This is a genomic window from Nocardia gipuzkoensis (assembly GCF_021183645.1).
In the GTDB taxonomy this organism is placed as follows: Bacteria; Actinomycetota; Actinomycetes; order Mycobacteriales; family Mycobacteriaceae; genus Nocardia; species Nocardia abscessus.
Window position 1 is genome coordinate 6,458,606 of the sequence record NZ_CP089225.1, and the last position, 111,119, is coordinate 6,569,724.

Here is a 111,119-nt window from a genome sequence, read left to right on the forward strand (position 1 = left end):
CACACCCGAGGGCGTCACGTGGTCGATTTCACCGACGAGGTCCTCGGCCGTCCGGGTGGTGGCGAGCGAGGAGACGCGGCCCTGCTCGCGGCGGTCAACGCGCCGCGCGGTACGGGGATGCGCGACATCGTGGCGACGATCCAGTCCGAACAGGACGAGATCATCCGGCTCGACCATCCAGGGGTGCTGGTGATCGAGGGCGGTCCGGGCACCGGGAAGACCGTGGTGGCTCTGCACCGCGTGGCGTACTTGCTCTACACCCAGCGGGAGCGGATGGAACGCCACGGGGTGCTCGTGGTAGGGCCCAACCCCGCGTTCCTGAACCACATCGGCCGCGTTCTTCCGTCGCTGGGCGAGACGAACGTCGTGTTCACGACCACCGGCGATCTGATGCCCGGTCTGCGCGTCACCGCTGACGACACTCCCGACGCCGCGCGGCTCAAGGGCTCGCTGAAGATCCTGGACGTGCTCGCGGCGGCCGTCGCCGATCGGCAGCGGCTGCCGGAGCATCCGCTGCCGATCGAACTGACGGACGTCACGGTGCGGATCGACGCCGAGACCGCGGAGTGGGCCAGGGAGGAGGCGCGTGCGAGCGGACTGCCGCACAACGAAGCCCGCGCCGTGTTCGGTGAGATCGTCACGTGGGTGCTCACCGAACGGGCGATAGCCCGCATCGGCAGGGGCTGGCTGACCCGGGACGACCGCGAGGCATGGGAGAACCTACGCGCGGACCTGCGCGCGGAACTCGCGGACAACGACCGGTTCACCGGCGCGCTCGACGAACTGTGGCCGATACTGACGCCGGAAGCATTATTGGCACAGCTCTACACGTCCCCGGAACGGTTGCGAGCCGCGGGCGCCGACCGCACGTTGTTTCGCGCCGACGGCGCCGCCTGGACCGTGTCGGACGTGCCGCTGCTCGACGAACTGGTCGACCTGCTCGGCCGCGACAAACCGGCCGACCGCGCGGCCGAGCGGCAACAGCAGGCCGAGGCCGAGTACGCGGCCGGGGTACTGGACATCCTCGTCGACCGTGCCGACATGATGGACGACGAAGACCACCTGTTCGCCCAGGACCTGCTGTACGCCGAGGACCTGGCGGATCGCTTCCTCGAGCGCGACAGCCGTGAACTCGCCGAACGCGCCGCCGCGGACCGGGACTGGACCTACCGGCACGTCGTGGTCGACGAGGCCCAGGAACTGTCCGAAATGGACTGGCGGGTGCTGATGCGGCGCTGCCCGGGCCGTTCCTTCACGGTGGTCGGCGATCTCGCGCAGCGCCGGTCGGTCGCCGGAGCGACCTCCTGGGGCGCGATGCTGGAGCCATATGTGCCCGGCCGCTGGGCCTACCGGTCGCTGTCGGTGAATTACCGCACGCCGTCGGAGATCATGACTGTCGCCGCCGCGCTGCTCGCCGAATTCGCACCCGGAGTCCAGCCACCGGAGTCGGTTCGCGCGTGCGGCGTCCAGCCGTGGTGCAGGCGGGTAACCGCGGACGAACTGCCCACTGCCATCGAAGAATTCGTACGCGGCGAAGCCGATCGCGAAGGCACGAGCATCGTGATCGGGCCACCGGATGTGCCGGGGGCGGTGGCGGCGTCGGAAACGAAGGGGTTGGAGTACGACGCCGTGCTGGTCGTGGAGCCGGAACGGATCCTCGCCGAGGGCCCGCGCGGCGCGGCCGAGCTCTACGTCGCTCTCACCCGCGCCACCCAACGCCTCGGCGTCCTGCACCGGGACCCGTTGCCACAGGCGCTGACCGGCCTCGCCGAAGCCCCGGCGCCCGCCGGACCGGCAAGCAACGGTTAGCGTAACGATTCGCGGACGCGGCGTCGTAGCCGTTACCCGGCTCGCCACACCTACGGAGCAGCCCACGGGGGCGATGCGACCCCCGTGGGCCACGTCCGTGTCCGCGCGGAGAGGTGTTGCGGGCGATCCGGTTCCGACCCGGCCGCATCGCGAACATCTCTCCGCCGCTTAATGATCCGCGAGAGTCCAACAGTTCCCGGCTCGAGGACGACGACACACTTCGCTCGCGCTACGCGCCCTACCTCACCGGCGCACCCGTCGGCGCCTACTGCGGTGGCGGTGTCGCCGCGACCCTGGACGTGCTTGCCCTGAGCAAACTCGGCGTCACCGCCGCCCTCTACCCCGGCTCGTGGTCACAGTGGATCACCGACCCCACCCGGCCGATCGCCACAGGCACCGCTCGCGGCTGACGGCAGCCATTCGAATCCACGAGTTCAGTTGTGAGACAACAAGCTCCGCGCGGTCGGCGCACGGCGGGTCGGCAAACCGCAACCGGCCGATGCGACGAACGGATCCCGGGAGTGGATTTCGAGCTGATCCAGGTGTCGGTCCCTCGTGTCAAACTGGCGACGTTGTTGCCTGGCCGGAGGAGAATGCATGGGCGCCACCGACGACCGACCCAGGGTGAGACTGGTCGCGCATTGCCGTCGCTGTCACGGTTGGCTGCTGTCGCCGCACTCGGTCGCGCAAGGTATCGGACCCACGTGCGCGATCCGGGAGCGCGCCGAACTGCGCGCCGCGTCCGCGACGCAGCCGCACGAATTGACGCTGTTCGACGTCGCAGCGTGAATGCGCCCGGTCGGGAACCACTGTGCGACGGCGTCCGGTCGAGTCGTTCTCACCGGTAACGCGCTGCCGGATCGGTCCCTCGTGCCAGTGCTCGGTAGAGCCAGTATTGGGCGGCGCCCGAGGTGGTGGTTCCGGTGATCTCGGTGGTGAGTTCCCAATAGCGGTGGATGGCCGGGTGCGTGTCGACGGCGTCGTGGAGGAGTCGGTGCCGCAGGCGTGGCGTGTCGCGTTCGCGCCGGGCGGTGGCGTGGACGTCGACGAACTGGTCGAGTTCAGGACCGGGGTGTGGTGCACAGCGTGCGGCGACAAGCGCGTCGACGGTTTCGCAGACTTCGGCGACCCCTGTCACCAATGCGCGTTTGTCGTGGATTCCGGTCGGGTCCGTCCGCCAGAGTTGGCGCGACATCGCGGCGGTCAGTGCGGGATCGGTGATGCGGGCGGTGAGTTCGGCGTAGGCGACGACTTGTCGCGGCGGCGGATCAGCCGGTAGGTCCGGGATGTTCATCGCGACGAACCCGTCGAAGATCGCCGATGGCAGCGGCGCGAGCAGTCGCCGCCAGAACTTCACGAGACGGTCGTGTGCATGATGGCGATCTTGAACGGCGGCAAGCAATTCCAGCCGTGCGGTGCGTTCGGCGGGTGGGGCGTCCTCGACGGCGAGTAGCGATGCTCGTCGCCAGGCCAGCGTGCGGAGTTCGGTGTTGAGCGCGGCGCGTTCGGCGGCGACCGCGGCGGCGATGGAGGTGTCACCGCTGAGGACGTCGGTGATCGCGGACAGGCTGAGGCCGAGCGTTCGGAGTCGGCGCAGCAGCAGTACCCGGTCGACCGCGCTCACCGAATCGAACAGTCGGTGCCCGCCGGTGCTGCGCTCGGCTTCCAGAATCCCCTCGTCGCAGTAGAAGCGGAGCGTGCGCACGGGCACACCGGTCGATCGCGACAGCTCTCCGATACTCACCAGCCCGTCACGATGTGTGTTCTCGGTCACAATAGCTGGAACCTCCACTCCAGTGGAGTTCCTACCGTACTGGAACACCCACCGAGAGAAGGAGCTTCGATGACCGAGGACATGACGATGAGCACCGAGCAGATCTGGCGGGCCGTCGCTGCCGAGCGGGCCGGTTTGGCCGAGCTGCTGGCGCCGCTGCCGGAAGCCGGATGGGACCATCCCTCGCTGTGCGATGGATGGCGCGTGCGTGACGTTGTCGCGCACGTAGTGTTGTCGGCTCGCGCCGATATCGGCTGGATCCTGGTCAACCTGATCCGAGCGAGAGGCAGCCTCCACCGGGCGATCCGCGATACCGCTGTTCGTCACGCGAACCATGTGACGACAGCGCAGTTGCTCGACGAGTTGCGTGACAGTGTCGATGCGCGGGTCACGGCGATCGGCACGACACCGGCCGATCGGTTGATGGATCTACTGGTGCACGGCCAGGACATCGCGCTTCCGCTCGGCATCGCACGAGAAATGCCGAAAGCCGCCGCAGTCGTGGCGATCGACCGGATCTGGACCACGGGCGCCCCCTTCCACGCCCGGAAGAAGTTCGCCGGTTACCGCCTCGTGGCATCCGACGCCGAGTGGGCCGCAGGCGAGGGACCGATCATCACCGGCCCGGTCGCCGCCCTATTGCTGATCCTCACCGGACGCCGCGGCGCGTGGGATGAGCTCACCGGAGATGGGGCGACGCTGTTTGCGAAGGAGGGCCGACCGTAGTCGGTCGCTGCGCCGCTAGGCATCTGGCATGAGTTGCCGGGGGTGCGTCCAGCGGGCGAGGAGGACGGTGGCGTCGTCCTGTAGTAGCTGGTGCTGGTGTTCGAGGACGGCCTTGATGAGTCGCCGGGCCGTTTCCGGTGGCGGGTGGCCCGCTGCGGCTTCGCGGCGGAGGAAATCGATGAGACGGGTTTCGCCGAAGAATTCGCCGGTGTTGTCGCGTGCTTCCGGGACGCCGTCGGTGTACAGAAGCAGCCAGTCGTCGGGTTGCAGGAATTCCTCGCCGATGTGGAGTTCGCCGATCCCGAGGCCCAGCGGCAGGCTGTGACCGGCGTTGAGGGGCTTGACGATCTTGCCGCCGCGCATGAGCAGTGGCTCCGGGTGACCTGCGTTGATGTAGCGAAGCCGGCCGGTGGGGAGGTCGAGCTCCGCGAGGACGGCGGTGGCGAACAACGCGTGACCGAATTGATGGCTGATGGTTTCGTCGATGGTGCGTGCTTGTTCGTAGAGGCCGTGGCCCGCGTGCCGGGCGCTGCGGTAGGCGGCCACCGCGGCGGCGGCGATCAAACCGCTTCGCAAGTCGTGGCCGACGGCATCCAAGACGATCAGATTCGCGGTGGTTTCGGACAGGGCGTAGTCGAAGGCGTCGCCGCTGACGCTGTGCCGCGGTTCGATGACGCCGGTGACGACGAAGCTGTCCACGCCTGCGGTCAGGGGCGGCAACAGCGACCAGATCAGCTCGGCGTTGACCGTCCGAGGTGTGCGCAGCCGGGTCCGTTCGAGTGCGTCGCCGTATTGGCTCATCGCGGTGACGAGGTGGCCGAGCAGGTGCGATACCCATTGGCATTGCACCCGAAGACCGGGATCGTAGAGGTCATCGACGCCGTCGACCTGGACATCCAAGACGCCGAGACGTTCGACTCCGTCCATCAGCGGCACCCAGAGCCGGTACCGATCAGTGGTCTGCGACGGCAGGATTTGCACCTGCCGGAACGCTCGCCCCGGCAGGGTGCTATCGATCTCGAAAGCTCCTGCCGGTACCGCCTCCTCTTCGCCGGTGGGGAACCCGGTCGGGAGGGGGCACAGGTATCGCTGGTCGTAATCGGTCAGGTAGATCGCGATGTGGACACCCAGTGCCCGGCCTGCGGTTTCCGCGAGGGCGGGTAGGCGGTCCGGCGGTGCGAGTTCGGCCCCTTCGAGCAGTCGCACCAGGGCGGACAGCGGGGCGTCGCGTGGCTCGCGGCTGCGCAACGGGCGGCTGTAGACGGCGCGCTTGGCCCAGGTCAGCTCGTCGATGCGTTCGTTGACCGCGTGGGCGAGGATGTCGCGCTCCAGAGCGGGTGTCTCGCCTTTGCCGTGGACGTAGGCGTCGACCTCGAGGTAGCCGGCTTCGCCACCCATACCGAAGTAGCGCATCCACAGCTCTTCCACGGACAGTTGCGCGCCCTTCAATGCCAACGCGAGACTGCGTTGCTGTTCGCGGACATTGCCCTCGGCTTCGTCAGCGGCCGGGTCGTCGGTCATCGCGGTCACCATCCGCACGGTCGGCATTGATTTCGAGGAGCACGGGACTATCTTTCAGCGCAGACGCCGCACGGTCGACTGGGCCAGACGTTCGGCGACCCGGCGCAATGTGGTGCGCTGCTCGCCTGCGGTTCGGGCCAACGTCAGGAACGCGGTCCGCTCGTCCACCCCGTCCCTGGCCATCACGATGCCCTTCGCCAGCGTGACCGCTTCGCGCGTGCGCAAATGATCCGAGATCTGAGCGCTGACACGCTCGGCGTCCTCAGCGGCGCGCATGTTCGACAACAACACCGCCGCCTGAGCGGCAAACATCGTCAGCAAACGCTCCTCACGTGCGCCATAGGCGTGCGGCTCGGGGGCGTAGACCTTGATCGCGCCCAGTGCCTGGGTACCCGCGACCAGGGGCGCGCTCAACGACGACCGTAGCCCCAGCCGCGCCGCCTGGCGTGACCAGGACAGCCAGCGATCATCCCCCGCGAGGTCATCGACCCGCAGCACCACCCGATCCGCCCACGCGGCCAAGCATGGACCTGTCCCCAGTTGGTACTGCAAGCTGTCGGCTTCTTCGACCAGGTCATCGGTAGCCGCCGCGGTCACGCGTTCGCCTTCGCTGTCCCCCAGGGTGATACCGGATCCGGCGGTCCCGGGAACCATCTCTTTTGACAACGCCGTGATCAACTTCAATGCCGTGGTCACTGTCTCGGCGGAAAGGAACAGACCCGACATACGCGCGAACGCCGCCACTATCTGCTGCGTAGCCGCAACCTCGCTCAGCAGGCCCTCCGTCGGCGGGAGATCCGCGGGCATCGCGAAATGCACCTCCTCGACCTCCGGCCGGCCCGGTCTTGCGGTGGTCCGTGCGCCGGCCCGTTCGCGTTCCGGCGTCCTTCCCCTGGCACTCACCGGACGCGGGGGAGGGCTGATCGGTGCGCAGACAGCGCGTTGCCATAAGGATAGCGGACCGCTCGTGGTCGTTCCGGTCCCGCCGTATGCCGCTAGGGCAGATCGTGGCCGAAGCCGAAGTGGAGCTGGATGGTGGTGCCGTGCTGGGTGGTGTGGATGCGCACGAGATCGGTGAGATGGTTGACCAGCAGCAGCCCGCGGCCGCCCGGTCGATAGGTCTGTGCGGGCAGGCGGCCAGCGAGCGGATTCGTGATGTGTCCGCTGTCGCTGATCTGGCAGCGGAGTTCGTTCTCCTCGGTCCACATCGTCAGCGTGCCGTGTCCGCCGCCGTGGACGACGGAGTTGGTGGTGGTCTCCGCGATGACCAGTTCGACATCGATCAGACGGTGCTCGGGTATGCCCGCGTGGCGGGCGTGGTCTGTGGCGACGTGCCGGACGTGGGCCAGGGACGTCGCGTCGAAGACCACGGTGGCGGCGGTGACGGGCGGAGCAGGGAGCGGTCGGTTGTAGGACTCGACGATGTGGTCGGGGTCGTAGTGGTCACTGGTTCGCCGGCCGGTGGCGTCGATCAGGACGGGATGGGTGGCGTGCGCGTCGGCCAACACATCAGACGGCAGGCGTTCGGTGTCGTAGGGGCACAGAATGCTCACTTCGCGCCCGGTGAATGCCGCGTTTATCAGAGCTTCGTGCTGAACGCACGCTGGATACTCCAGCGCTGAGCGGCCGGCCCAGATGGGTTCACCGATGATTCGCACGCGTCCGGACCGGTGCTCGTCGGCGAAGGCGCGGAGTACACCGGGAATGATCCGACCAGGGTTGCGGCCTTCGACCGTCATGTCCATCAGGTGTACCGAGGCCGCGTCGGGGCCGAGTTCGGCGCGTAACAGGGCCAGGTTCGGGCCGGGAACCGCCACCGCGACCGGTTCGCCGTTCGCGAGCCCTTCGCGAATGAACCCGAGGGTGCCTGCGAGGTACTCCTCGGTGTCGCGATAGAACAGCGCGGGGTGCACGAAGGGGTCGGTCGAAGCGGCCGACGCAGCGCCAGGAGAGCTCATGTGTGCACTACCTCGATCGTGTGTAGGAAGGGCCAGAACACTTCGAGGATCCGAAGCATCATCGGCGGCGGCCGATGCAACACGATTCGTCGTCCCTGCGGTGGATCGCTGGTAACCTCTACCAGAATCGACGTCCCGTTGACGTCGATGAACGTCAGCTCGGACAGGTCCAAGTGGACGTCCCGGTCCACGGCGACCAGCTCGGCGAGGATCGAGCGCCAAGCATCGCGGGTGGTGAAATCGACGGCGCCCGCGCACCGCAGGCCGGAAGGGCCGCCGCTGATCCGAGACGTCCGCAGGGTCGACATATCCGACGCCCGCGGACGACGAGGTGGGGTCGACGATGCGGAATCCACTGCTCACCGACCTTCCACTGACCAGGACGAAGCGACGTCGAGATATGACGAAACGACGTCAGGATACGCGTCCGAGCGGCGCCGGCCGGACGCCGCCACTACTTCCTGGGCCATCCCGACGCCATCGCCGCCGCGGCCGTCTACCTGGCTTCCGACGACGCGGCCTTCGTCCACGGGAATCGTCCTGGACGTAGACGGCGGGCGCACCACCGTCGCGGTCACCGCGGGCGAGACCACTGGGGCCGAATGAACTGCGCCGAGCACGTTTCGCTCGGCGAATTCACCGCCCGCATGTGAGCCCCATCTGCCACTCGGTGCGGTTATGCGGGTTCGGCGGCCGGTTCGCGTTCGCTCGGTGCGAGGTGTTCGTGCCTGGGCAGCAGCAGGGGGGTGGCCAGCAAAAGCGCCCCGGAGACAGCGATGGCGACACGTGGGCTGGTGGCCGCCGCGAGCAGTCCCCAAAGAGCGGTCAAAGCCGCGGTGGTGGCTTTCGCGGTGATCGTCCAGGCCGACAGGGTGCGGCTGACACGGTCTGCGGGGGTCTGGTGGAGTCGGTAGGTGGCTACCAGCGGGTTGGCTACGCCTATGCAGACGATCAGTCCGAACTCGACCACTATGACCAGCATCAGGCCGGGGATACCGGGCCCGACGAACGCCAATCCGAGTGGCCAGCATGCGCGCATTGTCGCGGCGGCGATCAGGACGCGATGGTGACCGAATCGTGTGGCCAATGGACGGGCCGCTCGGGCACCGACCAGACCTCCGAGGCAGGGAAGAGCGAAGGCGAGGCCGTATTGCCAGGGCGCGAAACCCAGCTGCCCGATCAGTAATACGGCCAACGGCGGCTCGGCCGCCAGGAGCAGCCCGTTGAAGAGAACCGAGTTGGCCATCATCGCTCGCAGCCCCTGATGACCGAGGATGTACCGCCACCCATCCAGCACCTCGCTCACCCGGACCCGGGATGCGCGGTGGTGCGTGGAGCGGGGTTCGCTGTCGCCGATCGCGCCGATGCCCACTGCCGACAGCAGGTAGCTCACCGCGTCGGCCAGCACCGTCACCACCGGGCCGAACAGTCCCATCGCAGCCCCACCCAGGGGCGGTCCGATCACCTGAGCGCTCCAAGTCGTGGTCTCGAATCGGGCGTTGGCGACCAGCAGCTCCTCTCGCGGGACAAATGTTTTCAGGTACGCCCCGCTTGCGGACCTGAAGGTGATATCCGCCGCGGCGGTAACAACCGACACGATGAGCAAGTGGGCGAAACTCAACAGCCCCACCACGAACGCGGCCGGAATGCTGGCCAGCACGACGAACCGGGACAGGTCCATCGCGATCATCACGGGCCGTTTGCGACGGAACTCCACCCACGGACCCGACGGCACCGCGACCAGCGCCCCCACTGCCAAACCCGAGGCCGCGAGGGCGGACACCTCCGTCGCTCCGGCGTGCAGCACAGTGATCGCGATCAACGGCAGTGCGCCGAAACAGAAACTCGAACCGTACGTGCTGACCGCATAGGCCGCCCACAACCACCCGAACCGCCGTCCCAGCGACCCGCCACTCGAGACACCCACCGATGCGTCACCTCATCTGAACAACCTCATGTTGACCAGCGGTATGAAAGCAGCCCTCCTACCAGGGATTCCAACAACCGCGCCTCGGTGGGCCACAACTCACAGTTGTAGATCGAGATTCGGGCGCAGGGGGCTCGATGCGCGTCCCCCCTCGCCGATGTCGCCGCTACAACAGGCCGCCGCTGACCTCGAGATCATCCGGTGAGCCGCCGCCGGCTCTGCCACTCCGCGCCGAATCGGCGACGCCCGGTGCCGAGCCGGTGATTCGGCATTCACGGCGACGAAACATCTTTCCACCAGCGGGAAGGCATTCGAACCAGGTGTCGATTCTCCCGGGAAAGATGACGTGTCGTCAGCACCCGGCCTCCGATCCGGCCTGGCAGCTCACCGTGAGAGGGAACCGAATTCGATGAGGATCAACCGAAAACTCCGCCTCGTTATCGGGGCGATCGCCGTCACTCTCGTCGCAGCCGCCTGCGGTGGCGGCAGCGAAACCGCCACCATCGATGATCACTTGCGGGAGGGCAAGCTGACCATCGGCATCAAGTTCGACCAGCCCGGGCTGGGCTTTCGTGATACGGACGGCTCGTACCAGGGGTACGACGTGAAGATCGCCGAGTACGTGGCCGGCAAGCTGGGCGTGCGGCCCGAGGGGATCACCTTCAAGGAGGCGCCGACGGCGCAACGCGAGACGATGATCATGAACGGCGACGTGGACTTCATCGTGGCCACCTACTCGATCACCGACGAGCGGAAGAAGAAAGTCGACTTCGCCGGACCGTACTTCGTGGCAGGGCAGGCTCTGCTGGTGAAGAGGGAGACCACCGACATCACCGGTGTCGAGTCGCTGACCGGCAACAAGAAGCTCTGCTCGGTCGAAGGCTCCACCCCCGCGCAGTACGTCAAGGACAACTACGCCAAGGATGTTCAGCTGGTGGAAGTCGACACGTACTCGCGGTGCATCGAAGCCTTGCGCAGCGGTTCGGTGGACGCGGTGACCACCGACGACATCATCCTCGCCGGTTTCGCGGGGCAGGCCTCAGGAGAACTGAAGCTGGTCGGCGACACGTTCACCACAGAGAAGTACGGCATCGGCCTGAAGAAGGGCGACCAGAATACCCGCGCCAGAATCAACGATGCGATCGAGGAAATGATCGCCGACGGTTCTTGGAAGAGAGCGTTCGAGGAAACGATCGGTCCGCTCCGGGACTCGACCCTGACACCGCCCGCCATCGACCGGTACTGAGCTGCCGATTCCAGCGTTCGAACATCCGGTGAATAGGCATTTGCGCTGCGTAGGATCATCGGATGCGACTATCCACACGTAACCAACTCAATGGAACAGTCGTCTCGGTCACCCGCGGCGAAGCGATGGCCGTCGTTCGCGTCCGGCTGACCGGCGGCGACGAAATAACCTCCTCGATTACCCGCGAGGCCGCCGACGATCTCCAGCTCGCCGACGGGTCCCGGGTCACGGTACTGATCAAGTCGACCGAAGTCGCCCTCGGCGTGGACTGAAGCTCGCCGGAGTACGGCGCGACAGTCCGCCGCCGGGGGCTTCGTCGGTCACCGGTCATCGGACAGGTGGCCGCGCAGTCCGATTCTGGCTGCTCGGCCCATCCCGCTCCACCCGCCGGGCCGGTTGAGATCCGTCGAACCGACGGGCGTTGAGAGTAGGCTTCGTCAGGCAATTTCGATACCCGCGGTAACCCGCCGTGGGCGCTACGGCCTCCGATGGTTCGGTGGTCACGCCGATGGTGGCGGACCGGTACATTTGTTTACCTAGTGGTGGTCCGAGCGCGGCATTCTGTTATTCCAAGAAGGTTGAGCTGTCCTGTGCTCGACATCGGATCGGACACCCCGTAGTCGGATAAGGTCCGGCGGATGACGCGAGAGCAGGACGGTAGGCGGCCCGTGGTGATGGAAAGTGCTGTGGCTCCGCGTGGCAGCGAGTATGCGGTGTTGTTGCGTCGGGTGCAGGGAGCAGGGCTGCTGAAACGGCGGCTGCGGTACTACGCCTGGAAAAGTGCGGTCACCGCCGTGGCGTTGGCGGCCGGGTGGACGGTGTTCGTGATAGTCGGCGACTCGTGGTGGCAGCTGGGCGTCGCCGCGTTCCTGGCGGCGGTGTTCGCCCAGATCGCCTTCCTGGGCCACGATGCCGGTCACCGGCAGATCTTCGGCTCACGACGTGCCAACTACGTGTTCGGGGTGCTCTTCGGCAATCTCGGCATCGGGGTGAGCATCGGTTGGTGGACCAGCAACCACAACCGGCACCACGCACACCCGAACACCGAGGGTGCGGACCCCGACGTCATGGGGGTGCTGGCGCATTCCGGCGATCGAGCCCGCGCCGGCCGGGGCCTGCGGCGGCTGATCTTCCGGAACCAAGCCTGGCTGTTCTTTCCGATGCTGTTGCTGGAGGGTTGGAGCCTGCACTTCGCGAGCGCTCGTGCGGTGATGCGGTGGGCGATACCGCACCGGGCCTGGGAGGCGTTGTTGCTCGCCGTTCACGCCACGGGGTATCTCTGCGCGGTGTTCCTGGTCCTGTCCCCGGTCAAGGCGGTGGTCTTCCTCGTCGTGCAGCAGGGCCTGTTCGGGTTGTACATGGGCTGCACCTTCGCGCCCAACCACAAAGGGATGGAGGTACTGACGGCCGCCGACTCCAGGGGCTTCCTGCGACGTCAAGTGCTCACCTCCCGCAACGTCCGCGGCGGCCGGCTCACCGATACGGCCTTGGGTGGCCTGAACTACCAGATCGAGCATCATCTGTTCCCCTCCATGCCGCGGCCGAACCTGCGCCGAGCCCAGCCGTTGGTCGCGGAGTTCTGCGCCGAACTCGGGCTGCCCTATTGCCAGACCAGCCTTCTGGGCTCCTACATCCAGGCGCTGCGTCACCTGCACAGCGTCGGTCGACTCGCACGGCCGCTTACCTAGCTCGGCAATAGCTCTGTCGTACAACGATTCCGAAAGCATGGGTTACTGTCCTGCGGGCCCCTGTGCTGGCGATCCAGCTGCTCGGGCCGTCAAGTCGTACTCCGGAATCGAGGCAAGCGAATGAACCACAAGCTCTGGTTGCTCGGACGGTCCGTCACAGTCGGCGCGCACATCCTGGGCGAGAAGCTGACCCGGCCGAAAGCACGGGACGTCGACGACGTCCCGGTGTCCGGCGAAACCCTGACACCGCAGTGGCTGACGGCCGTCCTGTGCCGCGATGTCCCCGACGCCGAGGTGCTCTCGTTCGAGACCTCCAACGGCAGCCGCGGAACATCCACTCGCGTCGCGATACACGTGGAGTACAACGACGCGGGCAAGCAGGCGGGCTTGCCGACCGATCTCTTCGCGAAGACGACGACAGCCTTCTCCCAGCGGATTCTGCTCGGTGGCGGGAAGATGATCGACGGCGAGACCCGTTTCTTCCGGGATTTTCGCCCCCAGATCGATATGGAGGCACCGATCGGCTACTGGGGCGCCGCCCACGCGGGATCGTGGCGTTCGATCGCTCTGATGGAAGACATCGCCTCGACCCGCGGTGCGCGGTTCATCGAGCCGAACGCGCCGGTCGCCCGCGACCAGATCGAAGACTTGGTGCGCAATCTCGCCCGGCTGCACCGCACGTTCTGGAACCACCCCTCGATCGCCGACCTCAAATCCACGACCGAAGCCCTCCAGGCATATCTCGCCGCCATCGACATGAAGAAGCGGTGCGAGGTCGGCCTGCGACGGGCCCAGGAAGTGGTTCCCGAGGCCCTGCACGGTCAGGCGGATCGGCTGTGGGCCGGTGTCGAGCGAGCGATCGACAAGGCGACGAACGAGCTGCCCCAGACCTTGCTGCACGGCGACCCGCACATCGGCCAAACATACGTGACCGGTTCGGGGCGTATGGGATTCGTCGATTGGCAGGTGGTGATGCGGGGAGGCTGGGCACACGACTTCGCCTACACCGTCAACTCGGGATGCGAGCCCGAGGACCGCCGTGCCTGGAACCGCGAACTGCTCGCCGCCTACCTCGACGAACTCGGACCCCTCGACGGCCAGGCTCCGTCCTTCGACGAAGCATGGCTGGCGTATCGGCAACAGTCCATGTTCGCCTACGCGGCTTGGGCTTTCACGATCGGCAGGGCGGCGTATCAACCCAAGATGCAGCCGGTGGAGACCTGCCTGACGCTGCTGAAGCGGATCACCACGGCCATCGACGACCATGATTCGCTGGACGCTCTCGGCGTCTGATCACGCTCATCCGCTGACCATCGCGGTGTCGCGGCCGGGCGGGAGTTCGGCCGCGGAGGGACAGGAAACATTCTGGTCGGCACGTTTTCGTGCGCTGGCGATGCTGTTTCGTGTCCGCTATACCATCGTCCCGTTCCGGCGTAGCCCCGGCGACTCGCTGCTTGCCAGGCGAGGAGTCGGTACTTCAGCAATCGTGCAGTGCATATCAACAGTTGGGAGTTTGCTCCTTGAGCAGGCCGCAGTCTCAGGTTTCAGCTCAGTCGTGCCCGGTCGGGCATGGGTCGCCGTTCGAATCCGACGTCACACGGGCGCCCATGTATTCGCCCGAGTTCGCCGCCGATCCGCACCGTGCATACCGTGAAATGCGTCGGCGGTACGGTTCTTTGGCGCCGGTGGAGTTGGCGCCCGGGGTACCCGCCACCTTGGTGATCGGCTACAACACCGCGGTGCGGATCCTCAACGACCCCGAGCATTTTCCCGCCGACCCGCGCGCCTGGCAGAAGAACATTCCAGCCGACTGCCCCATTCTCCCGCTCCTGGAGTGGCGGCCCATGGCCAGTCGCAGCAGCGGGCCCGACTTCCTTCGCTACCGTGGGGCGATCACCGCAAGCATCGACGATGTCGATCTGTATGCCCTGCACTCCGTCGTAGAGGGACTTGCCGTTCCGCTGATCAACTCCTTCTGCCAGGACGGTGCTGCCGACCTGATCCGTCAGTACGTATTCCCCCTGGTATTCGAAGTCGTGAACTACCTGCTCGGCTGCCCCCCGGAGATCGGCGGGCAGGTCGCCGCCGGTACGGCCGCCCTCCTCGAGGGTGTCGACGCCGAGAAGGGCAACCAGATGCTGGGGGAGGCGCTGATGAAATTGGTGACACTCAAACGCGCCGAACCTCAACGCGACATCACCTCGGTACTGCTCCAGCATCCCGCCCGGCTGGATGACGTAGAGGCGTCCCACCATGTGTCACAGGTCTACGGCACCGGGATCGAGTTCGAACTGAACCTGATCGCCAACACCCTGCTGCTGATCCTCACCGACGAGCGCTTCGGTGACAGTTTCCTCGGCGGCAACCTGTCCTCCCGCGATGCGCTCGACGAGGTCTTGTTCAACGACCCGCCACTGGCGAACCTGCTGATCACCTACCCCCGCCATCCGATCCTCATCGATGACGTCTGGCTGCCGGCACATCAACCCGTCGTCATCAGCATGGCCGCATGCAACAACGACCCCGCGATCCGCACCGGAGACTTGACCGGCAACCGCTCCCACCTGGCTTGGGGCCTCGGCCCGCACGCCTGCCCGGCACGATCTCTGGCCTACCTGATCGCGCAAGACGCCATCGACCAACTCCTCGACGCACTACCGGAGATCGAACTGAACCTGCCGGACCAGGCGCCGAACTGGCGGCCGGGGCCCTTCCACAGGGCACTGACCGAATTGCCGGTCACCTTTCCGCCCACCTCTCCGCTGCACACCTGACGATCGGCACCGACCGCTGAAACTGGTATTGCCAGCACCTGGATACCGCTAGTGCGGTGCGAGAGGATCTGAGGATGACCGATGTTGTCGACGTCCAGGCAGTTCGCAAGGCCCGTCGTGCCGAGCTCGGAGCCTTCCTGAAATCGCGCCGTGCTCGGATCTCACCCGAGGCCGTGGGCCTGCCGCCGGGACCGCGGCGCCGGACCCCCGGCCTTCGTCGCGAAGAGGTCGCCCAGCTGGCTGGGATAGGCATCACCTGGTACACCTGGCTGGAACAAGGCCGGAGCATCAATGTGAGTGTTCAGGTGTTGAATGCGGTGGCGCGGACGTTGTCGTTGGATGCGGCGGAGAAGGCGCATTTGTATCGGTTGGCGGATGTGCCGACGGTGCCTTCGGTGGACGCAGGATCGGTATTGCCGGAGGAGTTGCAGGTGATCTTGGATCATTTGGAGCCGTTGCCGGGGGTGGTGTTGAGTGCGCGGTATGACGTGTTGGCGCACAACGCGGCGTATGAGGCGTTGTGTCCGGGGTTTTTGGCGGGGGAGCGGAATGTGGCGCGTCGGGTGTTTTTGACGCCGGAGTGTTGTAATGCGTATCGGCATGATTGGGATGCTTTGCGTCGGATGGTGGGGTATCTGCGGGGTGCGTATGGGAAGAATTTGGGTGATCCGCTGTGGGAGGGTTTCATTGCGGAGTTGTGTTCGGAGAGTGAGAGTTTCGCGTCGTTGTGGGCGTTGAATGATGTGGCGGTGCCTGCGAGTAGGACGAAGTCGGTGCGGAATTTGGCGGTGGGGGAGTTGGAGATGTTCTTGACGAGTATGTCGTTGCCGTCGGTGCCGAATGCGTGGATGCAGGTGTATACGCCGGTCGATGAGGTGGCGTGGGGGAAGTTGCGGGAGTTGTTGGCGATGAGCCATGAGGAGCGGGGGCGTCCGTGGGCGGAGCATCGGGAGCGGTATCACGCTGCGGCGGGGTGAGGTTCACGCCGAGGCGGATCGACTGCTCGGTGAGGGTAAGGACGTCGCCGACGTGTGCCGGGTTCTGCAGATCACCGAGGCCAGCGACTGGAAGGACGAATACAACCACCACCGCGGGCATTCTGCGCTGGGCTACCGAACACCCGTCGGATGCGCGCTGCTGCCTGCATCCACCGATAACCGGCTCGCACCCGCGGTGGACCGACCGGGCACGGCCGCAATAACGACGAAGCCACGCGCGCTGTCGGCCGGCATCGCCGCGCTCAACAGCACCGGTCTGCGATCGGTGCGCACCGACGAGACGGCGCGGGTGCTGCGCACCGAGTACCGCGACGACCTGATCCGTACCCGAACTCGGGCCAGCGGGCGTCGGACGTCGGCGAAGCTGGCCAGATCGGTCATCTCCGGGCAAGCGGCGAGGAGTCCATCGAGGTGAACGCGGCGGCCGTCGGATAGGTCGGCGGGCCGGGTCATGATCCAGAGAATCACACCACATCGACCACGCCAACTTTGAGGACGGACCCTAGCGCAGACCGTAGGGTTGGCGACAGTGACCCTTACCAGTGACAGCAAGCAGGAGTATCGTCTTATGCCGCCGAACAGTGGCACCCGTCGTCCGACACAGGAACGTGCGAAGGCCACCCGTGAGCACATCCTCGATACTGCCGCACGCCTGTTCGGAGAACACGGGATCGCCCACACCTCGGCCAACCGGATCGCCGCCGAGGCCGGAGTGAGTGCCGGCACCGTCTACCGTTACTTCACCGACCGCACGGTCATGGTGGACAAGCTGATCGAGCGGTTGCTGGAAAATGCCGAACAACGCTTCACTCAGCGTGTGTTCGGCCTCGCCGAGCAAACCACCGCAGAGCTGGTGGCGTCCATTCTGGAGGTCATCACCGACGAGTTGGTGGCCAACGCCCAGTTGATCCGTGCGCTCTCGGTCGGGGTCTCGTTCTACGACACCGGCATCCCCGAACTCGAACTCCGTCTACGTCTTTTCGCCAAGGTGCTGGTTATCCAACTGCTCGGCCCGGGCGACGACCACAAATACGACATCATGAGCATCGTGTTGATCAACACCGGGATCGCGGCAGCGCTCCGCGCGGCGGTGCTCGAGATCGATGACCAGCACCGTAGACGGGCCCTCACCATCACCGCGCGTGCGGTCGCGGCCTGGATCGAATCCGAACGCACGCGAGACTCGGCATGACGCAGGTCGAACGCGGAACGATTGGCCCAACCGTCAGGTCGCACAACACCGGGGCTCCCGGGCCGGCAGACAGGAGCGGGTAGGTGACTTCGCAGAAGAAGCCGACTCGTCGTCCGACACAAGAACGCGCGAAGGCGACCAGGGAACACATCCTCGATACTGCCGCACGCCTGTTCGGGGAACGCGGGATCGCCAATACCTCGACCAACCGGATCGCTGCCGAGGCCGGGGTGAGTGTCAATACCGTCTACCGACACTTCACCGACCGTGCGGTCATGGTGGACGAACTGCTGGAAAGGCTGCTGGAAAATATCGAACAGCACCTCATTCGTAGCGTGTCCGATTCCGCCGGCAGAACCGTTCTGGAACTGGCCATTACCATTCTCGAGGCCATCACCGATGAACTGGTGGCCAGCGCTTCACTGGTGCGGGCGCTGGCGGGAGGGCTGGCCTACTACAACAGCAGTCTCCCGGAATTCGAACCACGCCTGCGCGCACTGCTGAAAGTTCTGCTGATCCAGGTGCTCGGCCCCGGCAATGAAGATGCCCACCACGCGATAGCATTCGTTCTGATCAACGTCGGTTTCGCGGCGGCCGTCCGCGCCGCGCTACTCGATGCTGACACCGGCGAGCGCCAGGAAGTCATCGTCATGACCGCTCGCCTGATCGCGGCAGGAGCCGAAGCCGAGATCGAGGCATCGACAAGCTCCGGATAGCCACTACGCACTATCGGTCACCGGAGCGGGTAACTGGCCGCTCGGCTAGTAGCGGTCACATTCAGCGACTGACACCGCGCCCGCAATCCTGCTCACAACAAGAGGCAGGCAGATGAATAGGCCGCGTATGTCCGCCGGAGACATGGATCGCCGACTTACTGTCCCGCATTCGATAACGGCATACAGCTGGAGCTGAGCTGGCTGGTCCGCGGCTGCGATCGCGATATTCGTGCATCACGACACTTCGTCACACTCGAATACGAGTCGGTGTGTCCAAATGGTCGGAATTCGCAATGACAGTTCACACGGCGTCGACCTGGATATCGGGTTGGCTGCGCTTGCTGAACGTGCGGGCGATGAGCGCCGAACGTAGCTGCCACACACCCGACGTAGTGGTGGGATCGAATCCGGTCAGCTGGCTGACGCGCTTGAGCCGATAGTCGACGGTGTTGGTGTGGATCTGCAACGAGCGGGAGGTGCGTTGGCGATTGAGGTTGTTGCTGATATAACACCGCAGGGTTTGGAGCAGTTCGGGGTGATCGTCGAGCGGGTCCAGCAGCGACCCGAGACTTTCACGACCCGGACCCGGCCGGGTCAGCTGGTACTCCAACGCTATATCGGCGAAACGGTACAGGGTGGGGGCACACTGCAGCCGCCGCACCGTGTCGAGCAGTTCGTGAGCGCGGTCGGCCGCACCGGGCACTTCAGTGGCCGACGCTCTGACAACGGCCGCTGTCAGGGGTACGCGGGCGGCGGCCGACAGCTGGGCGAGCAGTTCATCGAGGCGCTCGCCGCTCAGCGTCGCAGTCGGGATCAGGATCGTCCCACCGTCCACGCTGAGCAGCGCGAGTGCGTTCTCGCCGCAGCGGGTAGCGAGTTCGGCCTGCAGGCGGCGCAGTTTGCGGCGGGCGACGACCTTGCTGTCGAGCATCGGATGCTGCTCGTCGGGGTGTTTCGGAATATCCACTGCCAGAACCGAATACTCGTCGGCGATGCCTATTCCGTGTTCGCGGCCCGTTGTTGCGGTGGCGTATCCCCCCAGCAGCGCGGAGGTGAGGGTGTGTACGGCGGTGTGGTGCTCACTGACTGCCGCCTTGTGCTCACGGACATAGGCTCGGGCGACGGTCGCGCTCATGATGTCGAGCATTTCCACCACCAGTCTCACGCCGTCCACCAGATTGGCGTAGTCCTTCACCGTCACGTTCGCGAAGATGAGATCCATACCAAGCTTCAATCCTTCATGGATGGAATGCAGGATCGTGTCGATCGGCACGCCTTCCCGGGCCCAATCGGCCGCCGCTTCGGCCAGCCGGCCGGTCTTCGCCGGAAGATTCTGCCCGTCCAGCATGCTCATCGACAGCTCGAGGCAGACCCTGGTGATGGCGGCGGCGTCACCTGGGACGACGTCATCGGGGACCAGCTGGCGAGCCACCTCCCGCACGCCCTGTGTGGGTAAGAGCATCGGTTTGCCCGAGACGGTCAATCCATTCCCATGTGCCCCGTCGGCTGTCATCGTCGACTCCCTTCCGCCCAGTTGCTGCGGCTCTACCGGCCGATAGTGCGGTCGGCAGCCGTGCGAGGCGGCCGAACTCCCACGGCGAACGCATTCGACCTGGTCTTTCATCGGTCGTGGTCCAACGATAAGAGGATCCCGAACTCACCTTCCACTCTTCTTTGCCCAACCCCTCGATGTCGGTGAACCACGGCGGTGACCTGCGGCGGAGAATCGTTCGTCACAGGGTTAGAAGAAATTCTTAGGTGGTTACGCAAGACATTCGCTCACTATTTGCGGGAGCGCTCGCAAGCTCTGCGAGCAGCGAACCTCGGCCAGGAGTTGCGCGATCCTTCGGCCGCTAGGGCCAGCAGTGGACGCCAGTCGCCGGAGGCCGATCAGGGTGGAATGCCCGATTCGGTGCGGACTGCAGATCGTCCATCAGATCGGAGAGGTTGAGCGGTCGGCAATGAACGCCGTTGGAGCGGTTTGTTGCCACGCCATAAGCCTCAGACGAGGCGCTCGAAGAGGCGGTGGGCTGGTGCACGCAGTGTCTGCGAGTGCGGCCGGACGAGCTCGCCATCCCGGCCGCCTTCGATTCCAGCCGATCGGCACACACTCCCGGTTTTACCGGCAGGATGCGCTGACACAGTCCTGATGCAGGGATCAGGGTAGTGACGTCAGCTGGGCAGCCCGTACTTCAGCCTCGAGCCATGCGCAGATCATCTGTGCGGTCATCGCGATGGCCTCGCGGCGTTCATGCTCGTCGACCTCCTGGGCCGTTGTGCGTAGCACCGCCGCGAAGCCGATATTGATCAGCACGTATGCCATCACGTCATGCTTGTGATCGTCTCCCGGACCGAGGAGCTGGATCAACAGCACCTTGACCAGCGGACGCAGACGCGGTTCGAACTCGGGAATGCCGTTGGCCTGGAAGTGGACTCCGCCGCTCAGCGTGCGCACCAAATACGCGCTGGCGACCAACTCTTCGGTGAACATCTCCAGCATGTCGGTGAACACCTTCGGAACCGAGGGGAGCAGCTGGGGAATCGGGCGCTGCGACACGTCGGACACCCAGTGCGTGAAGCGCCGCTCCGCGTTTTCGAGAAGGCGCTCGAGCAGCTCATCAACGATCGCGGTCCGATCGGGGAAGTACCGATAGACCGTGCCGATGCTCAACCCGGCCTCCGCCGCGATCCGGTTCGTCGAGGTTTCGGCGATTCCACTCTCACCGAACAACCGCGCCGCGGTGTCGAGGATCTGCTCCCTCGTTTCCTTCGCGCGCTGCTGGGTCGGGCGACGGCGCTGTCGAGCGGCCTTCTGCGGCATCACACTTCCCTGTCTTGTGGTCAAAATGAGCTTTGCTCACTTTAACTTGAGCTGTCGAATATCACTGCCGCTTGTTGTAAGTTGTTAGACCGTTGAAGTGACGGCCGACGTTGCGGGAACGGCCGAACCAGCGACGCGATATAGGTCATGGGCCGGCCACGGAGGTGCTGATGGCGGCTGGTCAGCTGCCCAGAGGTCGACTGGCGCGGGGCGGTCGGCTGGGCCGACTGGTCGCGGGTCAGGCTGTGCGGGGAGTCGGGACTCGGTTGTCTATGATCGGTCGGCCTGACGAAGCCCGGCAGGTACTCGCCGAGCGGTCCGCTTTGCAGGCCGCGCAGCAAATGGTCACTGTGCTCGGTGGCATGAAGGGCGCGGCGATGAAGCTGGGCCAGATGCTGTCGGTTCTGGATGTCGACCTCGTTCCCGAATCTCACCGTGAACTGTTTCGGGTGAAGCTCGCCGAACTTCGAGATCGCGCACCGGAGGTTCCGTTCACCGCGATGCGGAAGGTCATCGAGGGTGATCTCGGGCCGATGTCGCGAGTGTTCGCCGATTTCGAGGAGACGCCGGTGGCCGCAGCCTCGATCGGCCAGGTGTATCGGGCGACGTTGCATGACGGGCGCATGGTCGCGGTGAAGGTGAAATACCCCGGTGTGGATGAGGCCGTCCAGGCGGACATGCGTAACTTGCGGTTGTTCGCCAAGCTGTGGAGATCCGTGCTGCCGAGCGCGGGCGACGCCGCCGTGCTGGACGAGATCGCACGCAACATCGGCGGTGAACTCGACTACCTGCGCGAAGCGAGGACTCAGCATGGAGTCGCGTCGCGCTTTTGCGAACATCCCTTCATCACCGTCCCCGACAGTGTGGGAGAGCACTGTACGCACCACGTTCTTGTGACAGAGTTCGTCGAAGGGAGGTCCTTCCAAGAGATTCAGGCTCTGCCCGGGGCCGACCGAGATCGGATCGGTGAGCTGATCTACCGCTTCTACATCAGTTCGCTGTTCTCCGACTACGAGTTCTGCGGTGACCCGCATCCCGGTAACATCCTTCTGGACAGGGGCGGGCGCCTCGCCTTCGTGGATTTCGGGCTTTATTACCGGATGAATCCCGCGGACGCCGAGTTCGAGCGTGCGTCCCTGCTCGCCGCCGGAGAACACCGGGCCGGGGATCTGTACCAGGCGTGGGTCGGACGCGGCATCATCGACCCGGACGCGAGCGTTACACCACAGGAATGCCTGGAATACGTATGGGCCGCCTCGGGTTGGCAGTTGCTCGACGAGGAGATCACGATCACCCCCGAACTCGCCACCGCGGCAGTGGTGCTCGCCGTCGACCCGAGGGCGGACGAATTCCGGGGTATGCGGCATCAGCTGCTTCCGGCTGAGCACGTGTTCTCCAGGCGGGCGGAGTTGTTCACGTTCGCTGCACTCGGTCAGCTCGAGACGACCAACAATTGGCATCGCCTGGCCCGTGAGTGGCTCTATGGCGAACCTCCGGTAACTGATATCGGGCGGGCGATGGCACAGTGGCGAGCCGGGCAACTGTCGGGGCCACATTCCCCCCGCTGACCAGGTCATCACCGCGCTGCGCAGAAGCGGCGGCGTACGCCGGAATTCGGCGATCGACGTGTGGTCCGGATGGTGCCGGCACCACCATGGGGCGTGAGATCATCTGTCGGACCGGCGAACTCGCACCGAACCGGTCACGATGACCGGTTCGGCGACCTGGTCGGTGAATTCGCTGATGCCGTCGGTGGTGACCTCGAGCACGCAGGCGGTGGAGATGTCGAAGAACAGGCCCGATACCGTCAGGCCGCGGGCAGCGGCGGCCTGACGGATCACCGGGTGGCGTTGCAGGATCTCGAGCTGAACGGCGACGTTGACGATGCTCAGCTGGGCGGTTTCGTCGTATCCTGCGGCCGCCGCAACGGCCCGCACCGGGTGCCCGGCGCGGTAGGCATCCAGGCTTGGGCGGGCATGGGCGAGCCAGGTGTCCAGTCCCGGTCCGCCGGAGGTGCCGGCCAGCAGGGCCTTCATGGCACCGCAGGAGGAATGGCCGCACACCACCACGTTGTGCACTTTCAGGTTGTCCACCGCGAAGGACAGGGCCGCCTCGACCGAGGCGTCCGATCCGTCTGCGGGGTGCAGGTTGCCGACGTTGCGGACGGTGAACAGGTCACCGGGGCCGCTGTTGGTGATCACGTTGGGCACGATGCGCGAGTCGGCGCAGGTGAGGAACAGCGAGTGCGGATCTTGCCGGTCGCGCAGCTGGTCCAGGTGCGGCCGCATCATGTGGGCGTGGCTGCGATGGTAGGCGACCACGCCGGCTGCGACCGCGTCGCCGTTGCGCTCGCGCCACGGGCCGAGCACCTCGTCGAGCATGCTGCGCGCCCGGCCGCGCCGAGGCGGGCCGGTCATGGCGTGTTCCATGCGGGCGGTTCCGATCTCGACGAATTCCACGTTCCCGCCGGTACTTTCGTGTTGGCGGGCCCAATCGCGGATGGCCTCGTAGCCGGCGTGGTCGAGGAAGTCGACAGTCAGCTCCACAAGTACGTCGGTACCGGCCGGCACCGTGACCAGCTCCTTGGTCAGCTTCGGCAGCGCCAGGAACGTGCACGTGCCGTCGACGCGGACGATCCAGCGGTCGGTGCCCGCCACCGGTGTGGCCCGTACCGATACCTTCACCACTCGCCACAGCAGCATCGAGAACGCCATCGCCAGGCCGATCAGCACGCCCTCGAGCAGGTTCAGAAACACCACGCTGACCATGGTCACCGCGTATACCGCCAGGTCGCCGGTGCGATGGGCGAGCTGGATGTGGGCCAGCTTCACCAGCTGGACTCCCACCACGATGAGTAACCCGGCCAGCGCCGACTTCGGGACCTGCTGCACGACGCCGACGAGCGCAATGGAGAACACGAGAATCCACACGCCGTGCAGAATCGTCGAGGCCCGGGTGCGCGCACCGGCGGCCACGTTGGTGGAGCTGCGCACGATCACACCCGTGACCGGGAGGCCACCGAGCATGCCGGAGGTCATGTTGGCCACGCCTTGGGCCAGCAGCTCGCGGTCGAAGTTGGTGCGCCTGCCCGTGTGCAGCTTGTCCACGGCCACCGCTGACAGCAGGCTCTCCACACTGGCGATCAGGGCGATGGTCAGCACCGCCGGCACCACCCCACCCCAGTTGCCGCTTGGCAGGGCGGGCAGGCCGATGGCGTCGAACAGCGAGCTGTCGATCTCGATGCGGTCCGGAGCGCCGGGCAGCACCAGCGACAGCACCGTACCCACCAGCACCGCGACCAGCGGGCCGGGGAGCAGGCGAACCTTGTCGGGTACCCGGCGCCAGGCGACGATGATGCCGATGACGATCAGGCCGATGACGAAGTCGTCACCGTGCGGGTTGAGCAGCTGACCGGGTAGTTCGGTGATGTTCTCGAAGGCCGAGCTGCGCGACGCCCCGCCCAGCAGTACGTGCACCTGCTGCAGTGCGATGGTGACACCGATACCGGCGAGCATGGCATGCACGACGACCGGCGCTATCGCCAGCGCGGCACGCGCGATCCGGCTCACTCCGAACATGATCTGGAACAGGCCGGCCGCAGCGGTGATGAAACAGGTTGTCTGCCAGCCGAACTGGTGAATGGTCTCGGCCACGACAACGGTGAGGCCGGCCGCCGGCCCGCTGACCTGCAGCGGGCTTCCACCGAGGAAGCCGACCACGATTCCGCCCACCGCGGCCGCGATCAGGCCGGCGGCAATAGGGGCGTCGGAGGCGATGGCAATGCCCAGCGACAACGGCAGGGCGACAAGGAACACCACGATCGAGGCGGGCAGATCATGGCTGGAGATCGACGAAAGCCGTTCGGACCAGGGGCTCCCCGGTGGGGTGTCCGATATAGGGGTCGCATCGGTGTCGGGGGACATATTTCTCCTTCACCAGGCCTACGGGCCGGTCCGGTCGGGGAACGTGTTCTCCAGGCATCGAAAGCAGCTGCGGGACCACGGTTCCGAGTGTCCGGCAGCCTCTCAGGCATGAGGAGTTTTCCAAGATCAAAGTACTGGCAATAGCGCAGCGAAAAGCGGGCCACAAGAATATTTGTGACTGGCTCTATTTCGAACGACAGCGTCTTCCTCGGTGTCACAACGCGCCACCGGCAAAGATTTGGTTTCAGCGGTAAGTCTTCATGTGACGGCGGGTCCGGTGACAAACTACGGGAATGCTGTACCAACAACAGCTGCACATCTGCCATGCGGTCCGCGCCGCATCTACCGCGGGCTTCTGCGCGCGGCGAATGGGGCGAGTGGGCGACCGCCGCCGTGCAGAAGGCTCGCCTAACTTCGCAGGTACCGGGGTGTGGCGAGGCAGGCCCTCCTGGTGACCTCGAGATATTCGATGTCAGCGACGAAACGCCACAATCAATGGGTAGGACTATCGTGTACATTCGGGTCACAGTTAGTGTGAATGCCACTTGATACTGTGATGATCCACGACGGATTCAGAAAGAGTTGATCTAGAAATCCAGAGTTTGGAAAACGATGTGCAACGGCTCCCGAGTTCGTGATCTGATCGTTCCGTCCCGAACCCGGGAAATCCACATGAACACGACTGAGGATGACTGTATGAACTCGAGAATTATTCGCCCGCTCACCGTCGTCGCATTCGCGCTGTCCGCCACCGCCCTCGGCGTCGGCACGGCCTCGGCAGATGCCTCCACGGCGACCCCGGTCGCGGGCTCGGTGGAAGTATGCATCCCCATCCCGGTCGGCCCTGTCGAGCTCAGCTTCTGCCTGTAACCGGCTAGCCCGAGTAGCACGCGGCGGTGGCGACATGGTTCATGATGAGCACGACGGCGTGTTCCAGTTCGACGTCGTCATCGCCGCGCAGCCTGCGCAGCAAGATCGATCTGGCGCCCGGTCGAGCGCCGAGGCCGGACGCCACCCATGGATTGTTCCCGATCGGGTGAGTAGGAGTTTTATGTCGGCCGTTGATACCGCGGACGCCACAGCACTGGCCGCCACGGCGGCGCGCCTGCGCATTGCGTTGACTGTAATTCTGCGCCGCACCCGGAGGGATCCGAACGAGTGTCAATTGTCCGCGACGCAGTGGGCGGTGCTGGGACGCTTGCATCGATGCGGAGCCATGGCCGCTGTCGATCTGGCTCGCCTGGAGATGTTGCGCCCGCAGACGATGCGCAATGTGGTCGACGGGTTACGAGATCAGGGGCTGATCGTCGGCGTACGCGACCCGATCGACGGACGCCGCGTGAACCTGGTGCTCACCGACGATGGCCTGGCTTGGGTGCTCGGGCAGCAGGGGTCTCTGAACAACGCTCTCGCGCAGGTTTTGTTGGAGAGCTTGCCGTCCGGCGAACTGAACAAGGTGGACGAAGCGCTGGATCTACTGGAGAAAATCGCTTACGGGTGATCTATCCATGCCGTGCACCCGCCTGCGGCAGGCGAGCGCTCGGCCGATAGTGTGCGCTGCACTGTTCACCGGCTGTCGGAAAATCAGGTCGAGGCCCGACCGCGATTGTGAACTATCACTATCGCTGGCCAGCCACCCTCCCGAAATTCACGATCCTCGGATTGAACCGTTCTCGCAGATCCTTTTCCGGTTACGCTGGAGCAATAGCGCAGTTAACGGGGATGGAAGGAAGTCGACTATGCCCACCACCACTCCACGCCGGCAACGACTCACTGTATCCGGTCGACCCATATCGCCGCCGTTGAAAGACGTGCGGGCGTTGTCGCGGCAGATGGTCGGGCATTTTGTCGAAACCGTCGCCCCCTGCGGCACCTTGCCCGGTGACGCGATTCATGGCGACATCACCATCATCACACGCGTGTGCCTGGAACTATCTCGAAGCCGCGCCCACTGCTACGTGCGCGTCCATACGGTCGACAAACGGCCACCGCCATATGGGTAGGAGCGGCGCGGCCGAGTCAGGGATCTCAGCAACCCCACGCTGAAAAACCGGTCAGCCCTTTGACCTTCGTCGCCGCGCAGTACTTCGTCGGCATGATGCCCCCTTCCTCACGACCTCGGAAGCATCTCGGTTCATACAACCACTATGGATTTCAACCACGGGTGAGGTAAGCCGCTCGGCGGGTCCATCCTCTGGGCATTTCCCGGCGCCGCCGTCATCGGCGGCGTACCTTTCCTGCCCGTAACGATCCCGCTGCACTTCGTGACCAACGGGTGAAGTCTCGCCCCAGCAGTACGTTGCCCACCGCCACTGCCACCGAAAGGATCACGGAGTCCGCACATATCGCGGCGGCCCACGCCGCGAACCAGGTGTGAAATCGAAACGCCGGTGAGTCAGCTGATTTAAACTTGAAGCTTGTCTGTTTCGGATCCCGTAATGGTCGCTTGGTAGCATATCAACATTGTAGAACGTGCTCTGGCGCAACGCCTTTCCCCGATACTGTGACGATGGAGCAGCTGAGTGATTTTTCACCGTGCAATGGCTCGGAGCCCGCTCTCGCGGGGCAGGCAACGATCGGCGACGCAGCCATCGAAAAGAGGCCGTCGAGCGTGCTCGTAGTGGGTGCGGGTATCGCGGGATTGACTGCGGCACAATCTCTTCAGAAGCTAGGCCACACGGTGACCGTGCTGGAGGCGCGCAACCGGATCGGCGGCCGGATCTGGACCGACAGCGACGGTGTCGACCTGGGCGCACACTGGATACACGGTACGGAAGGCAATCCGATCACCGAATTGGTCGAACAACTCGAAATCCCGCATAGTTATGTCGGCGGCGACAGTTCCTATACCGGGGGATTCGATAGTTTGACGCTGTTCGGACCCGATCGGCAGATCAGCCCCGCGACGGTGAAGAACCGGACACTGGAACTCGCCGACAAATTACTCCACGAACTGGAGCGCCGCGCGGAGATCGCCCGCCGCAGCGGACATCCCGATGTACCGCTCGCTGCGGTCATCGACCAGGTCATCGCTGAAGCGGGCCACACTCATGACGATGAACAGGCCATCCGCTATCACCTCAATGTGATTCTGCGCGAAGACGTCGGTGAGGATCCCGGCGGCCTGTCGTTCAAGTTCTGGGAGGACGGCTACCGTGTCTACGGTTATGGCGACAGCGTCCTGCACGGCGGCTACCAGGCGGTGGTCGATGCACTCGCCGAGGATCTGACCATCGAGCTGGAAACCGTTGTGCGCCGGATCGACACCGGCGACGGCTCGACACCGGTGCGGGTGACAACCGACCTCGGCGTCCACGAAGCCGACAAGGTGCTGGTCACCGTACCACTCGGTGTCCTCAAGTCGAATGAGATCGAGTTCAGTCCGCTACTGCCGGAAACCAAACGCCGTGCCATCGACCGCGTCGGGTTCGGCACGCTGAACAAGATCGCCTTGCATTACGACCGAATCTTCTGGCCTGCGGAGCAATACGTCTTCGGCTATCTGTGCCGTGAGACCGACAGTTACCCGACCGTTGTCATCAGCATGTGGAAGTCGCACGGCAAGCCGATTCTGGTGCTGCTGCTCGGCGCATCGCTCGGGCGCGACTTGGAGTCTTGGACCGATGTCGAGGTCCAGGATTACGCTATCGGCGTCGTGCGGGATATCTTCGGCACGAATACTCCCGACCCCAGGCGTGTTTCCCGAACGGCGTGGTCATCGGACCCCTACGCGCTCGGTTCCTACGCCTGCATCGGTGTCGACGCTTCCCCGCGCGACCTCGACGCCCTCGCCGAACCCGTCGGCGCGCGCCTGTTCTTCGCGGGCGAGGCGACCAACAGTTACCACTGGGGCTGCGTCCACAGTGCCTACGAGTCGGGTCTACGCGAAGCGGCCCGAATCGCCGACGACCCGTCGCTCTACAGCCCGCCGAGCACCGAGACCTCGCGCCGACAGCGCCGCGATATCGACCGCATGAAACGCTTTGCGCGAATGCGTATGAAGCACCTCAGCTTCGACTGTCTGAGAGCTCGCGTGGCGTGCCTCAGCGATGGCGTCGACCCCTTCGGCGTGCCGTTGTTCGCGCCCCTTGTCGACGCCGACCTGGAAACCCTTGCCTCAATGTTCGATGAACTCACCTACGCCCCCGGCGACCCCATCTGCCGCGAAGACGACACCGAACACGGCGTCTACGTCGTCGCCGAGGGTGACGTGGAGGTCGATTTCGGCGGTGTCTACGACCGCGTCGTGCTGGCCAGAGGCAGTATCCTCGGCGGCCACGACCTGTTCTTCGACGCCAGAACCGCCACCGTCACCGCCGTGACCGCGGTCCGTCTCTACTACCTCGACCACTACCGCTACAAGACGTTTCTCTACGCCTTCCCGGAGGTCATGATGATGATGCTCGCCGACCTGGTCACCCGCTGGGAGCAACTGGAACAGGTCCTCGGCGCCGCGGCACTGACGGGGGCACGCCGAATGCTGCGGTTCAGGCACGGCGGCGACATCGCGTCCTGACGTACGCGCCGTCCAGGGGAGGCGAGCCCATTTCAGGTGCGGCACCGGTCCGACGGCGGAGAGAGGTATAGCCAGCGTTGCTCGCCTCTGCCGCCCGGTCGTGTGCGGGCGAGACCGGACTGCGAATTTCGCCTGGCCGAAGGGCGATGCGTGCGCGCGGTGCGCCGGTCGTCTCCGCAACGCCGCGGGGTGTGGGGAACCGGTTCCGCGGTCGGCAGCCAGTTAGTGTCTGGAGCGGACATCAGGCAAGCAGGAACGACCAAGGAGACGCATGTTCACTCGATATCGTCTGGCCGGAGCCGTTGTTCTCGCAAGCGCGTCGCTCGGGGTGATCCCGTTCGCCGCTCCGGGCGTCGCTGCGCCGCCCGGTGGCACTACCGCGGCCCCCATCATCACCTGCACCGAACACGGCACCGTGAACTGGGCCGGATCGGGGTTGGGTGCGATGCCGTCGAAGGTCGAGTGGACAGCGACCGCCCAATTCACCGACTGTATGGGGACTGCCGTCGACGAGGGGGAGCCGTACCCGGTGAGCATGGACGAGCAGGGCTTCGAAGTCGCATCGTGCGACGGGAAAGTCAGCATCCACCAGGGCACCGGGACCATCACCTGGTCCGATGGCAGCACCAGCACGATCAGCAGCGCAGCCGCGGGCAATCAGAGCAAATCCAAGGGCTCGGGTCCGGCCTTGTTCCCGATCGTGATCGTATCGGGTACCTACGCGGGACATACCGCATCCGATGACAATACCGTGACCACCGACCATTCCTGCCCCGGAGTCACCGAAGCTGAGCTGGTCGGCACATTCACCGTCTACTGAATGCCCGAGATAGGTGCGTACGCCGCCGAAGGCTGCTTCGGCGGCGCTCGCCACGCAGTGTCCAGCGCCGCTGTGGCGAAGTGTGGTGATGGTGCTGGACGGTTGGCGGTGCGTCGGTGCACCACTGCGCCTCACGCATTCCGCTCGCCGGCGACCTGGCGCTGCTCGAACCGGATGGCAAGCGGGCCATCAACGAGACGCCGGCCGGCAGCGGTGGCGGAACCACCCGATCTCGGGCAACGCCGCACCGGCCTGGTCACCGCGGCCGAGTCAGTGTCGTGCGATGCCTGCGTGTTCGCTCAGCAGCGCCCACGCGGCGGCGACATGCTCGCCTCGGGTGGCAGTGCCGCCGATGGCCAGCCGAAGTGCGAATGCACCACGAACCTTCGTGTGTGACAGAAACACTCGTCCGGTCGCGTTGACCGCATCGAGCAGTTCCCGATTCGCCGAATCGTCTCCGCGCAACCGGAAACAGATCAGCGACAGCGGATGTGGAGCCAGCACTTCGAAGCGCTCATTCGTTCCGACCCAGGAGGCGAACTGCTGGGCCAGTGCCACACTGTGCCGAATATGCTCGCGCAGCCCGGCCGCGCCGTACCAGCGGATCACCGCCCACAGCTTCAACGCCCGGAACCTACGTCCCAGCGGCACCTGCCAATCCCGGTAGTCCACTACCGCACCCGATTCGCTCGCACCGTTGCGCAGGTATTCCGGCAGCACCGACAGCGCGCCGGTCAGAGCGCCGCGATCGGCGACGTAGCAGGCGTCGAAGTCCAAGGCGGTGAGCAGCCATTTGTGCGGGTTGGTCGCATACGAATCGGCGAACTCGGCCACGCCGGCGTGGATCCACCGCAGCTCCGGACATATCGCGGCGACACCCGCGTACGCGGCGTCCACATGCAGCCAGGCGCCGTACTCGCGGCAGACCGGGCCGATGAGACCCACCGGATCTATCGCACCGGTGGACGTCGTGCCCACCGTCGCCATCACCAGCACAGGAGTGAACCCGAGACCCACGTCATGTTCCATTGCGGAACGAAGTGCCTGCGGGTCCATCGACAGGTCGGCGCCGGTCTCGATGAAACGCACTGCCGAGGAGCCCAGACCGGTGATGCGCGCGACCTTCTCGAAGCCGCAGTTGGCCTCGGCGGAGGTGTAGACGACGTAGCGGCCTCGGCCGATACCCTCCCGTGCCACCTGCCCGCCAGAGGCCCGGTGCAGCGCCGCGAGCAGCGTGACCAGCATCGCGGTGGAGGCACTGTCCTGAACGACCCCGCCGCCGGTGCCGGCGAAGGTGAAGCGTTCGGGCAGGCCGATCAGCCCGGCAAGCCAGTCGAGGACATGCTGTTCCAACTCGGTACAGGCCGGACTGGTCTGCCAGAGCATCCCCTGCACGCCCAATCCGGAGGCCAGCAGATCGGCCAGCGCCGCCGGACCCGACGCACCCGTCGGGTAGTAGGCGAAGAAACCCGGATGCTGCCAATGCGTCAAGCCGGGCACGATAATGCGATCCATATCGTCGAGCAGGTCGGGAAACGGCTCACCCAACTCCGGTGGCGCTGACGGCAGTTGCGCACGCACCGCACCGGGCGGCACCGTCGACAACACCGGCAGGGATTCCACCCGCTCCCAGTAGTCGGCCACCCAATCCACCACCGCGCGACCGTGTTCCCGAAACTCCGCCGCAGTCATATGCCGAGGCGGCGCATCGTCCATGGGCTGCGTGCACAGGGCGCAGGGCGCGCTCACGTCCTGGTGGGTGTGGAGCTCCGAAGGGGTGGTCGCCACAGTGAAAGGGTAGAGGTCGGCGCACCGATCGGTGTCGATGCGGTGGCAACGCGTGTCGCTCGGAGGAATCAAACGACAAGAACACTCGGTGACGCGACCTACTGACGTGAATGGCGAATCACCGTGCCGAGCTCCAGCGCCCGATGAACGCTTCAGTGGGTCGAGTCCAGTTGACAAGCACCTCATTCACGGCCACGTCACCACGTGGGTGCGCGCTTCAAACCTCTCGGCTACGCCGCAGTACTGTCTGACGTCACCGCGAAGCTTCCGGCGGTGGCAGGGCAGCGGGCAGCGGCACGGGCGCTGTTTGCGCCGAAGTGCCGAACACATGACTCCCGGAAGTTGGACCGGAGACCGGTCGAGCAGCCTAGGTGGGTGAGCACGGCTGTGTCTTCGTGATGTTGGCGGACATAGGCCCGCTCGACCGTCTTTCCGAACAGCTGGCAGACGTGGGCACGCACGGTCCCAGTGATCGAGTACGCGTCGACGGCCTGTCGGGACTATCTGGATGCTCGGCAGCGGCATGCGCCGCTCACCGTCCGGGTGTCAGGCAAGACGGGCCGGGCCCCGCGCGAGCGAGCACGTGGTGACCGAACGCGCCGAGTGAGCAAGCTGACCAGGCGGACTGCTTCGGGCGACGGACTCCGGGCATCCGGCCGCTGTCTCGGTTCAGGAACCCGGCTCACTCTGGGGCTCGAACTTGGCAACGAGCCAGACTCTCTTGATCTCCCCTTCGGGGTTTTCGAAGTACGGCTTCACTTCATCCTTGTCATCCAGGAAACCGCTGATGGTCACCAGATATTCGGCGCCGTCGACGCGCACGATGTCGTTCTCGTGAACTACCGGCGGTCTCACCACATCGGGGACGTCGCCCGGCTGGTTGGGCGTCTCGTCGTGGCGGAACCGCAGAGTGAACGTGTGGTCGAATCCCTCGTCCCGGAAGTCGACGGTGACCTTCAAGAAGACCGAGAACTGGCTATGTGGCAGATGAATTCGACGGTTGTAGTGTGCGAAGATGCCGAGCCGGAAGTTCTGGCCGTCGAGGCGCGCGTCGACATCGGTGAGGCCGGTGAAGTCGTAGCCGCTCTTGTCCTCGTCCTGGCCGCCGCCCCACCTGATACTCGATTTGATGCCCGTGCTCGACCTGACTCCGGGCTGCCGCAAACCCTCGAACTGCGCTTCGTCCACGCTGACGCGCGTCCAAACACCCCTGGTGTCGACTTTTCCCATGACAGACTTGCCCCCTTGTTTCCGGATCGATCGACGAACTGTCTATCCACCGCGAGACACATCATCCTCCACAGAGGGCAACATGTCACCGAAATCAATTGTGCACCAACGGGCTTTGGTCGATGCGCTACTCGGCCGATCATCTGTCTGTGACCTCGCTGCCAGTTTCTGACGTAGGCGCCGAGCCTTGCCCGCACCGCCCACTGGCGGTGTCGCGATCTGCACCGAGCGGCCTGGGCGCAGCGGCACCAACCAGGCATCAGGTCCGGCCACTGTCGGAGAGTTGTGGTCATGGGTGGGCGCCACCGCGAAGCCAGTCGGCCCACGGGATGCTCCAATCGCCGTTGTGCCAGATATCGAGGGGGTCGCCGCCGGTGTTGCGGACCTCGACGACGTCGCCGGGGATGACGAAGTCGTAGAACCATGTGGCGTCGGCAGGGGAGAGGTTCAGGCAGCCGTGTGAGACGTTGGTGTTGCCCTGGGCCCACATGCTCGCAGCCAATTCGTGCACGAAAATCCCGTCGTGGCTGATGCGGACCGCATGGTTGATGCTCGTGCGGTAGCCGAGCGCGGAGTTGGTGGGCAGGCCGTAGCTGGCGGAGTCCATGATCACCGGGTCATTCCGGTCCAGCACGGTGTAGATGCCAGGGCGAGTCCAGAACGACATGACTGTGCCGCCGACGACCGCGGTGCCGCCCATGCCCATCGAGGTCGGCATGGTGCGCACCAGGTTTCCGTTGTCGAAGACCTCGATCTGTTTGGTGTGGTCGTCGGCGATCGCGACGTGCGCGGGCCCGATGATCACCGAAACCCGCTGGTCACGTAGGCCGTAGCGGCCCTCGCCGAGGTCGCGGCCGAAGAGTTCGGCCGCGACCGTGATCCGGGTTCCCGGAGCGTGATAGTGCTCCGGCCGCCAGTGTGCGTTCTGATCGTCGAGCCAGTACCAGGCACCGTTGACGGACGGCTGGGTGGTGATTTTCAGGTGGCGTTGCGCGGCTGCCCGATCGACGGGTTCGTCGAAATGGGCGACGAGCACGAAACCGACTCCATAGGTGTCATTTTCGGCCAGATCGACGAGATCGGCAGAGCGCAGGGAGACGTCGATGAGCTGTCGCGGTGCCACCGTGGTGCAGGTTGCCGTCGCGGTGACGTCGCCGGTTTCGCCGTGAGCGACCGCTGTGGCGGTGTAGGTGTGGCCGTAGCCGAGTGGTTCGGTGCTGGTCCAGGTTCGATGATCGGGTGCCGATGCGCCCGGCAGCGTTCTGCCCGTTTCATCGATCCATTCGACCGACCGCAGCGTCCCGCCGGTGACGGCGATCGTGCCGTGGCTGCGCGCTTCGACCTCGTGGGTGCCTGGTGGGGGGTCGAATCGGATGGTGGCGGGTTCGGGTGGCGGCGCGAGTTCTCGCGACCATCCCCATCCGGCCAGGGCGAGACCGCCCGCACCGGCGAAGCCGATCAGCAGCCGACGACGTCCCGATGCCACCGTCTGTCTCCCTTCTCCGGGGTGCTGGGCCGACCTCTGTCCGCCCAGCATGCGGCAGCTACGCGCGGGCCGTGGCACCGACGACCGGCATCTCCACCGATCCGCCGCACAACCGATACCGTTCCTCGATCGATCCGGGCCTCGTGCGGGGACGTGGCGGCGGGCGCGGTCCGCGATCTGGCGTCGGGAGACGTAGCCGCGGTCGTCGAACAGCACGATGCGCAACGAGCCGCGCTTGCCGTGCAGCCGCACCTGCTCGCTGTACGGGCGCAGGTCAGTTGGACGAGGAGAGGCCGGGTGCTCAGTGCTCGGTGGCCGCCCGCAGGACTGAACGGATCGGCGTGGCGGGACGCTGGAGAAGGTTTTCGAGCTGGCCTGCGGTGGTGGCGAATTCCCCGCGGCGGGCAGCCCGGAACATGCCCAGGAGCATGGCGGCCCGGTCCTCGGGGACGCCCTGAGCGACCAGGGACGCGGCCCATTCGGAGTCCTCGGTGACGACCCGGCGGATCGTTCGTCCGGTCTGTTCGGTGAGGAGGGCGGCGATGTCGTCGAGGTCGAGGGCGTCCGGCGCGGTGAGCGGCGGCGTCGGCCCGTCGAACCGGCCCTCGTCGGCGAGGATGATCGCTGCTGCTTCGGCGAGGTCGGCATGGGTGGTCCAGGAGACGGGCCCATCGGCCGGTGCGAGAAGTTCGCCGGTGTGCAGCGCCCGGCCCAGCAGGAGCGGGACGGTGCCGGCGTAGAACCCGTTGCGCAGTGCGGTGAACGGTGTGCCCGTCGTCGCCAGGTAGCGCTCGGTCGCGGCGTGGTCCGGCATGGGAGCGAACACCGAATCATCGGCGGCGGCCTGGTGGCTGGTGTAGAGGATGCGCCTGGCGCCGGCAGCGCGTGCGGCGTCGATCGCCGCGACGTGTGCAGCGCCGGCTGCCGCGCCGGTCCGGTTCACCGAGACGATCAGCACTTGGCTCGCGCCTTCGAAGGCCTCGGCGAGGGATTGCGGGTCGGTGAAGTCGCCGCGCCGCACCCGCACTCCACGGGCGGCCAGCTCGCCCGCCCGGCCGGTGTCGCGGACGCTGACGCCGACTCGGTTGGCTGGCACCCGTTCCAGCAGCCGGTCGAGGATCTGGGAGCCGAGTAGTCCGGTGCCGCCTGTAACGATGATCATCACCACTCCTTAACGTTGATATTATCGATGTTAGCACCATTGATATTAGCGGCGGTTAGACTGGCCGGATGGAGTCGAAGTCGAGCAGCGCAAGCAGGCACGAGACCCGGGAGCGCATCGTGGAGGTGGCGGCGCGACTGTTACGCGAACAGGGCCCGCACGCTGTCACCACCCGTGCGGTGGCGCACGCGGCCGGCATGCAGGCGCCCACCATCTACCGGTTCTTCGAGGACAAGGAGGCGTTGCTGGATGCCGTCGCCGAGCACGTTTTCGCGACCTATGTGGCCGGCAAGACGCTCGTCGACCAGGAGGGCGACCCGGTGGCCGATCTTCGCGCCGGATGGGACATGCACATCGACTTCGCCCTGACCAACCCTGCGGTGTTCTCGATGCTCAACCGCGGGACTGCCTCACCGGCAGCGGCCGCCGGGCTGCAGGTGCTGCGTGCGCGGGTGCACCGCGTGGCGGCGGCCGGCCGACTTCGGGTCGGCGAACGCCGCGCCGTCGATCTCATCCACGCCGCCGGGACCGGCGCCGCGCTGGCCCTGTTGTCCGTCCCGCCACAAGAGCGTGACCTCGGGCTTGTCGAGGCGATGTACGAGGCGGTGACCCACGCGATCCTCACTGAAGTCCCACCGCTTTCCGTGCGCGACACCACCGCGACGGCGGCCGCTCTACGAGCTGCCGCACCCGAACTGCCGATGCTCACCGACGCCGAACGCGCCCTGCTATCGGAATGGCTGCAACGAACCGACCAGGACCTCACCGGCGGCGACATCCCACACCGTCCGAGCTGAGATACCGAGTGGGGCCGGGTCCGCGGCTACGGCAGCCGCGCCGTCGGACCCGCCACCGCTGAAATGCGCAAGTTGGAGGCCCCGCCTGTGACTGTCGGCGGAAACGGCTCTCCTTGATGCGGGTAGGTACTGGCGGGCCGGTGCGTTACGGGAGGTAGACGATGCGGTCGTCCGTCGCCGCGCTCCATGTTTCGTTGACCTGCGCCAGTGGCACGGGACGTGCCTGCACGTCGATCGCGCCGGTGTGTACCGCGACGGCGAGTTCCGGCAGTTCCGCGAGGAAGTCGCGGGGGGAGACCGAGCCGATACCGCTGCCACAGATTTGCAGCCGGGACGCGCGCAGCAGCGAGGAGTGGACGGGAATGGTCCGACCGGCGACGGATCCGATCTGGATCCAGTTCAGCGGGGTGCCGCGGTCGCGGCGGGCGGTGATCATCGCGGTCATCGCACGGGCGGACGGTTCTCCCCACACGTAGTCGAGGACGACGTCGACGTCGGCGGCGCGGTCGGCCAGGTCGAACGTCACCGTCTCGTCCGCGCCCAGGTCGTGCAGGGCGGCGAGCCGGGAAGCGTTGCGTCCGGCGGCGATCACGTACGCGGCACCGAACTGCTTGGCGATCTGTACCGCCATGCGTCCAGCGCTGCCGGTGGCGCCGAGGACGAGGACGCGTTGACCCTCCCGGAACGCGATGCGGCGGCGCAGCGCGACCCAGGACGACATCGCCGGGTTCATCGCGGCGGCGATGCGCACCGGATCGACGTCGCCCGGCAGTACCACGCTGCGACGGGGATCGATCACCGTGCGCTCGGCGAGCGTGCCCAGGTCGCTGTCGTCCAGGACCGTGTACCTGAGATTTCCGTGCTGGTCACGCACGACGCCGTCGACGCCGGGAACGAACGGGAGCGTGCCGGTGCTGCTGTAGTGCGTGCCGTTCGCCCGAGCTTTGACCAGTGGATGCAAACCAGCCGCGAGAACGTCCACGACCATCTCGTTCTCCCCTTGGGCGACCGGGGTGGGGTACTCGCCGTACTGCGGCGGAGCGTCGAAGCTGGTGACGATCGCGGCGTGCATGGCAACTCCTCAGATTTGGTTGGTATTGCAAACTATAGTGGATTTAGTTGGTAATGCAAACCATGTCGCATAGGATTCCCGCATGGGATCTGACGACGCGCTCGAAGACGCTCTCGTCCGGACGTCCTTCCGGGTGATGGCCGTGCTCACGCGCATCGGTTCGGAGCACGACCTGTCGCTCACGCAGCTGCGGCTGCTCGGTCTCCTGCGCGACCGCCGGCCGCGCATGACCGATCTGGCGGCGTTCCTGGGGCTGGACAAGTCCACGATGTCCGGTCTCGTCGAACGGGCGGAGCGCCGAGGTCTCGTGGCACGGGGCAAGTCGCCGGAGGATGGCCGGGTGGTCGACGTGTTCATCACACCGATGGGCAGCGAACTCGCGCAACGGGTGCAAGAGGAGATTCGCGCGGCTCTCGCGCCCTACACGGACCGTCTGCGTGCGGACGACCGCCACATGCTCACGCGGTTGCTCGACTCCCTTTCCGGGACGCCAACAGGGCACCGTGGGAAAGATGGGTCGACGGACGCGCTGTGAGTCCAGTACGGGTGAGCCCCACCCACACTGGCCTGTTCGCCTGAACTCGCCGCCGTCCGCGGACCCCGGAGGATCATCGGGGCTCACCGGCCGATCAATCAGGGAGTGATCGGGTCGGCTCCTGTAAAGCATCGTGGCTCGCTTCGAGAACTCCTTTCTTGTCGTCGCGGGCCTGCTTCACGAAGGCTCGCGCGCGGCAGTACTTATCGGCGACGTCGTTTGCGGTGCCGGGTTCGAGTACGGCGTCGAGCAAGGTGCCCTCCCGGATGGGATCGAGGTTGGGCCTCGCTCCTGCACGGAGAGGCGGGGTTGGCTGCCCTTATGGGCAAATCGGGTTGTGCGGGGCGTGCGGAACGTACGATCGATCACGCTTGCGTCGGCCGCGATTGAGCGGTCGCAGGCTCATTCGCCGCGGAGGCCACCGATGCGCATTGCCGAGAATTACGAGACCACCGCGCAGGTGCGTCCGGCACATCACTCGCGCACGTCCGCGGGGAGTCCCGGTCCGGGAAATATCGCCCTGCTACAACGGTCCGCCGGGAATGCGGCGGTCGCTCGATTGCTGGCGGGGCAGGTGACGGTGCAGCGGTGCGGGGCGACGCCGTGTGAGGAATGCGCGGAGAAGGCGCACGAGCACGATCGTGAGGCGGAGACCGTACAGCGGGTGTGCGACCCGAGCACGCAGAGTTGCCCGCCGGTCGATCCCGGCCCCGGCGCGGATGTCTCGGCGGTCGATTTCGACCTGCTGTCGACTCTGGCGCAGATCGACGCGCAGCGCCCGACCACGAACCCCGCGATGAACCGCGTGCTGTCGCGTGCCATTTCGGCGTCGGCGCTGGCGGGGGCCGCACCGGTGGTGGCTTATGCCGGAATGGTCGGCGTCGGCAGCGCGGGCGCGAGCTCGAGCGTCCCGACGGGGCTGCTCGCCACGGAAGCGCTTGCGGGCGAAGGCATTGCCGCCGCGCAGGGGCTCGCGGCCGCGCAGGGCGTCGCGGCGACGAGCACGGCGGTGGTCGAGGGCGGTTCGCTGGGGGCGACGCTGATGAGCGCCGGGGAGGGGCTGCTGGCGATCGAGGCGGCCGGCGGCGCGGAGATCGAGGCGGCCACCGGGCCGCCCGGATGGGTGGTCGGCGCGGTCGTGCTGATCGCGGCGGGTGCGGCGATCGGCGCCGGGTACATCCTGCTGCGCCACCCGGATACGGTGCGTGCCGCGAACACCACGAGCACACCGACCACTGCCCAGGTGACATCCACCCGCCGATACCCGAACCAGACCTGCGAGAACGAGGTACTGGATCGGTTGCAGGCCGAAAAGGAAAGGATCTGCGGTCGCATTCCCGGGCAGAGTTGCAGTCCGTCCAAGGTGAGCCCGAAGAAGCTCGACCGGATGCCGTGCTCGTTGATCCGGTTGCGAATCCAGGCGCTGCGGGATTGCCTGGCCATCCGCAACGACATCCAGAACCAGTGCTTCGGCGGTGTGCCCGACCCCCGCCACCAGCAGGCCATCGCCGAAATCCAGAACGCGATCAATCAGTGCCTCGCGCTCGAGGCGGTCAATTGCGCGCCGGGGCATCCGATGGCGAATCAATGACCGCGGGCGACCTTTTCGCGCTCATATCCGACCACGACGTGGCCGGGGTTGCCGCGGCCCTGGCCTCGGGCGCTGACCCGAACGGTCTCCAGGACCGCGCACCCCGCTGGCGGCCGTTGCACGCCGCGCTCGAGGAGTTGGAGAGCGGCGGCTCGACCGACGTGATCGTCCTACTCCTCCGGCACGGCGCGGATGTCGACGGGTGGGATGACGACCGCGATGCCACGCCGCTGCTGATGGCGTTCTTCCGCGAGCAGTGGGCGGCGGTGCGGCTGCTGGCGGCCGCGGGCGCGTCCATGGATACGGTCGGCTCGGAGGGCGACACGCCGCTGCTGTGCGCGGTGGAAACCGGTGATCTCGAACTCATCCGGCTGGTGCTGCTGTGCGGTCCCGGCGCGACGCTCGAACGCCCGCGCGGGCTGGACGGTGACACCCCGCTCGGGCTCGCGGTGCGCCGAGGCGATGTCGCCGCCGTCCGCGCTCTGCTCGCGGCGGGCGCGAACCCGAACACCCCCGACGCCGACTATCGGCGCGCCCTCGAACGGCTGCCGGAGCGCACCGACGAGAACGCCGCCGCCGTGGACGAGATCGCCGCGTTGCTGCGCTCCACCCGCGCTCAACCTTTCTGACGGACGGCCTTCTCGACCACTCGCTCGGCAGAAGACCTGGCCGCGCACCTCGTGCTCATCCATGGATTCAGTACGGCGGCAAAGCCGCTGCTCGTCTGCGTTGCGGTCGGCTGCTCAGCCGGCGCTACGGGCGCGGGCGATTGCCAGCCCGCCGATGATCATGCTGATCGACCCCACCACCAGTGCCACCAAGGCCCCGCCGAGGCCGTTTCCGGTGCCGATGCCACCGTCGGCGGTGGCCACGATCAGCCCGCCGAGGGCCACGGCCAGCAGGCCCGCCACCAGGGCTACGAGGGCGGCGTTTCTGCTGTTGCCGGTTCCGGAACGACGGGTGGAGCGGGTGAGCGCCGACCCACCGATGCCCACGCCGATCAGCCCCACCACGGCGGCAACGATGGCCCCGAGTCGCCCGGAACTCATGGCGGACACGCTGGCGGCGGCCGACTGGGTCGAGGCGTGCGCGGCCGCCGGTGAGCTCAGCGCGAAGCTTCCGAGCAGGACCGCTGTGGCGCCGAGGAGGTGACGGACGGACATGAGGTGCTCCTTCGTCGTGCGACTGGATGTCTTTCGATGATGTCGGCTGAACAATCGCGAGACATCCTGCGGGCGTGGGCAATCAGCTCTGCGACGGGTGCCGTAGCGACTGCCGCGGATACCGCAGGAAAGCCGTGAAGTACTGCGTTCGCGGTAGCCGGTGGATCGTCTTTCGGCAGGAGTTGCCCGCGCGAGAATCCAGCTAGGGTGCTCGCATGAGCAGGGGATCGATCGCGGACTGGGCGATCGCGGTCGGGTTGGCGGCGATCTTGTTCGTCACCGGTCTGGCCGAGCAGCACTCACCGACGGATCTCGACCCGCTGGGTTACGCGTTGCTGATAGCCGGCGGTTTGGCGCTGGCCGCGCGACGCTGGGCTCCGGTCGCCGTGCTGGCCGTCACCGGGTTGTGTGCGTTGGGCTATCAAGCCGTCGGTTTCGACGTGCCCGCTGTCGCGTTCCTGTTCGCGGTATACGCGGCGGTGCGGGCGGGGTACCGCATGATCACAGTGGCGGCGTCGGTGGCACTGTTGGCTACTCTTCCGCTCGCGGCGCTGGCTTCGCTGCACGACACGAGTGCGGCATTCGCGCAGGCTCGGGGCGCGCTCGAGATCGCGTGGTTGATCGCGGCCGGTGCTGCCGGGGAAGCGCTGCGGCAAGCTGAACAGCGCGCCGACGAGGCCGAGCGCATCCGGGAGGAGACCGCACGGCGCCGCGCCGACGAGGAGCGGCTGCACATCGCGCGGGAGTTGCACGATTCGCTCACCCACCAGATCTCGGTGATCAAGGTTCAGTCCGAGGCCGCCGTCCACGTTGCCCGCAAACGAGGCGAAGCGGTGCCGGAGGCATTGCTGGTGATCCGAGATGCCGGTCGAGAGGCGGCCCGGGAACTACGCGCGACCCTGGAGGCGCTGCGCGACGACGATGTCACCCCGCGGCACGGGCTCGATCATCTCGCAGACCTGGTGGAGCGAGCCCGAACGGCAGGGCTGGATACGAGCCTGACAATCGAAGGGCAACGCCGGGAATTGCCACTCGCAGTGGATCGGACCATCTACCGGATCGTTCAGGAATCGCTCACCAACATCACCCGTCACGCTGCCGCAGCGACAGCGTCGGTCCGGATCGTCTATCGGCCCGACACTTTGGTCATCCGAGTCGACGATGACGGCAAGGCCACCCCCGGCAGCGCCCCGGTAGGCGGTGTCGGGCTGCTCGGGATGCGGGAACGGGTCACCGCCCTCGGCGGTCGCTTGCGGGCGGCGCCACGCAGCGAAGGTGGCTTCTGCGTGCAGGCCGAGCTTCCCGTGGACCGAGCGTGATCCGCGTCCTGCTGGTCGATGACCAGCCGCTCGTTCGCGGTGGGTTCCGCGCGCTGCTCGAGCTCGAGGACGACATCGAAGTCGTAGCCGAGGCTGCCGACGGGAGCGAGGGCCTGAGGCTGGCCAGGCAACATCTGCCCGACATCGCGCTCATCGACATTCAGATGCCGGTCATCGACGGCATCGAGATGACCCGGCGCATCGCAGCCGACCCGGCCCTGGCCGGGGTACATGTAGTCATCCTGACCAACTACGGCTTGGACGAATACGTCTTCGATGCGCTCCGCGCCGGTGCGGCCGGATTCCTCGTCAAAGACATTCAGCCCGACGACTTCCTGCACTCCATCCGCGTAGCCGCGCGCGGCGATGCCCTGCTCGCACCGTCGATCACCCGTCGGCTGATCAATCGGTATGTCGCCCAGCCCCTGCACACCGGCACCCGCACGGGACTCGAAGAACTGACCAACCGCGAACGCGAGGCCGTAACGCTGGTCGCGCAAGGCCTGTCCAACGAGCAGATCGCGGGCCACATGGTCATCAGTCCGCTGACCGCCAAAACCCATATCAACCGAGCGATGACGAAGCTTCAGGTCCGTGACCGGGCCCAACTCGTCGTCCTCGCCTACGAATCCGGCTTGGTAACCCCACCCAACTCCCGACCTCCACGGCCTGGATAGCCGATACATCGGGGCGATCACGATGGTGATCGTGAGCCGGCTCCGATCGCCAAGCCTTCCAGAAGGTCGTGCACGAGACTCGCCGCCTGGCCGCGAGCGCGTTGCCGGTCGTCGGTCTCGGCGATGGTCAGCGACAGTTCGGTCAGGGCGCCGTAGAAGGCACTGGCGATCAGTTCGGCGGGGTATGGCCGGATGAGCGCGGTGTCCAAGAGATTCCGTACTGCCTCGACGACCAAGCCGCCGAGATGACGCTGATCCAGTTCACGCCAGCGCTGCCAGCCGAGCCCGATCGGTCCCTGCAGGAGCACGACGTGCCGGTACTCGCGTTCGGCGCAGACGTCGAGAAACTGCTCCACGCCACGGTCGACACGTTCGAACGGGTCCGAGACCGATTCGATCGCGGTTCTGATGCGCTGTGCCGCTCGATTCTCGAGATCGTCCACGATCGCTTCGAACAGTCCGCGCTTGCCGTCGAAGTGGTGATACAGCGCACCGCGAGTGAGGCCGGCGGCGCGCACCAGCTCCTCTGCTGAAAGGTCCGCGTAGTCACGCTCGGCGAACAACCGCCCCGCGGTGTCGAGCAGCGCCTGGCGGGTGTTCTCCGCGTACTTCTCGCGCAACGCTTCCATACATTATGGATATCACATACAGTGTGTATGTCAGATACATGACGTATGAAGAGGAGTGCAGTGGGCAACGCAGTGGATGTGGTCGTTATCGGTGCCGGAATCGCGGGTCTGGTGGCCGCCCGCGATCTGGTGCGGGGCGGGGCCGAAGTGGCTGTGCTGGAGGCGCGCGATCGAGTCGGCGGGCGGCTGCTGAACGGTGAACTGCCCGGCGGCGCACCCATCGAAGTGGGTGGTCAATGGGTAGGGCCGGGTCAGCGTCACGTGCTCGCGCTGATCGAGGAACTCGGCCTGCGGACTTTCCCCACGCACACCGCGGGCCGTCACATCGCCGAGATCGGCACGGCCCGCTCGGAGTACCGCGGCCGGATTCCCAAGTTGAACCCGCTGGCACTGGCCGATGTCGCGCAGATCCAGTGGAGGCTGGACCGTGTGGCGCGCCGGGTCGCGGCGGCGGAGCCGTGGCGAGCCGAGCAGGCCGAACACCTCGACGCGCAGACTTTCGCCACCTGGCTACGGCGAACCGCCCATACCGCCGGCGGCCGGTCGTTCTTCCAGCTGATCACCGAAGCGGTGTTCTCCGCCGAGCCGGAGGATCTGTCCGCGCTGTGGGCCGCCTTCTACGTCGGCGCAGCCGGTGGGGTGGACGCATTGATCAACACCGTGGGCGGGGCGCAGCAGGACCGCGTTGTCGGCGGTTCCCAGACCATCGCGTTGGCTCTGGCCGAGGAACTCGGTGACCGTGTCGTCCTCGGCGCCGCGGTGACCGATGTCGAGTGGGACGCTTCGGGCGTCCGGATCGTCGCGGGCGGCGCGACCGTTCGCGCCCGCCGAGCGGTGGTCGCGGTGCCGCCGCCGCTGGTGGCGCGTATCCGTTTCACCCCAGGTCTGCCCGGCGATCGTGACCAGCTCGTCCAGCGTATGCCGATGGGAAGGGTGATCAAGATCAATGTCGCCTACCACGAACCCTTCTGGCGTCGGGAGGGTCTGAGCGGTCAAGCCAACAGCGATCAGCGGCCGCTGGGCACCGTCTTCGACAACACTCCGCTGGAGGGTTCACCCGGGGTGCTCGTCGGCTTCCTGGAAGGACGGCACGCCGATATCGGTGCGCGCCTGGACCTCGATGATCGTCGTGCCCAGGTGATCGACGACCTTGCCGGCTACTTCGGGCCGCAGGCGCGCCACCCCATCGCCTACATCGAACGCGACTGGGCCGAAGAGGAATTCAGCCGCGGCTGCTATGGCGCGTTCACCACGCCCGGCACCCTAACCCGCTTCGGTCCTGCCCTGCGCGCACCCGTCGGCCCCCTGCACTGGGCGGGCACCGAAACCGCTACCCGCTGGGCCGGCTACATGGACGGAGCCGCCGAATCCGGCCACCGGGCAGCCCGCGAAATCGCCCCCGCCCTCGTTCGCAGCCGCGCATGAGGGGGAGGTGGTTTACGACGGCAGCCGCACAAAGCCACCTGGATTGGTGTGTGCGTCCCACGCTCAACCCGGGCCGATGGGTGCAGCGTTGGACTCTCCCGCCGGGGGAGGGACCACCATGATGGCGTGGAATACGGACTTCTCACCATTGGGCGCCACGCTCGCGCCCATCTCGCCGGACCGGCACAGGCACCGCAAGGGGAACTGATGACCCGGCTGATCATCCCCGTTCAGGAGGGCACGGCATGGGCACGGTGATCGACATCGATGCCCGCGCTACGCAGCACTGCGAGACGACAGCTCTGGGGGTGCTGCTGCGGCACGAAGGGCTCGATCTGTCCGAGCCCATGCTCTTCGGCCTGGGCTCCGGTCTGTCGTTCATCTACTGGGACAGCAAGAACATTGGCTTCCCCTTCCTCGGCGGACGGGTCAAGCCTTTCGACCTCACCAGGAATTCGGCCTCCCGACTCGAGCTGGAGCTGCTGGTCCGAGAGACCACCTCGCCCCGCAAAGCGTGGGAGAACGTGGTGGTTCCTCTCGATGCCGGTCGCCCCGTCGGGCTGCAGCTCGACAGCTACTACCTGGACTACTTCGGTTCGAAGGTGCACTTCGGCGGTCATATCGTGGCCATGTACGGCTATGACGATCGCGATGCTCATCTGGTGGACACCGACCAGCAAGGCGGAACGGTATCCACCAGCCTGACCAGCCTCGCCCAGGCCAGGGCCGCGCGCGGCCCGATGACCGCTGCGCATCGGTCGTTCACCCTTACCGCTGTGAGGAATCCGTCTCCCGCACGGGGCCAGATCATTTCCGCCATCACCGCCTGCGCCGCCGCTTTCCTCAACCCGCCTATCGCCAATCTCGGCTACCGAGGCATTGAAAAGGCCGGCAAGTTGGTGCGCACATGGCTCCAGCGCACCGACAACCCGCAGCGGGACCTGCTACAGGCCGCCCTCTTGATGGAGAAGGCCGGCACCGGTGGCGCCCTGTTCCGCAACCTCTACCGCGACTTCCTCGCGGAATGCACCGAGCTGTTCGACAGCAGCCACCTGCGCACCGGCCACGAGCTGTACATCGAGGCCGCCATTCTGTGGACGGAAGTCGCAGCGCTGATCACGAAAGCTGGTGAATCGGGCGATGCCCAGAGCCTCGCGCAGGCAGGCGCCATCCTCTGCGATCTTGCGCGGATAGAGCACGAGGCCATGCGGGCGCTGAGCTGCCTGGGGAGTGAGGCCCGGAGTCCGATCCAGTCCTGACGGTCTTGAAGCTCAGGTGACCAGCATCCGTTGCCCGGCGGCATTAAGTGACGGCATATTCGAGCGGCTGTCCGAGTCGATACCCGCAGATGCGGTGCACCGGATGCGTGCTTCCTTCTTCGCATGGAAGCTTTGTAGTGCGGCGATACTGCACACTCGATGCTGTTCGCGGCGCGAATCGGGGGTCGGAGCGCCGTGCCGGAGGTATCGACCGGTCCTCCGCGATTCTCCGGACAGCAGAGCATCTGCTTGTTAGCATGTGAACAACTATTCTTCTCATAGAGGAGCGCGATGATGCGTACCCCCCTGCACCTTGCGGCCGCCTCGGTCGCGGCGGCGACTCTCGTCGTGACGGCAGCCGGCGCGACGGCCGACCCGACCAGCTCCGCCCCGGTGACCGCTATCGCGGCCGAAACCGGTTCGGCGGCGACGGACTCCGGATCGGCGGCGGTGCGCACGGGCATGGGATTCCTCGAGCGGGGCGACATCATCGGAATTCTCGTGCTCATGGGCGTAGCCCCCTTTCAGATGCTGACCAGTGGCATCTGCGACTTGGCCACGATGTCGGCACTTCCGAATCCGTGCGCCCCAGGAGCTCGGTGAAGGGGAGTCATTTCCTGAACTCGGCAGCCGGACGACGCAGGTCACTCGAGGTCGTCGGCAAGGATCTCCGTGATGACCCGCAGATTGGCTGCGTCGTCGTGGCCCAAAACCTGGCGAAACGTAGCGCGGCTGTCTCCGGACAGCATCGTCCAGGCGAGAACCGAATCGCAGGCGGGATCGCCGACGCCGCAAGTCCCGAAGTCGATGACCGCCGTCAATTTCCCACCGGAGACCAGGAGATTGCCGGCAGCGATGTCACCGTGGAACCACACCGGGGTCCCATTCCACTCTGCCGCCAGGGCGGACTCCCAGACCTGGGTGGCCCGTCGCACATCGATCCGTCCGGCCGACACCCGCAGACAGCGCCTGGTCTGCTCGTCGTAATGCGCTGGATGGTGACCGCGGTAGAAGCTGTGCGCCCCGGCCGGCGGGGCGCCGGTGTCATCGCATCGCTGGAGCGCACGAATGAACTCCGCAACGTCGGCAGCGAATTGGGTCATGTCGGTGATCGCGGCCCTGTCAGCGGTGTCGCCCGGCAGCCAATCGCGCACCGACCACGAAAATGCGTATCCACAACCCGGAGTTCCCACGGCAAGCACTGTGGGTATCGCGACGGGCAGCTTCGGCGCCAGACGAGGTAACCAGACGCTTTCCTTCGCTACCGCAGGCGCGTAGGAAGCCGCGGTCGGCAGTCGCACCGACATGTCCGCACCCAACCGGTAGGTGCGGTTGTCCCAGCCGTCCACCGGGACCGGTGAGACCGGCAGATCACTCCACTGCGTTCGGTCCAGGTGCCTGCCGGGTCGGGGGCGAGACTTGCGGTGCCGATGACTCGAACCTGCCGGTTCGGTCGCTCGCCATCGGCGCGGAGGGAGTCTTCGACATCGATGACGAGCCCGACGCGAGGATTGGGCCGCATCCGCTCCAGGTGCGGCCGGTCGGCGTAGCTGGTCAGGTAGAACCTGTCGTCGAGCCAGACGAACCACAGCGGCGTGATGTGCGGGTACCCCGCTGAGTCGATCGTGGGCAGGTGCGCCACGACGTCTCGTGTCAGTAGGTCAGTGATTTCGGATTCGCGTAGGGTCCGCATCGGTCGGCTGGTGATCCTTCCCCTCAGGGTGGCAGGCGGATCTATCTCGGGTTGCCCACGACACCGCCCAACGATCCTCTCTCGGACATTTTCTGTCCGCATGTCACAGGGGGCCGGGCTGTCTCGTCTCGTGTTTCGCGGACAGGTTCTACGAAACACACCCTCTCAGAGCAAGGAGCTGGTCATGAGCGAGCAGACCACACATCAGAAGGTCGCGCTGGTTACCGGGGCGAACAAGGGGATCGGCCGTGGGGCTGCCGAGCAACTCGCCGCGCAGGGCATGGTTGTCCTGATCGGTGCCAGAGACCCGCGGCGCGGCGAGGAGGCCGCCGCAGCGCTGCGCGCGGCAGGTGGCGCCGCGCACGCGGTCACCCTGGACGTCACCGACCGCACGACCGTCGCGGAGGCCGCGAAGCGGATCGAGCAGCGCTTCGGCCACCTCGACGTGCTGATCAACAACGCCGGCATCACCGGCTCCGGGCAGGTTTCGCCCCAGGACGCCTACGATCAGATTCCCAGCACCGTCGACCTTGGCATGGTCCGGGAGGTGTTCGAGACCAACGTTTTCGGGGTGATCGCGGTGACCAATGCCATGCTGCCGCTGCTGCGGCGGTCACCGGCGCCGCGCATCGTCAACGTCAGCAGTCATGCCGCGTCGCTGACTCTCACCAGCGACCTGGACGGTCCCTTCGCAACCCTGCTGCCGTCGGCGGCGTACTCCCCGTCGAAATCCGCGGTGACCGCGCTGACCGTGAACTACGCCAAGGAGCTGCGCAAGGACGGGTTCCTCGTCAACGCCGTCGCTCCCGGCTACGTCGACACCGACAGCAACAACCACACCGGTTTCCTCACGGTCGCGCAGGGCGCCGCGGTCTTGGTGCGCCTGGCCACGCTCGACGCGGACGGGCCGACGGGCGGGTTCTTCGGCGAAGACGGTTCGGTGCCCTGGTGAGGATGCGCGACGAGGAGTTCGAAGATCTGCGGCCGCTGCTGTTCTCGATCGCCTACCGGCTCCTGGGCAGCGTGACCGAAGCGGAAGACGCGGTCCAGGAGACCTGGCTGCGCTACGCGGCATCCCCGACCCAGCCCGCGTCGGCCAAAGCGTTCCTGGCTGCCACCGTGACCAGGATCTCGATCGACGTGCTGCGCTCGGCCCGCGTCCGGCGGGAGGAGTACGTCGGGCCGTGGTTCCCCGAGCCGCTGCTGGCCGACCCCTACGAGGACCCGCAGCGCTCGGCGGAACTGGCCGACTCGTTGTCCATGGCGGCACTGCTGCTGCTCGAGCGGCTCAGCCCGCTCGAACGCGCGGTCTTCGTCCTGCGGGAAGTGTTCGGGTTCGGCTTTCCCGAGGTCGCCTCCGCGGTGGGACGCTCGGAAGCCGCGTGCCGCCAGCTCGTGGTGCGGGCGCGCCGCCATATGGACTCGGCCCGGCCTCGGTTCGAGGCCGACCGCGCCGAGCGGGAGAAGCTCGCCGCGCGATTCCTCGACGCCTTCCGGGACGGGGATGTCGACGGACTGACCGAGCTGCTGGCCGCGGACGTCCAGATGGTCGGCGACGGCGGCGGCAAGGCCCCGCAATGGGCCGACCGATTCGTCGGAGCTCAGAACGTGGCTCGGGCACTCGCCGCGCTCGTCCGGATGTTCGCTCGGATCGACGCGAAGATGGAACCGCACCTGGTGAACGGCCAGCCGGGTGCGATCTTCCGCGACCAGGACGGCAAGATCCTAAACACCTGGGCGCTGGACATCCTCGACGGGCAGATCCAGACGATTCGCACGGTGAACAACCCGGACAAGCTCGGGCACGTCGGCCCCGTGGCGGATGCCTGGGCGGCCCTCCGCGGCGAAACCTAGGCCCGCCACCGCGGTCGCCTCGGTGGGCGGGCGTACAAATACGGCGACGGCTTCGGCGGGTGCGTCCGCGCGAATAAGATCAGCTAGGTGGACCCGCCATCCGCGCTGCGCGAGTTCTCCGCCTACGGGCCATCACACTGGGTCGTGCTCGCCGTGTTCGCGGCCGGTGCGGCGTTGGTTGTGCGGGTCGGACGTAGGCACCGCAGCCCGGAGGGGGAACGCCGATTCGGCCGTGTTGCCGGTGGCGCGACGCTGTTGTTGTACCTGGCGATCTACTTCTCCGCGATGGTTCCGCCGACTGTCGGACGCTCGGTTCCGCTGCGACTGACCGATCTCGCGACCATGGTCGCGGCATACGCCCTGTGGTCGCATCGCCGCTGGGCGTATGCGCTGACCTATTACTGGTGCCTGACGCTCAGCACACAGGCGCTCGTGTCACCGGCACTCGACGGCCCGGATTTCCCGCATCCCGAATTCCTGGCCTTCTGGGCGATCCACCTGGTCGTGGTCTGGGCAGCCATCTACCTCACCTGGGGCATCGGCATGCGGCCGGACTGGCGAAGCTACTGGTTTGCCGTAATCGTCACGGTGGTGTGGGTCGCGGTCACGTTCGTCTTCAACTCGATCGCCGGTACCAACTATGGATTCGTCAACGGGAAACCCGCGACCCCCTCACTGCTCGATGTGCTCGGCCCCTGGCCCTGGTACCTGGTTACCGTGGCCGTGCTCCTGCTTGCGGTGTGGGCCTCGATGACCTGGCCGTGGACTCGGAGATCACGCGCTGAACGCCCACATCGCAGCGCACGCTGACACGAGGCTTCCCTCCGCGCGACATCGAACACTACGCCCGCGGCTCCCGAAAACGTTCCGCGTGTTCGGCCACCCATTGCGAGAAAGTGCGGGCTGGGCGGCCGGTAATCCGCTCGACGGTGTCGACGACCGTGGTGGAGTCCTCGCTGGGTGCGGCGTACCAGCCGATGACGTATTCGGCATCGGCTCGGGGTACGCCGGTGGCCACGAGTCGGTCGATGGCCTGCTCATGAGTGATCGGGACGAAGGCTATGTCGCGACCGACAGCCGGAGACAGGATCTCGATCCGCTCCCGCGGTGTCAGCGATTGCGGGCCGGTGAGATTGTAAGCGCGCCCCGCGTGGCCGTCGTCGAGCAGCGCGACAGCCGCGACGGCTGCTATGTCGGCCTCGTGTACCAGCGCGCTGGGGAAGTCGTAGGGTTCACGCACGACGCCCTCGGCCCGGATCGATTCGATCCAGGTCAACGTGTTGGACATGAATTCTTGCGGTTCCAGCCGGGTCCACTCCACACCCGAATCCGCCACGGCCTGTTCGACCGGTCCGACCGCACCGCCCCACACCACGGTGATCCGCCGCACGCCCGCCGCGACGGCCCGCCGCACCAGTTCGGGACCGGCTTCGGCGAGCCCCGCCGTTACGGTGACATGCAGTCGGCTAACGTCTTCGAGGGCCGAGTCCAGCATCCACGGTGCGGTATGCGTGCCCGCCACCAACTCCACATCGAGCGGCAGAATCCGCGCGGCAGCAGTGGGATTCCGTGTGAGCGCTCGAACGCGCTCTCCCCGGCGTACCAGTTCTCCTACCACGTGGCGGCCGGTGTTTCCGGTGGCGCCCGTAACCAATGTCGTCATCAATGAACTCCTATCGTCGCGGACGACGCTAGAAGCTCAACTATGCTCGAGGTCAAGATCGCTGGTCGGCGGCATGGTGGTGTCTCAGCCGGCGAACGGGGGCAGTGCCGCGAAATCCGGTGCGAGCCGGGCGGTCGGGACGGTGTGCGCGATCCAGCGACGGGCGCGGCTGAGCGGGTGATCGGGGAATTCCGCGTCCCATCGGATGTCGTCGGCCGCGTTGTACGGCAGCCGGCCCTGCACCTCGGGTGCGTAGGGATGCGGCGGGTACATGTTGTCGAAACCGATCTTGGCGGCGAGCATGGCCTCACGCAGGCCGGTGGTGCCGGTCTCGGGACAAAGGATCTGCAGGACCGCGCTGCTGCGGGACTTCGGGACGATCACGGACGCGGCGAACACCAAGCCCTGGGGCTGGTTCGGCAACGGCAGCTTCTCCATTCGCAACAGCGCGGGCTGCGCGTCCAGCCACACCACGAAAGCTTCGATCAGGCAGCCGTTCGAGGCACTTCTCTCGGCCAGGCGACGGCGCAGAGTCGGCAGATCCTCCAGTGGCGCGGGCAGATCCGGGACGATGTCGAAGTACGACACGTTCACCATGTCACCGGTCCGAGGATCCCGCCAGGTCGCGTTGTCGACCTGCTGCATTTCCCCGATGTCGAACGAAATAGGCACCGGGTGAGCGTATCCCGCAGCCCGCGCCACCCTCGTGGGTGTGCGCCGCTGGTGAGAACAGGTCTCTGCCTGGTGGGTGGCGAGGCCCGGATGGCAGCTCGTGATGGTCTCATTCGGCCCGCCACTCGCGTTTCGGGCTGCGGTGGTCACTGGGTCGGGTGCCACGTAGCCGCTTGAACGCCACGCTCAACGCGAAGGCGTTGGCGTAGCCCACCTTTCTTGCGATCGTGCCCACAGTGTGGTCGGTCTCCCGCAGCAGGTTCGCGGCCGAATCGATCCGCCAGCCGGTGAGGTAGGACATCGGTGGCTCGCCGACCAGCGCGGTGAACCGCCGGGCGAGCGCGGCTCGCGACACTCCCACCTTCGACGCGAGCTCGGCCACCGTCCATGGGTGGGCAGGTGCGTCGTGCAGGAGCCGAAGCGCCGCACCCACGACCGGGTCGTCCAGTGCGCGGCACCAGGCCGGGGCGTCGGCGTCCGGGTTGTCGAACCAGCTGCGCAGTGCGGAGACCAGCATCAGGTCCAGTAGCCGGTCCAGCACCAGTTGCTGTCCCGGCCGGTCTCTGGCGACCTCTTCGGCCACTATCTCCACCGACGGGTAGGGGCTCTCCTGGCGGGGCACCACCAGCACGGCGGGCAGTGCTCGCAGCAGTCGCTCGCTGAGCTCGCCCCGGCGCTCGAAAGCACCGCTGACCAGCACAGCGGCCTCCTCGGACGGTGTTCCGCAGGTCCGGGCCGGCCCGGCGGCGCGCTCGACGCCCTCAGCTCCCGGGCAGTAGTCGGCGCTGGTCACCACCAGCGCGGGTGTGGTCGCGGGGTGGTCGGCCACCGTGTAGGGCGCGTCGCCGCGGATGACGGCTATGTCGCCGACGCCGATGGGTACCGGTTCGTGCTGGTCCGGAACGATCCACGCCCGGCCGTGCAGCATCGTGACCAGCGCCAGAGGGGCGCCACTGGCCATTCGGAGGGCCCAGGGCGGGCGCACGATCGTCTGCCGGAAGACCGCGCCGCGCGCCCGTACGTCTGCCAACAGCTCCGACACGGCGTCCATGCCTTCAGAGTAGACGCCTAGACATCAACTGGCGCTTCCTAGCCATGGATCGTCTCGACGTCAGCCGATTGACTGGGGTCATGTCTGAACATCCGATTCTTGTCACCGGGGCGACCGGCAAGTCCGGCCGCCGTGTCGTCAGCCGATTGCGGGCGAAGGGGCTGCCGGTTCGCGCGGCGGCCCGCAACGGCGAGCACGTCTTCGACTGGACCGACTGCGGCACCTGGGATGCCGCACTGAAAGGCGTGCGGTCCGTCTACATCGTGCAGCTGGACGGCACTCAGCTCGTTCGGCCGTTCATCGAACGGGCGGTGCGGCATGGAGTAGAGCGGATCGTGCTGGCATCGGGGCGCGGGATCGATGATCCGGACTATGTCAAGGACAGCAGCGGTGTCCTCGACGGCATACTCGACAGCGAGGCCGCTGTGCGGGAGAGCGGTCTGGAGTGGACGATCAGCAGGCCGGGCTGGTTCGCGCAGAACTTCAGCGAGGGATTCTTCGCCGATGCCATTCGCACCGGTGAACTGCGGCTGCCGGCCGGCGATGGGGCCGCCGGCTTCGTGGATGCCGAGGACATCGCCGCGGTGGTGGTCGCCGCGCTGACCGAAGACCGGCACGTGGGGGAGATCTACGAGCTGTCCGGTCCCCGGGCGGTGACCCTGGCCGAGGCAGTCGCGACGATCTCCGAGGCCACCGGCCGCGAAATCCGTTACGTGCCAATCTCCGTCGAGGATTACGTCGCGGAACTCGTTCGGCAGGGAATGCCGCCCGCCGACGCCGCGGCCTTTGCGGACGTCGTCGAGCCGCTGAGAGAGGGGAAGGACGAATACGTCTCCGATGGCGTGCAGCGTGCCCTCGGTCGCCCGCCGCGGACTTTCGCCGAATTCGCCCAGTCCACTGCTGCCGCGGGAGGTTGGGCGATCTGATCGGCCGAGCCTTGCCAAGCGGTTCTGCGGCCGACCGCTACTCCGTGAAGAAGTCGATGAGGGCGCGGGCGACTCGGCCGGGGGCGTTCTCCGTGGGGATGTGTGCCGCTTCCGGGATACGGTGGAGTGTGGTGTGCGGGATCTCCGAGGCGAACTTTTCGGCGAACTCCACCTTCTCGAAGGCGTCGTCCTGGCCCCAGATCAGCAATGTTGGCGTCATGGACCGCCGCAGCGCGGGAACGAGATCGAGGGTGTATCGGTTGTCTGCCGCGCCGACCATGGCCAGCCAGGAGCGACTGACGCGCGGATCGGTCCACGGATCCAGATAGTCAGCGATCCGCTGTTCGGTGGCGGCACCGGCCAGGTCCGTTGTCACGGCCCGTCGGCGGGCGGTGAGAAATTCATCGGCGGTGGTCGCCGCGACGATCTCCGGGTTCCGGAACCGGGCCACGTGGGGCGCGGGCCAAGAGTCGTAGGCGACCGAATTGACCAAGGCCAGCCGGGGCATCCCCAGCCGATCGTGGGCGAGGAGATGCTGTGCGACGGCGCCGCCGATGTCGTGGCCGGCCACAGCGATAGGCCCGGAGACATCGAGCGCGGAAGCGAAGCGCACCACCCACTCCGCGAGGGCCGGGACCGTGGCCGTTTCCAGGGTGAGTTCGCCGCCCGAGCGCCCAAGCCCGGGGAAATCGACCGCCACAGGCCGCAGCCCCGCCTCCGCGAGGCGGCCCAGCGCCGGAAGCCATACCCGGCTCCAATACGTTCCGTGCAGCAGCAACACAGTCGGCCCGCCTTGTCCTGCGGCCAGATAGCTGGCCGTCTCGCCGTCGACCTGGACTGCGGTCCTCAGCACGCCCGTTTCAGTAATTTCACCCATGAGACCACTGTGGCCGGGTCCTACCTCCCGGCCGAGAGTCCGAAAAGACATCCTTGGGTATATTTCTGCCATGAACCGTGCTCGGGTGGTGGCCCTGAGCGGCCTGGTTCGCTACCTCGGCGGCGTGCCCAGCCGGTCCGCCGCGGCCGGAGTGGGGTTGGTCGCTGCGCAGCGTGCCGTCGGGTCGATCGTCCTGGGCCCCTCGGCCGGTAGTGAGGCGCGATGACCGAGTCGATCTCCAAGTGGCGCGGCGGTGTCGTGTTCACTCCCGGCCTGATGGCCTTCACCGGCGAAATCGGGGCTACCGCAGCGCATTCCCACGCCGCCGTGCAGGTATTGCTGGTCACCCGCGGCGAACTCACCCTGGTCGACGGCAGCGGGAACGCCGGCCGCGCAGACCTCGCGATCATCCCGCCCGGAGTCCGTCACGAAGTGCGCGTGGCGGCCGGAACCGCCGGATTCCTCGCCTACCTCGACCCGGCCGGCGTCGCCGGACGCGCTGCCGTCGCCCGTCTGGCCGACCGGCCCGCGGATCAGGTGCAGAGTTGGATCGCGGCGGCCATCCCGACGTCGCGCGGTAACCCGCCGCGGGATTCGGCGATCACCTTGCCCCGGCGCGCCGCGCATCCGGTGGTGATCGCGGCGATGGAATCGGCAGACGCCGGCCCGGTCGGACCACCGGCCCTCGGTGAGTTGGCCCGCCGGGTGGCGATGTCCCCGAGTCGCCTGTCGCATCTGTTCGCCGCCGAGGTCGGGCTGCCCTATGCGGCATGGCGGCGCTGGACGCGGCTGCGCCGCGCCATCGATCAGGTCCGGGCGGGACGATCGCTGACCGAAGCCGCCCATGCCGCCGGATTCTCCGACAGCGCGCACCTCACCCGAACCTGCCGCGACCTGTTCGGCATCACCCCCACCGAGGCCCTGGTGGCGACCGGCTGGCGCCGGACACCCGGCTGAGCCGGCGGTCAGGTCAGCCGATTTCTACAAGCGCTCACCTGAGCCGTCCGGCGACGCTGTAGCCATGATCACGCTTGTCCAACCGGCCGTCCGTTACGGTTACGCGCCGCTCATGCTGCTCGGCGTCAACGGCGTCGGCATCGCCGTCGCCGCCTCCGGCGCGAGCAAACTATGGCTGCTCGCCCTGCTGGTCGTCGCGGTCGCCCTGTCGTTCGCCGCCGAACACGTCCTGCCCTACGAGTCGACTTGGAATGGCTCGCACGAGGATTCCGGCCGCGATTCGGCTCACGCCTTCGTCAACGAAACACTCATCCTCGCCAGCGTGGCCGCCGTCCCCGCACTCGCCGCACTGCTTCCCGGCGACGGAATCTGGCCTGCGACGTTCCCTTTCGTCGTCCAAGTGCTGATCGCGATCCTGTTCGCCGATCTCGGCATCACTCTCACCCACTACGCCAGCCACAAAATCGGTGTGCTGTGGCGCTTCCATGCCGTGCACCACAGCGTCAAACGGTTCTACGGCCTCAACGGGCTGATGAAACACCCGCTGCACCAGACCATCGAGATGACCGCGGGCGTCACTCCGCTGCTGCTGCTCGGCATACCCGTTCCGGTCGCCGGTGCCCTGTCGCTCGCCGTGGCCGTGCAACTTCTGCTGCAACACTCCAATGCCGACTACCGCGTCGGCCCGTTCACGCGTGTGCTGGCCCTCAACGAAGGTCATCGATTCCACCACCTCAAATGGGCCGGCATCGGTGACGTCAACTTCGGACTGTTCACCCTGCTCTGGGATCACCTGCTGCGCACCTACAGCTACGATCCCGCCCGCCGTTTCAGCAGTGACGACCTCGGCATGGCCGCCAAACCCCACTACCCGGTCGGCTATCTCGCCCAACTCGCGGAACCGTTCACCGCGCACGGCTCCTGCCAGTTCACCGCCGCGGGCGTCCCAGCCCCAGCGGAATATGCGCGATCGGCCGACCCTGACCCGTCGGGCCCAGATCGTCAGACGGTGTCCTGACCGCTACCGGCTGCACGCCACGCAGCGACGAGAGCCGCCGCACTCGACACGGAGGCCGCCGCCCAGCTGCGGGAGGTGTCGAATCAGATGCTGACCGCTTTGGGCGGGTTTCCCTCTCCGGAAACTGGGTGGCCCGGGTCAGGCCAGGGCGACCAGTTCGTGCAACGTCGAGCCGGTGCGCTTCTCGACGCCGGTCGCGGTGTGGACGGTCAATTCGAACGACGACTCGAACCGGAAGTAGCCTGGATGCCCGACCAGCCGGTGTACCAGCGGTTTGATCAGTCGTGAGCGGGCGACGGGGATGTCATCGATCAGGTCGTGGGCGTGGATGACCTTGTCGACGACCAAGCGCAGATCCACGCTTTCCGGCACCCGCAACTCGATCCATTCCGGATAGGTTCGGCCGGCGACGGCGTCGAAGCGCGCCGGACCTTCGGTGAGAATCGTTTCGCCGGTCGACAACACGATGTCGGCGTGGTGGGCGAGCATCAGTGGACTGATCTCGTGCCCACCCTGACGCTGCTGGGTCAGCACCGAGGCGTAGAGCAGTGAATAGTCCTCGACGTAGAGGCGACCCCAGTGCCAGCGGTCGATGATCTTCTTCATGTCGCCCACGCCCCAGTTGTGGTCGTGGTATCCGCGCCCGGTGACCTCGTGCCGGGTGCCGTCGAGTTCGATGGCGCCCGTCACCCGGGCGCGGGGCGCCCCCACCATCCACCCGAACGAATCTCGGCTCCCGAAACGGGTTTCTCCCTTGCCCGGCATCCAACTCGGGGTTTCGTTGTGGAATCGCAGATCGAAGACCATTCCGTCCTCGGCCATGTGCAGATGGTGAATCGGCAGCCCATCCGCCGGGTGCTCCGTGTGCGCGCGGTTGGCGCCGATCTGTACGCCGCAGGCTTCGGCCGAGAACACCGCCGCCGCCCGTGGATACCGCCTGGACACCTGGCGGCGGGTTCCATCCGGCGCGTAAACGATCATCTCCACCCAGGGTTTGGCGTAGGGAAGATCCTCGGGCCGCCGCTTGGTCAGGAATCCGATCACCACGTGCCCGGTGTCGAGGTGTGCGTCGAAATACCAGTGTTCGAAGGCCGATTTGCTCGGTGACGGATGGAGGCCGTTGTGCTGCGGCTCCACGGGAGTCAGCACTCCGTCCCGGCGTCCGGGCCCGTTCCACACTTCGACGATTTCTGCGGTACTCATGGCTGCTTTCGTGTCGGTGGACCCGACGGCGTGCGGTGGCGGCGTTCGGATCCGGTCGGCGCGGCGCGAAGGTCATCGGCGTAGCGCCCCGCCGGCGTCGAAAGCCGCTTCGCGGCCCTGCATCTGAGCGCGATACCAGTTCTCGCGATGCCAGAGCATGAGCCTCTCGTGTGCGCGCGCGAAGGGTGGGCACGCCCTGCGCAGGAGTTCCATCGCCGTGATCAGTGGAAAGCGCGCGATCGGGATAGCGACCCAGGGAAAGGCCGGGGGCATCTTGTAGCGACGCCTCGTCCAGGGAGCCATGTACATCGCGGAGTACACGGAGTTGATGCGGAAGTTGTACGTCTCACGCAGTCTCGTGAGACCCCGGTGGCCGTCGCGAGGCGCGAACGCGACCGGATAGGACTCGATCAACTCCGCACCATGCTTGCCCGCGTCATAGGAGCGAGAGGCGATGGTCATGGCCAGCACACGCAACGAATCGAGGACGGTTTCCGGATACCAGCGCAGCCGTACCCCGAGCAGGTAACCCATGTACTTCTGAAAGTGGAGCAGCGCGCGGATTTCCGACGGCGTCGTCTGGTAGCCGAGCGCCCACAAGCCGAGTCCGGGGGTGACGCTGCCGCCCAGCAAGGTCAGCATCTGATAGGTCTGACTGATCGGCAGACCCCACCGTTCGATGTCCCATTCCGGATGCCCGGCGACTTTCGCGCGGATCGAGACGTGCATGATGCGCACCTTCAGCGCCGTGGCGCGTCCCGCCGATCCCGGAGTCAGCAGTGCGCGGGGCTCGGAGACATCGATCCAGAAGCGGGTCGTCTCCAGGAAGCGGCGCAGCGCGCTGTCCCCGGCGTATCCGCCGGCCAGCGACAACGGCGTCGCCACAGCGGCCTCGGTGTACATCTCGAGTGTTTCCGCGCCCGCGAAGCTGAACAGCATCGTTCCCCACCGCCGCCAGATCGCCGCCCCCTGCTCGACCAGTTCGGGCACCACCCACTCGGGCACCGTCTCGAACTCCTCGAACAGCGCGCGCATCGATTCCGGCGCGTCCGGCACGGCGTCGATACCCTGGGTCAGCGCCGTTTCCAGCATCCGGCGCCCGGCTTGCGGACCGATCTCGCCGTGCATCACTTCAGCGACGAACCGTTCCGCGACCGGATCGCCCGTGAAGAGGTCCTCGCACAAGGCGACAGCTTGCGCATCGGTGGGAAACAGCTCGGTCCCGGTGACTTTCGCGAAGAGACGCTCGATGCGCCGAACCCTGGGAGTGCGGCGTGCTTCCCAGTATCGGAACGCGGTCGGGCACTTCACCGCCGGTTGCTCGTCGACGACGTCGCCGTCCGCAGGCGGGACTTCCACTGACATGAACGACTTCTCCTCTGTCGATGCGGTCCGAGCCGGTCGGCCCGCTGACCATACCATCGGGTATAGTTGTCGGTACCTTTTTGAATGGAAATCGAGGTTCTCCGAGTGTCCGCAGCAGAAGCGCCGGTCGCCGCGCTGAAGCAGGTCCCTGACGGGTTCACCTACCATCGAGAGGTGAATTCCATCGACCTACGGCCGCGCCGATGACAGCGGACCGGTCCGCCGACGGCGTACGGCCCGCTGAGGTCGGCGCCGTGGGGTCGGCGGCCCGGCGTTCGCGGAAGGCGGCGGCACAGCAACGCGGCCGTGGCCGAACCCCGCGTCTGTCCTACGAGGCGTGGGTCGACGGGGCTCTGGCGCTGCTCGCCCGCGAAGGGGTCTCGGCCGTCCGGATTCCCCGGCTGTGCCAGGAACTCGGCGTCACCAAAGGCAGTTTCTACTGGCATTTCGATGACATCGAACAACTCATGGAGGCGATGGCCGATCGGTGGAGCGCGCTGCAGAGCGAGATCATCCGTGCGCTCGGGGCGATGGAGTCCGTGCCCGTCGAACAGCGCATCGCCAATATGGCAGCCAACCTCATCGAACGCACCTGGGTCACCGAAGCCACTGTCCGCGAGTGGGCGCGAAGCGACGAGAAGGTGGCCGCGACGGTGCGCGCCTTGGACCGGCAGATCTTCGAAACGGTGCAGAAAGCGCTACTGGAACTGGGCTTCGCTCCGGAAGACGCCCGCCTGCGCGCCGGTGCGATGGTGTACCTGGGCATCGGGTTCATTCACGGTCGCGGCAGCCTGCCCACGCCGACCGCCGAGGAAGCCCGAGCCCTCCTCGTTCTGCTGACCACCCCCGCTCCGAAATGACCTCTTACCGGCCTTGCTGAAGCTCGTGGTCGCGGCGCGGGGGCATCCGAGCTGAGAACCAGCAGTCGGCCGCATATTTATCTGGTAAACCTGCTCGGCAGGCCGAAGAGGCCGCCCGCGAAATGGCGTCGGCCTCTTCGGATTCGCGAATGTCGCCACCGCCCTGCGCAGGACATATTCTCATACTGCGACTCGTGCGGTTGGGACCGTCAGGCGTAGGTGAAGAAAACCCCGGTGGTGATTCCGCCCGGTGCCGTGACCGTGATCGGCACAGTACCGAACCCGAGTGGGGTGACCGCGGTGATCTGCGTATCGGAATTCACCGTGAACGAAGCTGCCGGAAGCACCCCGAAAAAGACACCGGTGGCGCCGGTGAACCCGGTGCCGGTAATGGTGACCGTGGTACCGCCGGTCACCGGCCCGGTATTCGGTGTAACCGAAACCAGCGTCGGCACGGACACATACGTGAACGGAACTCCCGGGCTGGTTCCGGCCGAATTGGTGACCGTGACCGGCACGGTGCCCGTTCCGGGCGGGGTGATCGCGATGATCAGCGTGCTGGTCACCGGGATGAAGAACGTGGCAGGGGTCGCACCGAAGTTGACCGAGGTGACACCGGTGAACCCGGTGCCGATCAGCGCAACCAGAGTTCCCCCGGTCGCCGGACCGAAATTGGGAATTATCGAGGCGACCGCAGGAGGCAGCACGGCGTATGTGTAGGGAAACCCGTTACTCGTCCCGCCCGCATTCGCGACCGTGATGTCGACCGTGCCGCTGCCGGGCGGGGCGATCGCCGTGATCTGTGTAGCGGAATCCAGTGTGAAAGTCGTTGCGGTGCCGCCGAACCGCACCGTGGTCGGACCGGTGAACCCGGTCCCGGTAATGACTACACTGTTGCCCCCGGAAGTCGGGCCCGTGGTCGGCGATACAGAACTGATAGTAGGCATGGCATTGCCTCCTTGATTGCTGATTACCTGTACCGGGGGGCGCTCGACCTGCTGGTTGCCCGGCTGTAACTATTAAGGACTCCGAACCGCCACTCGGACAATGCATATCGCGATCCGTTTTCGTCCGTTTTTACGGATGGATCGATTGAAGCGCCGCCTCGGCCGAATAATTTGGGCAGAGTACGAGAGTTCAGTTCAGCGATCGCGGGTTCGCGGCATCGGGCTGCCGACCGGCCTCGAGTGCTCGGTCGAGTCGGCCTGCTGCTCGGAGTGTGTCGGCAAGCGCGGCGCGGGTGCTCCGGAGGCGGGGGTGGTCAGGAAGAGCGCGGTGGTACGCGGCGAGGTTCGCCTCCAGCAATTCGATGGCCGTGTCCAGTTGGCCGGCCGACCGGTACGCGGCCGCGAGACTGTCGCGAGAGGCGAGGGTGGCGTGGTGGTCCGGACCGAGGACGCGCAGGCGGTCGGCCAGCGTGGCCTGAAAGTTGGTGAGGGCGTCATCGATGCGGCCTGCCGCGTGATAGGCGGCGGCGAGATTGTGCCGGTAGAACAGGGTGTCGGGGTGATCGATACCGAGTTCTCGCGCGCTGGCGGCGACGTTCGTCTCCAGCAAGGGAATGGCTCGGAGGGGTTCCCGCACCCCCAGAGCATCGGCGAGGTTGTTGCGCGCCTTGAGCGTATCCGGATGGTCCGGACCGAAAATCCGGAGGCGGTCCCGTAGGGCGGACTCCTGTATGGCGATCGCCTCGTCCCGGCGTCCGGCGGCGCTGTAGGCGATGGCCAGCCCGCCCTGCGTGAGCAGGGTGATGGGATGGTCGGGGCCGAGGATCCGGTGGAAATCGGCGAGATTTGTTTCGAACAGGGTGGTGGCGTCGGCGAGCCGCCCGGCTGTCTGCAAGGCGCAGGCGAGGTTGTGGCGGGTTGTGAGGGTGTCCGGGTGGTCGGGCCCGAGGACCCGCAGCCGCTCGACGAGGTTGGCCTCGCCGAGGCGGACGGCCTCGTCGGCTCGGCCGGTGGCGTCGTAGATCTCGGCGAGGTTGTTGCGGCAGGCCAGTGTGACCGGATGATCGCTTCCGAAGATCCGCATGGCGTCGTCGAGGTTCTTCCGCAAGAGCGGGACCGCCTCCTCGACGCGTCCTGCCGCTCCGTAGGCGCGAGCGAGTTTGTGCAGGCAGAAGAAGGAATCGACGTGATCGGCGCCGAGTGCCCGCAGGTAGGCCGGCAAGAGTTCCTCGAAGACGGCGATCGCGTCCGCGAGGTGACCGGCCGACAGGTGGACCTGAGCGAGTCCACTGCGGAAGTTGAGGGTCTCGTGCGCCTCCGGACCGAATACCTGCCTGCTGTGCGCGATGTTCTCGATGTGCAGCGCCATGGACTTGTCCAAACGTCCTGCCTGGGTATACGTGTCCGCGAGCTGGAAGCGCAGGACGAGCGTGACGGGATGGGCTGGTCCGTGAATTCGCACGGCGTCGGTCAGATACGCCTCGAGTCGGCTGGTTGCTTCGTCCGGCCGACCGGCGGCCAGGTGGGCTCTGGCGAGCAGATTCCGGGCGAAGAACGTATCGGGATGGCCGGATCCGAGGATCTGCTCGCTGGAGATGACGACGTCCTGCGCGAGGGTCAGCGCTCTGGCGGTGTCGGCGGCCTCGGTCAGCTGCTCGACCGCCCATCTGCGAGCGGCGATCATCGCCGTCGAGTGCTTTCTGGTGCTGAGGTCCACCATCCCGGTGTCCCACAGCGCGTCGATCTGATCGACGAGATGAGCACCCTCCTGCCTGCGCGCCCACGCCTGCGACGGCGGGAACATATTGCGCAGGATGACGGCGAGCGCGGACCGGACGAGTTCCACGGTGGACCGCGTAGCGGGACCCTGGCCGCGCAACGCCGCGGCCGCGCGCCGGAACATGCTGCTGCGCGGCGCATTTCGACCGCGTTCCCGCAGGACACGGCTCACCAGCCGGTGCATGATCAGTGCCTCGCCCGAAGTCGACCAGGACAGCAGTGAACCAGCCACGCATCGTTCCAGCGCCTCGTCGATTCGCCTTGGGCTGGTGGCGAACAGGGATCTGTGTACGCCACCGGGTGAGAGCATGGCCATCGCACCCAGAAGCCAGGCGACGTCGAGGGCGAGCTCGTAATCGTCGGTGACGGCCTCGGTGGTGTCGATACACAATGAGATCGCCTGGACCACCGACCGTGGATAGTCGTGGCCCGCACTGCGCCGCAACGCCGTCGGCAGCGGGCTGTCGTGCAGCAGCTGCCGATACTGCGCGTAGCCGAGGCGGCGACCGACCATGGTCGCCGCCGCGGCGGACAGGGCGAGCGGCAGGTCGCCCAGGTCCTCGGCGACCTGATCGGCACCGCCGTCGGTACCGAGGCCCGTCGACTCGGCGAGGTAGCGCACCGATTCCGGGCGAGTGAAACAGGTGACGTCGACCGCCTCGCCGAGGGTCGCGAAGGTGCGGTCGACGCTGGTGATCAGAATGCGCGTGCGGGCACCGGTCGGCAGCAGGTCCCGGAGATGGTCGGCCTCGGTGGCGTTGTCGAACACCAATAACGCCGCAACGGTGCCACCGGACAGGTGATCGCGCAACCGCCGGGCCGATACCGCCGAGTCGCCGTCGCGGTCGGCGATGCCGAGCCGCTCCGCGATATCGGCGAGTCCGGACAGCGTGCTGTCCGGCGTTTCGGCATTGACCCAGCCCACCAGACCGTGGCCGGAACCGAACAGCGAGCGTGCGTGAGCGGCTGCGAGATGGGTTTTGCCCACGCCGCGCAGTCCGGTGATGACGACGGCCGCCGCTGGTCGCTCCAGTGCTCGGCGCAGGCGCGCCAGTTCGGCACGGACGACGAACTGCGGTGGCTCACGGGGAATACGGCCCACGACCACCACGCTCGTGGCAGGCGACGACACGCGAACGCCCGCGGTGAAATAGATGTCGCGGGCGTGGACGTCGGAAAGCTGAGTGACGAGGTTCGTGGTCAGCGCGGGGGCGTCGGTGGATGCCGCCGCGCCGGGCCGGGGTGTGACGTGTCACCGCCCCCGGCATCGATGTCCTCGATGTGGATATCACCGCTGAACCGTCCACCGTGCACCCGCACACCGGTGCCCGTCGCGGTGACGCGGCTGATCCGCAGCGCGGCGGCCTCGACCATGGCCAGGTCGACCCCGGCGGCGCCCACGTCCGCCCGCGCTGCCGCCTCGATGAGCTCCCGTGCAGCGGCGAGCAATTCGTGGTCCTCGGCGGCGCCGTGCGCATCCAGCGCACCCGCGAGAGATTCCCGCTGGGCGGCGGAGTCCGGGGCGGCCTCGACCTGCGCCAGGTCCACATCGCGATAACGGCGTGTGAGCAGGTCCTTCAACGCCCCATAGGCATCGGTCACGGATTGCTCGGCGGTATCGGTGAGACCGGCGGCGGCACCGATGGCGACCGCGGTGGCGACGATGGTGACCGGGTCCATTCGAATCCCCCCTCTGTGGTGACGAGGACGAGTAGATCAAGTGTGCCCGGTCCTGGCAAGCGACCCGCCCCCAGGCCCGTTGAGTGGCAGGAGCACGAGCGGGCACGCGGCCGTCGCGCCCAAACCGAAAGTACAACCATCTGATCTGGTACGTAGTTGCCGCGGGCTCCGGGGGTATCGGGTCCGGCGGCGGCGTTATGCTGCCCTCGGTCCGGGTGGGTGCGGTCGAAGGGGGGCCTGGGTGTTGAGGCAGCACGAGTCGTTCGCCGGCTACGTGATCGAGGGCGTGCTCGGGCATGGCGGCATGGGTACCGTCTATCTGGCTCGGCACCCGCGCCTGCCGCGACTTGTCGCGCTGAAGCTGCTCAACCGTGCGGTGTCGGAGGACGAGGAGCTGCGGCGGCGCTTCGAGCAGGAGGCAAATGTTGTTGCGCGCTTGGAACATCCGGGCATCGTCGGCGTCTATGACCGCGGCACGCAGGACGGGTATCTGTGGATCTCCATGCAATACATTCGCGGAACGGACGCCTCTCGGCTCGATCCGCACACCACGCGCCCGGAAAGTGTCCTGCGCATCGTCACGGATACCGCGCACGCGCTCGACTACGCCCACAGCAAAGGTGTGCTGCATCGCGACATCAAGCCCGCGAACATTCTGATCGCGGAGCCGGAAGCGGGCCGGGAAACCCGCGCCGTGCTCACGGATTTCGGTATCGCGCGGCTGCTCGACGCGGACACCAAACTGACCGCGACCGGAACGTTCACCGCGACGCTCGCCTACGCGTCACCCGAACAGCTCTCCGGTGAGCCGGTCGATCACCGCGCCGACCAGTATTCCCTCGGCTGCACCCTGTTCACCCTCCTGGCGGGGCAACCGCCGTTCCCCTCGACCAATCCCGGTCAGATCGTCGCAGGTCACCTCGTGAAGCCGGTGCCGCGGCTCAGCGATACCCGTCCGGAGTTGCCACCGCCACTCGACGCCGTGATCGCGCGGGCGATGGCCAAGCACCGGGACGAACGATTCGCCGGCTGCGGCGACTTCGCGGCAGCAGCCGCAGCGGCCCTGCGAGGCGACGCTCCTTTCGCGCGATCCGTTCCGGCCCGGACCGTCGTGAATCAGCACCCTGCCTACCCGGTTACGGCGCTCGACCCGTGGCCTCGTCCGGCACCCACCTTGCTGAACCCGCCTCCGGACCCGGCCCGGCGCGCCTTGTCCGGACCGACCTCGCGGCCTTCGGCTCCAGTGGACGATTCGCGCCGGCCGTCCGGCGCCCTCGCCAGAACGGGCGCCGTCGTCTCGTTCGCTTTCGGTCTGCTGTCGGCCGTGATCGTCGTCCAGGGTGTCATCGAGCTGGCCGCGCGGCGCAGTACCGGCCCAGGCCGGACGACACGCGCTCTCCTGCTCGAACTTCTCGTCCCGATGTCACTCAGTTCCGCGATGTCGCTGCTGCTGCTCGGCGGCTCCGTCGCGCTCTTCGCGCGCAGGCGCGCCGGTCGCGTGGCGGTGGCCCTCGGCACCGGGATCATCACGCTGCTCGCTGTGATCGCCATCGGAGCAAGCCTGGGCGGAAGCACCCGCGCAGACACGGTGTTCTTCGGCACGATACTGATTTTCGCCTTCACGGGATTGTCGTGCACTCTGTCCCCTTCGACCGGCCGCTGGCTCGCCTACCGACGTTCCCGGACCCGGAGATGAGCCCGCGGCGCGGATGACGCACCGTGGGCCCGTGGGCAGGCGTACTGACAGCCGAGCGCACAGCCTCTACTATCGGTTGTAGTAGAAGTGTTCGACACCGCGACGGCGACGCCGCAGGCGGCAGTCGGACTATCGGGAGGGGCTGCTCATGGAAACGATCACCGTCGAGCGCACAATCTCCGCACCGGTGGGTGCGGTGTTCGACTGGATCAGCAACGCGCACAATTACACCCGCACCGGCCTGGTCCTGCACGAGCGCCTGGCCGTCCCCGGCGACGGGGCGCCCTACGGCCGAGGCGCGATTCGAGTGCTGATCTGGGCCGTCGGCTGCTTCTGGGAACGCATTACCGCCTACGATCCACCCCACTCGTTCGAATATCACGTCTACCGCAGTATCCCGCCCTCGCGGCACGAATGCGGCCGTGTCGGCTGCACCGAGACCCCCGAAGGCACCCACGTGGTCTGGACGACCACGGCGCAACTGCGATTGCCGCTCGTCGGCGCGGCCCTCACCCGTATTGTGGTGCGGCCACTTTTCACCTACGCGTTCAATCGGGTCCTCGACACCGCGTCTCGCGACCTCACCACGGGATATCCGAATCCGTAGCACTATGGCGGGGCGTCACCGAATTTTCGGTTTGCGCGATCGCGTTGCCGCCGGTAGGAAGCGATCGTCGGCGGCTGCTCTCGGAGCGGGGCCGATCGGTAGTCCCGATCATCCCAGCAGCCGGTGCTCGAGTTCGCCGAGGACCGCTCGGTTGCGGTCTGCGTCCAAGGCCAGCGCGGCGGCCCACACGTGGGCCGAGATGACTCCGGCCTCCACACGGTCGATCCAGTCGTGAATGGTGCTGCGCTGGTCCAGTGTGTCGCCGTCGAAGGTGATCGGCTCGAGCTCGGCCAGGTGCACGTAGCGCAACTGGGTGAATTCTCTTCCGCGGGCGTCGAAGATGGTGGCGGCCCAGACTTCTTCGGCGGAGGATGGCCCGGGCGGCCCGGACGGCGGCGTCGTAGTCGCCTCGGCCGAGTCGCCGTCGATCCCGCGGGCGACGGCGTCCGCGGCGGCACGGTGGGCCAGCCCGAATCCCCAGAGCCGTCCGCCCATTCCGGTCATCATTCGCCCGGCGATGTCCAGGATCGGAGAGCCCGCGGTCACAACGCTGTCGCCGGGCGAGAACGCCGCGAAGCCCGCCGCACTTGCGGCGTCGTTCTCGCCGGTGCCCGTGAAACCCCAGACGTGCACGAGATCCGGGTCGATGGCCGGGGCACTGCTGCGGCGCGCGATCATGGCGGGAAGCAGGGATTCGATGGTGGACCGGGACGGGTAACGGACCGGGGGCACGGCATCGGGGCGACCAACTCTGCTCTGCCGCTGATGATTTCGTCGGCCGGACATAAGCTTCTCCGTCGAGGTTCGTTTCGGACAAGGCACAGACCCGGTTGCAGGGGGCTCTCAGTGTAGAGAGGTGGCCTCGGGCGGCGGCGATCGGGCAAGCCGCGACCGAACCGCTCAGCGCCCCCGGGTGGTACAGATCGGCCCAGTAATTGTGGCGCTGAAGGCGGTCGTGGTTCAGCCGGTAGGCCACGCCGCCATGTTCACAGGCGTGCAGGTATTCGGCGCGAGCATCGGTGCCGACCCCGTGTGCGGCGGCGGCGTGCCATCGTTGCGGCAGGGGCCGAGGGGACCAGCCGGAACGTGTTCTCGAAGACCTTCACGAACTCCGCGGTCCGGGTGTCCTTCAACCGTCAACGGGTTCGGGTTGTGGAGCGTTAGGCCCACTTGATGAAGAAGCCGCCGGTTATCGACCGGCGGTTTCGCTATTGTGTGGCATTGCGCGAGCACATTGCGGTGGTTTGAGCATTGCTTGTGGCCGAGCCATCGAGGGTCTTCAAAGCCCGGCACGCTTCGGTCGGGCGAGAGGTAAACGCATCGCTGATGCCGATGTGCGGATAGGTCTTGAACTGCCTCTGGCTGTGCCGTTCAGCAGTAGACCCTGTCAGGGACCGATCTGCTCGGCGAGGCATTCGGTGATTCCTTGGACCATGTCGATCAAGGGTTCTAGCGTGCCCGAGCCGACCTCGAGGACATAGCGCCGCGTTGTGCCTGCACGCTGCACGCCCAAAACGCCGGCGTCGCGCAGGATCTTCAGGTGATGTGACACAGCAGGCTGGGAGAGTTCGATGGCATCGGCGATCTCGCCGACGCTGAGCACTCCGCCCGCCTCGATGAGCCGCTGCACGATTTCCTGGCGGCGTTCGTCGCCGAGCGCGGTCAGCAACGGCCGGGCCGCCCGGAACAATGCGGGAATGTCATGTGTCGGCATTCTCATATTGTTTCGGGTCGTGCGCGGGGCGTCGCGCGGGGTGGCATCGCGGCGTCGAGGTTGCGCAAGTGGGCCACCGGCAGCCCGCGTTGCTCTCCGAGATCGGCCCAGCCGCGCAGCATCGCCCGCGTTTGCGGGCCGATCTTGGTGCAATGCACCCGCCAAAAGTGCTCCACGTCGAAAGGGGCCAGCACGGGTAACAGCCGCATCATCGCCCGCATCCGCAGGTCGAGCACCCGAGGGTGCGGCGGCGCAGCCAGCCCTCGCTCGGCCGCCACGATCGTGGCGGCCTCGAACGCCGCGTGGGCAGCGAGGGAGGTGTCGGTGCGCAACGCACGGAACGACCAGCCCGCGATCTCCAGTAACGCCACATACGGCACAGTCTGCGCGGCATAAGCAACGCCGTTGCCGACCCGGCCGGTTCGGACCCGGCTGCCCGCACCCCGCAACACCGCCCGCAAGGGCGCGACCCGCTCCGGTGTACCGGCCAGCATCGCAGCGCCAGTCGGTGGACGGTAGTAGGCGGTGTGGTCGGTGTGCTCGGTTCCCAGGGGCGCGGCCCAGGCCAGATCCGCGACAGTGAGCGCGACCAGTTGGTCCTCGGGCCATACGGCTGCGAGTACGGGCCGGTCGCCGAGGCTCTGGTCGAGCGCGACGATGGTGCTCTCACCTACGGCCTCACGCAACGACTGCAGCCATGCGCCGTGTAATGCCGTCGAGTCGACCATAAGCCAGACACTGTGCCATTCTGTGCCGGCCACCGCGGTGGGGTCGGTGTACACGCGTGTGGGGGCCAGCGATGTCGTTGCGGGGCCGCGCGACCTGCGCAGTCGCGTCACGGTCACCCCGCCGCGTATCTCCTCGAACTGTCTGGGCTTGACCAGATAGCTGATAGTCGCTGCGCCACGCGCCAATTCGGCTCCGTAGACCTGGCCGAGCGCGCCTGCGCCCACGATCAAGATGTCCATACTAACCATCCATATATCGAAAAATTTGGATATATGGATGATAGCGGCGGCTCCAGCTCATGTCTCGGCTCGCAAGCCGCTGAAGACGGGTCTGGCGCCACAGGCGCAAACGACCTCAGCCGACGATCTGCTGTGCCGCGACGACGCTGGTCGTATCGTCAACGTGTCGAGCGAGGTCGGGTCGCTGACGCTGATGATGGATCCGGACGGGCCCCTGTGGACGCTCGCCGCGATCGCGTACCCGTCGTCGAAGACCGCGCTCACCATGGTGACGGCCATGTACGCCAAGGAACTGTGGGACACGCCGATGGCAACACCGGTTTTCGCACCGCGGCGCAGGGTGTCGAGGTGGCCGTGCACCTCGCGACCTTGCCGGCCGACGGCCCGGGCGGGCAGCTGTGGGGCTACCGCTGGGGCGCCACCGGAGACGAGGAGTACGGCGCGCTGCCCTGGTGACCGCCCCCGGTCGGACCTCCCGGTCGGAGGTGCCCGTTTCGCTATGGCTCGACCGGTCGGTGCTGTTCGATGAGCGCGCGAGCCATGAGCTTGGCGCGCTGCGCGGCCTGGAGGTCGCCTTCGGCGGCGGAGATGATCGAGCCCTTCATCAGGATGTGCCAGGAGCGGGCGAAATCGTCCGGGTCGCGCAGCCCGGCCGCCTCGGCCCGGCCGCGGACGATGGCCCGGATATTGTCGAGGTATCCGATGCTCGCCTGACCGGCCGGATGCCCGGCGCCGAGTTCGAGCAGCACGTTGATGAACGAGCAGCCGTCGAAGTCCTCACGTTTCTGGAACCAGTCGTGGAAGACGTCGAAGATCGCCAGCAGTCGACCTTCCGGTGTGTCACCGCGCAGGCGGGATTGGGTCTCGACCAGGCCGAGTGTCCACAGCTGCTCGCGGCGCTGGAGCACGGCGAGCACCAGATCGTCCTTGGACGGAAAATGCCGGTACAGCGTCGCTTTGGCCACGCCGGACACCGCGATCACCTCCTCGGTACCCACCGCTCGGATGCCGCGGCGGGTGAACAACGTGTAAGCCGTGTTCAGGATTCGCTCGCGAGCAGAGAGGGCGGGTGCGGTCCGCGGAAGGTTGGGGGTCTCCATCTCCCTATGACCATAACGCTGTACAGACAGACCTGTCTATGTTAGGAAAGAAAGACAGGTCTGTCTTGAGGACGCAGGGTGGGCCAGACTGTCGAGCGCCTCAGGCGCGAAACGAATCGAGTGCCCATATGAGCACAGCGCTACACGCCCTCGCCGCCTCCCGCCCACCCCCGGCCGATGAGCCGGACGACGCTCGTCTGCGACTGAGCGCGACCATCGAACGCCGCGCTGGCGCGTTCGTCGTCCACGCCCATGGCGAAGTCGATGCCTACACGTTGCCGACGTGGCGTCGACTGTTGTCGGAGGCTGTCGCGGCGGCCTCGACAGGCGCCCCTCTCGTGATCGACACCAGCGGTATTTTCTTCATGGCGTGCCGTTCGTTGCTTGTCCTGGCGGAGGAATCCGAGCGATGCCGGCGTCGCGGTATCCGGCTGAGCGTGGTCGGCAGCGGGTCGGTTGTGGGCCGCGTGGCGACCGCTCTCGAACTGGACGTCCTACTCCCCGTCTACCCCAGTGTCGAGGACGCATTGGCGGAGTCGCCGCCGAGCGGGCGTTCGCCCATCGCGGGGCGGTGTAATGCCGTCGCGCCGGTGCGACACAGAGACGACCCGTCTGCGTAGGTCGGCCCGTTGGTGATGGCATTTGTCGTTGCACCGTACCCGCGAGCCGTCCGACGAGTGCGGTCAGGGTGGGAGCAGTACTGGGAACGGTGTCGGCCGCTGCACGGAAGTGGTGCCGGGCTGATCGGCGGGGCGCGAGTGCCGCGTCGCCGGACGTCGCCGGGTGGAGGATTGCGTTCGAGCTGATCGCAATCCTGTTCGTCGGCGGGCAGATTCGGTTGAATCCGGTATCACCTCTGTACGTCGTCGTCCTGGGCAGAGCCGCTGCACGCCGATTCCCGGCGTCGCGGGCAGTGCCGAACCCAGGACAGGCAGAGCTTCCAGACGAGGAGCACCACATGACAGCGCAGACCGCCGCCCCGGCCCCGACCGACGCCTTCATCGCGGACTGGCAGGACTGGCACCGGGGGCAGGAGGCGCGCTTGGCCGACCCGCACGGATTCCTGGCGATCACCGACCTGCACTGGCTCACCGAGACACCGCAGCGATTGCCGGACGCCCCGGGATCCTGGTCGGCCGACGCCGAGGGTGTCACCGTCGTTCTCGACGACGGTGAGGAATTGGTGATCGAGGGGACGGCGGTGCGTGGCCGGTACGTGTTCGGAATCATCCCCGAACGGGGTGGTGTCGATGCCGTGTGGGGCGACGCGGTGATCGAGGTCGCCAAGCGGGGCGGCCACGACATCGTTCGGCCACGACACCCGAGTAACCCGCTGCGCACGGCGTTCCAGGGCACACCCGCCTATGCGCCGGATCCGCGGTGGGTGGTCACCGGCCGGTATGTGCCGTTCGCGCAGCCCCGGCCGACCACCGTCGGCGCCGCCGTCGAAGGGCTCGAACACGTCTACGACGCACCCGGGCAGATCGAGTTCGAGCTGGACGGCAAGCCGCTACGCCTGACCGCGTTCGACGGCAAGAATCCCGGCAGCCTGACCGTGCTGTTCACCGACGAGACCTCCGGGGTCACCACCTACGCCGCCAACCGCGTCCTGCACCTGGCGCCGCCCGCCGCCGACGGCACGGTGCGGCTGGACTTCAACCGAGCCGCGAATCTGCCCTGCGCCTATACCGACCTGGCGACCTGCCCGTTGCCGCCGGCGGAGAACCGCCTGCCGGTCGCGATCGAAGCCGGTGAGAAGATCCCGTTCGAGCGCCGCTGAACGATGAGCGACCCCACACCTCAGATCAGGACGTTGTCGTTCCTGACTCCGGGCAACTACTCCGACGACGACCCTTACGCGGGGCTCGAGGACACGCTGCAGCTGTTCGAGTACGGCGAGCGCCTCGGTTTCGACGGTGCGTGGATCAGGCAGCGGCATCTCGAGCACGGCGTCGGATCGGCGGCGGTGTTCCTCGCCGCCGCCGGGCAGCGCACCAGCCGGATCGAGTTGGGCACGGCGGTGATTCCCATCGGTTACGAGAGCCCGTTCCGGCTGGCCGAGGACCTGTCGCTGGCCGACGTGCTGTCGCGGGGCCGGTTGCAGGCCGGGTTCAGCGCGGGCACCCCGCCGCATGCCGAACTGATCGGGCACTTGGTCTTCGACGGGGATTGGCGCACCTACGACCTGTCCTACGGACGGATCGCCCGGTTGATCGAGAACCTGCGCGGCGACTACCTCGGTGCTGCCGACACGGTGATCCACTCCCCGGGCAACACGCAGCGGCCTCGGTTGCAGCCGCACAATCCCGGCTTGATCGACCGGCTCTGGTATGGCGGCGGCAGTACCCGCTCGGTCCGCTGGGCAGGCGAGAACGGACTGAACCTGCTGACCGGGAACATCGTCTTCGGTGATCGCAGCGACGATTTCAGCACGACCCAGCTGGCCTTGATCGACGAGTATCGCCGATCGGTGGATCCGGCCCGGCCCGCCCGGGTCGCGGTGGGGCGGGTGATCGTCCCGTTCGACAGTGCCGACCGCGCGACCCGTGCGCGGTACCGCCAGTACGCGGCCGGTCGGCACGAGCGGACCCTCGCACCGCAGGGGGAGCGGCGCATCCTGTTCGCCCCGGATCTGGTCGGCACCGCCGAGGAGATCGTCGACCGGCTGCGGGCCGATCCGGTGCTCGCGCGGACGTCGGAGTTGCGACTGGAACTGCCGTACGAGTTCCGTCGCGCCGATTACGAGCAGATCCTGCACGACACAGTGGAGTTGATCGCGCCCGCTCTGGGACGCCGGCCCGCGCCGGATCAGCCCGGCATCGAGTACGACAGCGGTGAGGTGGCCGCGTCGGCGTGACTCAGCTGTATCGAGCTGGGGTTACACATCGCACGTCGTTCACACCGGGCAGTTCGGCAGCCGACGCCCCGACGATCGCGCAGGCCGGTAGCCGGCTCGATGCCGGTGCGGGACCGGGTACGGGCGATTCCGCGTCACGGTTTCGCGGCGAGCGCGGCCGCGAACACCGGCCAGGAGTTGTGCAAGTCCTCGCGCCAGTACGACCAGCTATGGGTACCGGTGGCACGCAGCTCGAAGGTGGCGGGAATTGCCAGCTGATCGAATCTTTCGCGCAGCTGACGGGTACAGCGGTCGGCGAAAGTCTCCAGTGCGCCGCCGATGAGGAGTTGATCGATCAATTTGCCGGGGCTGTGTTCGATACCGGCGCTGTGGAGTGTGTCGTGTGGTCCCGGTGTCCCGCTACCGGTCGAGACGTAGATCGCGGTACCCCGCAACTTGTCCGCGTGCAGATACGGGTCGTTGGCCGCCCACGCCGGATCCGTCGGCGGACCCCACATGTTCACCACATTGCCCCGGCGACCACCCACCACCGCGCTCACGATCACCTGACCCTGCGGATCACTGGTGCGCACACACCCCGAATACGACCCGATAGCCCGATACAACCCCGGCGCGGCCAACGCCAACTGGAACACCGACGTCCCCGCCATCGAGATACCCGCGATCGCGTTCGCCCCGTTCCCCCCGAACGCCGCATCGACGATCGGAGGCAACTCCCGCGTCAGGAACGTCGCCCAACGCTGCCGCCCCAACACCGGATCATCCGCACGCCAATCCGTGAAATACGAACTGGCACCCCCGAACGGAACCACCACATTGACCTGCTTGTCCCGAAAGAACTCCACCACATCCGTCCGGCTGAGCCAGTTGCCGTCCGCGCCGCCGTCGATGCCGTTGAGCAGGTACAGGGTGGGTGCGGGAGCCGATTCGTCGGCGGCCGGAAGGACGCGCACGGTCACGGTGTTCGCCATCGCGGCGGAGTAGACCGTCAGCTCGACCAGTCCTCCCGGTCCCGGTGTCGTGCTCGCGATATGGGAGCGATCCGCGGCGGCGCCGACCGGTGACGGGAGTTCCGGCGTGGTCGGCCCGGCGCTCACCGAGCCGGCCGTGCCGGTCGCTGCGGCGAACGCGGCGACGATCAAGGCCGCGGCGAGCCGTGCGGGCCGTGCCGCACCGCGACGGTACGGCGATGGGGCGGGAGAATCCACTCACGGCCTTCCGGCGGACGGGACGAGAACTCCGCCCACGTTAGGACGCGAATGTCTGTGCGGGCAAGCGGCATCGAACTCGTTTGGGGCCGGTGGCCAGTTCGCCCGGCCTCCCGCTGGGAACAGCCACAAGGTTGCGGGTATCCGTGTTCACGAGGTTGCCGGATGCGGTTGACTCGATGCCGATCCTCAGCGTCGGTCGCCTGTCTCCGGCCCGCGCAGCCGCGGGCACCGGCCGGGGTGCGGCCTCGAGATCGGAGGTGCGATGTCGCTCACCCACTCCCGGAAACGAATCCTGCTGGCCGCCGCCGTGAGCACGGTGCTGGCTGGGTCGAGCGTTGCGGCGACAGCGGATCCCCTGCCGGATCCCGCGTCGGTGTCCGCACCCGACGGCTCCCGGATCCACGATATCCGCGCCGAGTCCGAGCGGGTTCTCGATGTCGGCGTGTTCTCCACGGCGATGAACAGCGTCGCCCGGGTGCGCGTGTTGCGTGCGGCCGATCCGGCTCGGCCCGCGCCCACGTTCTATCTGCTCAACGGCGCCAACGGTGGTATCAGCGACGGGAGCTGGCTCAGCCGGACGGATGTGGTGGAGTTCTTTCGGGACAAGCAGGTCAATGTGGTGGTTCCGTTCGGGGGTGCCAGTTCGTATTTCACGGATTGGCGTGCGGATGATCCGGTGTTGGGGCGGCAGCGTTGGGCGACGTTCCTGACGCGGGAGTTGCCTCCGATCGTCGATGCGGCGTTCGGGGGGAACGGGGCGAACGCGATCGCGGGTATCTCGATGGCGGGGACGTCGGTGTTCCAGTTGGCGTTGGCCGCGCCGGGGTTGTATCGGGCTATCGGGTCGTATTCGGGGTGTGTGCGCACCAGTGATCCGCAGGGTCAGGTGATCGTGAGCGCGGTGGTGGGTGGTCGCCGGGGCAATGTGGTGAACATGTGGGGTCCGCCGACGGATCCGGCGTGGGCGGCCAACGACCCGTATCTGCACGCGGACAAGTTGCGGGGTACCGCGATCTACGTCTCGACCGGTAGCGGGACACCGGGACCACACGACACACTCCACGGCGCGAACGGCTCCGGGATACAACTGGCCTATCAGCTGATCTTCGGCGCACCGCTGGAAGCCGTCACCAATGTGTGCACTCGCCAGCTCCGGGATCGCTTGCGGGAGCTGGCCGTACCGGCAACCTTCGTACTACGTCCGGCCGGAACCCATTCCTGGGGATACTGGCAGGACGACCTGCACAATTCGTGGGAGACGATCGGCGCCGCCCTTGCCGAGGATCGGTGAACGGTTCGTTCATCGGCGACGGGAAACCCCGAAGGCAACCGCTATGACCGTGATGAGCGCCTGACCGGGCGTCCGCCTGCGCCCGGGATCAGTGATCGGTGATCCAGGTGTCGGTGAACTCCGCCTCCGCGGCGAGCATCTCCAGCAGCCGGGCCACGATGGCGGCTTCGATCTTCTTGCCGAACAACGGGATGCCGACCTCGGCCGAGCCCTCCACGACCGCCACCGTCGCGTTGTCGATCTCGGTGAGCCGGACGGTGCCGCTCACCTGGGCGGGCACACCCTCGACCTGCGCGTGGAAGCTGCCGCCCGCGCGGGTGTAGGTCTCGGTGCGTGCGATCACCAGGCCCTCGGGTCGCACGGCGGTGATGGCACCGGGCAATTCCGACGCCGGAACGGTCCGCACCAGCCGCACCTGCAAGCGGTCTTCGGCGGCGTCGAACTCGACGAGCCGCGCATCGACCCCACCGGCCTGCTCGGTGCGGTCTTTCCAGTACTGCTCGTCGGCGAGCGCCGCTCGAAGCGCGTCGGCCGAATGGGAATAGGTGGCCGTGTACGCCAAGGGGGTCGCCATACCGCCACACGCTACCTGCTGCCACGCTGATCGAAGGTGGCGAATCGCCGAGACCCGCACCGAGGCGTCCCTGAAATATGCTGAGGAACAACAGATTCGGTGGTGATGCGCACGTAGCCGCGACCCACGGGGCGGAGAGCCGAGCGCCGCGGCGGCTCGCGCGGTGCGGCGCAATCGAGGACGATGATCCGTCAGGGAAGACGCATCAGCTGCCGGGAGAGGCCGAACAGGCGGCGGGCGAGCCGCACGACGGGGAGGCCCAGTGGAAGTAGGAGGATCGTCACGCACAGCACCGCGCCCACCAGCCACACCACGGCCGCGAGAATTCCCAGCACCGTGCCGAGCACGGAGGTGAGAATTCCCAGCACTACGCCGAGCAGGCCTTTCAACAGTCGCATGATGACCTTTCCGGTTCCATTCTGCGCCTCTTCGCGGCGATGCGCACGTGGCATTTCGCTGACTTCCCCCCACTCTTCCGAGCCCTCATCTGCGGGTCTGTCGTCGTGGAACGGACGAGGTCGGTCGTCCGGCCGAGTGCGAGGCCACGGGACTGCCCAGCCAGCGGACCGGCCGGTACGGTCCCGGGCATGAGTCGAGCGATTGTGGAGCTATCTCATCCGGTCTCGGACGGCATGCTCACCTGCCCGGGACTGCCCGGACCGCGCATCACCGCGGAGATCTCGCGTGAGCAGTCGTCGCTGATCGATATGACCTGCGAAATCGCCCGCGTGGACATGGTCGGCGCTACCGGCACCTACATCGACGCGCCTGCCCAGTACCACCCCGGCGGCGCCGACATCGCCGAACTGCCCGTGGAGCGGCTGTGTAATGTGCCGATCGTCGTGATCCGCGCACCGGGGCTCCGCGCGGTGGGACCGGATGTGCTCGGCGATCCGGCGCGCCTGTGGGGCAAGGCGATCCTCGTGCACACCGGCTGGTCGGCCAAGTGGGGTTCACCCGCCTATCGGGGCCCCGGGCATCCGTTCCTGGTCGGCGAGGTCGCCGAGGCGCTGGTCGCCGCCAACGTCGCGGTGGTGGGCATCGATTCGCTCGACATCGACGACACGTCCCTGCCGACCCGGCCGTGCCACCACACGCTGCTCGGTGCGGGAATCCCCGTCATCGAGCAGATGACGAATCTGGACGCGGTCCCCGACACCGGTGCCAGGCTGGTCGCACTGCCTGCCCCGGTACGCGGAATGGGCTCGTTTCCGCTGCGTGCCGTGGCGTGGATCGAGTACCACGGTGGCGGGTAGCCGTTGCCCGTCGCCGAGCTGGCGCCGCGAACTCAAGGCCGGAACGACGGGACGGCGAGATCGTCGCCGAAGATGTCCGGAAGGTCGCGCTGCACACTGTCCGGGAATCGGGCGGGCCGCTTCTCCAGGAAGGCCGTCACGCCCTCGTGGGCATCCGCACTCGCGCCCCGGTGGTAGATGCCGCGGGATTCGACGCGATGCGCGATCATCGGATGCTCGGACCCCGGAATTGCGCCACAGCATCTGCCGGGACAGGGCCACCGAAACGGGTGCGGAATGCTCGGTGACGCGACGGGCCAGCGCATACGCCTCGTCCAGCAGGGTGCCGGCCGGATGCAGCGCGTAGAACAGTCCCGCCTCGCGCGCTTCGCTCGCGTCCACGAGACGGCCCGAATACACCCAACCCAGTGCGGTCTGCATCGGCACCAGACGCGGCAGGAACCAACTCGAGCAGGACTCCGGAACGATGCCGCGCCGATTGAAGACGAACCCGATGCGGGCGTTGTCGGCCGCGAGCCGGAAGTCCGCGGCGAGCGTCATGGTGATGCCGACGCCGACGGCCGGTCCGTTGACGGCGGCGATGACGGGCTTGCGGGATTCGAACATCAAAAAGGACGATCGCTACCCCCGATACCGGTGGAGCCGATGCGTCCAGCAACCCGGACATCGCGCCAACGACAATGAACTGCCCAGGATGCGGAAAGCGGAATAGATCTGGACAGACACGATTCTCGAGTCGACTGCCGAGGAGAACTGGGGACAAAGACGGATCGATTTGGAGAAAGCTGCTGCGCTAGAGTAGATTCGCTCCCGTCAAACTACCGAGCGATCGGTGGAAAGGCACGAATACCCCCGAACGAGCCCCGTAACGAGCACATCGGTCCGGGGCTCGATTGGGGTTAACCAGACGGAACCGCATTATCTACCACGCGTCACTGAGTTCGGCCGGTGCGGAGGGGTGCCTGAATGTGCACCCGCCCGGCGCAGTCGCCGCCGCCGTGAAGTATGGATCGAGATGGGCCAGGTAGTGCGGGTCGCACGTGACATCTCCTTTGCTGGCTCGGCGTCGCCGAAAGGGGCAGCGGCTGGGCCTGCGCATGCCGGGATGGTTGGAAACCTGCACCATCCGGCAGCGGGTCCTTCTTCCGGTGTCGCTCACACTCGGTAGTCGCGTGCGGCCTGTTGGGGAATTGAATCGGGAAGGGATCACCGGGCCGACAGGCTTCGATGGCTCCGAGGTGTGCGGTTGCCCCCGGCATGGTGAGGTTTCCTTGCCCGCGCGGCACGCCCACAAGGAAAACTCCTACTGCGCAACTCTGTACAGTGTCAATCAAGATGGAGCGCACCAGGATCGTCATGATCGTGGTGATGGGTTCGCGGCTGCAGTCGAGGTAACCCGCTCCAGCTCCGGAGGGCCCGTAGCTCCAGGTCAGGATGTGCAGGCCGACGCATCTTGATGAAGACCAGCAGCATATTGTTTCTCGTCATCCGGCCGACCACTCGGCGCAAGCGACGTGTCAGCTCGTTCTCGCGATCAGCTCTCCATTTCAGCGCGCCGATGCTGCTGTGACCGTGCGGCGTGAAGATCTGGCCGGCTGGCAGATCGGCAAATCGCCCACTGGAAATATCGCTTCGATGAGCGTTCCTGCCCCGGCAGCGTGTCGGATTCGTAAGACGGGTGATCCGGTTATGGCTGGACCCGCAAACGATGCCAATCGAAAGGCGCGGAGCCGACAACCGTGCAGCTTTCCGGCTCGTGTACGAGTTCGGGCCATCCCGCGGGGCGGGGACGACGCCCGCGGCAACTACACCTCCAATCTGCGCACCGGGCCATCCCCGGACCGGGCGGGCTGACTCGTGAACCGTCTGTCGCCCTTGCGGTTGACTTGCCCGTGATGTGTCCACCTGCCCGGTCTTCGTTCATGCCGCCACGAGACTGTATGCCTCAGCAGGCTATGAGCCGATACCGCCGTACGTCCGCGGCCGACCAGACTTCAACCGCGCCTACGCCAAACAGCTATCGACTGCCCACGCAGAAGGCGCCCATTGAGCTGGTTGTGCACGACGTCTTCCGTGGTGGTGTCACAGTGCATCTCTGGTCGAGCATTGTCCGCGTTCCGATCGAGCACGGCGCCCACCGATTCTCGGCATGGCGATCTGTCTTGCACCACGGCCGCACCGGCTCTACTCGCCGTGACCTTCGCCAGCGCGACCGACGGCGTTGGGCGGCAGACCATGCGTGGACGAAGGCTGCCCGGCTGTCCACGCCGGGTGGGTGAGATAGATGGCGAGGGCTGCGTCGGTTGCCTCGTTGTTCTCGCTATCTGGGAGAGAAGGGGTGGCGGAGTCGTAGCCCGGTGGTGGGGTCCAGATCGGCGCGGCGTGGACTGGCGCCAGTCCGAGTCGATGTCGGATCGCCACGGCGGCAGCGTCGGGCATGGGTACGAGGGGAAGGTCGAACCATCCGTAGCCGGTGGGTTCGTTCCCGCGGGACTCGCTCCAGCTGACCCAACTCCATCCCTCAACTTCGCTCCATCCCACCTCGATCTGATCGCCGCCGAGGGTTTCGACGAGCCCGAAACACATGTCGCGATCATCGTCCGCGCCGTAGTCGCAGCTGAGGACTGTCAGGCCGGCCCGCTGGAGGGCGTCGATGACAGCCGCGCCGTAGGGGCGGTGCGCATCGTCTCGCCGCAGCGGCACCGCAGCAGTGGTTTCCATGTGTTCGAGTATCGCGCCGGGCACCCGCCGCACCGATCACGGCTGTGGACACGCGTCCACCGAAGCGTGTCGGCGTGGCATGCGACAGTGAGACCGGCGCGGTCGATCGCGGCGTAAGGCCGACGGCTTGGATGCGGGGAGATGTTGTGGGATACGGGATCATGCCGTACGCGGTGGATGTCGATGTGCTGGCCGCCGTCCGCGCACACCAGCGACCCGCAGGGATTTTTCGACTGGATGGTGCAGGTCCACCGGGCCACGATCTGTTCCGACGACATTCAGACGGCGTTGCGGGAGTTGTTCTTCCGCGAGGAGCGCAGCGGCAGCGACGGCGCACCGTACGGGTTGGCGTTGCAGATTCTGTGTGCTCGGTTCGGTGGCGCGTTGAGCAACCGGTACTGGTATCCGATCAGTACTTCGTGGTTCGACAAGGTCGGCGATGCCCTCAGTGGGATCGGGATCGATTTCGATCCCCATGATCTGGCCTTCTCCGGATCCCGATCTCGCTGCCGGAGATCGAGGATTTCCCGGCTATCGGGCACTTCACCCGTGCCGAGCTGGAGCCCGTCCGTTCGACGCGGCCGACCTGTCGAGTATCGGTGATGAGGAGATCGCCGAATCGGTGACGGAGCCGCGCGACTGGGTCCGCTGGTGCGTCGACAACGACTACGAACTGGTGAGCTTCCGCTACTGATCGCGCCCCAACCCACGGTTCATACCTGCCAGGAGTTCAGGCATGGGCGGGGCCAGGGTCGTGCTGCGCGACGGGTGGCTGGCCGTCGCGGCCCGGACCGCTACCCTCGCCCACCAGGCGGTGAGCGAGGTCCGCAAATCCCGCTACAGCGTCTTCCTGCCCTACACCGCCGCCGAGTACATCGACCCCACGACCGGTCTCGGCGCCGAATGGGCCGCCCGGCTGCGCCCGACCAGCCCGTATGCGGGATTCGAAGTCCTCTACGACCATCTCGGCGCCGACGAGGAACACACCATCACCGGTTATCTGACAGATCCGGCCACCGACGCGCCCGTGGTTCGCCTGACATGCGGGACGCTCCTGCGGCGGTGCCGCATCGGCTGCCGGCCAGCAGCCCGCTGGCGTCGGTGACCGTCGGGTCACCGATCTGGGTCCGCCTCGCCGACGCCACCGTGCACCTGGCTCCGCGGCGGGATGTTCATACGAGGCGCGGCGCCATCCCGGCACCGTTTTCACGGTGCCGGAGGCGGCAGCGGCAGTCCTTGCCTGCGCGCGCACGGCAGTTGTTCATTCGCGCACGCCTGCATGTGGCGATAGTCGCTAGGGGGTGTCCTCAAAGTTGCTGCGGCGGATCTGCTTTGTGGCCGGTGGTGTTCTGTTTTGATGTCGCGTTGTGGTGCGCAGGCATGAGTTGACTGATGAGCAGTGGCAGGTCGTGGCGGGGTTGCTGCCGGTGTCGGGGGCTAAGGGCCGCCCCAGGGTGGATGATCGGCGGGTTGTCAACGGCATGTTGTACAAGGCCAAGACCGGGATCGCTTGGCGGGACCTGCCGCAGCGGTACGGGCCGTGGAAGACCGTCTACAACCGGTTCTGGCGGTGGTCGCGCAACGGGACCTTGGCGCTGCTGGTGGCGCGGGTTCGGGTGGTCGCCGAAGCGGTCGCCGAGCTGGATCGGGAGGTGTCGGTGGACTCGACGATCGTGCGCGCGCATCAGCACGCCGCCGGTGCCCGCCGCGGTCGGGTGGTCCATACCGGCGGAGACCGGGTTCTACCCCGAGGCAGGCGACGAGCCCGCTGACCACGCGATCGGCCGTTCCCGTGGTGGACCGACGACGAAGATCCACCTGGCCTGTGACGGGCTGGGGCGGCCGTTGTCGGTCGTGCTGACCGGCGGCAATGTCAACGACTGCACCGTGTTCACTCGAGTGCTGGCCGGTATCCGTATGCCACGCCCCGGGCGGGGCCGGCCGTGGACACGGCCACGTCGGGTGCTGGCCGACAAGGGCTACTCTTCACGAGCGATCCGGGAGCATCTGCGCAGACGCGGGATCGCTGCGACGATTCCCGAACGTGCCGATCAGCAGGCCCACCGCCGTCGTCGCGGCCCGGCTGGTGGTCGCCCGCCGAGTTTCGACCCGGTCGCTTACCGGCGCCGCAACGTGGTCGAGCGTTGCTTCAACCGGCTCAAGCAATATCGGGCCATCGCCACCCGATACGACAAAACCGCAACCTCTTACCGCGGCATGCTCGACCTGGCCACCCTGCTCATATGGCTTTGAGGACACTTCCTAGGGGACTGCCCGTAGGTGCGGTGAAACAGGCGGCTGAAGTGGGCCGGATCCGTGAACCCCCAACGGCGGGCGATCGCGTGTATCGGCTGGGTGGCCATGAGCGGGTCGGCCAGATCGCGACGGCAGACTTCCAGGCGGCGTCGGCGAATCCAGGCGGCCGGGGTGGTGTCGGCGTCGGTGAACAACTTTTGGAGCGTGCGCAGGGAGATGTGATGGGCGCGGGCTACGCGTCCAGGTGTGAGGTCGGGGTCGGCGAGGTGTTGGTCGATGAACTGGTGGATTCGGATGCGCAGAGCACGGCGACGCGCCTGGGGTGTCAGCAGTTCGTTCGCCTGTAGCGTGGATGCGAGTGTGGCCGCGAGCAGTTCAAGAGTGACCGAGGCAAGGGTGGGAGCCTGTGCGGGGGTGAATTCCGCTGCTCGAGTGGATAGTTCTTTCAGCCAGCGGGCGAAGGCTGCACCGATGCCGTAGTCGGAGTGAATCGGTACTGCGAGTAGTTGATCGACCTGTTTGGTCGGCAGCGCCAGCAGGTCCCGGTTCAGCACCAGATTCAGATACGGTGCGTCGAGGTTGGTGGAACGCCACCCGTCGAATGGTCGAGAGGTGTTGAGCAGATTGAACTCGTTGACTCCGCACAGCGCCTCCTTGCCTTCCTGGCGGATCAGCGTTTGGCCAGAGGATACGAAGTTGACCTGGTACGCCTCCGGGTCGGAACGGCGAATCAATCTCTCGTTACGGGACGCTCGCACTCCGGGATTGGCCATCGCCGACAAGTGCATGCCCTCCCAGGCCAGCAATCTGCCTGTCGCGGGAAACCCGTCGGTTCCGCCGCCCGCATCGATCCGGATCGGGAAGAATTCACTGTTCACATGGTCGAGCCAGCAGTCGAACTGATCGCGCCGCGCCAATCCGGTGGTATCGAACTCCTGCAACAACATTGCCGCCCCTCCTCGTTTGTGTCGCATACCCATTGTGCTACAGGTGAATTCGTCTCGTGGGACCGCCAATCCGAGATCCTCGATCATCCCGGCTCTCTTGACTCTTCCCGCCGTGTCCGAGCCCAGAACATCAGCGTCGAACTTTGACCACGCGGCTGCCGGGCGGGCCGCTGCGTCCACCGAAGGATGTCGGCATGGCGTGGGACTGTGAGAGCAAGGCGAGATTTGGCGTCGGTGACCAGGGTTCTCCGTCGGTGCCGGTCTCGGTGAGCGCAGTGCCGGTAACCGGTACACCGGCCGGTCAGCGGCAGAACAAGGCGCTGACCGCATCGACGGTGCGCCAGTCCAGCACGCAGTGATCGCCGGCAGCCGCCAGGCCCGGTAAACGCTCGGGGCTACGGCTGGATTGATCACGAACCATACTGCAACTACCTTGGTATCAGTCTGGCGTCGGAGAGGTGGAGTGATGACCCTTAGTAGCAAGAGTGCGGTCGCGATTCATGCGCTCACGATGTTGGGGCGCTGGGATCGCTCGTTGACGTCGGCCGAGATCGCGGAGAGTTTGGCGAGCAACCCTGTTCTTGTGAGGCGCATCCTCGGCAGTCTGCGCAATGCCGATCTGGTGCACTCGACCGAGGGGCGAGGCGGTGGGTGGTCGCTGGCGCGTCCTGCGCGTGAGATCACGCTGTACGACGCGTACGTCGCGGTCGAGCTTCGGCCGATCCTGGCTCGACATGCCCATCCACCCAGCGACGGGTGTGAGGTGGGTCGCCACATGCAGGCGCTGCTCGAGCAGGAGTTCCACGAGGCGGAATGCGCAATGGAAGAGCGGCTCGGCCGGACGACAATTGCCCATCTGGTCCGGCAGGTGCTGTCCAAGGAGCGTGAGTCGGCCGTTCGGTAGCGCTGACTGGGCGGCGGGCGATCTGGTCGCCCGCTCTATTTTCCCTTAACTGTAACCATTTCAGTATCAGTAAAAATTTGGAGGATGCCGATGACTGCGACGTCGATCGGGACCGCACGGCCACGTCCGGGGTTGGCCTTGTTGGCTGTGTTGATGGCAGCGATGCTCGCGACCGTCGTCGCTAGTGACATGGTCAATCTGCTGCTCGCCTCGATCGGGGAGGAGTTCGGGGCCTCAGAAGCGGAGCTTGCGTGGGTGGTTACCGGTTTCCTACTGATGTTCTCGGTCGGTATCCCGTTTTATGGTCGTCTCTCTGACGCGTCAGTCTCCGGCGATTGTTCTGCTTCGCTTTGGTGACCTACGCCGCTGGGAGCTTGATCTCTGCCCTTGTCCCGGGCCTCCTGGTCCTGGTCCTCGGGCGGCTCGTGATGGGAGTGGGTGCGGCAGGATTGCCCGTACTGTCAATCATCGCGGTCACCAGACTGATGCCGCAGGACAAGCGGGGGATGGGGATCGGTGTCGTCTCCGCCGCCACGGGTATCGGCACTGCTGCCGGGCCGGCCATCGGTGGTGGGATCGGGCAGTTTCTCGGCTGGCCGGCCTTGTTCTGGATGATGCTCGTGGTCGCGTTGGTGCTGCTACCGGCCGCGATGCGGGTTCTGCCCGACGAGCGCCCGTCGGGCACCGGTCGGTTCGATCTTCCCGGTGGCATCCTGCTCGGCTTCGGTGCCGGTCTCTTCCTGTTCGGCATTACGCAGGCGCAGGGTGCTGGTCTAGCGGCGCCGTCGTCGTGGATGAGTTTCGGTGTCGCGGTCATCGCGTTCGGGTTGTTCGGGTGGCGTACGGTCCGGGTCGCGGATCCGTTCGTACCGCCGGCACTGTTCACCAATCGGGTCTTTCGAGCTGCGGTCGTGGTCGCGTTCCTGGCGATGATCGTCAATCTCGGCGGCATGGTTTTCGTTCCGCTCCTGCTGATCGATGTCAACGGGCTCAGCCCGGGCGCCGGGGCTCTGGTCATGGTGCCGGCGGGTCGCCTGCCGGAACCTGGCGTTCAGGCTTTCGATCGCATTCGTGGTATACACAAGTTTCCGGATCGGTGCCGGGAACCTCAGAAACGGTGTGAATTGCTCCCAGCTGTTGCGCCAGACAGCGATCATCGCCGGATACTTCGACTCCCACTCGGCGGCGAACTCCTCGAAAAGCGATTCGGCAGCCTCCACCGTGGGTGCGGTGTAGATAGCCCGCAGTTCCGTGGTGATCCGGCTCCAATACTTTCGGGAGGAATATTTCAGGCTCGCCCGCACGAGATGGACAACGCACTGCTGAACATCGGCCAGCGGCCAGGTGTCATTGATCGCCTCGGGCAGCCCTTTGAGCCCGTCGCAGCAGACGATCATGACGTCCGCGACCCCGCGATTACACAGTTCGCCGAGGACACCGGCCCAATGCTTGGCTCCCTCGCCGCCGGTGCCGACCCACAGGCCCAGCACCTCCCGCTCACCAGCCAGGGTGACCCCGACCGCCACGTAGATCGGCCGATTCACCACCCGGCCGTCCCGGATCTTGACGAAAATAGCATCGATCAGCACCACTGGATACACGCGTTCCAGCGGACGTGACTGCCATTCATTCATCTCCTCGACCACCTTATCGGTGATCTTAGAAATCAATTCACGCGAGACCGCCACATCATAGATTTCAGACAGATGCTTCTGAATTTCCCCGGTTGTCAATCCCTTCGCATACAGCGATATGATCGACTCGTCGAAACCCTCCACACGCCGCGAATGCTTCGGAACAATCTTCGGCTCGAATTCCGAATTCCGATCCCGTGGCACATCGATACGCACCGACCCGACATCGGTATGCACCGTCTTCTGCGATCGCCCGTTGCGGTGATTCCCGTCCCCACGGACCGGCTGTTCACCCTTGGAATAGCCGAGGTGCTCATCCATCTCGACGTTCAACGCCGTTTCCAGAACGGTTTTCGTAATCTGCGACAGCAAACCACCCGGCCCGGCCAGCGACACCCCCTCTTTCCGGGCCTTGTCCACCAACTCCTGGGCAATCCGGACCTCCAGCCCCTCCGCCGCCGACCGTTGTCCGGCCGCGGGCGTCGATTCCTCCGACACGATGATCCCTTCCGCTGAGACAAGCCGCCTCAGCCTCTCCGATCACCGTCCCGCCCAAAAGATCTCAGACAGTCCCCCCTCTGGTCGAGTCGGCCACCATCGCCCGCCAGGAACAACCGTAGGGAACCCGCGTCGATGAATCACCGAAGCGTCGAAATCGTGGTCATCGTCGTAGCGGCCGTCTTGGCCCTGACCTGGACCGCCAGACGGTTCAAACTCAGCGAGCCCATGCTGTTGGTGGCCGGGTCGTTGTGCGGGCCAGGACAGCACCGGGCGCTGCGGTGGGCTCGCGCTGCGCCGTGGAGTCGGCGAAGGTCCACAGCTATCGCCGTCGGACCGTCGCCGATCTGCGGTTCGATTTGCCTTGTCGGTTCGGTTTTACAGCCACACCGCGGTTCGGGTACTGCTGCAGCTCCCGCTCTCACGCTGGCCGATTCCTGGGGTAGTCAGCGTGGACGACTTCGCACTGCGGCGTCGAAATTGTTACCGCACAGTGGTGATCGATGCGATCACTCACGAAGGGGTCGATATTCTAAGCGATCGAAGTGCGGCCCCCTCGAAGCGTTGTTGCGCGAGCATCCCGGTGGCGACATCGCCACGCCCAGCCAGATCACAGCCGTCACCGAATGCCGTGACGTGAGGGCGCATCGGCGGCGACTGCGACGTGATCCGTGCGTGGTGGTCCTCGCGAAGTCGGCGGGGCGTCCGCTGGCTCGTGGAACACGGCTTCAACCGCCCACACCAGGCTACGGGGTCGACGTTCTGAGAAACCAGGCGATGCACGACCAGCGAGAACGAGACGTCTGGCAAGGCCCCGACCCGCGGAGCGATGGGTAAACAGTGACCGCTTCTGCTCCGGATCGGCGCGGCGCACCGGTTCATAGGATCGCAGCTCGCCGCAACCCCGAACCGGGTCAGAACCCGTATGCGGAATCTACGGGACGAAACCGGGTGTGTTGCCCTTTGTGGGATGTCGCGGTCGGCGAGGTGGGCGTCGGCCTCCATGTGCGGTCGGGTATCTGGCATAAGTCATTTTCTTGCGTTCGCGTCCGTTTCAGCTCAGGGCCGACCGCAGCCAGCGCAGCGTCTCGGGTTCGACGGGGTCGGCGATGTCGTTCTGGTCGGGATGCTTGCGCAGGTAGGCGGCGACGACCGGGCAGACCGGTACGACCCTGGTGCCTGTGTCGCGGATGTCGGCCAGGGCTCCGGCGACGAGGGTGCTGCTCAGGCCGCGGCCGGCGAAGGCGTCGAAGACCTCGGTGTGATACATGATTCGTCGGCCGTCGTGGTCGGCGTAGGCGGCGAGCCCGGCCAGCTCACCGTCCACTGTGATCTCGTACCGGCTCTCGCTGTCGTTGCGGCGCACGGTGGGGGTCATGGTCTCTCCATTTCGGGCAGTGGTTGGCTCAGAAGGTGACGACGACCTTGCCGCGGACGTGCCGGGCCCGGAAGTCGAGCAGCGCCTGCCGCGCCTGGGCGAACGGGTACTGCGCGCCGATCTCCACCCGCAGCGTGCCGGCGGACGCCTGCGCGGCGAGTCCGGCCAGCCGACCGGCGGGCGTGGTCGTTCCGGTGTAGACGGCCCGGACGTGCCGTTCGAACGTCTGCGGGCCGCCGAGCGGGGACACCAGCAGGCCACCGGTTCTGGCCGCCGCCGCGGAGGCGGCCAGCGCGGGGCCGGCTTGGGCGACGTCGAGCACCACGTCGGCGCCTTCGGGCGCCCAGTGCCGCACGCGCTCGGCGACGTTCTCGGCGCGGTAGTCGATCACCCCGTCCGCGCCCAGGTCCGCCAGATAGTCGCGGTCTCCGTCCCGGCCGGTGGCGATTACGGTCGCGCCGGCCTGCTTGGCGAGCTGGACGGCGTAGCCGCCGAGACCGCCGGTGGCGCCGACGACGAGCAGTGTGACATCCGGCATGGGCCCGGCCTCGTCGAGCAGCGCCGCCGCGGTGAGGGCGCCGGTCGGCAGCGCGGCCCCGTGGCGCGCGTCCAGGCCCGCCGGTCGCACGGCGGCGGAATCGTCGGCGCGCACCAGGGCGTACTCGGCGAAGGCACCGGAGGGCACCCCGTTCCACGCGATGACCGCGTCCCCGGTCGAGAATCCGCCGACGCCGGGCCCGACGGCCACGACGACGCCGCTGACGTCGACGCCGGGCACGAACGGGTGCGTCACCGGCAGCTCGTCGCGCATCGCACCGGTGACCAGCGCGATGTCGACCGGGTTGACGGCGGCGGCCTCGACGCGGACAAGGAGCCGCCCCGCGCCGGGCTCCGGCCGTGGCACCTCGGCTATCTCCAGATCTTCCAGCGGCCCGTAGGCCCGGGTGAGCAGTGCCTTCATCGGTGGTCTCCTTCGAACTCGGGCAGCGGCTCGACCGCCAGGACGCGCTTGCCGCCGACGTGCCGGGTCGCCAGATCCCGGTAGGCGTCGCGGACGCGCTCCAGGGGGTAGACGGCGGCGATGGGGATGGTGATCTCGCCCTTCGCGACGAGGGCGGCCAGGCGGGCCCAGACGACCGGGTCGTCGGCCTGCTCCTGCGCGGCCGAGTGGACGCCGTAGCGCTGCACCGCCCGGCCGTCGGCTGTGGTGTTGATCCGGTCCGGCCGGACGCCGAGAGCGATGGCGGTGTCCACGTTCCCCGCGCCGAAGGTGTCCAGGTACACGTCGACGCCCTGCGGTGCCGCGGCGCGCAGCCGGTCGGCCAGCCCGGGGCCGTAGGTGACCGGATGGATGCCGAGGCCGCGCAGCAAGCCGAAGTTGCCCTCGCTCGCGGTCCCGATCACTGTGGCCCCGCGCAGCCGGGCCAGCTGGGCGGTGACCACCCCGACGCCGCCGGCCGCGGCCGAGACGACGACCGTCTCGCCGGGTCGCGGGTCGACGGCCTCCACGCCGGCCCAGGCGGTGGCACCCGCGCCGGCGATGCACGCGGCCTCGGCCCAGCCGAGCCCGGCGGGCTTGGCGGTGAGCGCGCCCGCAGCGGCCACGACGAAGTCGGCTTGAGCGGCGCGCGGCGCGAAGCCGAGGACTTCGTCGCCGGGTGCGAATCCGGTCACCCCGGCACCGACCTCGGCGACCCGTCCGGCGAAGTCGTTGCCTTGGCCCTCGGGGAACCGGGCGGGCCAGATCGCGGCGAACGCGCCTTCGCGGATACCGATCTCTCCGGGGTTGAGGGCCGCGGCGACGACGTCGACGACCACTCGGCCGGGCTCTGCGCGGGGCTGGTCGACCTCCGCGATCTCGAGGACGTCGGGTCCGCCGTAGCGGGAGAACCGTACTGCTCTGGGCATCGTCGTCACTTCCCCGTGCGAGCGGGCAGCGCCCCGAGCTGTTGCAGGACCGAGTACAGGTTGGCTACGCCCCAGTGTTCGGTGATCTGCCCGCCGCGCACACGCATCGCGTCGACGGTTTCGAACTCGACGTGCTCGCCGGTCGGGGCCAAGCCGAGGAACTCGCCCCGGTGGGTGCCCGAATACGTCTTGTAGGTGGTCACGACGTCGCCGTCGACGGTCTGCCAGTGGATCTTCGCCGAGAAGTCGGGGAACGCCGTGCGCAGCGCGTGGTAGAGGACGCGGACGCCGTCCTTGTCCGGCGTGGTGCCCGGTTGCGGGGTGTGGTCGACGAAGTCGTCCGCGAACAGCTTCTCGAACAGGGTGAAATCACCACCGGACTGCACGCGCTCGGTGTTGCGGCGCACGACGTCCTTGGCATCGGTGCGCAGCGAGGCCAGCGTCCGGCTCCAGGCGACCACCTGGTCCAGCAGCGTGCCGACCGCGGCGGTGTGCCGCTCGGCGGGCGCGAAGACGCTGAAGTCCTCGAAGTCGGTGAACAGCGACAGCGCGACCTGGTTGCGGACGTCGGCCACCTGCAGCTCGCCCATGACCAGCCGCAGGTGCTCCACCGCTCGGGTGCCGCCCGCGCTGCCGTAGCTGACGAACCCGGCGGCCTTGTTGTTCCACTCGCCGTAGAGGAAGTCGATGGCGTTCTTCAGCGCGCCCGAGGTCGAGTGGTTGTACTCGGGGGTGACGAAGACGTACCCGTCGAAGGAGGCGATCTTTTCCGCCCACGCCTTGGTGTGCTCGTGCGCGTAGTGCCCGAGCGACGGGGGAGTGGCCTCGTCCAGGTGTGGAAGGTGGTACTCGGCGATGTCGACCAGCTCGAACTCGGCGTCGGCGCGCGCCGCGGCTAGCTCGTGGACCCAGAGCGCCACCGCTTCCCCGTTCCGGCCCGGGCGGGTGCTGCCCAGGATGATCGCGATGCGTGTCATGTCCGCCTCTCCAGTTTGATGATGTGTCTACAAATAGCAGCGCTTTGCTGATGTGTCAACAAAAGGTATGCTGCTCGCATGGCCGACGTCCGATGGCTCGATGAGCGGGAAGCCCGGCTGTGGCGGGTCTACCGGGAACTGACTCGCGAACTGCAGCGCACCTTCGAGCGCCAGCTGGAACGCGACGCCGGGCTCTCCGGCGCCGATTACGCCGTGCTGGCACCCGTTTCCGAGGCCGAAGACGGCGTGATCCGCATGCGCGAGCTCGGCCACGAGGTGGGCTGGGACCGCAGCAGGCTGTCCCATCAGGTCAAGCGGATGCAGAAGCGCGGCCTGGTCGCGCGGGAGGACTGCGCCGACGACGCGCGGGGCGCGATGGTGCGCATCACCCCTGCCGGCCGCGAAGCGATCGAGGCAGCCGCTCCCGAACACGTCGCCACCGTCCGCCGCCACTTCTTCGACCACCTCTCCGAGCGCGAGCAGGCGACGCTGACCCGCCTGCTCGAGCGCCTCCTCGCTGCTCAGCGCCATGATGGCTAGGCGGTGACGAGGCCCCTCCGCAAATTTGTTGATGTGTCCGCAAGCTAGCGCGATGTTTTTGACTGGAGCAGTGGTCGCTTGCCTTGGCCGGTGCGGTCGGCAATCGATAGGTGCGGACCTGCTCCGCGGTGACCGTGTCCCGCTCGAACTCGACTACAGCGCCCTCGGCGCGCGAAGGCGCCCATGTCCTCGGCCAGGGCGGTCGTTGCGGTGGGTGGTCAGTGCGGGAGCCGCGGCAACCGGCGGACTTCCACCGGGCAAGATCGGCGGCAAGACGTGGCTCACGATGGCCACCTCCCACCGGCGGACCGCTGACCGAGAGTGAACAGCCCTAGGTACGAGGTGTCAGATCTGTTGTAAAGCGCCTGCCAGGTTGCGAGTTCGCTACGGAAAGGTGTCCTAACATACGCAAGGCGACTTCGCTGCCACCGTCGCGAAAGGGCGCCGCGGAGTCCTGGTCGCCCGCGGCGAACGTCTCCGCGCCCGCCGACAAGTCCGCCCCGGCGCAGAAGGCGCGTCCGGCACCCGTGATCACCACCGCTCGGATCCGATCGTCGCGGTCGCAGGTGTCGAAGGCTTCGATCAGCTCGCGTCCCATCGCGGTGGTGAACGCGTTGAGCTGCTCGGGGCGGTCGAGGGTGATTGTGGCGATGGTGTCGGAGACGTCCAGGCGAATATCGGCCATAACCGACAGCTTGCCACCATGCCGATATCGCCGCTCTTGCAGGGGGTTCGCGCGAGAGTGAGCGATCGTGCGACTGATTCGAAGAAGAATGGCTGTTTACTTAGTCTGCGCTGGACGGTTAGCCTGTCGCCGTGCCTCGATTGGTCACGGCATCTGACTCCCCGCCCCGGGGTGGCAGCGCAAATCGGTCGGCCGGCGTTTCGCGCTGTCGGTCGGCAACCCGGAGAAAGGGAGTGGGATGGAGATCAGCAACGCGGTCGCGGCGGTGACCGGCGGTGCGTCGGGACTCGGTCTGGCAACCGTGCGGGAACTGCACGGCAAAGGAGCGAAGGTCGTCATCATCGACCTGCCGTCGTCCTCCGGTGAGGCCGTCGCCAAGGAACTCGGCGACGGCGTGGTCTTCGCGGCGGCCGACGTCACCGACGAGGACCAGATCACGGCTGCGCTCGATGCCGCGCAGGAACTGGGCGAGTTGCGGATCGCGGTGAACTGCGCGGGTATCGGCAATGCCATCAAGACCGTGGGCAAGAACGGGGCGTTTCCGCTCGCGGACTTCACCCGGGTGGTCAACGTCAACCTGATCGGCACCTTCAACGTGATCCGGTTGGCCGCCGAACGGATCTCCCGAGCCGATCCGGTCGGCGAAGAGCGGGGCGTCATCATCAACACCGCGTCGGTGGCGGCGTTCGACGGCCAGGTCGGGCAGGCGGCTTATTCGGCATCCAAGGGCGGAATCGTCGGCCTGACGCTGCCGGTGGCCCGCGACCTCGCGGGGCTGAAGATCCGCGTGGTGACCATCGCCCCCGGACTTTTCCACACTCCGCTGTTCGCCACCTTGCCCGACGAGGCCATCGCATCGCTGGGCGCGCAGGTGCCGCATCCCTCGCGACTCGGCGATCCCGCCGAATACGCCGCGCTCGCCCGTCATATCGTCGAGAACCCGATGCTCAACGGCGAGACCATCCGTCTCGACGGCGCGATCCGGATGGCGCCCCGCTGAGCCGGTCGCACGACAGAGCGGCGTCGCGGTCACTCCTCCGCTGGGCGATCTAACACGTCGCGGGCGGCGGGTCGGTGGGTGCGCGGAACTCGAAGCGAACCCCGCTCGACCCGGGCAACACGATCGCGGCGCCGCTTCGCGGCGTCCAGGTGCGCGGCAACAGGACGTGCTGATTGCCCACGTGGAGGAGCAACACGAGCCCGTCGTAGCGGAAGCGATACGCAGGCTCCGAGCCGGCGCGGTTACCGCATTCCACCTTGCGGACGTCGTTCGACGCGAGAAACAGATCCTTGTCGCTGTAGACGACGACGTTCGGTTCCTTGCCGAGATGGGCGGCGACCCGCCGCGCCTGCGTCTTGCCCACCGCCGCCGAATAGTCCGTGGCCAAGGCGAACAACGTCAGCCCGACGATGCCGAACAGCACGGCCCACTCGGTGAGCAACGCGGCTTCCGAACGCACCGGCGCCGACGGGTCCCGTTCCCGCCGGTCACGCCGTAACGCGACCACCACGCTCCACAGCACCACGGTGCCGATCAAAGTGCACAGGTGGGCAACGAGAAAGCCGCGGTTGAGCGGGGTGGTCCAGAATATCCCGCTGAGCCCGTTGAGGACGACGACCACGGCCGGTACCGCGATGCCGATTCGCGCCCAGCGGGACCGGCCGTGCGTGCGAATCCACTGCGGTAGCAGGAGATATCCCCACATGAGTGCGACCACGATCACGGCAAAGGTCATCAGCGGCACCCAGAGCGCGTCCACGCTGCGCACCAGGTAGTCGGTGACGGTCAGGCCGAGCACCGAGGGATCCACGCCGAAGTAGAGAAAGAACCAGTTGGCGTGGTTGCGTCCGAAGTAGAACAGCAACGCGGTGAGCAGGGTGGTCGGCGCCACGAATTCGCCGATGATCCGCGCCGCGCGGCTCGCACCGTCGAACGGGGAAGCCGCGGTGCGTTCGGCGTCAGCCGGTGGGTCGGACATTCGTCGGACCGGTGGGTACCGTTTTGGTCGGCGCCTTGGTGGTGGTAGTGGGCTTGCCGGTTCCGGTGGGTACCTGGGTTTCCGGGCTTTCGGTCGTGCAAGGCTCGGGGCCGGTGTACAACGTGAACTTGCCGCCAGGCGTCAGGCGAACGCGGCCGTTCTGATGCCTTGGGTTCGAATGGCTGTAGGTGCACCGATCCGCGACGCCTTCTTCGTCGACTTCTTGCACAACCTGCACACAGCCGCCGCACTCCGCGGCTATCAAGCGGACAGCTTTCGCCTTGACATTGGAAATCGAATCACCGGCTGTATTCACGTCGTCCCACGGGATGTCGAAGGGCCCGGTGGCAACATCCGGTAGGTTGCTCCGACCCGGAACCGCAGGACCGTCGCGTCCGGACTCATCCGTCTGGTCGGTGTGGTCGCACGCGACGACAGCCGAAATCATCAGGACGACGGCGACCCACCCGAAGAACCGCAGTGGCATGCGTTACCTCCCAGTGTGCAGGCACTGAATTCTACGGCGCGAGAACGAATTCGGAGTGCGATCGACCGGCCACCTGCCGGACTGCTTCGCGGCGATGAGAGGCGAGGCGGAGTGCATCCGCACCCCGCTCAGCGGATTCGTCTCGGGCCGGTCGAGGAACGGACGCCCACGACAGTGATGACCGTGACCATCAATACCGTCATCAGCTTCATGAGGTTCCAGGTCTCCGGGTCGGGAATCGGTTCGGCGACCGGCAGGTCCCTTGCCCGTGGGCGGTTCCGCGCGGGCGGGGAGAACTCGGTGCGGGGGTGCTCCGGCAGGGTCTGTAGCGGCGTGGTGACCAACGGCGAAAACGTAACGGCGGGAGACTCAGGGGCGGGCGGGCCGAGTTGGAGAGGGCTCATCGGCACCGGCGGCGGTGCGGTGGGAAGCAGGAGTAAACACGTCAGTACCGCGCTGCCGGTAGCGGCACTGCCCACGGCAGCGCTGCCGAGGCCGGAGCCACTCGATCCCGGGCCGATCAGGCCCGGCACGAGGGAGCCGAAGCCGCTACCGGTCGCCAGCCCGAGCAGCAGTAGAGCGCTACCCGTCGCCGCGCTGCCGGTACACGCCATTTGGACGCTTCCCGTATCGAGCTTCGGTGTCTCGCCTGGGCTGTCCGCGGTGACGTTCGGGTCGGCGGCATCGTTCGCTGGGCCGGGCCTACCACCGCCGAGTTCCCCATCGCCGGTGACACGGAGGCCGCTGCCGGGCCTGTCGGTGGGCCGGTGACCGAGATCGGCGCTGCCGGAGGGGATTCGGATCGGGCCCAGACGCAAGGACCCGCCCTCGGTGGCAGGGGCGACGGCGCTGCCGGACGGACCGAGGCTCGAACCACTGCCCGGGACAGCATCCGCTGCGCCGGTGCCCGAACTCCCGGTGGCGAGGTCGCCGAGCGGCAGCCATGGCGGCGCCTCCGCGGATGCTTCCGGAGGCCCGGCCGCGAGCGTCGCTATGGTCAGGGGGAGCAGCACAGTGGCGAATCCTCGGGTCATCCTGCCTGGTCGAATCGCGCCTCGGTTGCGTTGCATGGACAGTCGCCTCGTCGTTGTCGAAACTGGGCCGGAACGGTCAGGTCGTGTGCTGGTAGCGGGAGAGTGCGAGTTCGAAGGCGTCCTTCGGCACCAGGTTCCCGCCGGAGAACGGTTCGTCGAGGTTGTAGATCGCCCGGATCACCACGCCGACGATGGCGCCGAGCAGCGCTGTGGTCACGACACTGCGTTTGCTGACCTGGACGCCGGAGAGGACCACGCTGAGCAGCAGCAGGACCGTGCAGATCCACATCGCCAGGTAGAGGAAGCCGGGTACGCGGTAACCGGCGTCCAGCGCACGGTCGGCGCGCGCCTGGGCGACCGCGTCCAGGCTGGTCAGCGCGTTGCTCCGGAGCGTGTCGACCTCGGGCTCCGCCGCGTTCACCGCGGCCACCGCGTCACGCAGCGTGTCGAGGGTGTCCTGGGTGGACTGGCTGAGCCGGCTGTGGTCGGCCATGACGGTCCACTCCTCGTTGAGGACCTGCTCGGTGTAGTCGCGTACCAGGCCTTGGATACGGGCATGGTCGGGCTCGGGCATGCCGTGCGCGGCCCAGTAGGTATCGATGAGCGCCTTGGCTTCGGCGATGGTGTGATTGCGGGCGTTGTCGTACTGCTGCCAGGCGATCACCACGATGAACGCGACCACCGCCATGAAGATCGTGTTGATCAGATTGAGCACCAATGAGCCGACAGCGTCGTCGTCGGTGTGCCGCCACGCTTTCGGATGCAGGCGATCCCCGGCCACGAAGACGACTACCGCGACAAGCGCGGTCAGAGCAGGCACGAGAAATTCCAAGGCCATACGGGGCCTCCGTTCTGTCCGGATGGTTCTCGCGATCGCGGCCTCGGTGACCGACCGCAGCGCGTGTCGCACTACGGGTGCTGGTCACAGGGAGCGCTCGGCGCGCGCCATCCCAGGTCGATCAATTCTTCGAACTTCGATCGCGCTGTAGCGTTGGGTATTTCACTGTCCCGGATCCGAACGGCTCTCCGGAAGACTGTGTGTCCAGTCGAGTACCGTGGGCCGATTCGCGTCGAACCGAGATCAGCAGCCCACGAGGCCCCTCAATGCAGGTCGTTGCGGCTATTGTGGTGCCGGTTCGGTAGCCGTCGGGAGCTGCGACGTAGTCCCGGGTACGCCGGCGTTGTCCGGACGGGCATTTCGTTTGTCATGCGTGGTCCTCACCCCCGAGATGAATACCGAGACGATCGATGATGGCGCTCTCGACAGCCTGCGTTGTTCGGATCTGATCAGTGGTGCACAGCAAATCGGTACGCGACGCGCCTGCACGAACCAGGCGGTGTTGAATCGTCCTGGACGGCAAGCCGATCTGGACGAGACCGATAGTAGACGGCGAATACGCCTGCACGTGGCGAAATTTCGGATTGTGCCGCCGAAAGGGGACGACGCGACGGGCGGGGCATCGGCGCGGCGCGAAGATGTTCGCCGCTCGCCGACCGCGTCGCCGCCGAGAGCGCACCGGCCGGTCAGGCAACCGTGCGGTCCAGGCGGGCGCAAGCGACTTTGTTGAATGCCTATTGATTGCTGTGAGGGGAGAGCTCGGCGAGGATGGGCCGATGGCAGTGCTGTGGTCCATCGGGTGTTCGGACGGGGATGTGATCGTTGAAAGATCGCTGAGCTGCTCGAAGAGGTGTTTTCCGGCCAGAGTCATCCCTAGTGCCTCGATCATCGCGAGTGCAGTGCCGCGTGCGCCGACAGCCGAAACGAGTAGTTAGCTACTCGCGTCACCAGGTCGGGAGACGGCGCACACTCGACTGGATCCCCGGGAACTGCGATCTCGGAGGAGGTGGTGATGAGAAACGACTCGCGAGCATTCCCTGTCTCCGCGGCCATCGCGGGACTGCTCGGCGCCATATCGGTACCGATCGCGGCGGCGGACCCGGTGACAACCGTGCCTGCCCCGCCGGTAGCCACGTCGGAACCGGTGTTGCCGACTACCGCGCCACCAGAGGTCTCGACGCCCGCGACTACGGCTGCTTTGTCGACGACCACGGCGAAAGCGCCTGTCACGTCGCCACCCGTCCCGACGACTACGTCGCCACCGGTCCCGACGACTACACCGTCACAGAGCTCCGGTCCGTCCTCGGTGACGTCCGAAAGTTCCGCCGTGCTGCCCGCACCCACCCTCGACGCGCCTGCCACCGCCCGACGCGGCACCATGATCACGGTGCACGGCGAGAACTGGCCCTGCGACACGGTGCGAACCTTCCCGGACTGGTCGGAATCGGTGACCGCCCAGGTGCAAGACGGTTCGTTCGATGCCCGCGTCGGTGTGCCCGACCGAGCCGAACTCGGTTCGCACCCCCTTCCCGTCGCCTGCCTCGGGACGTCCCAGCGAATCGTCGTGCGAACCTCGGTCGAGATAGTCCCCGCGCCGGTCGTCACGACCACCACCGACGACCTCACGACCAGCACGGACGCCCCCTCGGCCACCGTGCCGACCAGTGGGCGGCCGAACACGGCGCAACAAGTCGATGACCGCTCCCAGGAGACCGGCCTCGGCGATGTGCTCGGCCTCGGCGGCTTCCTCCTCGCCCTCGCCGCCGCACTGCTTCTGGTGCGCGGCCTGCGCAAGAGTCAGGGCGGTAGGCCGCGCCCGCCCAACGGTGATCCGCATCCGCCCCAGGTACACGTGCAGGTGGTCGCGGACTCCGCCCCATCGATCCAGATTCGCCAGGTCGTCCGCGCTCCCGCCGTTCGGGTTCGGCTGCGCGCCGGCGAGCCGTGGCTGCACGTCGAGGAGGTGCTCGGATGACAAGTCCAGCGTCGATCAGGGCTCGGGCAGTACTGTTCCAGAACGCTCCGCACGATGCCGGTGTGGGCGAGCTGGCCGAGCGCCTGCATGAAAGGGGTGTCGAACACTTGGCCCTGCGCCGGGTGCCGGGTGCCGCCGCGATACTGCGGTCCGCCGCGCTGCACGAGGTGGCCGAGACGATCGACGGGCTGCTCGAGGTCGACCTCGGCAGTGTCGCGATCGGAGGTTGGCGCCGCTACGACCGGCTGCGCAGAGCGGCGATACGTACCCGCTCGGGCGGAGTCGAGCAAGTCACGCTGTTCGAACACGAGATCACCCAGAACTACCGGCCGTGCCTCGATGTCACCGTCGACGGAAACCCGGTCGGTGAGTTCACGGTAGAGCTCTGCGTGGCGATGCTGCTCCAGCCGCTGGCCGCGACGGTCCGCACCGGCATGCTGGTGGCAGTGGGCCCCGGCGACTGCACCGTGACGGTATCGATCGGCGCGCCGGAACTCGGTCCGATCATCAAGCGCGAGCGGACACTGCACACCGCGACCATGATCGACCTCCGGTGGCCCATACCGCTGGTCGAGCAACCTCCGGCTCCGCCATCTCCCTTGCCGGCAGGTCGCGTGCGCGGAACGCGGCCGCCCGAATCGTGGTGGACCAGTGGGTGATGCGAGCTGGGCGCCCACGGAAGAGCGCGATTCATGACTTCGCCGCCAACCGCAGGATGCCAGCACACATAGTGCATCGGCCGGGCACCGATGTGTTCAGGCGCGACCCGGCACCGTTGAGCGGGCACCGCAGGCGGCTCGGCTCATCGGTGACGGCGGTTTCGAACAGCGCCTCAGGGTCTCGCTCCGGTGCGAAGCTATCGCTATACCGCTGGCGGACAACAGCTCTGGTCGACAATCGCGACGAAAGGCGGTCGACCGGCGCGCGTCCTGCGTCGCGGACAAGTCCGCCGAGAACTTCCCTCCGCTCCGCGATAGCGGGGGAACATCAGGGGGTGCCGGATCCGAGCGTGCCGTTGTACGCTTGGACAGCTACCGATCGGCGTAATGGGAAGGCCCTGGATCGCGAAACCCGCATCCAGACAACAGAAGAGCCACAGATGACCAGACACGCGCATTATGTCGGCACCCTGCCCGCGGAACTGACGACGGGCGATCGTGCCGTCCTGCAGTGGTTCACCGACCACAGCGAGGGATGGCCGGTCACCGCCGTGCCGTGCGACCTCGACCCGGACTGGATTCTCGAGTATCTGCGCACGCGCAAGCACCATACCGACGTCTTCGAGGTCGTCCGGGCAGGCGAGTACGCCGACTACGGCGATTTCCCCAGCTATGGTCTGCGAGCGGGCCGTACGTTGCAGCCGCGGCATGTATCGATGGACCGGGTCGAGCGAATCGGCCGAGTCGTGGAGGCGTTCGAGTCGCTCCGGAGTGAGCGGCCGGAGCTGGCGGAGGCGAAAGTCCAGATCAGTCAACCCAATCCACTGGATCTGGCGATGTTCGTCTTCGCCGGGGCCGCGGTCTCGGGCGGGCTTCCCGTCGGGCACGCTCTGCGTCGCTTCGGTGTCGTTGTGGACGCGATCCGGCAGCTACCGGTGTTCACCGAAGCGGTGATGCAAGAGATGACCGAGATCGTCGACCGGTACGGCGACCGGGTCGTCTGGCAACTGGAGTCGCCCATCGCGCTGTTGAGTATGGTCAAAGCCGAGCAACTGTGGTCGCAGTGGGCGCTCGCCCCGCTCGTCGCACGGCAGCTCGCCGGGTTCCTCGGACGGACGCACGAGCTCGGGGCCGAGGTCATCGTGCACCTGTGCTACGGCGACTACCAGCACAAGAGCCTGCTGACGCCGCGCAGTCTCGCCCCTGCGGTGAAACTGCTCGGCCACACCGCACGGCTGCTGAACAAGCGGGGGACGCCACTACCTCCGGTCCATATTCCCTGCGCTTACGGGGCCGAGCCCGCTCCGCTGGACCCGCGATTCTATGCACCGTTGCGCAAGCTGGATCCGGACTGGAGAGTGATCGCCGGCGTGGTTTCGCCGGACTCCGGCGAGGGCAGTGCCGGTGCGCTTGCTCTCTTCGAACAAGCGGCCGGTCGCGAGGCGTACGGTGTCGCCACCGCGTGCGGACTCGGCCGATGCACTGTCGACGATGCGCGGCGGGCGGTCACGAACACGGTCTCGACAGCCGCCGCCGGTCGCGAACCGTAATCTGCCCGACGGCGGCCGGTGACGATCCGCCGGAGGGCGAATTGCCTTGTCCGGACCTCCCTCTCGGACCGAGGACGTCGCCGCCTAGGTCGGCACCACGATCGGAGCGTTGCTATGTTGCTAGCGTAAGCGGGTCGCCAAGCTCTGGACGACAGGACTTGGAAGGCACGTGTACCCGCTCACCCACCCGTATCCGCCGAATCCTGTTCCAGCACTTGGAGTCACATCCTTGACCACACCACAGTCCCCGATGTCCGCGCCACACGCCACTGGATCCGGAGCGTGCCCCGTCCAGCACGGATCTCCCGCCGACGCGGATGTCCTACGAGTTCTGCTGTACACGAAGGAGTTCGTCGCCGACCCGCATCACGCATACCGCGAGATGCGTCGCCAGTACGGCTCGCTTGTGCCGATCGAACTGGCGCCCGGTGTGCCGGCCACCCTCGTGATCGGCTACCAGACCGCGGTGCGAATCCTCAGTGACCCCGATCACTTCCCGGCCGATCCGCGAACATGGCAGAAGTCCATCGCACCGGACTCACCCGTGCGGCCGATGATGGAGTGGTATCCGGCCGCCCGGTACAACACCGGACTGGCGCACGATCGCTATCGGAGCGCCTCCGTCGACGCCATCGACGGGATCGACTTGTTCGACGTGCCGTCCGTGGTCGAGCGGATCGCTGTCCCGCTGATCAATGCCTTCTGCGAAGCCGGTTCCGCCGACCTGGTGACGCAATACGCATTTCCGCTCGTCCTCGAGGTCCTCAACCAGATGGTCGGCTGCCCGGCCGAGATCGGCGAGCGGGTCGCGACCGGTATGGCCGCGCGCTTCGACACTGTCCGGGGTCCCGAGGGCATGAAGATGGTCAAAGAGGCGTTGATGCAGCTGATCCGGATCAAGCGCCAACAGCCCGGCAACGATGTCACCTCGCGCCTGGCGCATCATTCGACCGACCTCGACGACGTCGAGATCTTCGCCCAGCTCATGAGCTTCTACGGGGCAGGCTTCGAAGCGCAGCGCAATCTGATCACCAATGCCTTGCTGCTGATGATCACCGACGACAGGTTCCGGTTCGGCGACGTGCTCGGGCGGAATCTGTCCACCACCGACGCACTCGACGAAGTCCTGTTCAACGACCCGCCGATGGCGAACTTCTGCACGACGTACCCGCGCCAGCCGATCATGGTCGACGGTGTCTGGTTGCCCGCGGACCAGCCGGTCGTCATCAGTCTCGCCGGCTGCAACAACGACCCGCAGATCCGCGGAACCGACGAACCCGGCGGCAGCCGGATCGGCAACCGCTCGCATCTGGCATGGAGCGCGGGCCCGCACGCCTGCCCGGCGAAGTCCGTCGCGTACATGACGGTGCAGAACGCCATCGACCAGCTGCTCGACGCCCTGCCCGAAATACAGTTGGCCAAGCCGGCGAACGAACTGCAGTGGCGGCCGGGTCCGTTCCATCGGGCGCTGATGGCTTTGCCGGTCGTCTTCCCCAAGTCCCCACCGGTGACCATCGGATAGGAGCCGCCCGGCGATCCGTGGCCCTCGGAGCGACGGCCCCGATCGGGGCGTCCGTCGGTTCGGCGTGGCTGCCGGAAACTGCCCGCGCGAGCGCCTACCATGATCACGCTGTGCGACGTGGCGGCGCTGCACGGCGAACGGGGAAGCGGCCCGCCCGGCGTAATCCAACGCCGGGCGGGCCGTTGCATTCGAGCCGCCCGACGGGTCTGCCCCGCGAGTCACAGCGGGGGATCGTCGCCGCACCAGGAATCCTTGTCGCGCAACACGTGTGCTGAAGTGTTTGTCGCCGACCGGCGCGGGTAGGCAACGACGAGTGGCGTATGTCAGGAGGTCGGAGTATGGCAGCGAACAACAGGGTCGGGCAGTTGCGCAGCGTTGTGCTGGACTGCCCCGAACCGCGCAAACTCGCCAGGTTCTATCGCGAGCTGCTCGGCGGAGAACTACTCGAAGACGATGACGACGACTGGGTGGTGCTGGTCGAGACCTCCGGTAGACGCATCGCGTTTCAAACAGCGCCGCAATACAAACCGCCGCGATTCCCCGATCCGGAGGCATCCCAGCAGATCCATTTCGACGTGCTGGTGGACGACATCGCGGAAGCCGAGCCCGTGGCGCTCGCCCTGGGTGCGACGCTCGTGCAAGCCGAAACCGACGGCGCGTTCCGCGTTTACGCCGATCCGGTAGGACACACTTTCTGTTTGGTGTGGCTCCCGGAGTGAGTTCAGCCCGTCGCCCGCACGGCGATCGCGCCGGATTCGCGCGATTGCCGTGCAGGGATGACGGGCCGGGTTATGGCGGGTAACGGCCGCTCAGCTCATTCGGGCGGGGCCGGTCGCCGGATCTCGTCGGCCACCGAACCACCCGCGATGTCGGCCGCGACGCCGGTCTCCTCCTCGTAGCGGTGGTCGACCTGGATCCCGTCGCTGTCGGAGGTGATGTCCTCGAGCCTCTCGGTCCTACCGGGCCGGGTCTCCTCGGCCTCCGGCGCTCGGTTCGGATCGACGTCGGGCTCCTCTTCGGCGAGCCGCTCTCCGATCGGCCGAGGATGAGCTTGCTCCCACGCCGTCACGCCGTACTTCGTAGCCCCGGTCCAGTGTTCCGGCGGGTCCATGCCTGCCTCGAGCGGGTCGGAACGCAGCCGGTCCTCATCGAGGTCCTCGGCGCTGCTCAGGGCCGCCGGATCGGTTTCGACCGCGTCCGGTGCGCCCGTGTCCTGGGGCGGGTCGTAGGTCTCGTTCGGTTCGGTCATCGCTGCCTCCTTTCCTGCACTCAGCGACTTCCCGCAACTCTCCTCGGCAAACCCTCGGGCAATGGGTGCGATCACCTACTGGAAGTGGGCCGCGTGTCCGGTACGGCGGAGATGGTCACTTCCGGGTGAATACGCCCAGATGCTCGGTGTCGTAGTACTCGAGGATGAGCTTCTCGCCCTCGAAGGTCGCTTGTGAGACCGAACCATGGTTGGCGTTCTCGCCTGGGGGAGTGAAGACGAAAGTATCGCCGCTCCAATGTTCCAGAGGGAAGGTCATATTGTGCGGGCCCAGGCTGAGTGTCAGGGAACCACCGGTGGCGCTGACTGTCGCCGGTCCGTAGTAGGCGTTGTCGTAGGTGCCCGTGTACGACGCGGAAGCTCGCGCGGGAGCCGGGTCGGCGGGTGGCTGTTTGCCTGCCAGTGCGCCCGCCGGGGCGCCGAGCGGCTCGAACGCCGTGCGATACAGCGAGCGCCAGTCCTGCTGGATCTTTCCGAACTGGACCAAGTCGGCGAACTCCGCGTTGAGCGTTTCGGGCACCCCGATCGGCGCGGCGTTGGTCAGTGTCACGATGCCGACGTCCGCCGAGGGGATCAGGGTGAACGCGGTACCCGCACCGAGGCCGAACGCGCCCGAGTGACCGAGGACGACGCGGCCCGACGCGGAATCGCTCACGTTGAAGCCGAATCCGTAGAACCCGGCTCGCGCGTCGGGCGTTCTCGGCGGCGACGACATGGCTTGCGGGGAGACGGCGGGCAGCAGATCCTCCGGTGGCACCAGGACGGAGCCACCCGCGGAGCCGTTCGCGAGCACCATCATCATCCATTTGGTCATGTCCGCCACCGAGGAACTGACCCCTCCCGCCGGGGACTGCGCGTCCGGTTGCCGCTGCGGGTTCGCGACCTCGTACTTCCCGTCGATGAGGACGTGCCCGTCGGCCCGGTCAGGGCGGGACGCGAAGTCGGCGTAGCGCGAACTGGTCGATTTCATGCCGAGCGGGCCATAGATCGTTCGCTCGGACAACGTCTCCCAGTCGGTCCCGGCCGCGGCGGCCACGGCGACGGCGGCCGCGGTCAGTCCGAAATTGGTGTATTCGTAAGAATCCCGGAAGGCGCTCAGCGGCAACTGCCGAAGCCGGTCGAGTACCTGCTGACGGTCGTAACCGAGGTCCTCCAGTAGGTCGCCCGCGTGCTCGGGCAGCCCGGAGCGGTGCGCGTACAGGTCGCCGACCGTGACGTGTTCGGTGACGTAGGGATCGGCGAGCGCGAAAGACGGCAGCAGCCGACGCACCGGAGTGTCCCATTCGACGCCTCCGGCGGCGATCCGGCGAGCGACGACGGTCGCTCCGATGGGCTTGGAGACCGACGCCAGCTGGAAGACCGTATCCGCGTCGACCTTCTCCTTGGTGACGACGCTACGGACGCCGAAGCCCTTGCTGTACACGACCTTTCCGCCGTGAACGACGGCGACCGCCATGCCGGGGATGCCGGAGGAGGCGAGCAGATCTTCGGCGAGCTGGTCCAGTTCGCCCACGGCGTCATCGATCCGTCCGTCCGGGATCGGCACGCCCGCGACCTGGTTGGGCATCGCCGCGGAACTGGAGGGCGACCCGGCCCCGGTGGGCTCCGATTCGTCGCCGCCGCATCCCGTCACGGCGAGAAGGGTGGCCGTCGCCATGGCCATGGGACCGAGCAGTGCGCGCCGCAGTGTGCTCACGGGTCGCCTCCTGGCTGTCGTAGCGACAAAAGACCAGATAAAGGCTAGTTCAAATGAGATTGCTAGGGGTGTGTTCAGCGGTCTCCGGGGTGGTAGGCGAGGCGTGGACGCGCTCGCCCACCGTCGAAACCGGGCGACGTTCGGGCGGGAGCTACCCGGCGGCGGAAGTCTTACGGATCTCCACGATCGGAAGCACGAGCGCGGCAGGCGAGCCTGCCGGAACGACCGGATGCACGGGCGCGACCGGTGCGATACGCCGGTATCCCGTACCCACCGGCGGCCGGCTGTCCACTTCGCCTTTGTTCGGCCAGTACGCCGCCGCGCGCTCGGCCTGCGCGGTGATCGTCAGCGAGGGGTTGACGCCGAGGTTGGCCGAGACCGCCGCACCGTCGACGACGCTGAGTGTGGGATAGCCGTACACCCGGTGGTAGGCGTCGATCACGCCGTGCTCGGCGTCGGCTCCGATCGCCGCCCCGCCCAGGAAGTGGGCAGTGAGCGGGATGTTGAAGATCTCGCCCCAGCTGCCGCCCGCGATACCGCCGATCCGCTGCGCGACCCGCCTGGTCACGTCGTTGCCCACCGGGATCCAGGTCGGATTGGGCTCGCCGTGGCCTTGTTTGCTGGTGAGTTTGCGGCCGAACAGGCCCCGCTTGGTGTACGTGGTGATCGAGTTGTCCAAGTGCTGCATGACCAACGAGATGATGGTCCGTTCGCTCCAATTCTTGGTGCTCAGGAAGCTGAGCAGATCCATCGGATGCCGCAGCACCATGCCGAGGAAGCGCAGCCAGCGCGGTATCCGGCCACCGCCGTCGACCATCAGCGTCTGGAGCAGGCCCATGGCATTGGAGCCCTTGCCGTAGCGGACCGGCTCGATGTGCGTATCCGGAGTGGGATGGATGGACGAGGTGATCGCGACACCCTTGGTGAAGTCGACGCCCGGGCCCAGCTTCTTGGTGGCCGCGCCGACGATCGATTCGGAGTTGGTGCGCGTCAGCACGCCGAGCCGGTCGGACAGATCGGGCAGCACGCCCTTGTCTCGCATGGCGAACAGCAGCTTCTGGGTTCCGCGGGTGCCCGCGGCGAGCACGACGTGTGCGGCGGTGAGCGTCCGCGGTTGCTTGCGTATCCAAGCGCCGGTACGGGCGGTGGACACGTCCCAGGTGCCGTCGGGATGCGGGCGCAGTTCAGTGACGGTCGTCATCGGAATGACCTCGACGCCTGCCTGCTCGGCCAGGTAAAGGTAGTTCTTCACGAGGGTGTTCTTCGCGCCGTACTTGCAGCCGACCATGCAGTCGCCGCACTCGACGCAACCGGTCCGCTCAGGCCCCACACCGCCGAAGTACGGGTCCGGCACGGTCTTTCCCGGCTCGCCGAAGAACACGCCGACCGGAGTCTGCACGAAGGTGTCGCCCACACCCATGTCGTCGGCGACGGCCTTGAAGACCTCGTCCGCGGGCGTCATGTGCGGGTTGCGCACCACGCCGAGCATTTGCTGCGCTCGCTCGTAGTACGGGGTCAGCTCGTCACGCCAGTCGGTGATGTCACGCCACTGCGCGTCGCGGAAGAACGGCTCCGGCGGCACGTACAGGGTGTTCGCGTAGTTCAGCGACCCGCCGCCGACCCCGGCGCCGCCGAGGATGAGGACGTTGCGCAACGGGTGGATGCGCTGAATGCCGTAGCAACCGAGGGCGGGCGCCCAGAGGAACTTCTTCAGCTCCCAGCTGGTCTTGGGCAGCTCGTCGTCGGCGAAGCGCCGTCCCGCCTCCACTACGCCGACTTTGTACCCTTTCTCCACCAGCCGAAGCGCGGTGACGCTGCCGCCGAACCCCGACCCGACGATCAGCACGTCGAAATCCGTCGTCCGCTGGTCCATGTGGAACTCCTCGATCTGTCGCCAGTGACTCGGCTAACACTACTCCCGGGTAAGTAACGGTTCGCAACTCGCCCGGAACCGGCCGATCGCCCTCGGAGCCCACGGCGAGCGGCAGATCTCGACTAGACGAGAGCGATGCTCTCAATAGTTGACATCGCTCTCTGAACCGCGCAATGTTTTGGTATGCCGACGACACCTCGCGCCCGAGCCCGGGCCCAGACCATGAACGACATCGTCCGGATCGGGCGGGAACACCTGGCGACCGACGGCGCCGCGGCGCTGTCGCTGCGCGCGGTGGCGCGAGACCTCGGCGTGGTGTCCTCGGCCGTCTATCGGTATGTCCGCAGTCGTGAGGAACTGCTCACGCTGCTCGTGGTGGACGGTTACAACGCCCTCGGCGACGCGGTCGACGACACACTGTCCGACGCCCCGGACGACCCGATCGATCAGCTGCGTTGCCTGGGGCGCACGGTGCGGCGCTGGGCGCTGGCCGAGCCCGCCCGCTACGGGTTGCTGTTCGGCACTCCGGTCCCCGGCTACGACGCGCCGGCGGCCGAGACCGTCGCACCGGGCACGCGCGTGATCGCGACGATGCTGACGCTGTTCGCGCGCGCTCACCACGCCGGCCTGCTCGCCGCGCCTGCCCGGGAGCCGCGGATATCCGCACCGCTGGCGGGCAGTTTCGCGTCGATCCGGGAGCAGTTCCAGCTCGAGCTGCCCGACTGGCTGGTCGTGCGCGGCGTGACATTCTGGGTCGGCCTGTTCGGCGCGGTGAGCGCGGACGTCTTCGATATGTACGGCGCCGACACCTTCGCCGACCGTGACGAATTGTTCGAACTCCAGCTCGACACTTTGCTGGACATGCTGGGGCACCGCGGGTGATCATCCGCCGGAATGGGGGAGCCCGCGCCCGATCGGCATGGCGTGTGCTGCGATGAAGAGCGTGACGACGCCCGGCGAACACTCTTCCGCACCCGACCTGACTGCCGCGACAGCATGGGCGCACCGGATGGGGGCGCGAATCCCACTGGTCAACGCGCCGATGGGCGGCGTAGCAGGCGGACGGCTCGCCGCAGCGGTCACCGCAGCCGGTGGACTCGGCATGATCGGGATGGGCAGCGCCGGGTCGGTCCTGGCGCTGGAACGGGAGTTGCCGCATGTTCGCGGTATCGACGGCCCGTTCGGCATCGGCCTCGTCGACTGGGTCGTCGCCGGAGAGCCGCGACTGCTGGACGCCGCGGTCGAGGCCCGTCCCGCATTGATCTCGGTGAGCTTCGGCGAGGATCTGGACTGGGCGGCCCGCGTCGCGGACGCCGGGATCGTCCCGGCCACCCAGGTGTACAGCGCGCAGGACGCGCGGCGTGCACAAGACGCCGGGATAGGCGTCCTCGTGGCGCGTGGCGTGGAGGGCGGCGGACACGGCGCGGAGAACGCGGCGCTGCTGCCCCTGCTGGACGAGGTGCTGGACGTGGCGTCGGTCCCGGTGCTCGCGGCAGGCGGCATCGGCGCACCGGAGGACCTGGCCGCCGTACTCCGGGCAGGCGCGAGTGGCGCGTGGCTGGGCACCTGCCTGGCCGCCTGTTCGGAATCGCTGCTGTCGGAGGCGGGCCGACGAGCCCTGCTCGACGCACGCGGTGCGGATGCCGTGCTCACCCGCGCCTACGACGTGGGAATGGGATTGCCTTGGCCGTCCCGGTTTCCCGCGCGGGTGCTGCGCACCGAGTTCACCGACCGGTGGACCGGACGGGAAGACGAACTCGCTGCGGATCCGTCCGCCAAGCACGCACTCGCCGGCGCGATCGAGGCGGACGATCCGGCGGTCGCGCCGATCGACGCGGGACAGGGCGTCGGTCTGGTCACCGCGGTCGAGCCGGCCGCGCGGGTACTCGAACGGCTCTGGCGAGGCGTGACGGGGCCGGTCGCGGGCTGAACTTCAGTCCTCGCTGCTGGTGCGATCGCCGAGGTAGCGCAGCAGCTCCGGATCGGTGGAGACCAGCCGATCCACTTCCTCACCACCGGTGCACTGGTAGAGCGCGACGGTCACCGAATCGGATCTGCGTGCGGCCACCCGCCAGATCCCGCCCGAATCGGCCCAGCGCCGGAGGACCGCGACGGGATCGTCGGTCATCGTGTACCTCCATTCGGTGGCGTACCCGCAAGCGGCCTCGATGTCACCGGGGCACGGTGACCGGGTCGGCGCAGCTGGCGGGCACGTCGACGAACGAGCAATCCTGCGGCGCACGGGTCGGCCGATAATCGGGCGCCACGCCACCCGATCGGGTGATAGCCGTGTATGCGGCCACCGCGTCCGTCGGCTTGCGCGTCAGTGCCGGATCGGTCAGGACGTCGACGGTGTACAGGCCGAAACGGGGAGTGTAGGAACCCCACTCGTAATTGTCGGTGAGACTCCAGTAGTTGTAGCCGATCAGGTTGATGCCGTCGGCCTTGGCGCGCTGGAGCCAGTAGACGGTGTCCCGCAGGGAGTCGGCTCGCGCATATCCGTCCGCGCGCGGCATACCGTTCTCGGTGGGCATTCCGTTCTCGACGATGTAGAGCGGCTTGCCGGGGAACTGGCGCGAATAGTGTTGCAGCGCATAATAGATACCTTCCGGCTGCAGCGGGTTCTTCCACAGTTCGGTGAAACTCGCCGAGCTGGAGAGGGTGTCGGGGGAGAGGCCGTAGTAGTAGTCGATGCCGATGTAGTCGAGCTTGGCGCCGATCTTGTCCACCAACGGCTTGTTCACCACGTCCTCGCCACCGGGAATGTAGGCGACATTGCTGGTCACCATCGCATCCGGCTGCACGCGGTGAATGTGGTCGTAGATGCTGTTGTGCGCCTCGGCGATCCGTTCCTGCATCGCCGGCGCGGCCGTCGGTGCCAGGCCGCCGTGCCGCAATTCGTTCACCAGGTAGAAGGTCGGCTCGTTGAACGTGACCCACAACGGTTTGTACTGGGCGTACCGATCCACGACGGCGCGTGCGTTGGCCAGCCAGTCCGCGACGATGCCCGGGTTGTTCCAGCCGCCGCGGTCCACCGCCCAGCCTGGGTAGACCCAGTGGTCGATGGTGAGCATGGGGCGCATCCCGGCGGCCGTGATCGCGGCGACGACGCCGTCGTAGAACTTCAGCCCGTCCGGGTCCCACTTACCCGGCTCGGGCTGCAGTCGAGCCCACTCGATGCCGACCCGATAGACCTTGACGCCCAGGTCGGCGGCCAAGGCGATGTCCGAGCGGTAGCGCGTGTAGAAGTCGATCGAATCCCTATAGGGGTCCGTCGTTTTCCCGGACGCGACGTAGCGGGACCAGTTGCTGTCCGGGGCATGACCCTCCGATTGGTACCCCGACGCGGCGACGCCCCAGAGAAAGTCCGGGCCCATCGGCGTGACGACAGCGGGCGGCGCAGGCCGGGCAGCTGCCGGGGCGGCGGCTC

At 66.8% G+C, this 111,119-nt stretch carries 110 protein-coding genes and 6 pseudogenes (2 of these 116 running past the window's edge); 62 read left to right on the forward strand and 54 right to left on the reverse strand.

The window, feature by feature from the left end:
- The 3 genes from helR to LTT66_RS29440 form a co-directional block, all read left to right on the forward strand.
- Window positions 1–1,809, forward strand: the 3' portion of a protein-coding gene (gene helR / locus LTT66_RS29430; RefSeq protein ID WP_233061829.1) for an RNA polymerase recycling motor ATPase HelR. 387 nt of this gene lie to the left of the window's left edge; 1,809 of the gene's 2,196 nt are visible here — the last part of the coding sequence; the start codon falls outside the window, past its left edge; it ends in the stop codon at window positions 1,807–1,809.
- Window positions 1,810–1,925: 116 nt separating this feature from the next.
- Complete coding sequence (locus LTT66_RS37515; protein ID WP_408638688.1) at window positions 1,926–2,219, forward strand: hypothetical protein; 294 nt, start codon at window positions 1,926–1,928, stop codon at window positions 2,217–2,219.
- A gap of 187 nt (window positions 2,220–2,406) precedes the next feature.
- Window positions 2,407–2,598: a DUF6011 domain-containing protein gene (locus tag LTT66_RS29440; protein WP_233061830.1), complete on the forward strand. Its 192-nt coding sequence runs from the start codon at window positions 2,407–2,409 to the stop codon at window positions 2,596–2,598.
- A 49-nt stretch (window positions 2,599–2,647) separates the two neighbouring features.
- On the opposite strand, the gene LTT66_RS29445 is transcribed toward LTT66_RS29440, so the two are convergent.
- Window positions 2,648–3,583 carry a MerR family transcriptional regulator gene (locus tag LTT66_RS29445; RefSeq protein WP_233061831.1) on the reverse strand — a complete coding sequence of 312 codons (936 nt, stop codon included), beginning with the start codon at window positions 3,581–3,583 and terminating at the stop codon, window positions 2,648–2,650.
- Between the two features lie 69 nt (window positions 3,584–3,652).
- Here LTT66_RS29445 and LTT66_RS29450 point away from each other — a divergent pair, with 69 nt between their 5' ends.
- On the forward strand, window positions 3,653–4,309 hold the full coding sequence (locus tag LTT66_RS29450) for a maleylpyruvate isomerase family mycothiol-dependent enzyme (protein WP_233061832.1): 657 nt from the start codon (window positions 3,653–3,655) through the stop codon (window positions 4,307–4,309).
- Window positions 4,310–4,324: 15 nt separating this feature from the next.
- On the opposite strand, the gene LTT66_RS29455 is transcribed toward LTT66_RS29450, so the two are convergent.
- The 5 genes from LTT66_RS29455 to LTT66_RS29475 form a co-directional block, all read right to left on the reverse strand.
- Complete coding sequence (locus LTT66_RS29455) at window positions 4,325–5,830, reverse strand: PP2C family protein-serine/threonine phosphatase (RefSeq protein ID WP_233061833.1); 1,506 nt, start codon at window positions 5,828–5,830, stop codon at window positions 4,325–4,327.
- 54 nt (window positions 5,831–5,884) lie between these two features.
- Window positions 5,885–6,574: a GAF and ANTAR domain-containing protein gene (locus LTT66_RS29460; RefSeq protein WP_233061834.1), complete on the reverse strand. Its 690-nt coding sequence runs from the start codon at window positions 6,572–6,574 to the stop codon at window positions 5,885–5,887.
- A 251-nt stretch (window positions 6,575–6,825) separates the two neighbouring features.
- A complete protein-coding gene (locus LTT66_RS29465) occupies window positions 6,826–7,788 on the reverse strand; it encodes a sensor histidine kinase (RefSeq protein ID WP_233061835.1) in 963 nt (320 codons plus the stop codon).
- Window positions 7,785–8,096: an STAS domain-containing protein gene (locus tag LTT66_RS29470; RefSeq protein WP_233061836.1), complete on the reverse strand. Its 312-nt coding sequence runs from the start codon at window positions 8,094–8,096 to the stop codon at window positions 7,785–7,787. The genes LTT66_RS29465 and LTT66_RS29470 overlap by 4 nt, the downstream gene beginning before the upstream one ends.
- A 368-nt stretch (window positions 8,097–8,464) precedes the next feature.
- Entirely contained in the window at window positions 8,465–9,715 is a 1,251-nt protein-coding gene (locus LTT66_RS29475) for an MFS transporter (protein WP_233061837.1), read from the reverse strand.
- Between the two features lie 409 nt (window positions 9,716–10,124).
- On the opposite strand from LTT66_RS29475, the gene LTT66_RS29480 reads away from it, so the two are divergent.
- From LTT66_RS29480 to LTT66_RS29520, 9 genes are all read left to right on the forward strand, one after another.
- Window positions 10,125–10,961 carry a glutamate ABC transporter substrate-binding protein gene (locus LTT66_RS29480; RefSeq protein ID WP_233061838.1) on the forward strand — a complete coding sequence of 279 codons (837 nt, stop codon included), beginning with the start codon at window positions 10,125–10,127 and terminating at the stop codon, window positions 10,959–10,961.
- 62 nt (window positions 10,962–11,023) lie between these two features.
- Window positions 11,024–11,233 (forward strand): TOBE domain-containing protein, encoded by a 210-nt coding sequence (locus LTT66_RS29485; RefSeq protein WP_233061839.1) that lies wholly within the window; start codon window positions 11,024–11,026, stop codon window positions 11,231–11,233.
- A 366-nt stretch (window positions 11,234–11,599) separates the two neighbouring features.
- Window positions 11,600–12,649, forward strand: a complete 1,050-nt coding sequence (locus LTT66_RS29490) for a fatty acid desaturase family protein (RefSeq protein WP_233061840.1) — start codon at window positions 11,600–11,602, stop codon at window positions 12,647–12,649.
- Between the two features lie 120 nt (window positions 12,650–12,769).
- On the forward strand, window positions 12,770–13,942 hold the full coding sequence (locus LTT66_RS29495; RefSeq protein ID WP_233061841.1) for an aminoglycoside phosphotransferase family protein: 1,173 nt from the start codon (window positions 12,770–12,772) through the stop codon (window positions 13,940–13,942).
- 227 nt (window positions 13,943–14,169) lie between these two features.
- A complete protein-coding gene (locus tag LTT66_RS29500) occupies window positions 14,170–15,423 on the forward strand; it encodes a cytochrome P450 family protein (protein ID WP_408638689.1) in 1,254 nt (417 codons plus the stop codon).
- A gap of 74 nt (window positions 15,424–15,497) precedes the next feature.
- Complete coding sequence (locus LTT66_RS29505; protein WP_233061843.1) at window positions 15,498–16,400, forward strand: helix-turn-helix transcriptional regulator; 903 nt, start codon at window positions 15,498–15,500, stop codon at window positions 16,398–16,400.
- A 52-nt stretch (window positions 16,401–16,452) separates the two neighbouring features.
- On the forward strand, window positions 16,453–16,836 hold the full coding sequence (locus LTT66_RS37520) for an integrase core domain-containing protein (RefSeq protein ID WP_408638690.1): 384 nt from the start codon (window positions 16,453–16,455) through the stop codon (window positions 16,834–16,836).
- 114 nt (window positions 16,837–16,950) lie between these two features.
- On the forward strand, window positions 16,951–17,613 hold the full coding sequence (locus tag LTT66_RS29515) for a TetR/AcrR family transcriptional regulator (protein WP_233061844.1): 663 nt from the start codon (window positions 16,951–16,953) through the stop codon (window positions 17,611–17,613).
- Between the two features lie 83 nt (window positions 17,614–17,696).
- A complete protein-coding gene (locus LTT66_RS29520; protein WP_233061845.1) occupies window positions 17,697–18,329 on the forward strand; it encodes a TetR/AcrR family transcriptional regulator in 633 nt (210 codons plus the stop codon).
- Window positions 18,330–18,630: 301 nt separating this feature from the next.
- Here the strand turns inward: LTT66_RS29520 and LTT66_RS29525 are convergent, their stop codons facing one another.
- Window positions 18,631–19,842, reverse strand: coding sequence for a PucR family transcriptional regulator (locus LTT66_RS29525; protein WP_233061846.1), 1,212 nt, complete (start codon window positions 19,840–19,842; stop codon window positions 18,631–18,633).
- Window positions 19,843–20,487: 645 nt separating this feature from the next.
- A complete protein-coding gene (locus LTT66_RS29530; RefSeq protein WP_408638691.1) occupies window positions 20,488–21,150 on the reverse strand; it encodes a TetR/AcrR family transcriptional regulator in 663 nt (220 codons plus the stop codon).
- A 170-nt stretch (window positions 21,151–21,320) separates the two neighbouring features.
- Between LTT66_RS29530 and LTT66_RS29540 the strand changes: the two genes are divergently transcribed.
- Entirely contained in the window at window positions 21,321–22,718 is a 1,398-nt protein-coding gene (locus tag LTT66_RS29540; RefSeq protein WP_233061847.1) for an ABC1 kinase family protein, read from the forward strand.
- Window positions 22,719–22,817: 99 nt separating this feature from the next.
- Here LTT66_RS29540 and LTT66_RS29545 read toward each other — a convergent pair whose 3' ends face one another.
- Complete coding sequence (locus tag LTT66_RS29545) at window positions 22,818–25,073, reverse strand: SulP family inorganic anion transporter (protein ID WP_233061848.1); 2,256 nt, start codon at window positions 25,071–25,073, stop codon at window positions 22,818–22,820.
- 696 nt (window positions 25,074–25,769) lie between these two features.
- Between LTT66_RS29545 and LTT66_RS29550 the strand changes: the two genes are divergently transcribed.
- The 5 genes and pseudogenes from LTT66_RS29550 (at window position 25,770) to LTT66_RS29570 (ending at window position 30,409) form a co-directional block, all read left to right on the forward strand.
- Window positions 25,770–25,943 carry a hypothetical protein gene (locus LTT66_RS29550; protein ID WP_181721898.1) on the forward strand — a complete coding sequence of 58 codons (174 nt, stop codon included), beginning with the start codon at window positions 25,770–25,772 and terminating at the stop codon, window positions 25,941–25,943.
- Between the two features lie 34 nt (window positions 25,944–25,977).
- The gene (locus tag LTT66_RS29555; protein WP_233061849.1) at window positions 25,978–26,574 is read left to right on the forward strand and encodes a MarR family winged helix-turn-helix transcriptional regulator; all 597 of its coding nucleotides are present in this window, start codon (window positions 25,978–25,980) and stop codon (window positions 26,572–26,574) included.
- 238 nt (window positions 26,575–26,812) lie between these two features.
- Window positions 26,813–27,016, forward strand: a pseudogene (locus LTT66_RS29560) (PucR family transcriptional regulator); the annotation flags it as partial.
- A gap of 503 nt (window positions 27,017–27,519) precedes the next feature.
- Entirely contained in the window at window positions 27,520–29,589 is a 2,070-nt protein-coding gene (locus LTT66_RS29565) for an FAD-dependent oxidoreductase (RefSeq protein WP_233061850.1), read from the forward strand.
- Window positions 29,590–29,860: 271 nt separating this feature from the next.
- Window positions 29,861–30,409 carry a hypothetical protein gene (locus LTT66_RS29570; RefSeq protein WP_233061851.1) on the forward strand — a complete coding sequence of 183 codons (549 nt, stop codon included), beginning with the start codon at window positions 29,861–29,863 and terminating at the stop codon, window positions 30,407–30,409.
- A gap of 270 nt (window positions 30,410–30,679) precedes the next feature.
- Here the strand turns inward: LTT66_RS29570 and LTT66_RS29575 are convergent, their stop codons facing one another.
- The 4 genes from LTT66_RS29575 to LTT66_RS29590 form a co-directional block, all read right to left on the reverse strand.
- Window positions 30,680–32,065 (reverse strand): aminotransferase class V-fold PLP-dependent enzyme, encoded by a 1,386-nt coding sequence (locus LTT66_RS29575; RefSeq protein ID WP_233061852.1) that lies wholly within the window; start codon window positions 32,063–32,065, stop codon window positions 30,680–30,682.
- Between the two features lie 801 nt (window positions 32,066–32,866).
- The gene (locus LTT66_RS29580) at window positions 32,867–33,427 is read right to left on the reverse strand and encodes a choice-of-anchor K domain-containing protein (RefSeq protein ID WP_233061853.1); all 561 of its coding nucleotides are present in this window, start codon (window positions 33,425–33,427) and stop codon (window positions 32,867–32,869) included.
- Between the two features lie 289 nt (window positions 33,428–33,716).
- Window positions 33,717–34,913 (reverse strand): L,D-transpeptidase, encoded by a 1,197-nt coding sequence (locus LTT66_RS29585; protein WP_233061854.1) that lies wholly within the window; start codon window positions 34,911–34,913, stop codon window positions 33,717–33,719.
- Window positions 34,914–35,214: 301 nt separating this feature from the next.
- Window positions 35,215–36,075: an NmrA family NAD(P)-binding protein gene (locus tag LTT66_RS29590; protein WP_233061855.1), complete on the reverse strand. Its 861-nt coding sequence runs from the start codon at window positions 36,073–36,075 to the stop codon at window positions 35,215–35,217.
- Between the two features lie 68 nt (window positions 36,076–36,143).
- Here LTT66_RS29590 and LTT66_RS29595 point away from each other — a divergent pair, with 68 nt between their 5' ends.
- A complete protein-coding gene (locus LTT66_RS29595) occupies window positions 36,144–36,872 on the forward strand; it encodes a TetR/AcrR family transcriptional regulator (RefSeq protein ID WP_233061856.1) in 729 nt (242 codons plus the stop codon).
- Window positions 36,873–37,017: 145 nt separating this feature from the next.
- Here LTT66_RS29595 and LTT66_RS29600 read toward each other — a convergent pair whose 3' ends face one another.
- Window positions 37,018–37,944 carry a quinone oxidoreductase family protein gene (locus LTT66_RS29600; protein WP_233061857.1) on the reverse strand — a complete coding sequence of 309 codons (927 nt, stop codon included), beginning with the start codon at window positions 37,942–37,944 and terminating at the stop codon, window positions 37,018–37,020.
- Between the two features lie 82 nt (window positions 37,945–38,026).
- Here LTT66_RS29600 and LTT66_RS29605 point away from each other — a divergent pair, with 82 nt between their 5' ends.
- The 3 genes from LTT66_RS29605 (at window position 38,027) to LTT66_RS29615 (ending at window position 40,699) form a co-directional block, all read left to right on the forward strand.
- Window positions 38,027–38,479 carry a MarR family winged helix-turn-helix transcriptional regulator gene (locus tag LTT66_RS29605; protein ID WP_233061858.1) on the forward strand — a complete coding sequence of 151 codons (453 nt, stop codon included), beginning with the start codon at window positions 38,027–38,029 and terminating at the stop codon, window positions 38,477–38,479.
- 424 nt (window positions 38,480–38,903) lie between these two features.
- On the forward strand, window positions 38,904–40,070 hold the full coding sequence (locus tag LTT66_RS29610) for a hypothetical protein (RefSeq protein WP_233061859.1): 1,167 nt from the start codon (window positions 38,904–38,906) through the stop codon (window positions 40,068–40,070).
- Window positions 40,067–40,699: an ankyrin repeat domain-containing protein gene (locus LTT66_RS29615; protein ID WP_233061860.1), complete on the forward strand. Its 633-nt coding sequence runs from the start codon at window positions 40,067–40,069 to the stop codon at window positions 40,697–40,699. Before LTT66_RS29610 ends, LTT66_RS29615 begins: the two co-directional genes overlap by 4 nt.
- A gap of 114 nt (window positions 40,700–40,813) precedes the next feature.
- On the opposite strand, the gene LTT66_RS29620 is transcribed toward LTT66_RS29615, so the two are convergent.
- Window positions 40,814–41,233 carry a DUF6223 family protein gene (locus LTT66_RS29620; protein ID WP_233061861.1) on the reverse strand — a complete coding sequence of 140 codons (420 nt, stop codon included), beginning with the start codon at window positions 41,231–41,233 and terminating at the stop codon, window positions 40,814–40,816.
- A gap of 215 nt (window positions 41,234–41,448) precedes the next feature.
- Between LTT66_RS29620 and LTT66_RS29625 the strand changes: the two genes are divergently transcribed.
- Both LTT66_RS29625 and LTT66_RS29630 read left to right on the forward strand, forming a co-directional pair.
- Window positions 41,449–42,552: a sensor histidine kinase gene (locus tag LTT66_RS29625; RefSeq protein ID WP_233061862.1), complete on the forward strand. Its 1,104-nt coding sequence runs from the start codon at window positions 41,449–41,451 to the stop codon at window positions 42,550–42,552.
- Entirely contained in the window at window positions 42,549–43,229 is a 681-nt protein-coding gene (locus LTT66_RS29630) for a response regulator (protein ID WP_233061863.1), read from the forward strand. The genes LTT66_RS29625 and LTT66_RS29630 overlap by 4 nt, the downstream gene beginning before the upstream one ends.
- Before the next feature lie 17 nt (window positions 43,230–43,246).
- Here LTT66_RS29630 and LTT66_RS29635 read toward each other — a convergent pair whose 3' ends face one another.
- Window positions 43,247–43,858, reverse strand: a complete 612-nt coding sequence (locus tag LTT66_RS29635) for a TetR/AcrR family transcriptional regulator (protein ID WP_233061864.1) — start codon at window positions 43,856–43,858, stop codon at window positions 43,247–43,249.
- Window positions 43,859–43,918: 60 nt separating this feature from the next.
- Here LTT66_RS29635 and LTT66_RS29640 point away from each other — a divergent pair, with 60 nt between their 5' ends.
- From LTT66_RS29640 to LTT66_RS29650, 4 genes are all read left to right on the forward strand, one after another.
- On the forward strand, window positions 43,919–45,283 hold the full coding sequence (locus tag LTT66_RS29640; protein WP_233061865.1) for a flavin monoamine oxidase family protein: 1,365 nt from the start codon (window positions 43,919–43,921) through the stop codon (window positions 45,281–45,283).
- Between the two features lie 126 nt (window positions 45,284–45,409).
- Window positions 45,410–45,541, forward strand: coding sequence for a hypothetical protein (locus tag LTT66_RS37150; RefSeq protein ID WP_269821978.1), 132 nt, complete (start codon window positions 45,410–45,412; stop codon window positions 45,539–45,541).
- On the forward strand, window positions 45,529–46,542 hold the full coding sequence (locus LTT66_RS29645; RefSeq protein ID WP_233061866.1) for a BtrH N-terminal domain-containing protein: 1,014 nt from the start codon (window positions 45,529–45,531) through the stop codon (window positions 46,540–46,542). The genes LTT66_RS37150 and LTT66_RS29645 overlap by 13 nt, the downstream gene beginning before the upstream one ends.
- Before the next feature lie 291 nt (window positions 46,543–46,833).
- Window positions 46,834–47,145 carry a hypothetical protein gene (locus tag LTT66_RS29650; RefSeq protein WP_233061867.1) on the forward strand — a complete coding sequence of 104 codons (312 nt, stop codon included), beginning with the start codon at window positions 46,834–46,836 and terminating at the stop codon, window positions 47,143–47,145.
- 41 nt (window positions 47,146–47,186) lie between these two features.
- On the opposite strand, the gene LTT66_RS29655 is transcribed toward LTT66_RS29650, so the two are convergent.
- Window positions 47,187–47,849 carry an aminoglycoside phosphotransferase family protein gene (locus LTT66_RS29655; protein ID WP_233069439.1) on the reverse strand — a complete coding sequence of 221 codons (663 nt, stop codon included), beginning with the start codon at window positions 47,847–47,849 and terminating at the stop codon, window positions 47,187–47,189.
- Window positions 47,804–48,337: a pyridoxamine 5'-phosphate oxidase family protein gene (locus LTT66_RS37525; RefSeq protein ID WP_408638692.1), complete on the reverse strand. Its 534-nt coding sequence runs from the start codon at window positions 48,335–48,337 to the stop codon at window positions 47,804–47,806. The genes LTT66_RS29655 and LTT66_RS37525 overlap by 46 nt, the downstream gene beginning before the upstream one ends.
- Before the next feature lie 82 nt (window positions 48,338–48,419).
- On the opposite strand from LTT66_RS37525, the gene LTT66_RS29660 reads away from it, so the two are divergent.
- From LTT66_RS29660 to LTT66_RS29670, 3 genes are all read left to right on the forward strand, one after another.
- Window positions 48,420–49,187: an SDR family oxidoreductase gene (locus LTT66_RS29660; protein WP_233061868.1), complete on the forward strand. Its 768-nt coding sequence runs from the start codon at window positions 48,420–48,422 to the stop codon at window positions 49,185–49,187.
- A 2-nt stretch (window positions 49,188–49,189) separates the two neighbouring features.
- On the forward strand, window positions 49,190–50,089 hold the full coding sequence (locus LTT66_RS29665; RefSeq protein ID WP_233069440.1) for an RNA polymerase sigma-70 factor: 900 nt from the start codon (window positions 49,190–49,192) through the stop codon (window positions 50,087–50,089).
- Between the two features lie 87 nt (window positions 50,090–50,176).
- Window positions 50,177–50,899 (forward strand): YwaF family protein, encoded by a 723-nt coding sequence (locus LTT66_RS29670; protein WP_233061869.1) that lies wholly within the window; start codon window positions 50,177–50,179, stop codon window positions 50,897–50,899.
- A gap of 31 nt (window positions 50,900–50,930) precedes the next feature.
- Here the strand turns inward: LTT66_RS29670 and LTT66_RS29675 are convergent, their stop codons facing one another.
- The 3 genes from LTT66_RS29675 to LTT66_RS29685 form a co-directional block, all read right to left on the reverse strand.
- Window positions 50,931–51,752: an NmrA family NAD(P)-binding protein gene (locus LTT66_RS29675; protein WP_233061870.1), complete on the reverse strand. Its 822-nt coding sequence runs from the start codon at window positions 51,750–51,752 to the stop codon at window positions 50,931–50,933.
- Window positions 51,753–51,836: 84 nt separating this feature from the next.
- Complete coding sequence (locus LTT66_RS29680) at window positions 51,837–52,424, reverse strand: hypothetical protein (protein ID WP_233061871.1); 588 nt, start codon at window positions 52,422–52,424, stop codon at window positions 51,837–51,839.
- 109 nt (window positions 52,425–52,533) lie between these two features.
- Window positions 52,534–53,475 carry an AraC family transcriptional regulator gene (locus LTT66_RS29685; RefSeq protein WP_233061872.1) on the reverse strand — a complete coding sequence of 314 codons (942 nt, stop codon included), beginning with the start codon at window positions 53,473–53,475 and terminating at the stop codon, window positions 52,534–52,536.
- A gap of 80 nt (window positions 53,476–53,555) precedes the next feature.
- On the opposite strand from LTT66_RS29685, the gene LTT66_RS29690 reads away from it, so the two are divergent.
- Entirely contained in the window at window positions 53,556–54,401 is an 846-nt protein-coding gene (locus tag LTT66_RS29690) for an NAD(P)H-binding protein (protein WP_233061873.1), read from the forward strand.
- A gap of 37 nt (window positions 54,402–54,438) precedes the next feature.
- On the opposite strand, the gene LTT66_RS29695 is transcribed toward LTT66_RS29690, so the two are convergent.
- The gene (locus tag LTT66_RS29695) at window positions 54,439–55,278 is read right to left on the reverse strand and encodes an alpha/beta fold hydrolase (protein WP_233061874.1); all 840 of its coding nucleotides are present in this window, start codon (window positions 55,276–55,278) and stop codon (window positions 54,439–54,441) included.
- 70 nt (window positions 55,279–55,348) lie between these two features.
- On the opposite strand from LTT66_RS29695, the gene LTT66_RS29700 reads away from it, so the two are divergent.
- From LTT66_RS29700 to LTT66_RS29710, 3 genes are all read left to right on the forward strand, one after another.
- Entirely contained in the window at window positions 55,349–55,504 is a 156-nt protein-coding gene (locus tag LTT66_RS29700; RefSeq protein WP_233061875.1) for a hypothetical protein, read from the forward strand.
- Window positions 55,501–56,235 (forward strand): AraC family transcriptional regulator, encoded by a 735-nt coding sequence (locus LTT66_RS29705; protein WP_233061876.1) that lies wholly within the window; start codon window positions 55,501–55,503, stop codon window positions 56,233–56,235. The genes LTT66_RS29700 and LTT66_RS29705 overlap by 4 nt, the downstream gene beginning before the upstream one ends.
- 64 nt (window positions 56,236–56,299) lie before the next feature.
- Window positions 56,300–57,253: a sterol desaturase family protein gene (locus tag LTT66_RS29710; RefSeq protein ID WP_233061877.1), complete on the forward strand. Its 954-nt coding sequence runs from the start codon at window positions 56,300–56,302 to the stop codon at window positions 57,251–57,253.
- A 138-nt stretch (window positions 57,254–57,391) separates the two neighbouring features.
- Here LTT66_RS29710 and LTT66_RS29715 read toward each other — a convergent pair whose 3' ends face one another.
- Both LTT66_RS29715 and LTT66_RS29720 read right to left on the reverse strand, forming a co-directional pair.
- Window positions 57,392–58,456: a lipocalin-like domain-containing protein gene (locus tag LTT66_RS29715; protein WP_233061878.1), complete on the reverse strand. Its 1,065-nt coding sequence runs from the start codon at window positions 58,454–58,456 to the stop codon at window positions 57,392–57,394.
- A 72-nt stretch (window positions 58,457–58,528) separates the two neighbouring features.
- On the reverse strand, window positions 58,529–59,821 hold the full coding sequence (locus tag LTT66_RS29720) for an oxygenase MpaB family protein (RefSeq protein WP_233069441.1): 1,293 nt from the start codon (window positions 59,819–59,821) through the stop codon (window positions 58,529–58,531).
- A 203-nt stretch (window positions 59,822–60,024) separates the two neighbouring features.
- On the opposite strand from LTT66_RS29720, the gene LTT66_RS29725 reads away from it, so the two are divergent.
- Window positions 60,025–60,681 carry a TetR/AcrR family transcriptional regulator gene (locus LTT66_RS29725; protein WP_233061879.1) on the forward strand — a complete coding sequence of 219 codons (657 nt, stop codon included), beginning with the start codon at window positions 60,025–60,027 and terminating at the stop codon, window positions 60,679–60,681.
- Window positions 60,682–60,890: 209 nt separating this feature from the next.
- Here the strand turns inward: LTT66_RS29725 and LTT66_RS29730 are convergent, their stop codons facing one another.
- From LTT66_RS29730 to LTT66_RS29740, 3 genes are all read right to left on the reverse strand, one after another.
- Window positions 60,891–61,628, reverse strand: a complete 738-nt coding sequence (locus tag LTT66_RS29730; RefSeq protein ID WP_233061880.1) for an IPT/TIG domain-containing protein — start codon at window positions 61,626–61,628, stop codon at window positions 60,891–60,893.
- Window positions 61,629–61,818: 190 nt separating this feature from the next.
- On the reverse strand, window positions 61,819–64,509 hold the full coding sequence (locus LTT66_RS29735; RefSeq protein ID WP_233061881.1) for a tetratricopeptide repeat protein: 2,691 nt from the start codon (window positions 64,507–64,509) through the stop codon (window positions 61,819–61,821).
- A 98-nt stretch (window positions 64,510–64,607) separates the two neighbouring features.
- A complete protein-coding gene (locus tag LTT66_RS29740) occupies window positions 64,608–65,087 on the reverse strand; it encodes a hypothetical protein (protein ID WP_233061882.1) in 480 nt (159 codons plus the stop codon).
- A gap of 241 nt (window positions 65,088–65,328) precedes the next feature.
- On the opposite strand from LTT66_RS29740, the gene LTT66_RS29745 reads away from it, so the two are divergent.
- Both LTT66_RS29745 and LTT66_RS29750 read left to right on the forward strand, forming a co-directional pair.
- The gene (locus tag LTT66_RS29745) at window positions 65,329–66,783 is read left to right on the forward strand and encodes a serine/threonine-protein kinase (protein WP_233061883.1); all 1,455 of its coding nucleotides are present in this window, start codon (window positions 65,329–65,331) and stop codon (window positions 66,781–66,783) included.
- A 148-nt stretch (window positions 66,784–66,931) separates the two neighbouring features.
- Window positions 66,932–67,390 carry an SRPBCC family protein gene (locus LTT66_RS29750; RefSeq protein WP_233061884.1) on the forward strand — a complete coding sequence of 153 codons (459 nt, stop codon included), beginning with the start codon at window positions 66,932–66,934 and terminating at the stop codon, window positions 67,388–67,390.
- Between the two features lie 108 nt (window positions 67,391–67,498).
- Here the strand turns inward: LTT66_RS29750 and LTT66_RS29755 are convergent, their stop codons facing one another.
- The 3 genes from LTT66_RS29755 to LTT66_RS29765 all read right to left on the reverse strand — a co-directional run bounded on the left by LTT66_RS29755 (window position 67,499) and on the right by LTT66_RS29765 (window position 70,072).
- Entirely contained in the window at window positions 67,499–68,122 is a 624-nt protein-coding gene (locus LTT66_RS29755) for a hypothetical protein (RefSeq protein WP_233061885.1), read from the reverse strand.
- Between the two features lie 655 nt (window positions 68,123–68,777).
- Window positions 68,778–69,104, reverse strand: a complete 327-nt coding sequence (locus tag LTT66_RS29760) for an ArsR/SmtB family transcription factor (RefSeq protein ID WP_233061886.1) — start codon at window positions 69,102–69,104, stop codon at window positions 68,778–68,780.
- Between the two features lie 2 nt (window positions 69,105–69,106).
- Window positions 69,107–70,072, reverse strand: a complete 966-nt coding sequence (locus LTT66_RS29765) for a ketopantoate reductase family protein (RefSeq protein ID WP_233061887.1) — start codon at window positions 70,070–70,072, stop codon at window positions 69,107–69,109.
- A gap of 294 nt (window positions 70,073–70,366) precedes the next feature.
- Between LTT66_RS29765 and LTT66_RS29770 the strand changes: the two genes are divergently transcribed.
- A complete protein-coding gene (locus LTT66_RS29770) occupies window positions 70,367–70,528 on the forward strand; it encodes a hypothetical protein (protein WP_233061888.1) in 162 nt (53 codons plus the stop codon).
- Window positions 70,529–70,569: 41 nt separating this feature from the next.
- Here LTT66_RS29770 and LTT66_RS29775 read toward each other — a convergent pair whose 3' ends face one another.
- A complete protein-coding gene (locus tag LTT66_RS29775) occupies window positions 70,570–71,172 on the reverse strand; it encodes a TetR/AcrR family transcriptional regulator (RefSeq protein WP_181721860.1) in 603 nt (200 codons plus the stop codon).
- Window positions 71,173–71,300: 128 nt separating this feature from the next.
- On the opposite strand from LTT66_RS29775, the gene LTT66_RS29780 reads away from it, so the two are divergent.
- From LTT66_RS29780 to LTT66_RS29790, 3 genes are all read left to right on the forward strand, one after another.
- The gene (locus LTT66_RS29780; RefSeq protein WP_233061889.1) at window positions 71,301–71,792 is read left to right on the forward strand and encodes an anti-sigma factor antagonist; all 492 of its coding nucleotides are present in this window, start codon (window positions 71,301–71,303) and stop codon (window positions 71,790–71,792) included.
- 338 nt (window positions 71,793–72,130) lie between these two features.
- Entirely contained in the window at window positions 72,131–72,952 is an 822-nt protein-coding gene (locus tag LTT66_RS29785) for a DUF1684 domain-containing protein (RefSeq protein ID WP_233061890.1), read from the forward strand.
- A gap of 33 nt (window positions 72,953–72,985) precedes the next feature.
- Entirely contained in the window at window positions 72,986–74,029 is a 1,044-nt protein-coding gene (locus LTT66_RS29790) for an LLM class flavin-dependent oxidoreductase (protein WP_233061891.1), read from the forward strand.
- Window positions 74,030–74,163: 134 nt separating this feature from the next.
- On the opposite strand, the gene LTT66_RS29795 is transcribed toward LTT66_RS29790, so the two are convergent.
- Window positions 74,164–75,237 (reverse strand): alpha/beta hydrolase, encoded by a 1,074-nt coding sequence (locus LTT66_RS29795; protein ID WP_233061892.1) that lies wholly within the window; start codon window positions 75,235–75,237, stop codon window positions 74,164–74,166.
- 265 nt (window positions 75,238–75,502) lie between these two features.
- On the opposite strand from LTT66_RS29795, the gene LTT66_RS29800 reads away from it, so the two are divergent.
- Window positions 75,503–76,531: an alpha/beta hydrolase gene (locus LTT66_RS29800; RefSeq protein WP_233061893.1), complete on the forward strand. Its 1,029-nt coding sequence runs from the start codon at window positions 75,503–75,505 to the stop codon at window positions 76,529–76,531.
- An 88-nt stretch (window positions 76,532–76,619) separates the two neighbouring features.
- Here LTT66_RS29800 and LTT66_RS29805 read toward each other — a convergent pair whose 3' ends face one another.
- A complete protein-coding gene (locus LTT66_RS29805; protein ID WP_233061894.1) occupies window positions 76,620–77,105 on the reverse strand; it encodes a DUF2505 domain-containing protein in 486 nt (161 codons plus the stop codon).
- 191 nt (window positions 77,106–77,296) lie between these two features.
- Window positions 77,297–77,503 (reverse strand): hypothetical protein, encoded by a 207-nt coding sequence (locus LTT66_RS29810; protein WP_233061895.1) that lies wholly within the window; start codon window positions 77,501–77,503, stop codon window positions 77,297–77,299.
- 189 nt (window positions 77,504–77,692) lie between these two features.
- On the opposite strand from LTT66_RS29810, the gene LTT66_RS29815 reads away from it, so the two are divergent.
- Entirely contained in the window at window positions 77,693–78,361 is a 669-nt protein-coding gene (locus LTT66_RS29815; protein ID WP_233061896.1) for a cyclase family protein, read from the forward strand.
- Between the two features lie 32 nt (window positions 78,362–78,393).
- On the opposite strand, the pseudogene LTT66_RS37260 reads toward LTT66_RS29815, so the two are convergent.
- Together LTT66_RS37260 and LTT66_RS29830 are read right to left on the reverse strand one after the other, a co-directional pair.
- Window positions 78,394–78,967 (reverse strand): annotated as a pseudogene (locus LTT66_RS37260) (enoyl-CoA hydratase-related protein); the annotation flags it as partial.
- A gap of 1,578 nt (window positions 78,968–80,545) precedes the next feature.
- The gene (locus LTT66_RS29830) at window positions 80,546–81,082 is read right to left on the reverse strand and encodes a DUF6292 family protein (protein WP_233061897.1); all 537 of its coding nucleotides are present in this window, start codon (window positions 81,080–81,082) and stop codon (window positions 80,546–80,548) included.
- 237 nt (window positions 81,083–81,319) lie between these two features.
- Here LTT66_RS29830 and LTT66_RS37595 point away from each other — a divergent pair.
- The 4 genes and pseudogenes from LTT66_RS37595 to LTT66_RS29845 all read left to right on the forward strand — a co-directional run.
- A pseudogene (locus LTT66_RS37595) lies at window positions 81,320–81,523 on the forward strand (DUF7691 family protein); the annotation flags it as partial.
- Window positions 81,522–81,776 (forward strand): hypothetical protein, encoded by a 255-nt coding sequence (locus tag LTT66_RS29835; RefSeq protein WP_233061898.1) that lies wholly within the window; start codon window positions 81,522–81,524, stop codon window positions 81,774–81,776. The pseudogene LTT66_RS37595 and the gene LTT66_RS29835, both read left to right, overlap by 2 nt.
- Before the next feature lie 42 nt (window positions 81,777–81,818).
- Window positions 81,819–82,187 (forward strand): hypothetical protein, encoded by a 369-nt coding sequence (locus LTT66_RS29840; protein ID WP_233061899.1) that lies wholly within the window; start codon window positions 81,819–81,821, stop codon window positions 82,185–82,187.
- A 265-nt stretch (window positions 82,188–82,452) separates the two neighbouring features.
- A protein-coding gene (locus tag LTT66_RS29845) for an IS5 family transposase (RefSeq protein WP_408638873.1) occupies window positions 82,453–83,335 on the forward strand; the annotation gives its coding sequence in 2 pieces (ribosomal slippage) (window positions 82,453–82,827 and window positions 82,829–83,335; 882 coding nt in all).
- Here the strand turns inward: LTT66_RS29845 and LTT66_RS29850 are convergent.
- Window positions 83,290–84,372 carry an AraC-like ligand-binding domain-containing protein gene (locus LTT66_RS29850; RefSeq protein ID WP_233061900.1) on the reverse strand — a complete coding sequence of 361 codons (1,083 nt, stop codon included), beginning with the start codon at window positions 84,370–84,372 and terminating at the stop codon, window positions 83,290–83,292. The genes LTT66_RS29845 and LTT66_RS29850 overlap by 46 nt on opposite strands.
- Window positions 84,373–84,428: 56 nt before the next feature.
- On the opposite strand from LTT66_RS29850, the gene LTT66_RS29855 reads away from it, so the two are divergent.
- The 4 genes and pseudogenes from LTT66_RS29855 to LTT66_RS37530 all read left to right on the forward strand — a co-directional run.
- The gene (locus tag LTT66_RS29855) at window positions 84,429–84,644 is read left to right on the forward strand and encodes a hypothetical protein (RefSeq protein WP_233061901.1); all 216 of its coding nucleotides are present in this window, start codon (window positions 84,429–84,431) and stop codon (window positions 84,642–84,644) included.
- 152 nt (window positions 84,645–84,796) lie between these two features.
- Complete coding sequence (locus LTT66_RS29860) at window positions 84,797–85,189, forward strand: Rrf2 family transcriptional regulator (RefSeq protein ID WP_233069442.1); 393 nt, start codon at window positions 84,797–84,799, stop codon at window positions 85,187–85,189.
- Window positions 85,190–85,279: 90 nt separating this feature from the next.
- Window positions 85,280–85,546, forward strand: a complete 267-nt coding sequence (locus LTT66_RS29865) for a hypothetical protein (RefSeq protein WP_233061902.1) — start codon at window positions 85,280–85,282, stop codon at window positions 85,544–85,546.
- Window positions 85,543–86,151 (forward strand): annotated as a pseudogene (locus LTT66_RS37530) (MFS transporter); the annotation flags it as partial. The gene LTT66_RS29865 and the pseudogene LTT66_RS37530, both read left to right, overlap by 4 nt.
- Before the next feature lie 60 nt (window positions 86,152–86,211).
- Here the strand turns inward: LTT66_RS37530 and LTT66_RS29870 are convergent.
- From LTT66_RS29870 to LTT66_RS29895, 6 genes and pseudogenes are all read right to left on the reverse strand, one after another.
- Window positions 86,212–87,321, reverse strand: a pseudogene (locus tag LTT66_RS29870) (IS256 family transposase); the annotation flags it as partial.
- 1,054 nt (window positions 87,322–88,375) lie between these two features.
- Window positions 88,376–88,699, reverse strand: a complete 324-nt coding sequence (locus LTT66_RS29875) for a GNAT family N-acetyltransferase (protein WP_233061904.1) — start codon at window positions 88,697–88,699, stop codon at window positions 88,376–88,378.
- A 28-nt stretch (window positions 88,700–88,727) separates the two neighbouring features.
- A complete protein-coding gene (locus LTT66_RS29880) occupies window positions 88,728–89,660 on the reverse strand; it encodes an NADP-dependent oxidoreductase (RefSeq protein WP_233061905.1) in 933 nt (310 codons plus the stop codon).
- Entirely contained in the window at window positions 89,657–90,607 is a 951-nt protein-coding gene (locus LTT66_RS29885) for an NADP-dependent oxidoreductase (RefSeq protein ID WP_233061906.1), read from the reverse strand. Before LTT66_RS29885 ends, LTT66_RS29880 begins: the two co-directional genes overlap by 4 nt.
- A gap of 5 nt (window positions 90,608–90,612) precedes the next feature.
- Window positions 90,613–91,014: an ester cyclase gene (locus tag LTT66_RS29890; protein WP_233069443.1), complete on the reverse strand. Its 402-nt coding sequence runs from the start codon at window positions 91,012–91,014 to the stop codon at window positions 90,613–90,615.
- Between the two features lie 9 nt (window positions 91,015–91,023).
- A pseudogene (locus LTT66_RS29895) lies at window positions 91,024–91,584 on the reverse strand (NADPH-dependent FMN reductase); the annotation flags it as partial.
- Between the two features lie 78 nt (window positions 91,585–91,662).
- Between LTT66_RS29895 and LTT66_RS29900 the strand changes: the two are divergent.
- Window positions 91,663–92,124: a MarR family winged helix-turn-helix transcriptional regulator gene (locus tag LTT66_RS29900; RefSeq protein ID WP_233061907.1), complete on the forward strand. Its 462-nt coding sequence runs from the start codon at window positions 91,663–91,665 to the stop codon at window positions 92,122–92,124.
- A 331-nt stretch (window positions 92,125–92,455) separates the two neighbouring features.
- On the opposite strand, the gene LTT66_RS29905 is transcribed toward LTT66_RS29900, so the two are convergent.
- Window positions 92,456–92,809: an enoyl-CoA hydratase-related protein gene (locus LTT66_RS29905; protein ID WP_233061908.1), complete on the reverse strand. Its 354-nt coding sequence runs from the start codon at window positions 92,807–92,809 to the stop codon at window positions 92,456–92,458.
- 238 nt (window positions 92,810–93,047) lie between these two features.
- On the opposite strand from LTT66_RS29905, the gene LTT66_RS29910 reads away from it, so the two are divergent.
- On the forward strand, window positions 93,048–93,809 hold the full coding sequence (locus LTT66_RS29910) for a 3-hydroxyacyl-CoA dehydrogenase (protein WP_181722614.1): 762 nt from the start codon (window positions 93,048–93,050) through the stop codon (window positions 93,807–93,809).
- A gap of 49 nt (window positions 93,810–93,858) precedes the next feature.
- Here LTT66_RS29910 and LTT66_RS29915 read toward each other — a convergent pair whose 3' ends face one another.
- From LTT66_RS29915 to LTT66_RS29935, 5 genes are all read right to left on the reverse strand, one after another.
- Entirely contained in the window at window positions 93,859–94,788 is a 930-nt protein-coding gene (locus tag LTT66_RS29915) for a hypothetical protein (protein WP_233061909.1), read from the reverse strand.
- Window positions 94,769–95,275, reverse strand: a complete 507-nt coding sequence (locus tag LTT66_RS29920) for a hypothetical protein (protein ID WP_233061910.1) — start codon at window positions 95,273–95,275, stop codon at window positions 94,769–94,771. Before LTT66_RS29920 ends, LTT66_RS29915 begins: the two co-directional genes overlap by 20 nt.
- A 128-nt stretch (window positions 95,276–95,403) precedes the next feature.
- Entirely contained in the window at window positions 95,404–96,288 is an 885-nt protein-coding gene (locus LTT66_RS29925) for a hypothetical protein (protein WP_233061911.1), read from the reverse strand.
- 97 nt (window positions 96,289–96,385) lie between these two features.
- Window positions 96,386–97,147, reverse strand: a complete 762-nt coding sequence (locus tag LTT66_RS29930; RefSeq protein WP_181723092.1) for a bestrophin-like domain — start codon at window positions 97,145–97,147, stop codon at window positions 96,386–96,388.
- A gap of 885 nt (window positions 97,148–98,032) precedes the next feature.
- A complete protein-coding gene (locus LTT66_RS29935) occupies window positions 98,033–98,377 on the reverse strand; it encodes a hypothetical protein (RefSeq protein WP_233061912.1) in 345 nt (114 codons plus the stop codon).
- A gap of 76 nt (window positions 98,378–98,453) precedes the next feature.
- Between LTT66_RS29935 and LTT66_RS29940 the strand changes: the two genes are divergently transcribed.
- From LTT66_RS29940 to LTT66_RS29960, 5 genes are all read left to right on the forward strand, one after another.
- Window positions 98,454–99,122 (forward strand): hypothetical protein, encoded by a 669-nt coding sequence (locus LTT66_RS29940; protein WP_233061913.1) that lies wholly within the window; start codon window positions 98,454–98,456, stop codon window positions 99,120–99,122.
- On the forward strand, window positions 99,119–99,781 hold the full coding sequence (locus LTT66_RS29945; protein ID WP_233061914.1) for a hypothetical protein: 663 nt from the start codon (window positions 99,119–99,121) through the stop codon (window positions 99,779–99,781). Before LTT66_RS29940 ends, LTT66_RS29945 begins: the two co-directional genes overlap by 4 nt.
- 440 nt (window positions 99,782–100,221) lie before the next feature.
- Entirely contained in the window at window positions 100,222–101,331 is a 1,110-nt protein-coding gene (locus tag LTT66_RS29950) for a hypothetical protein (protein WP_233061915.1), read from the forward strand.
- Window positions 101,332–101,581: 250 nt separating this feature from the next.
- Window positions 101,582–102,853 (forward strand): cytochrome P450, encoded by a 1,272-nt coding sequence (locus LTT66_RS29955; protein ID WP_233069444.1) that lies wholly within the window; start codon window positions 101,582–101,584, stop codon window positions 102,851–102,853.
- A gap of 338 nt (window positions 102,854–103,191) precedes the next feature.
- The gene (locus LTT66_RS29960; RefSeq protein ID WP_181723097.1) at window positions 103,192–103,572 is read left to right on the forward strand and encodes a VOC family protein; all 381 of its coding nucleotides are present in this window, start codon (window positions 103,192–103,194) and stop codon (window positions 103,570–103,572) included.
- Window positions 103,573–103,667: 95 nt separating this feature from the next.
- Here the strand turns inward: LTT66_RS29960 and LTT66_RS29965 are convergent, their stop codons facing one another.
- The 3 genes from LTT66_RS29965 to LTT66_RS29975 form a co-directional block, all read right to left on the reverse strand.
- Entirely contained in the window at window positions 103,668–104,102 is a 435-nt protein-coding gene (locus LTT66_RS29965; protein WP_233061916.1) for a hypothetical protein, read from the reverse strand.
- A 115-nt stretch (window positions 104,103–104,217) separates the two neighbouring features.
- Window positions 104,218–105,783: a serine hydrolase gene (locus LTT66_RS29970; RefSeq protein WP_233069445.1), complete on the reverse strand. Its 1,566-nt coding sequence runs from the start codon at window positions 105,781–105,783 to the stop codon at window positions 104,218–104,220.
- A gap of 184 nt (window positions 105,784–105,967) precedes the next feature.
- Window positions 105,968–107,689, reverse strand: coding sequence for a GMC oxidoreductase (locus LTT66_RS29975; RefSeq protein WP_181723099.1), 1,722 nt, complete (start codon window positions 107,687–107,689; stop codon window positions 105,968–105,970).
- A gap of 183 nt (window positions 107,690–107,872) precedes the next feature.
- Between LTT66_RS29975 and LTT66_RS29980 the strand changes: the two genes are divergently transcribed.
- Together LTT66_RS29980 and LTT66_RS29985 are read left to right on the forward strand one after the other, a co-directional pair.
- On the forward strand, window positions 107,873–108,571 hold the full coding sequence (locus tag LTT66_RS29980; protein WP_233061917.1) for a TetR/AcrR family transcriptional regulator: 699 nt from the start codon (window positions 107,873–107,875) through the stop codon (window positions 108,569–108,571).
- Window positions 108,572–108,698: 127 nt separating this feature from the next.
- Entirely contained in the window at window positions 108,699–109,619 is a 921-nt protein-coding gene (locus LTT66_RS29985; RefSeq protein ID WP_233069446.1) for an NAD(P)H-dependent flavin oxidoreductase, read from the forward strand.
- 3 nt (window positions 109,620–109,622) lie between these two features.
- Here the strand turns inward: LTT66_RS29985 and LTT66_RS29990 are convergent, their stop codons facing one another.
- Together LTT66_RS29990 and LTT66_RS29995 are read right to left on the reverse strand one after the other, a co-directional pair.
- Window positions 109,623–109,817 (reverse strand): hypothetical protein, encoded by a 195-nt coding sequence (locus LTT66_RS29990; RefSeq protein ID WP_233061918.1) that lies wholly within the window; start codon window positions 109,815–109,817, stop codon window positions 109,623–109,625.
- A gap of 43 nt (window positions 109,818–109,860) precedes the next feature.
- Window positions 109,861–111,119 carry the 3' portion of a family 1 glycosylhydrolase gene (locus LTT66_RS29995; protein ID WP_233061919.1) on the reverse strand. The gene runs 61 nt beyond the window's last position, so 1,259 of the gene's 1,320 nt are visible here — the last part of the coding sequence; the start codon falls outside the window, past its right edge — the gene reads right to left on this strand; it ends in the stop codon at window positions 109,861–109,863.

What these genes read in the sequence shown, in the direction of transcription:
- LTT66_RS29440 (WP_233061830.1), top strand. Translation starts at nt 2,407, where the DNA reads ATGGGCGCCACCGACGACCGACCCAGGGTGAGACTGGTCGCGCATTGC.
- LTT66_RS29450 (WP_233061832.1), top strand. Translation starts at nt 3,653, where the DNA reads ATGACCGAGGACATGACGATGAGCACCGAGCAGATCTGGCGGGCCGTC.
- LTT66_RS29455 (WP_233061833.1), bottom strand. Translation starts at nt 5,830, where the DNA reads ATGACCGACGACCCGGCCGCTGACGAAGCCGAGGGCAATGTCCGCGAA.
- LTT66_RS29465 (WP_233061835.1), bottom strand. Translation starts at nt 7,788, where the DNA reads ATGAGCTCTCCTGGCGCTGCGTCGGCCGCTTCGACCGACCCCTTCGTG.
- LTT66_RS29470 (WP_233061836.1), bottom strand. Translation starts at nt 8,096, where the DNA reads ATGTCGACCCTGCGGACGTCTCGGATCAGCGGCGGCCCTTCCGGCCTG.
- LTT66_RS29480 (WP_233061838.1), top strand. Translation starts at nt 10,125, where the DNA reads ATGAGGATCAACCGAAAACTCCGCCTCGTTATCGGGGCGATCGCCGTC.
- LTT66_RS29485 (WP_233061839.1), top strand. Translation starts at nt 11,024, where the DNA reads ATGCGACTATCCACACGTAACCAACTCAATGGAACAGTCGTCTCGGTC.
- LTT66_RS29490 (WP_233061840.1), top strand. Translation starts at nt 11,600, where the DNA reads ATGACGCGAGAGCAGGACGGTAGGCGGCCCGTGGTGATGGAAAGTGCT.
- LTT66_RS29495 (WP_233061841.1), top strand. Translation starts at nt 12,770, where the DNA reads ATGAACCACAAGCTCTGGTTGCTCGGACGGTCCGTCACAGTCGGCGCG.
- LTT66_RS29505 (WP_233061843.1), top strand. Translation starts at nt 15,498, where the DNA reads ATGACCGATGTTGTCGACGTCCAGGCAGTTCGCAAGGCCCGTCGTGCC.
- LTT66_RS29525 (WP_233061846.1), bottom strand. Translation starts at nt 19,842, where the DNA reads ATGACAGCCGACGGGGCACATGGGAATGGATTGACCGTCTCGGGCAAA.
- LTT66_RS29530 (WP_408638691.1), bottom strand. Translation starts at nt 21,150, where the DNA reads ATGCCGCAGAAGGCCGCTCGACAGCGCCGTCGCCCGACCCAGCAGCGC.
- LTT66_RS29540 (WP_233061847.1), top strand. Translation starts at nt 21,321, where the DNA reads ATGGCGGCTGGTCAGCTGCCCAGAGGTCGACTGGCGCGGGGCGGTCGG.
- LTT66_RS29545 (WP_233061848.1), bottom strand. Translation starts at nt 25,073, where the DNA reads ATGTCCCCCGACACCGATGCGACCCCTATATCGGACACCCCACCGGGG.
- LTT66_RS29550 (WP_181721898.1), top strand. Translation starts at nt 25,770, where the DNA reads ATGAACTCGAGAATTATTCGCCCGCTCACCGTCGTCGCATTCGCGCTG.
- LTT66_RS29555 (WP_233061849.1), top strand. Translation starts at nt 25,978, where the DNA reads ATGGTTCATGATGAGCACGACGGCGTGTTCCAGTTCGACGTCGTCATC.
- LTT66_RS29570 (WP_233061851.1), top strand. Translation starts at nt 29,861, where the DNA reads ATGTTCACTCGATATCGTCTGGCCGGAGCCGTTGTTCTCGCAAGCGCG.
- LTT66_RS29580 (WP_233061853.1), bottom strand. Translation starts at nt 33,427, where the DNA reads ATGGGAAAAGTCGACACCAGGGGTGTTTGGACGCGCGTCAGCGTGGAC.
- LTT66_RS29590 (WP_233061855.1), bottom strand. Translation starts at nt 36,075, where the DNA reads ATGATCATCGTTACAGGCGGCACCGGACTACTCGGCTCCCAGATCCTC.
- LTT66_RS29595 (WP_233061856.1), top strand. Translation starts at nt 36,144, where the DNA reads ATGGAGTCGAAGTCGAGCAGCGCAAGCAGGCACGAGACCCGGGAGCGC.
- LTT66_RS29600 (WP_233061857.1), bottom strand. Translation starts at nt 37,944, where the DNA reads ATGCACGCCGCGATCGTCACCAGCTTCGACGCTCCGCCGCAGTACGGC.
- LTT66_RS29605 (WP_233061858.1), top strand. Translation starts at nt 38,027, where the DNA reads ATGGGATCTGACGACGCGCTCGAAGACGCTCTCGTCCGGACGTCCTTC.
- LTT66_RS29610 (WP_233061859.1), top strand. Translation starts at nt 38,904, where the DNA reads ATGCGCATTGCCGAGAATTACGAGACCACCGCGCAGGTGCGTCCGGCA.
- LTT66_RS29615 (WP_233061860.1), top strand. Translation starts at nt 40,067, where the DNA reads ATGACCGCGGGCGACCTTTTCGCGCTCATATCCGACCACGACGTGGCC.
- LTT66_RS29620 (WP_233061861.1), bottom strand. Translation starts at nt 41,233, where the DNA reads ATGTCCGTCCGTCACCTCCTCGGCGCCACAGCGGTCCTGCTCGGAAGC.
- LTT66_RS29625 (WP_233061862.1), top strand. Translation starts at nt 41,449, where the DNA reads ATGAGCAGGGGATCGATCGCGGACTGGGCGATCGCGGTCGGGTTGGCG.
- LTT66_RS29635 (WP_233061864.1), bottom strand. Translation starts at nt 43,858, where the DNA reads ATGGAAGCGTTGCGCGAGAAGTACGCGGAGAACACCCGCCAGGCGCTG.
- LTT66_RS29645 (WP_233061866.1), top strand. Translation starts at nt 45,529, where the DNA reads ATGGGCACGGTGATCGACATCGATGCCCGCGCTACGCAGCACTGCGAG.
- LTT66_RS29650 (WP_233061867.1), top strand. Translation starts at nt 46,834, where the DNA reads ATGATGCGTACCCCCCTGCACCTTGCGGCCGCCTCGGTCGCGGCGGCG.
- LTT66_RS29655 (WP_233069439.1), bottom strand. Translation starts at nt 47,849, where the DNA reads ATGTCGGTGCGACTGCCGACCGCGGCTTCCTACGCGCCTGCGGTAGCG.
- LTT66_RS37525 (WP_408638692.1), bottom strand. Translation starts at nt 48,337, where the DNA reads ATGCGGACAGAAAATGTCCGAGAGAGGATCGTTGGGCGGTGTCGTGGG.
- LTT66_RS29660 (WP_233061868.1), top strand. Translation starts at nt 48,420, where the DNA reads ATGAGCGAGCAGACCACACATCAGAAGGTCGCGCTGGTTACCGGGGCG.
- LTT66_RS29665 (WP_233069440.1), top strand. Translation starts at nt 49,190, where the DNA reads ATGCGCGACGAGGAGTTCGAAGATCTGCGGCCGCTGCTGTTCTCGATC.
- LTT66_RS29675 (WP_233061870.1), bottom strand. Translation starts at nt 51,752, where the DNA reads ATGACGACATTGGTTACGGGCGCCACCGGAAACACCGGCCGCCACGTG.
- LTT66_RS29685 (WP_233061872.1), bottom strand. Translation starts at nt 53,475, where the DNA reads ATGGACGCCGTGTCGGAGCTGTTGGCAGACGTACGGGCGCGCGGCGCG.
- LTT66_RS29690 (WP_233061873.1), top strand. Translation starts at nt 53,556, where the DNA reads ATGTCTGAACATCCGATTCTTGTCACCGGGGCGACCGGCAAGTCCGGC.
- LTT66_RS29695 (WP_233061874.1), bottom strand. Translation starts at nt 55,278, where the DNA reads ATGGGTGAAATTACTGAAACGGGCGTGCTGAGGACCGCAGTCCAGGTC.
- LTT66_RS29700 (WP_233061875.1), top strand. Translation starts at nt 55,349, where the DNA reads ATGAACCGTGCTCGGGTGGTGGCCCTGAGCGGCCTGGTTCGCTACCTC.
- LTT66_RS29705 (WP_233061876.1), top strand. Translation starts at nt 55,501, where the DNA reads ATGACCGAGTCGATCTCCAAGTGGCGCGGCGGTGTCGTGTTCACTCCC.
- LTT66_RS29710 (WP_233061877.1), top strand. Translation starts at nt 56,300, where the DNA reads ATGATCACGCTTGTCCAACCGGCCGTCCGTTACGGTTACGCGCCGCTC.
- LTT66_RS29715 (WP_233061878.1), bottom strand. Translation starts at nt 58,456, where the DNA reads ATGAGTACCGCAGAAATCGTCGAAGTGTGGAACGGGCCCGGACGCCGG.
- LTT66_RS29720 (WP_233069441.1), bottom strand. Translation starts at nt 59,821, where the DNA reads ATGTCAGTGGAAGTCCCGCCTGCGGACGGCGACGTCGTCGACGAGCAA.
- LTT66_RS29725 (WP_233061879.1), top strand. Translation starts at nt 60,025, where the DNA reads ATGACAGCGGACCGGTCCGCCGACGGCGTACGGCCCGCTGAGGTCGGC.
- LTT66_RS29730 (WP_233061880.1), bottom strand. Translation starts at nt 61,628, where the DNA reads ATGCCTACTATCAGTTCTGTATCGCCGACCACGGGCCCGACTTCCGGG.
- LTT66_RS29740 (WP_233061882.1), bottom strand. Translation starts at nt 65,087, where the DNA reads ATGGACCCGGTCACCATCGTCGCCACCGCGGTCGCCATCGGTGCCGCC.
- LTT66_RS29750 (WP_233061884.1), top strand. Translation starts at nt 66,932, where the DNA reads ATGGAAACGATCACCGTCGAGCGCACAATCTCCGCACCGGTGGGTGCG.
- LTT66_RS29760 (WP_233061886.1), bottom strand. Translation starts at nt 69,104, where the DNA reads ATGCCGACACATGACATTCCCGCATTGTTCCGGGCGGCCCGGCCGTTG.
- LTT66_RS29765 (WP_233061887.1), bottom strand. Translation starts at nt 70,072, where the DNA reads ATGGACATCTTGATCGTGGGCGCAGGCGCGCTCGGCCAGGTCTACGGA.
- LTT66_RS29775 (WP_181721860.1), bottom strand. Translation starts at nt 71,172, where the DNA reads ATGGAGACCCCCAACCTTCCGCGGACCGCACCCGCCCTCTCTGCTCGC.
- LTT66_RS29780 (WP_233061889.1), top strand. Translation starts at nt 71,301, where the DNA reads ATGAGCACAGCGCTACACGCCCTCGCCGCCTCCCGCCCACCCCCGGCC.
- LTT66_RS29785 (WP_233061890.1), top strand. Translation starts at nt 72,131, where the DNA reads ATGACAGCGCAGACCGCCGCCCCGGCCCCGACCGACGCCTTCATCGCG.
- LTT66_RS29800 (WP_233061893.1), top strand. Translation starts at nt 75,503, where the DNA reads ATGTCGCTCACCCACTCCCGGAAACGAATCCTGCTGGCCGCCGCCGTG.
- LTT66_RS29805 (WP_233061894.1), bottom strand. Translation starts at nt 77,105, where the DNA reads ATGGCGACCCCCTTGGCGTACACGGCCACCTATTCCCATTCGGCCGAC.
- LTT66_RS29810 (WP_233061895.1), bottom strand. Translation starts at nt 77,503, where the DNA reads ATGCGACTGTTGAAAGGCCTGCTCGGCGTAGTGCTGGGAATTCTCACC.
- LTT66_RS29815 (WP_233061896.1), top strand. Translation starts at nt 77,693, where the DNA reads ATGAGTCGAGCGATTGTGGAGCTATCTCATCCGGTCTCGGACGGCATG.
- LTT66_RS29830 (WP_233061897.1), bottom strand. Translation starts at nt 81,082, where the DNA reads ATGGAAACCACTGCTGCGGTGCCGCTGCGGCGAGACGATGCGCACCGC.
- LTT66_RS29835 (WP_233061898.1), top strand. Translation starts at nt 81,522, where the DNA reads ATGCCCTCAGTGGGATCGGGATCGATTTCGATCCCCATGATCTGGCCT.
- LTT66_RS29840 (WP_233061899.1), top strand. Translation starts at nt 81,819, where the DNA reads ATGGGCGGGGCCAGGGTCGTGCTGCGCGACGGGTGGCTGGCCGTCGCG.
- LTT66_RS29850 (WP_233061900.1), bottom strand. Translation starts at nt 84,372, where the DNA reads ATGATCGAGGATCTCGGATTGGCGGTCCCACGAGACGAATTCACCTGT.
- LTT66_RS29860 (WP_233069442.1), top strand. Translation starts at nt 84,797, where the DNA reads ATGTTGGGGCGCTGGGATCGCTCGTTGACGTCGGCCGAGATCGCGGAG.
- LTT66_RS29865 (WP_233061902.1), top strand. Translation starts at nt 85,280, where the DNA reads ATGACTGCGACGTCGATCGGGACCGCACGGCCACGTCCGGGGTTGGCC.
- LTT66_RS29875 (WP_233061904.1), bottom strand. Translation starts at nt 88,699, where the DNA reads ATGACCCCCACCGTGCGCCGCAACGACAGCGAGAGCCGGTACGAGATC.
- LTT66_RS29880 (WP_233061905.1), bottom strand. Translation starts at nt 89,660, where the DNA reads ATGAAGGCACTGCTCACCCGGGCCTACGGGCCGCTGGAAGATCTGGAG.
- LTT66_RS29885 (WP_233061906.1), bottom strand. Translation starts at nt 90,607, where the DNA reads ATGCCCAGAGCAGTACGGTTCTCCCGCTACGGCGGACCCGACGTCCTC.
- LTT66_RS29900 (WP_233061907.1), top strand. Translation starts at nt 91,663, where the DNA reads ATGGCCGACGTCCGATGGCTCGATGAGCGGGAAGCCCGGCTGTGGCGG.
- LTT66_RS29905 (WP_233061908.1), bottom strand. Translation starts at nt 92,809, where the DNA reads ATGGCCGATATTCGCCTGGACGTCTCCGACACCATCGCCACAATCACC.
- LTT66_RS29910 (WP_181722614.1), top strand. Translation starts at nt 93,048, where the DNA reads ATGGAGATCAGCAACGCGGTCGCGGCGGTGACCGGCGGTGCGTCGGGA.
- LTT66_RS29915 (WP_233061909.1), bottom strand. Translation starts at nt 94,788, where the DNA reads ATGTCCGACCCACCGGCTGACGCCGAACGCACCGCGGCTTCCCCGTTC.
- LTT66_RS29920 (WP_233061910.1), bottom strand. Translation starts at nt 95,275, where the DNA reads ATGCCACTGCGGTTCTTCGGGTGGGTCGCCGTCGTCCTGATGATTTCG.
- LTT66_RS29930 (WP_181723092.1), bottom strand. Translation starts at nt 97,147, where the DNA reads ATGGCCTTGGAATTTCTCGTGCCTGCTCTGACCGCGCTTGTCGCGGTA.
- LTT66_RS29945 (WP_233061914.1), top strand. Translation starts at nt 99,119, where the DNA reads ATGACAAGTCCAGCGTCGATCAGGGCTCGGGCAGTACTGTTCCAGAAC.
- LTT66_RS29950 (WP_233061915.1), top strand. Translation starts at nt 100,222, where the DNA reads ATGACCAGACACGCGCATTATGTCGGCACCCTGCCCGCGGAACTGACG.
- LTT66_RS29955 (WP_233069444.1), top strand. Translation starts at nt 101,582, where the DNA reads ATGTCCGCGCCACACGCCACTGGATCCGGAGCGTGCCCCGTCCAGCAC.
- LTT66_RS29960 (WP_181723097.1), top strand. Translation starts at nt 103,192, where the DNA reads ATGGCAGCGAACAACAGGGTCGGGCAGTTGCGCAGCGTTGTGCTGGAC.
- LTT66_RS29965 (WP_233061916.1), bottom strand. Translation starts at nt 104,102, where the DNA reads ATGACCGAACCGAACGAGACCTACGACCCGCCCCAGGACACGGGCGCA.
- LTT66_RS29970 (WP_233069445.1), bottom strand. Translation starts at nt 105,783, where the DNA reads ATGGCCATGGCGACGGCCACCCTTCTCGCCGTGACGGGATGCGGCGGC.
- LTT66_RS29975 (WP_181723099.1), bottom strand. Translation starts at nt 107,689, where the DNA reads ATGGACCAGCGGACGACGGATTTCGACGTGCTGATCGTCGGGTCGGGG.
- LTT66_RS29980 (WP_233061917.1), top strand. Translation starts at nt 107,873, where the DNA reads ATGCCGACGACACCTCGCGCCCGAGCCCGGGCCCAGACCATGAACGAC.
- LTT66_RS29985 (WP_233069446.1), top strand. Translation starts at nt 108,699, where the DNA reads ATGGGGGCGCGAATCCCACTGGTCAACGCGCCGATGGGCGGCGTAGCA.
- LTT66_RS29990 (WP_233061918.1), bottom strand. Translation starts at nt 109,817, where the DNA reads ATGACCGACGATCCCGTCGCGGTCCTCCGGCGCTGGGCCGATTCGGGC.